Annotated in this window: 102 protein-coding genes and 5 tRNA genes; 65 read left to right on the top strand and 42 right to left on the bottom strand. The window is 50.1% G+C overall.

Going from position 1 to position 115,343, the window contains the following annotated elements; all coding sequences use genetic code 11:
- Positions 1-11 precede the first annotated feature (11 nt).
- Positions 12-1,268 (bottom strand): glutamyl-tRNA reductase, encoded by a 1,257-nt coding sequence (gene hemA, locus IEX02_RS18575; protein ID WP_188698989.1) that lies wholly within the window; start codon positions 1,266-1,268, stop codon positions 12-14.
- A 127-nt stretch (positions 1,269-1,395) separates the two neighbouring features.
- Between hemA and lolB the strand changes: the two genes are divergently transcribed.
- The 12 genes from lolB (at position 1,396) to IEX02_RS18515 (ending at position 9,211) form a co-directional block, all read left to right on the top strand.
- Entirely contained in the window at positions 1,396-1,986 is a 591-nt protein-coding gene (gene lolB / locus IEX02_RS18570; RefSeq protein WP_188698798.1) for a lipoprotein insertase outer membrane protein LolB, read from the top strand.
- Positions 1,971-2,828: a 4-(cytidine 5'-diphospho)-2-C-methyl-D-erythritol kinase gene (ispE, locus tag IEX02_RS18565; RefSeq protein WP_188698796.1), complete on the top strand. Its 858-nt coding sequence runs from the start codon at positions 1,971-1,973 to the stop codon at positions 2,826-2,828. Before lolB ends, ispE begins: the two co-directional genes overlap by 16 nt.
- Before the next feature lie 151 nt (positions 2,829-2,979).
- A complete protein-coding gene (locus IEX02_RS18560) occupies positions 2,980-3,927 on the top strand; it encodes a ribose-phosphate pyrophosphokinase (RefSeq protein WP_188698794.1) in 948 nt (315 codons plus the stop codon).
- A gap of 163 nt (positions 3,928-4,090) precedes the next feature.
- A complete protein-coding gene (locus IEX02_RS18555) occupies positions 4,091-4,474 on the top strand; it encodes a hypothetical protein (RefSeq protein WP_188698792.1) in 384 nt (127 codons plus the stop codon).
- Positions 4,475-4,629: 155 nt separating this feature from the next.
- The gene (locus IEX02_RS18550) at positions 4,630-5,262 is read left to right on the top strand and encodes a 50S ribosomal protein L25/general stress protein Ctc (protein WP_188698791.1); all 633 of its coding nucleotides are present in this window, start codon (positions 4,630-4,632) and stop codon (positions 5,260-5,262) included.
- Positions 5,263-5,267: 5 nt separating this feature from the next.
- Positions 5,268-5,852: an aminoacyl-tRNA hydrolase gene (pth, locus tag IEX02_RS18545; protein WP_188698788.1), complete on the top strand. Its 585-nt coding sequence runs from the start codon at positions 5,268-5,270 to the stop codon at positions 5,850-5,852.
- Between the two features lie 14 nt (positions 5,853-5,866).
- On the top strand, positions 5,867-6,958 hold the full coding sequence (gene ychF / locus IEX02_RS18540) for a redox-regulated ATPase YchF (RefSeq protein WP_188698787.1): 1,092 nt from the start codon (positions 5,867-5,869) through the stop codon (positions 6,956-6,958).
- 377 nt (positions 6,959-7,335) lie between these two features.
- Positions 7,336-7,412, top strand: a tRNA-Met gene (locus tag IEX02_RS18535).
- 5 nt (positions 7,413-7,417) lie between these two features.
- Positions 7,418-7,502, top strand: a tRNA-Leu gene (locus tag IEX02_RS18530).
- Positions 7,503-7,505: 3 nt separating this feature from the next.
- A tRNA-Gln gene (locus tag IEX02_RS18525) sits at positions 7,506-7,580 on the top strand.
- A 28-nt stretch (positions 7,581-7,608) separates the two neighbouring features.
- Positions 7,609-7,683, top strand: a tRNA-Gln gene (locus IEX02_RS18520).
- 130 nt (positions 7,684-7,813) lie between these two features.
- The gene (locus IEX02_RS18515) at positions 7,814-9,211 is read left to right on the top strand and encodes an alanine/glycine:cation symporter family protein (protein WP_188698785.1); all 1,398 of its coding nucleotides are present in this window, start codon (positions 7,814-7,816) and stop codon (positions 9,209-9,211) included.
- 2 nt (positions 9,212-9,213) lie between these two features.
- Here IEX02_RS18515 and IEX02_RS18510 read toward each other — a convergent pair whose 3' ends face one another.
- Positions 9,214-9,900: a hypothetical protein gene (locus IEX02_RS18510; RefSeq protein ID WP_188698784.1), complete on the bottom strand. Its 687-nt coding sequence runs from the start codon at positions 9,898-9,900 to the stop codon at positions 9,214-9,216.
- Positions 9,901-10,025: 125 nt separating this feature from the next.
- Entirely contained in the window at positions 10,026-11,186 is a 1,161-nt protein-coding gene (locus tag IEX02_RS18505) for an FAD-dependent monooxygenase (RefSeq protein ID WP_188698781.1), read from the bottom strand.
- Between the two features lie 205 nt (positions 11,187-11,391).
- Here IEX02_RS18505 and IEX02_RS18500 point away from each other — a divergent pair, with 205 nt between their 5' ends.
- The 8 genes from IEX02_RS18500 (at position 11,392) to lnt (ending at position 20,013) form a co-directional block, all read left to right on the top strand.
- Positions 11,392-11,682 (top strand): hypothetical protein, encoded by a 291-nt coding sequence (locus tag IEX02_RS18500; RefSeq protein ID WP_188698780.1) that lies wholly within the window; start codon positions 11,392-11,394, stop codon positions 11,680-11,682.
- A 242-nt stretch (positions 11,683-11,924) separates the two neighbouring features.
- Entirely contained in the window at positions 11,925-13,517 is a 1,593-nt protein-coding gene (locus tag IEX02_RS18495) for a long-chain fatty acid--CoA ligase (protein WP_188698778.1), read from the top strand.
- A 96-nt stretch (positions 13,518-13,613) separates the two neighbouring features.
- Positions 13,614-14,465, top strand: coding sequence for a DMT family transporter (locus IEX02_RS18490; RefSeq protein WP_188698777.1), 852 nt, complete (start codon positions 13,614-13,616; stop codon positions 14,463-14,465).
- Positions 14,466-14,605: 140 nt separating this feature from the next.
- Positions 14,606-16,045, top strand: a complete 1,440-nt coding sequence (gene miaB, locus IEX02_RS18485; RefSeq protein WP_188698773.1) for a tRNA (N6-isopentenyl adenosine(37)-C2)-methylthiotransferase MiaB — start codon at positions 14,606-14,608, stop codon at positions 16,043-16,045.
- A gap of 14 nt (positions 16,046-16,059) precedes the next feature.
- A complete protein-coding gene (locus tag IEX02_RS18480; RefSeq protein ID WP_188698770.1) occupies positions 16,060-17,109 on the top strand; it encodes a PhoH family protein in 1,050 nt (349 codons plus the stop codon).
- Positions 17,106-17,567 carry an rRNA maturation RNase YbeY gene (gene ybeY, locus IEX02_RS18475; protein ID WP_188698767.1) on the top strand — a complete coding sequence of 154 codons (462 nt, stop codon included), beginning with the start codon at positions 17,106-17,108 and terminating at the stop codon, positions 17,565-17,567. The genes IEX02_RS18480 and ybeY overlap by 4 nt, the downstream gene beginning before the upstream one ends.
- Before the next feature lie 33 nt (positions 17,568-17,600).
- Positions 17,601-18,479, top strand: a complete 879-nt coding sequence (corC, locus tag IEX02_RS18470; protein ID WP_188698765.1) for a CNNM family magnesium/cobalt transport protein CorC — start codon at positions 17,601-17,603, stop codon at positions 18,477-18,479.
- On the top strand, positions 18,457-20,013 hold the full coding sequence (gene lnt, locus IEX02_RS18465) for an apolipoprotein N-acyltransferase (RefSeq protein ID WP_188698762.1): 1,557 nt from the start codon (positions 18,457-18,459) through the stop codon (positions 20,011-20,013). Before corC ends, lnt begins: the two co-directional genes overlap by 23 nt.
- Here the strand turns inward: lnt and IEX02_RS18460 are convergent.
- Positions 20,010-21,131, bottom strand: a complete 1,122-nt coding sequence (locus IEX02_RS18460) for an HD-GYP domain-containing protein (RefSeq protein WP_188698757.1) — start codon at positions 21,129-21,131, stop codon at positions 20,010-20,012. The two genes, lnt and IEX02_RS18460, sit on opposite strands and share 4 nt — an antisense overlap.
- An 83-nt stretch (positions 21,132-21,214) precedes the next feature.
- Positions 21,215-22,141, bottom strand: coding sequence for a DMT family transporter (locus tag IEX02_RS18455; protein ID WP_188698754.1), 927 nt, complete (start codon positions 22,139-22,141; stop codon positions 21,215-21,217).
- A gap of 94 nt (positions 22,142-22,235) precedes the next feature.
- On the opposite strand from IEX02_RS18455, the gene IEX02_RS18450 reads away from it, so the two are divergent.
- Positions 22,236-23,678: an aminotransferase-like domain-containing protein gene (locus tag IEX02_RS18450; RefSeq protein ID WP_188698751.1), complete on the top strand. Its 1,443-nt coding sequence runs from the start codon at positions 22,236-22,238 to the stop codon at positions 23,676-23,678.
- On the opposite strand, the gene IEX02_RS18445 is transcribed toward IEX02_RS18450, so the two are convergent.
- A complete protein-coding gene (locus tag IEX02_RS18445; RefSeq protein WP_188698748.1) occupies positions 23,673-24,341 on the bottom strand; it encodes a glutathione S-transferase in 669 nt (222 codons plus the stop codon). The genes IEX02_RS18450 and IEX02_RS18445 overlap by 6 nt on opposite strands.
- A 48-nt stretch (positions 24,342-24,389) precedes the next feature.
- Positions 24,390-25,499 (bottom strand): cell division protein ZapE, encoded by a 1,110-nt coding sequence (zapE, locus tag IEX02_RS18440; RefSeq protein ID WP_188698745.1) that lies wholly within the window; start codon positions 25,497-25,499, stop codon positions 24,390-24,392.
- Positions 25,500-25,576: 77 nt separating this feature from the next.
- On the opposite strand from zapE, the gene IEX02_RS18435 reads away from it, so the two are divergent.
- A complete protein-coding gene (locus IEX02_RS18435; protein ID WP_188698742.1) occupies positions 25,577-25,915 on the top strand; it encodes a DUF805 domain-containing protein in 339 nt (112 codons plus the stop codon).
- A 42-nt stretch (positions 25,916-25,957) separates the two neighbouring features.
- Here the strand turns inward: IEX02_RS18435 and IEX02_RS18430 are convergent, their stop codons facing one another.
- Positions 25,958-28,135 carry a M3 family metallopeptidase gene (locus IEX02_RS18430; RefSeq protein ID WP_188698739.1) on the bottom strand — a complete coding sequence of 726 codons (2,178 nt, stop codon included), beginning with the start codon at positions 28,133-28,135 and terminating at the stop codon, positions 25,958-25,960.
- Between the two features lie 309 nt (positions 28,136-28,444).
- Between IEX02_RS18430 and IEX02_RS18425 the strand changes: the two genes are divergently transcribed.
- The 3 genes from IEX02_RS18425 (at position 28,445) to IEX02_RS18415 (ending at position 32,052) form a co-directional block, all read left to right on the top strand.
- Entirely contained in the window at positions 28,445-30,367 is a 1,923-nt protein-coding gene (locus tag IEX02_RS18425) for a PrkA family serine protein kinase (RefSeq protein WP_188698736.1), read from the top strand.
- Between the two features lie 16 nt (positions 30,368-30,383).
- A complete protein-coding gene (locus IEX02_RS18420; protein ID WP_188698733.1) occupies positions 30,384-31,652 on the top strand; it encodes a YeaH/YhbH family protein in 1,269 nt (422 codons plus the stop codon).
- 133 nt (positions 31,653-31,785) lie between these two features.
- Positions 31,786-32,052, top strand: a complete 267-nt coding sequence (locus tag IEX02_RS18415) for a hypothetical protein (RefSeq protein ID WP_188698729.1) — start codon at positions 31,786-31,788, stop codon at positions 32,050-32,052.
- Between the two features lie 175 nt (positions 32,053-32,227).
- Here the strand turns inward: IEX02_RS18415 and IEX02_RS18410 are convergent, their stop codons facing one another.
- From IEX02_RS18410 to IEX02_RS18390, 5 genes are all read right to left on the bottom strand, one after another.
- Complete coding sequence (locus IEX02_RS18410; RefSeq protein ID WP_188698726.1) at positions 32,228-32,797, bottom strand: DUF1232 domain-containing protein; 570 nt, start codon at positions 32,795-32,797, stop codon at positions 32,228-32,230.
- A 138-nt stretch (positions 32,798-32,935) separates the two neighbouring features.
- Positions 32,936-34,534, bottom strand: a complete 1,599-nt coding sequence (gene ushA, locus IEX02_RS18405; protein WP_188698724.1) for a bifunctional UDP-sugar hydrolase/5'-nucleotidase UshA — start codon at positions 34,532-34,534, stop codon at positions 32,936-32,938.
- A gap of 105 nt (positions 34,535-34,639) precedes the next feature.
- The gene (locus IEX02_RS18400; protein ID WP_188698720.1) at positions 34,640-36,712 is read right to left on the bottom strand and encodes a M13 family metallopeptidase; all 2,073 of its coding nucleotides are present in this window, start codon (positions 36,710-36,712) and stop codon (positions 34,640-34,642) included.
- Between the two features lie 95 nt (positions 36,713-36,807).
- Positions 36,808-38,529 carry a DUF4153 domain-containing protein gene (locus tag IEX02_RS18395; RefSeq protein WP_188698716.1) on the bottom strand — a complete coding sequence of 574 codons (1,722 nt, stop codon included), beginning with the start codon at positions 38,527-38,529 and terminating at the stop codon, positions 36,808-36,810.
- Positions 38,530-38,603: 74 nt separating this feature from the next.
- Positions 38,604-39,518: a pirin family protein gene (locus IEX02_RS18390; RefSeq protein ID WP_188698713.1), complete on the bottom strand. Its 915-nt coding sequence runs from the start codon at positions 39,516-39,518 to the stop codon at positions 38,604-38,606.
- Positions 39,519-39,740: 222 nt separating this feature from the next.
- Here IEX02_RS18390 and IEX02_RS18385 point away from each other — a divergent pair, with 222 nt between their 5' ends.
- The 3 genes from IEX02_RS18385 to IEX02_RS18375 all read left to right on the top strand — a co-directional run bounded on the left by IEX02_RS18385 (position 39,741) and on the right by IEX02_RS18375 (position 43,075).
- Positions 39,741-41,261, top strand: a complete 1,521-nt coding sequence (locus IEX02_RS18385; RefSeq protein WP_188698710.1) for a SpoVR family protein — start codon at positions 39,741-39,743, stop codon at positions 41,259-41,261.
- 141 nt (positions 41,262-41,402) lie between these two features.
- Positions 41,403-42,023: an HvfX family Cu-binding RiPP maturation protein gene (locus IEX02_RS18380; RefSeq protein WP_188698707.1), complete on the top strand. Its 621-nt coding sequence runs from the start codon at positions 41,403-41,405 to the stop codon at positions 42,021-42,023.
- 227 nt (positions 42,024-42,250) lie between these two features.
- Positions 42,251-43,075 carry a hypothetical protein gene (locus IEX02_RS18375; protein WP_188698705.1) on the top strand — a complete coding sequence of 275 codons (825 nt, stop codon included), beginning with the start codon at positions 42,251-42,253 and terminating at the stop codon, positions 43,073-43,075.
- Here IEX02_RS18375 and IEX02_RS18370 read toward each other — a convergent pair.
- On the bottom strand, positions 43,072-45,459 hold the full coding sequence (locus IEX02_RS18370) for a Lon protease family protein (RefSeq protein ID WP_188698702.1): 2,388 nt from the start codon (positions 45,457-45,459) through the stop codon (positions 43,072-43,074). The genes IEX02_RS18375 and IEX02_RS18370 overlap by 4 nt on opposite strands.
- 245 nt (positions 45,460-45,704) lie before the next feature.
- On the opposite strand from IEX02_RS18370, the gene IEX02_RS18365 reads away from it, so the two are divergent.
- Positions 45,705-46,160, top strand: a complete 456-nt coding sequence (locus IEX02_RS18365) for an SRPBCC domain-containing protein (protein ID WP_188698699.1) — start codon at positions 45,705-45,707, stop codon at positions 46,158-46,160.
- A gap of 29 nt (positions 46,161-46,189) precedes the next feature.
- Here IEX02_RS18365 and IEX02_RS18360 read toward each other — a convergent pair whose 3' ends face one another.
- The 4 genes from IEX02_RS18360 to IEX02_RS18345 form a co-directional block, all read right to left on the bottom strand.
- Positions 46,190-46,435: a DUF3955 domain-containing protein gene (locus IEX02_RS18360; RefSeq protein ID WP_188698696.1), complete on the bottom strand. Its 246-nt coding sequence runs from the start codon at positions 46,433-46,435 to the stop codon at positions 46,190-46,192.
- 14 nt (positions 46,436-46,449) lie between these two features.
- Positions 46,450-47,445, bottom strand: a complete 996-nt coding sequence (locus IEX02_RS18355) for a CobW family GTP-binding protein (protein WP_188698693.1) — start codon at positions 47,443-47,445, stop codon at positions 46,450-46,452.
- A gap of 90 nt (positions 47,446-47,535) precedes the next feature.
- Complete coding sequence (locus IEX02_RS18350) at positions 47,536-48,873, bottom strand: 5-methyltetrahydrofolate--homocysteine methyltransferase (protein WP_188698690.1); 1,338 nt, start codon at positions 48,871-48,873, stop codon at positions 47,536-47,538.
- Between the two features lie 26 nt (positions 48,874-48,899).
- Positions 48,900-51,269: a TonB-dependent receptor gene (locus tag IEX02_RS18345; RefSeq protein ID WP_188698687.1), complete on the bottom strand. Its 2,370-nt coding sequence runs from the start codon at positions 51,267-51,269 to the stop codon at positions 48,900-48,902.
- Between the two features lie 255 nt (positions 51,270-51,524).
- Here IEX02_RS18345 and IEX02_RS18340 point away from each other — a divergent pair, with 255 nt between their 5' ends.
- From IEX02_RS18340 to IEX02_RS18330, 3 genes are all read left to right on the top strand, one after another.
- The gene (locus IEX02_RS18340) at positions 51,525-54,035 is read left to right on the top strand and encodes an EAL domain-containing protein (RefSeq protein ID WP_188698685.1); all 2,511 of its coding nucleotides are present in this window, start codon (positions 51,525-51,527) and stop codon (positions 54,033-54,035) included.
- Between the two features lie 90 nt (positions 54,036-54,125).
- On the top strand, positions 54,126-54,512 hold the full coding sequence (locus IEX02_RS18335; RefSeq protein WP_188698682.1) for a MerC domain-containing protein: 387 nt from the start codon (positions 54,126-54,128) through the stop codon (positions 54,510-54,512).
- A gap of 113 nt (positions 54,513-54,625) precedes the next feature.
- Positions 54,626-55,129: a TIGR00645 family protein gene (locus IEX02_RS18330; protein WP_188698679.1), complete on the top strand. Its 504-nt coding sequence runs from the start codon at positions 54,626-54,628 to the stop codon at positions 55,127-55,129.
- A gap of 84 nt (positions 55,130-55,213) precedes the next feature.
- Here the strand turns inward: IEX02_RS18330 and rpsO are convergent, their stop codons facing one another.
- The 7 genes from rpsO to IEX02_RS18295 all read right to left on the bottom strand — a co-directional run bounded on the left by rpsO (position 55,214) and on the right by IEX02_RS18295 (position 62,228).
- Positions 55,214-55,483: a 30S ribosomal protein S15 gene (rpsO, locus tag IEX02_RS18325; protein ID WP_188698676.1), complete on the bottom strand. Its 270-nt coding sequence runs from the start codon at positions 55,481-55,483 to the stop codon at positions 55,214-55,216.
- A 103-nt stretch (positions 55,484-55,586) separates the two neighbouring features.
- Positions 55,587-56,519, bottom strand: a complete 933-nt coding sequence (gene truB / locus IEX02_RS18320; RefSeq protein WP_188698674.1) for a tRNA pseudouridine(55) synthase TruB — start codon at positions 56,517-56,519, stop codon at positions 55,587-55,589.
- Positions 56,520-56,933, bottom strand: a complete 414-nt coding sequence (rbfA, locus tag IEX02_RS18315; RefSeq protein ID WP_188698671.1) for a 30S ribosome-binding factor RbfA — start codon at positions 56,931-56,933, stop codon at positions 56,520-56,522. It lies immediately after the preceding gene.
- 102 nt (positions 56,934-57,035) lie between these two features.
- Positions 57,036-59,645, bottom strand: a complete 2,610-nt coding sequence (gene infB / locus IEX02_RS18310; protein ID WP_188698668.1) for a translation initiation factor IF-2 — start codon at positions 59,643-59,645, stop codon at positions 57,036-57,038.
- A gap of 24 nt (positions 59,646-59,669) precedes the next feature.
- The gene (nusA, locus tag IEX02_RS18305) at positions 59,670-61,163 is read right to left on the bottom strand and encodes a transcription termination factor NusA (RefSeq protein ID WP_188698665.1); all 1,494 of its coding nucleotides are present in this window, start codon (positions 61,161-61,163) and stop codon (positions 59,670-59,672) included.
- Positions 61,164-61,231: 68 nt separating this feature from the next.
- Positions 61,232-61,690, bottom strand: a complete 459-nt coding sequence (gene rimP, locus IEX02_RS18300) for a ribosome maturation factor RimP (protein ID WP_188698662.1) — start codon at positions 61,688-61,690, stop codon at positions 61,232-61,234.
- A 461-nt stretch (positions 61,691-62,151) separates the two neighbouring features.
- A tRNA-Met gene (locus IEX02_RS18295) sits at positions 62,152-62,228 on the bottom strand.
- 480 nt (positions 62,229-62,708) lie between these two features.
- On the opposite strand from IEX02_RS18295, the gene bfr reads away from it, so the two are divergent.
- Positions 62,709-63,176: a bacterioferritin gene (gene bfr / locus IEX02_RS18290; protein ID WP_188698661.1), complete on the top strand. Its 468-nt coding sequence runs from the start codon at positions 62,709-62,711 to the stop codon at positions 63,174-63,176.
- Positions 63,177-63,250: 74 nt separating this feature from the next.
- Here the strand turns inward: bfr and IEX02_RS18285 are convergent, their stop codons facing one another.
- Positions 63,251-64,585 carry a glutamine synthetase family protein gene (locus tag IEX02_RS18285; protein WP_188698658.1) on the bottom strand — a complete coding sequence of 445 codons (1,335 nt, stop codon included), beginning with the start codon at positions 64,583-64,585 and terminating at the stop codon, positions 63,251-63,253.
- Between the two features lie 159 nt (positions 64,586-64,744).
- Here IEX02_RS18285 and IEX02_RS18280 point away from each other — a divergent pair, with 159 nt between their 5' ends.
- Together IEX02_RS18280 and IEX02_RS18275 are read left to right on the top strand one after the other, a co-directional pair.
- Positions 64,745-66,028: an NAD(P)/FAD-dependent oxidoreductase gene (locus IEX02_RS18280; RefSeq protein ID WP_188698655.1), complete on the top strand. Its 1,284-nt coding sequence runs from the start codon at positions 64,745-64,747 to the stop codon at positions 66,026-66,028.
- Positions 66,029-66,034: 6 nt separating this feature from the next.
- Positions 66,035-66,643 (top strand): TetR/AcrR family transcriptional regulator, encoded by a 609-nt coding sequence (locus IEX02_RS18275; RefSeq protein ID WP_188698654.1) that lies wholly within the window; start codon positions 66,035-66,037, stop codon positions 66,641-66,643.
- On the opposite strand, the gene speB is transcribed toward IEX02_RS18275, so the two are convergent.
- Positions 66,640-67,539: an agmatinase gene (gene speB, locus IEX02_RS18270; RefSeq protein ID WP_188698651.1), complete on the bottom strand. Its 900-nt coding sequence runs from the start codon at positions 67,537-67,539 to the stop codon at positions 66,640-66,642. The two genes, IEX02_RS18275 and speB, sit on opposite strands and share 4 nt — an antisense overlap.
- Positions 67,540-67,548: 9 nt before the next feature.
- Positions 67,549-68,898, bottom strand: a complete 1,350-nt coding sequence (locus tag IEX02_RS18265; RefSeq protein ID WP_229702291.1) for a glutamine synthetase family protein — start codon at positions 68,896-68,898, stop codon at positions 67,549-67,551.
- 224 nt (positions 68,899-69,122) lie between these two features.
- Between IEX02_RS18265 and IEX02_RS18260 the strand changes: the two genes are divergently transcribed.
- From IEX02_RS18260 to IEX02_RS18195, 14 genes are all read left to right on the top strand, one after another.
- Entirely contained in the window at positions 69,123-69,905 is a 783-nt protein-coding gene (locus IEX02_RS18260) for a gamma-glutamyl-gamma-aminobutyrate hydrolase family protein (RefSeq protein WP_229702290.1), read from the top strand.
- Positions 69,902-71,263, top strand: coding sequence for an aminotransferase (locus IEX02_RS18255; RefSeq protein WP_188698645.1), 1,362 nt, complete (start codon positions 69,902-69,904; stop codon positions 71,261-71,263). The genes IEX02_RS18260 and IEX02_RS18255 overlap by 4 nt, the downstream gene beginning before the upstream one ends.
- Positions 71,264-71,331: 68 nt before the next feature.
- Complete coding sequence (locus IEX02_RS18250; RefSeq protein ID WP_188698642.1) at positions 71,332-72,429, top strand: extracellular solute-binding protein; 1,098 nt, start codon at positions 71,332-71,334, stop codon at positions 72,427-72,429.
- A gap of 69 nt (positions 72,430-72,498) precedes the next feature.
- Positions 72,499-73,617 (top strand): ABC transporter ATP-binding protein, encoded by a 1,119-nt coding sequence (locus IEX02_RS18245; protein ID WP_188698639.1) that lies wholly within the window; start codon positions 72,499-72,501, stop codon positions 73,615-73,617.
- Positions 73,618-73,619: 2 nt separating this feature from the next.
- Positions 73,620-74,531, top strand: coding sequence for an ABC transporter permease subunit (locus tag IEX02_RS18240; protein ID WP_188698637.1), 912 nt, complete (start codon positions 73,620-73,622; stop codon positions 74,529-74,531).
- A complete protein-coding gene (locus IEX02_RS18235; protein WP_188698985.1) occupies positions 74,528-75,358 on the top strand; it encodes an ABC transporter permease subunit in 831 nt (276 codons plus the stop codon). Before IEX02_RS18240 ends, IEX02_RS18235 begins: the two co-directional genes overlap by 4 nt.
- The gene (locus IEX02_RS18230) at positions 75,355-75,897 is read left to right on the top strand and encodes a cupin domain-containing protein (RefSeq protein ID WP_188698634.1); all 543 of its coding nucleotides are present in this window, start codon (positions 75,355-75,357) and stop codon (positions 75,895-75,897) included. Before IEX02_RS18235 ends, IEX02_RS18230 begins: the two co-directional genes overlap by 4 nt.
- A gap of 17 nt (positions 75,898-75,914) precedes the next feature.
- Positions 75,915-77,420 carry an aldehyde dehydrogenase gene (locus tag IEX02_RS18225; protein ID WP_188698632.1) on the top strand — a complete coding sequence of 502 codons (1,506 nt, stop codon included), beginning with the start codon at positions 75,915-75,917 and terminating at the stop codon, positions 77,418-77,420.
- Positions 77,421-77,579: 159 nt separating this feature from the next.
- On the top strand, positions 77,580-78,251 hold the full coding sequence (locus IEX02_RS18220; protein ID WP_188698629.1) for a TorF family putative porin: 672 nt from the start codon (positions 77,580-77,582) through the stop codon (positions 78,249-78,251).
- 57 nt (positions 78,252-78,308) lie between these two features.
- Positions 78,309-79,583 carry an NAD(P)/FAD-dependent oxidoreductase gene (locus tag IEX02_RS18215; protein ID WP_188698624.1) on the top strand — a complete coding sequence of 425 codons (1,275 nt, stop codon included), beginning with the start codon at positions 78,309-78,311 and terminating at the stop codon, positions 79,581-79,583.
- A gap of 175 nt (positions 79,584-79,758) precedes the next feature.
- Positions 79,759-80,403, top strand: coding sequence for a type II secretion system protein N (locus IEX02_RS18210; protein ID WP_188698622.1), 645 nt, complete (start codon positions 79,759-79,761; stop codon positions 80,401-80,403).
- Positions 80,404-80,721: 318 nt separating this feature from the next.
- Positions 80,722-81,756 carry a TolB family protein gene (locus IEX02_RS18205; protein ID WP_188698618.1) on the top strand — a complete coding sequence of 345 codons (1,035 nt, stop codon included), beginning with the start codon at positions 80,722-80,724 and terminating at the stop codon, positions 81,754-81,756.
- Between the two features lie 19 nt (positions 81,757-81,775).
- Positions 81,776-83,530, top strand: a complete 1,755-nt coding sequence (locus IEX02_RS18200) for a hypothetical protein (protein ID WP_188698616.1) — start codon at positions 81,776-81,778, stop codon at positions 83,528-83,530.
- Positions 83,531-83,568: 38 nt separating this feature from the next.
- Positions 83,569-84,180, top strand: a complete 612-nt coding sequence (locus IEX02_RS18195) for a cohesin domain-containing protein (RefSeq protein ID WP_188698613.1) — start codon at positions 83,569-83,571, stop codon at positions 84,178-84,180.
- 40 nt (positions 84,181-84,220) lie between these two features.
- Here IEX02_RS18195 and IEX02_RS18190 read toward each other — a convergent pair whose 3' ends face one another.
- Together IEX02_RS18190 and aptA are read right to left on the bottom strand one after the other, a co-directional pair.
- The gene (locus tag IEX02_RS18190) at positions 84,221-86,293 is read right to left on the bottom strand and encodes a TonB-dependent receptor plug domain-containing protein (RefSeq protein WP_188698608.1); all 2,073 of its coding nucleotides are present in this window, start codon (positions 86,291-86,293) and stop codon (positions 84,221-84,223) included.
- Positions 86,294-86,565: 272 nt separating this feature from the next.
- Positions 86,566-87,900, bottom strand: coding sequence for an omega-aminotransferase AptA (gene aptA, locus IEX02_RS18185; protein WP_188698605.1), 1,335 nt, complete (start codon positions 87,898-87,900; stop codon positions 86,566-86,568).
- Between the two features lie 139 nt (positions 87,901-88,039).
- Here aptA and IEX02_RS18180 point away from each other — a divergent pair, with 139 nt between their 5' ends.
- From IEX02_RS18180 to IEX02_RS18170, 3 genes are all read left to right on the top strand, one after another.
- Positions 88,040-88,957, top strand: coding sequence for a LysR family transcriptional regulator (locus tag IEX02_RS18180; RefSeq protein WP_188698603.1), 918 nt, complete (start codon positions 88,040-88,042; stop codon positions 88,955-88,957).
- A 63-nt stretch (positions 88,958-89,020) separates the two neighbouring features.
- A complete protein-coding gene (locus tag IEX02_RS18175; protein ID WP_188698602.1) occupies positions 89,021-89,263 on the top strand; it encodes a hypothetical protein in 243 nt (80 codons plus the stop codon).
- Between the two features lie 193 nt (positions 89,264-89,456).
- Positions 89,457-91,091 (top strand): methyl-accepting chemotaxis protein, encoded by a 1,635-nt coding sequence (locus IEX02_RS18170; RefSeq protein ID WP_188698600.1) that lies wholly within the window; start codon positions 89,457-89,459, stop codon positions 91,089-91,091.
- On the opposite strand, the gene gloA2 is transcribed toward IEX02_RS18170, so the two are convergent.
- Positions 91,084-91,470 (bottom strand): SMU1112c/YaeR family gloxylase I-like metalloprotein, encoded by a 387-nt coding sequence (gene gloA2, locus IEX02_RS18165; protein ID WP_188698598.1) that lies wholly within the window; start codon positions 91,468-91,470, stop codon positions 91,084-91,086. The genes IEX02_RS18170 and gloA2 overlap by 8 nt on opposite strands.
- 101 nt (positions 91,471-91,571) lie before the next feature.
- Positions 91,572-93,464, bottom strand: a complete 1,893-nt coding sequence (locus IEX02_RS18160) for a M1 family metallopeptidase (RefSeq protein ID WP_188698595.1) — start codon at positions 93,462-93,464, stop codon at positions 91,572-91,574.
- Positions 93,465-93,572: 108 nt separating this feature from the next.
- Between IEX02_RS18160 and IEX02_RS18155 the strand changes: the two genes are divergently transcribed.
- Together IEX02_RS18155 and IEX02_RS18150 are read left to right on the top strand one after the other, a co-directional pair.
- A complete protein-coding gene (locus IEX02_RS18155) occupies positions 93,573-93,746 on the top strand; it encodes a hypothetical protein (RefSeq protein ID WP_188698592.1) in 174 nt (57 codons plus the stop codon).
- Positions 93,747-93,932: 186 nt separating this feature from the next.
- Positions 93,933-95,000, top strand: a complete 1,068-nt coding sequence (locus tag IEX02_RS18150; protein WP_188698589.1) for a DUF3083 family protein — start codon at positions 93,933-93,935, stop codon at positions 94,998-95,000.
- 52 nt (positions 95,001-95,052) lie between these two features.
- Here IEX02_RS18150 and IEX02_RS18145 read toward each other — a convergent pair whose 3' ends face one another.
- The gene (locus IEX02_RS18145) at positions 95,053-95,745 is read right to left on the bottom strand and encodes an FMN-dependent NADH-azoreductase (protein WP_188698586.1); all 693 of its coding nucleotides are present in this window, start codon (positions 95,743-95,745) and stop codon (positions 95,053-95,055) included.
- 107 nt (positions 95,746-95,852) lie between these two features.
- Between IEX02_RS18145 and IEX02_RS18140 the strand changes: the two genes are divergently transcribed.
- Positions 95,853-96,701, top strand: a complete 849-nt coding sequence (locus IEX02_RS18140; RefSeq protein ID WP_188698583.1) for a LysR family transcriptional regulator — start codon at positions 95,853-95,855, stop codon at positions 96,699-96,701.
- A 28-nt stretch (positions 96,702-96,729) separates the two neighbouring features.
- Here IEX02_RS18140 and IEX02_RS18135 read toward each other — a convergent pair whose 3' ends face one another.
- From IEX02_RS18135 to IEX02_RS18110, 6 genes are all read right to left on the bottom strand, one after another.
- A complete protein-coding gene (locus IEX02_RS18135) occupies positions 96,730-98,181 on the bottom strand; it encodes a peptide ABC transporter substrate-binding protein (RefSeq protein WP_188698581.1) in 1,452 nt (483 codons plus the stop codon).
- Between the two features lie 405 nt (positions 98,182-98,586).
- A complete protein-coding gene (locus tag IEX02_RS18130) occupies positions 98,587-99,474 on the bottom strand; it encodes a carbon-nitrogen hydrolase (protein WP_188698577.1) in 888 nt (295 codons plus the stop codon).
- Positions 99,467-100,522 (bottom strand): agmatine deiminase family protein, encoded by a 1,056-nt coding sequence (locus IEX02_RS18125; protein WP_188698575.1) that lies wholly within the window; start codon positions 100,520-100,522, stop codon positions 99,467-99,469. Before IEX02_RS18125 ends, IEX02_RS18130 begins: the two co-directional genes overlap by 8 nt.
- 72 nt (positions 100,523-100,594) lie before the next feature.
- The gene (locus IEX02_RS18120; protein ID WP_229702289.1) at positions 100,595-101,227 is read right to left on the bottom strand and encodes a CPBP family intramembrane glutamic endopeptidase; all 633 of its coding nucleotides are present in this window, start codon (positions 101,225-101,227) and stop codon (positions 100,595-100,597) included.
- 79 nt (positions 101,228-101,306) lie between these two features.
- On the bottom strand, positions 101,307-103,007 hold the full coding sequence (locus IEX02_RS18115; RefSeq protein WP_188698573.1) for an ATP-binding cassette domain-containing protein: 1,701 nt from the start codon (positions 103,005-103,007) through the stop codon (positions 101,307-101,309).
- Positions 102,940-104,013 (bottom strand): P-loop NTPase family protein, encoded by a 1,074-nt coding sequence (locus IEX02_RS18110; RefSeq protein WP_188698572.1) that lies wholly within the window; start codon positions 104,011-104,013, stop codon positions 102,940-102,942. Before IEX02_RS18110 ends, IEX02_RS18115 begins: the two co-directional genes overlap by 68 nt.
- A 285-nt stretch (positions 104,014-104,298) precedes the next feature.
- On the opposite strand from IEX02_RS18110, the gene IEX02_RS18105 reads away from it, so the two are divergent.
- The 5 genes from IEX02_RS18105 (at position 104,299) to IEX02_RS18085 (ending at position 108,786) form a co-directional block, all read left to right on the top strand.
- Positions 104,299-104,721: a hypothetical protein gene (locus tag IEX02_RS18105; RefSeq protein WP_188698570.1), complete on the top strand. Its 423-nt coding sequence runs from the start codon at positions 104,299-104,301 to the stop codon at positions 104,719-104,721.
- A 2-nt stretch (positions 104,722-104,723) separates the two neighbouring features.
- On the top strand, positions 104,724-105,386 hold the full coding sequence (locus IEX02_RS18100) for a response regulator transcription factor (RefSeq protein ID WP_188698568.1): 663 nt from the start codon (positions 104,724-104,726) through the stop codon (positions 105,384-105,386).
- Positions 105,373-106,740: a sensor histidine kinase gene (locus tag IEX02_RS18095; RefSeq protein ID WP_188698567.1), complete on the top strand. Its 1,368-nt coding sequence runs from the start codon at positions 105,373-105,375 to the stop codon at positions 106,738-106,740. Before IEX02_RS18100 ends, IEX02_RS18095 begins: the two co-directional genes overlap by 14 nt.
- A gap of 16 nt (positions 106,741-106,756) precedes the next feature.
- Positions 106,757-107,542, top strand: a complete 786-nt coding sequence (locus tag IEX02_RS18090; protein WP_188698564.1) for an SH3 domain-containing protein — start codon at positions 106,757-106,759, stop codon at positions 107,540-107,542.
- A 164-nt stretch (positions 107,543-107,706) separates the two neighbouring features.
- Complete coding sequence (locus IEX02_RS18085) at positions 107,707-108,786, top strand: porin (RefSeq protein ID WP_188698561.1); 1,080 nt, start codon at positions 107,707-107,709, stop codon at positions 108,784-108,786.
- Positions 108,787-108,937: 151 nt separating this feature from the next.
- On the opposite strand, the gene IEX02_RS18080 is transcribed toward IEX02_RS18085, so the two are convergent.
- The gene (locus tag IEX02_RS18080) at positions 108,938-109,864 is read right to left on the bottom strand and encodes a ZIP family metal transporter (RefSeq protein WP_188698558.1); all 927 of its coding nucleotides are present in this window, start codon (positions 109,862-109,864) and stop codon (positions 108,938-108,940) included.
- A gap of 131 nt (positions 109,865-109,995) precedes the next feature.
- Between IEX02_RS18080 and IEX02_RS18075 the strand changes: the two genes are divergently transcribed.
- From IEX02_RS18075 to IEX02_RS18060, 4 genes are read left to right on the top strand one after another with little or no spacing between them, the layout of a single operon-like run.
- Positions 109,996-110,565 (top strand): tetratricopeptide repeat protein, encoded by a 570-nt coding sequence (locus IEX02_RS18075; protein WP_188698555.1) that lies wholly within the window; start codon positions 109,996-109,998, stop codon positions 110,563-110,565.
- 11 nt (positions 110,566-110,576) lie between these two features.
- Entirely contained in the window at positions 110,577-111,185 is a 609-nt protein-coding gene (locus IEX02_RS18070; RefSeq protein WP_188698552.1) for a superoxide dismutase, read from the top strand.
- The gene (locus IEX02_RS18065; RefSeq protein WP_188698549.1) at positions 111,185-111,607 is read left to right on the top strand and encodes a hypothetical protein; all 423 of its coding nucleotides are present in this window, start codon (positions 111,185-111,187) and stop codon (positions 111,605-111,607) included. Before IEX02_RS18070 ends, IEX02_RS18065 begins: the two co-directional genes overlap by 1 nt.
- 6 nt (positions 111,608-111,613) lie before the next feature.
- Positions 111,614-112,996, top strand: coding sequence for a class II fumarate hydratase (locus IEX02_RS18060; protein WP_188698546.1), 1,383 nt, complete (start codon positions 111,614-111,616; stop codon positions 112,994-112,996).
- A gap of 102 nt (positions 112,997-113,098) precedes the next feature.
- Here the strand turns inward: IEX02_RS18060 and IEX02_RS18055 are convergent, their stop codons facing one another.
- Together IEX02_RS18055 and IEX02_RS18050 are read right to left on the bottom strand one after the other, a co-directional pair.
- Positions 113,099-113,518, bottom strand: coding sequence for a hypothetical protein (locus tag IEX02_RS18055; protein ID WP_188698543.1), 420 nt, complete (start codon positions 113,516-113,518; stop codon positions 113,099-113,101).
- Entirely contained in the window at positions 113,506-114,417 is a 912-nt protein-coding gene (locus IEX02_RS18050; RefSeq protein ID WP_188698540.1) for a zinc dependent phospholipase C family protein, read from the bottom strand. The genes IEX02_RS18055 and IEX02_RS18050 overlap by 13 nt, the downstream gene beginning before the upstream one ends.
- Before the next feature lie 378 nt (positions 114,418-114,795).
- On the opposite strand from IEX02_RS18050, the gene IEX02_RS18045 reads away from it, so the two are divergent.
- Positions 114,796-115,239: a hypothetical protein gene (locus IEX02_RS18045; RefSeq protein WP_188698537.1), complete on the top strand. Its 444-nt coding sequence runs from the start codon at positions 114,796-114,798 to the stop codon at positions 115,237-115,239.
- Positions 115,240-115,343: the final 104 nt, after the last annotated feature.

The following is a 115,343-nucleotide window of genomic DNA, read 5'->3' as shown; positions in this document are numbered from 1 at the left end:
TCTTAATTTTCCTAGATCTTTTCCAATCCCAAGGCCCGTTGCAATAGGCTGAGGCTGTTATTGTCCTGACTGAGAGCGGCCTCTTTAATGGCTTGAGTAGGCGCATGAATGAGGCTGTTAGTCAGCTTATTAGCCAGCTCAACAATAACCTCCTCCGGATTCTTGCCATCTGCCAGTTGCTTTAGCGCCCGCTCTTGTAGCTTTTGCTTATTTGCCTCGCTTTGCGCCCGGTAGTCCCTTACCAAATCCATCGATGCCTGAGCATCATGCCACTGGACAAATTCACGAACCGCAATGTCGATCATGGATTCAGCTTTTTCGGCCGCACTCTGACGGGAAGCCAGATTCTGCTGCACAATTTGCTGCAAATCATCCACGGTATAAAGGTAAGCGTCGTCCAGTTCAGCCACCTCGGCTTCGATATCTCTGGGCACCGCTAAATCCACCAGAAACATGGGCTGATGACGACGATTTTTCAATGCCCGCTCAACCACACCTTTGCCAAGAATAGGCAGTTGACTGGCGGTGGAGCTGATGACCATGTCCGCATCGGCAAGGTGTTCTGATATCTGTGCCAGGGTCAGTACTTTTGCCCCAAGCGGTGTCGCCAATTCTTGCGCCCGGGCTAAGGTGCGGTTGGCGACCATCATGCTATGCACTTTTTGCTCACTTAAATGACGAGCAACCAGTTCAATGGTTTCGCCGGCGCCAATCAACAAAACCTTAATTTTATCCAGCGAGGAAAAGATATGTTTAGCCAATTGCACGGATGCATAAGCCACAGATACCGCATTGGCACCTATATCCGTATCCGAACGAACTTTTTTAGCCACCGCAAAGGTTTGTTGAAATAACCTGTCGAAACGGCTTCCTACCATGCCGCTGTCTTTGGCACAGACAAAGGCTTGTTTGACCTGCCCCAGTATCTGTGGCTCGCCCAAAACCAGAGAGTCCAGGCCACTGGCAACCCGCATTAAATGTCGAATAGCCTCTTGTTCTTCATAGATGTAACTATTGGACTGCAGGGTTTGTTGTTCCACACTGTGGAACTGCGCCAACCACGCCACCAGGGCAGGATGAGATAGATTCTCTGACTGGGTATAGATTTCAGTGCGATTGCAGGTGGAAAGTATCACAGATTCCTGACTGCCCAGTTCACTTCGCAATGACAGCAAGGCGTCAAGCTGAGCATCGGCTGAAAATGCCACTTTCTCTCGGACATCCACAGGAGCCGTGTTGTGATTGATACCGAGTGCGAGTAAGGCCATGTAGTTGTCGAGTACTTTGAGATATGCCAAGGATTACGGCGTCGCATTGTACGCAAAAGCCAAACCTATTGAAAGCATCCGCCATTCTGTGTTCCCATAGCCGCCACTCAAGTCTTGGATTGATATCATGCCTTTCAACCGTCTGCGCCTGTTGGGCTGCCTGTTGATCGTTGCTTTGCTGAACGCCTGTGCCACCCGCCCGGTGGTAGACTATTCGGTTAATGCCCGTCAACATCAACAGCAGTTAGCACAACTTCAGGATTGGCGCATTAATGGAAAATTGGCCTACAAAGGCGAAAAGGAACGTTTCAGCGCTACACTCAACTGGCAACAACAAGATGGCGATTATTCGCTGGGCCTGAGCAGTTTTATTGGCACCCGTATTCTGACACTGCAAAAATCCCATCAACTGATTAGTCTGGAATATGAAGACCGCACTTACCAGCATCATGATGCCAGTGCTCTGCTCTATGAACTCACAGGATGGGCAATCCCGGTGGAACAGATTCCGGCCTGGCTAAAAGGACAAGTACTCCCCGACAACCAGGCAATATTTTCAGATAACGGGCTACTGCAGCAAATCCGTACCCCACAAGGTTGGCAGGTCAATCTCAGTGATTACCGTCAAACGGCGCACTATATTCTGCCCTACCAACTGGAACTTAAAACCCCCAGCGACCAGATAAAAATTCGAGTAGATAAATGGCAAGTGAACTAACCTGGTGGCCATCCGTGGCCAAGCTCAATCTGTTTTTGCATATCACCGGCAAACGACCAGACGGTTATCACAATCTACAAAGCTTATTTCAGTTACTGGATCACGGCGACAGGTTGGCCTTTGAGCCGACCGAGAATGGCAAAATTCAGTTAATGACACCATTGCAAGGGGTCGCTGACGAAGACAATCTGATTGTCAAAGCGGCCAAGATACTCCAACCATTTGCGTCGCCCCATGCGGGATGTAAAATCTGGCTGGACAAACAGTTGCCTATGGGTGGAGGCATTGGCGGCGGTTCTTCCAATGCTGCCACCACCTTGGTGGTTCTGAATCATCTTTGGCAATGTAATCTCGCTCTGGAAAGCCTAGAAAAACTTGGTCTGCAACTGGGCGCGGACGTTCCGGTTTTTGTCCATGGCCGCACTACCTTTGCCAGCGGTGTGGGCGAACAATTTGTAGACGCCCCACAACCACAGCACTGGTTTTTAGTCGCCAGCCCCGGGGTACATATTGCTACCGCGGACATTTTTCGTCACCCAGAACTCCCCAGACAAACCCCGGTAATGCACTGGCAAGACTACCATTTCGATAGCACAAGCAACGACTGTCAGGAACTGGTCTGTCGATACCATCCGAAAGTTGCAAAGCTATTACACTGGTTGTTAGAATACGCGCCGTCGAGAATGACGGGCACGGGTTCCTGTGTCTTTGCCGTTTTTGCAGACCAATCGCAGGCTGTGAAAGTACTAGAAGCTATGCCTGATGAATTTATGGGGTTTGTCGCTCAAGGGGTCAATATTTCCCCTCTGCACAGTCAACTTGAGCAATGCAAAACGGACTAGACTAAGTAAACGTTCCTATTGCCATAAAGAAGAATGGGGTCAGGGTAAAATTACACAGCCGGGATTTTCAATAAACACCTGTGAATGCGTGAATTTTACCCTGACCCCATTTTTTTTAACCTGTAATCAATAGCCTACTGAGGATCCTACTGTGCCGGATATGAAGCTATTTGCTGGAAACGCCATTCCAGAACTCGCCCAGAAAGTCGCCGATCGACTCTACACCAAACTGGGCCATGCCAGTGTAGGACGATTCAGCGACGGCGAAATCAGCGTCGAAATTCACGAAAATGTGCGCGGCTCTGATGTCTTTATTATCCAGTCGACCTGTGCTCCAACCAATGACAACCTGATGGAGCTTATCGTGATGATCGACGCCCTGCGTCGCGCATCCGCCGGTCGTATCACTGCGGTATTGCCCTATTTCGGTTATGCCCGTCAGGATCGTCGCGTTCGCAGTGCGCGCGTGCCGATAACTGCCAAAGTGGTTGCGGATTTCTTGTCTAACGTTGGGGTTGACCGTGTGCTGACCGTTGACTTGCACGCAGAGCAGATTCAGGGGTTCTTTGATGTTCCCGTGGACAACGCCTTTGGTACCCCCATTCTTTTAGAAGATATGCGTCAGCGTCAGTTTGACAACCCGGTGGTGGTGTCTCCCGATATTGGCGGTGTCGTTCGAGCCCGAGCCCTGGCGAAGGTAATGAATGATATTGACCTGGCCATTATCGACAAGCGTCGCCCAAAGGCAAACGTGTCTCAGGTGATGCATATTATCGGTGATGTTCAGGATCGCGACTGTATCATTGTGGACGACATGATTGATACCGGCGGCACCTTGTGTAAAGCCGCACTGGCATTAAAAGAGCATGGCGCCAAGCGCGTGTTTGCTTATGCCACCCATGCCATTTTCTCTGGTAATGCAGCACAAAATCTTAAAGAGTCTGTGATCGACGAAATCGTGGTTACCGACAGCATCCCGCTAACTGCGGAGATCAAGGCGCTGGATAAGGTTAAACAACTGAGTTTGTCCAATATGCTGGCCGAAGCCATTCGCCGTGTCAGTAACGAAGAATCTATCTCAGCTATGTTCGAGTACTGATAGAGATGCCTTGCCGAAAGCCGCACATGCTAGTGCGGCTTTTTTATGCCCATTTTTCAAAATATAGCTACCTTTCATACCACGGCATCACATCCATTGCTTGATTCGAACAAGTTTCAGCCCTACCTTGGTGACTAAACTTAGTCCGATATCAAGGAAGCTTATGCGATTAATCACCGGATTGCTGCTGACCGGCCTGTTGGCAGGCTGCCAGACTGAAACACAAGACACCACTCCCCAAGCGCCCCTTCAGCAGGAGCCTGCCATGACATCGAGCTCAGACAAAACCGCTAATCTGATCTTTAAGGGCACAGTAAAGTTCAAAAGTTTTGAAGGCGGCTTTTATGCCATTGACGCGCATAACGGTGAGAAATACCACCCTATGGGTCTGGACAAAGAATATCGCCGCGATGGACTGATTGTAACGGTAGAAGCCCAAACCATCCCCGATCTTATGACCATTCAACAATACGGTACCCCCATCAAAATCTTGTCTATTAAGGTTATTGATGACAGCCAGGTCAGCGAAAAAGGCAATGAGAGGTAAAGCTAGCCCTTATCTCCTGGCAAACAGCCAGGCTCGCTAACGTCTTGTGTCCCCCCGCCCCCGGTGTTAGAATTCGCCGCCCTTTTTCAAAGGGTGGATAATTCATGTGGAATTTTGGTCGCGAAATCCCACCTACTTAATATTTGGAGTAAATTATGTCTGAAGCGATTTTTAATCTGGATGCAGAAGTCCGCACAGACCTGGGGAAAGGTGCGAGCCGCCGCCTGCGTCGTGAAGATAAAGTACCTGCAATCCTGTACGGTGCCGGTGAAGAGCCTGTTTCTTTGACTCTCGAGCACAACAAAGTACTGCAAGCGCAAGAATTCGAAGCGTTTTACAGCCACGTTCTGACTCTGAACATTGCTGGTAAGAAAGTAGAAGCGCTGGTTAAAGACATGCAACGTCACCCTTTCAAGCCTAAAGTCACCCATATCGACTTTTTGCGCGTTGACGCTAAGCAAGCACTGACCACCAACGTACCTTTGCACTTCATCAACGAAGACACTGCACCAGCTATCAAGACCCAAGGTGGTCACGCTGAGCACCACGTTGCTGACGTAGCTATCAGCTGCCTGCCAGCCAACCTGCCTGAGTTCATCGAGGTAGATTTGACTGCAGTTGAGCTGGGTCAAACCTTGCACTTGTCTGACCTGAAACTGCCTAAGGGTGTTACCCTGGTAGAGCTGGCCAAAGGCGCTGATCACGACCAAGCCGTTGTGACCGTCAAGGCTGCTAAAGGTGGTGCTGCCGCCGCCGAAGGCGAGGACGAAGCCGCGTCTGAGGAGTAATCCTCTTGGCTGATATCCAGCTGATTGTGGGCCTGGGTAATCCAGGCCCCGAATACGAAAAAACCAGGCACAACGCAGGTGCCTGGTTTGTTACTGCCCTCGCCCGCCAGTATGGCATCTCCCTAAGTCTGGAAAATAAATTTTCTGGCCTTACCGGACGCGGCACTATTGCCGGTCACGACGTGCGCCTGCTTATTCCCATGACATTTATGAACCGCAGCGGTCAGGCTGTGGGTGCCATGACGAATTTCTACCGTATTCACCCCACCAATTTATTGGTTGCGTTTGACGAGTTGGATCTGCCTCCAGGTATTGTCAAACTGAAAACCGGTGGTAGTTCAAGTCAAAATGGCATTCGGGATATCGTCGCTAAACTGGGCAACAATAAAGATTTTCACCGGCTACGTATCGGCATCGGTCACCCTGGTGATAAGAGCAGAGTCACTGGGCACGTGCTGGGTAAAGCACGAGCAGAAGAGCAGCAACTTATGGACGCTGCTATCGACGAAGCCGTACGCTGCACGGAAATACTATTAAAAGACGGGATGACCAAGGCCATGAATCGCCTGCACTCGTTTAAAGCGGAATAACTTGAGGAATCACCATGGGTTTTAAATGTGGCATCGTTGGCTTACCCAACGTAGGTAAATCCACGCTGTTCAACGCGCTGACCAAAGCCGGTATAGAAGCAGCCAACTTCCCGTTTTGTACCATCGAACCCAATACCGGGGTGGTACCTGTACCAGATACCCGCTTGGATGACCTGGCCAAAATTGTAAACCCACAACGGGTGATCCCAACGACCATGGAATTCGTTGATATCGCCGGTTTGGTAGAAGGTGCGTCTAAAGGCGAAGGCCTGGGTAACAAATTCCTGGCCAATATCCGCGAAACCGATGCTATCGGCCATGTAGTACGCTGCTTTGACAATGACAATATCGTGCACGTGGCAGGAAAAGTTGATCCGGCCGGTGATATTGATGTGATCAATACCGAACTGGCCCTGTCGGATCTGGAAACCTGTGAGAAAGCCTTGTTGCGCGTAGGCAAGCGAGCAAAGGGCGGTGACAAAGACGCCAAATACGAGATGCAGGTACTTGAGAAGATCAAACCACATCTGGATGAAGGCAAAATGCTGCGCATGGTGACGTTGGAAAAGGAAGAACTGGCTGCAATTGCCTATATGAATTTCCTGACACTCAAGCCCACCATGTACATTGCCAACGTCAATGAAGACGGTTTTGAGAACAATCCTTACCTGGATAAAGTACGTGAGATTGCAGCGGCAGAGAACGCCGTGGTGGTTGCCGTCTGTGCGGCCATTGAGTCCGAAATCGCTGAACTTGATGACGATGAGCGCGCCGAGTTTATGGCGGATATGGGTCTGGAAGAGCCGGGACTTAACCGGGTAATTCGCGCCGGCTACAGCTTGCTCAGCCTGAACACTTACTTTACTGCCGGTGTCAAAGAAGTACGTGCCTGGACTTTTCCCATCGGTTCTACGGCACCACAAGCGGCCGGTAAAATTCATACCGACTTTGAAAAAGGCTTTATTCGTGCCGAAGTCGTCGGCTTTGAGCACTTCGTCGAATTCAAAGGGGAAGCCGGCGCTAAAGATGCTGGCAAGTGGCGCTTGGAAGGAAAAGACTACATCGTAAAAGACGGCGATGTTATCCACTTCCGCTTCAACGTTTAACGTAAAAGAGCCCGGTTTAACCGGGCTTTTTATTGTCCACGATTCAACCGCCAGGAAACCTGGCCAACGACCTGCTCACACACCATAGTCAAAATTTACCAATCACACCGTCATTCACCTCCCAGGCAGCACTTTTTTCTATCTACAAGATAAATATATTTTCCCGAAGAACGGAAAGTTAGCCTGCTAACAACACCAATTACATCGCGTAATTACATAAAACCTTGTTGATTTAGCTGATAATTTCATCGTTATGCGGTAATTTCACGTCAATCTGAACAGATACTGAGCATTCGACACAAAGCTGTCAAAAAAGGGGTTGACGCTTATAGGGAGGATCAGCATAATACGCGCCACTCAAGACGAGTACCGAAGATGGCTACGTAGCTCAGCTGGTTAGAGCACAGCACTCATAATGCTGGGGTCGCAGGTTCGAATCCCGCCGTAGCCACCATCAATGCGGAAGTGGTGAAATTGGTAGACACGCTGGATTTAGGTTCCAGTGCTTCACGGCGTGAGAGTTCGAGTCTCTCCTTCCGCACCATGTTGGGGTATCGCCAAGCGGTAAGGCAGCGGGTTTTGATCCCGCCATGCGTTGGTTCAAATCCAGCTACCCCAGCCAATTCTCTTCGGTATTGTTTTGACCCTTTTGGGGTATCGCCAAGCGGTAAGGCAGCGGGTTTTGATCCCGCCATGCGTTGGTTCAAATCCAGCTACCCCAGCCATATTAAGAAAAGCCGGTCTCTGACCGGCTTTTTGCTTTTTATCTCCCCTATCACACCTCTGCGGCTGGACAGAACATCACAATAACGCCAGTATAGGCGTCCAGAAGTCCAATAAGAATAAAGAGCAACAGTGATCCACGACATCGTTTCCGCCGTCAACGGCGTACTTTGGGGCTGGCTACTTATCGCCATGCTAATCCTCGCTGGCATTTGGTTTAGTGTTCGTTTGGGTGGCGTGCAGATATTCCAGTTTCGTCATATGTTCAGCCTGCTTAAAGGCAGTGGTCGACACGATAAAGCCGGTATCAGTTCTTTTCAGGCATTGTGCACCAGCTTATCTGCCCGGGTTGGCACAGGTAACTTGGCTGGGGTAGCTGTCGCTATCTCACTAGGAGGAGCCGGTGCGGTGTTCTGGATGTGGGTAATTGCCTTTTTAGGCATGGCCACCGGCTTTGCCGAAAGCCTGTTAGGCCAGTTGTATAAAGTTAAAGATGGTAACGGCGAATACCGGGGTGGCCCAGCCTATTATATTCAGCAGGGGCTAAACAAACGTTGGCTGGCCATCGCTTTTTCTTTGTGCCTTTTTTTAGGTTACGGTTTTATCTTCAGTGCCGTGCAAGCTAATTCCATTACCGATGCGTTAAACCACGCCTATGGCATTCCCACCTTACATGCTGGCGTTGTTATCATAATGCTGGCCGGTGTCATCGTTATCGGTGGATTACGGGGCATCGCCCGTTTCTCTGAATGGATGATCCCCTTTATGGGTATCAGCTATGTTTTAGTGGCAATTGGAATCACCCTGCTCAATATTGAGCAAGTCCCCGCCTTACTCTACAACATTATCAGTTCAGCCTTTGGCCTGCAGGAAGCTGCCGGCGGTGCTTTTGGTGCGGCACTTAAACATGGTATTCAACGAGGCTTGTATTCGAATGAAGCCGGCTCTGGCAGCGTGCCTCATGCTGCCGCCAGTGCTACCCCTAATCCTAACCACCCAGCCAGTCAGGGCTATGTACAAATGCTGGGGGTGTTTTTAGATACCATGGTGCTCTGTACCTGTACCGCTATGATTATTTTGCTGGCAGGTGGCTCTCAAGGTGAGCAAATGGAAGGTATTCGCCTGACGCAGGATGCCATGGCCTTTCACTTAGGGGGCGGCGGCAATGACTTTGTGGCAGCGGCCATTAGTCTGTTCGCCTTTACCTCTGTAGTGGCGAACTACGCTTATGGCGAGAGTAACCTACATATGTTTAAACTGGATAACCGTGCCGGACGCAGTATCTACACCAGCGGTTACCTGGCCATGATTTTATGGGGCTCCATGGCCTCCTTGCCCCAGGTATGGGCCATGGCCGATATGGCGCTGGGTTTAATGACGGTGATTAATATCATCGCCATCGTTTGGCTGACCCCCACCATAGTCAATGTCAGCCGGGATTACCTGGCGCAGCGACAAGCCGGTAAGACCCCCGAGTACCGCGACGGCAACTGCGAAATACAGGGCAATACCCAGCAGTGGCGCAGCTAACCTCACTGGGTTGTATCTGGCCCGGCTAACGTGGTTGCAGATTCATCGGCTAATGGAATGATGCTGGCCACATTGGCATGTGGCAGCATCAGCACCTGCTGATTGTTTTTATCAAACAGCCATAAATAGCGGCTGGTCGAGACGATAATCTGCACATCATTCAGGATAGGGCGGGCCGGCATTTCCTTTGGGTAGCCTATGGGATATTGGGTAAAGACTTTAAAGCCTGGTCCTTTGCCCTCTTTTATACTGGTGCTGTCACTCTGGGCTACGATCATCGCATACCAATAAAGAAAGAAGCCAAACATCAGTACAAAAACCAATAGCGGATTGAATTTGAAAAACGGCTTACTGGAAAGATCAGAAAAACGGCAATACCAGCTCCATCGGCCCCGCATACGTTTATCCAGCAAGTAGAAGCCATAAACCAACAGGCTAATCCCCAGCCAGGCTACCAATGGGGTGGGTTTAGCAATCACGGCTAAAAAGAAGTCTGCCAGCTCGATATGTTGAAGCCCATCAATCTCGAACTGAGCTAACAAGGCATGAATATACATAAGGCCACAAGTGCTGGCCAACAGATACAACACCGACAGAACTAACGCAGGATGCTGCCTGATATAGGCAACCGTATCAGAAAGACTGCGACCTAACTGCTGATAAAACTCTTCCGTATTGTTTACCGACATATCGATTTGTGTTCCATCAAATTGCGAGCAGGACAGGAATATCCCTGACAATAACGCCAGTTGTGAGATTTTGAACTCTTTAAACCACTGAATTGCAACAGAGTAAAGCTAAAATAGCAGGTCAGTCACAGCCCCATCGCGTAACGAGTCACCTGTCTTTTTACCGGTCCCGCTCGCTGCGCTAACCCCAAGCCCAGATTGCGTAAGGCCTTCAATGGCGCAATATTGTTGCTGAAGGCGGCATACAACATATCCATGGTGGACATCATTAGCAGATTGTCTTTGTATCGTTTGCGCTGATACTGTTGTAACTTTGTATCCAACTGATGTTTATCTGCAAGCCAGGTATGTTCCGCTAACAGCTCCAACAAGCATGCAACGTCTTTAAAACCCAAGTTAACGCCCTGCCCCGCCAACGGATTAATGGTATGGGCCGCGTCTCCCAGTAACACCACGCGCTGATGAACATAGTTATTAGCGTGCATCCGGGTCAGCGGGAAGCTGGCAGTTTCCAGAATATCAAAATTGATTAACTCCTCAGGGAATACGGCCTGCACCTCGTACTTTAGCGCCTCAAAGCTCAGGGCTTTTAATCGCTGTATCTCAGCAGCACTGTTATACCAGACCAACGAAGCATAACCTTGATACAAAGGTAAAAAGGCCAGTGGGCCGCTGGGTCTAAAACGCTGCCAGGTAATATCTTGCTGCGCCTGCTCGGTTTTTATCGAGATAGCCAAGGCTTGCTGTGCATACTGCCAACCATGGGTAGCAATACCCGATAATTGCCGAACCCGTGAAGCGGCACCATCTGCGCCGATGATTAATTCAGCCTGCAGCCTGGTGCCATCATCAAGTTCAGCCACCGCCATCTCATGGGTTTGCTGGAGTCCTTTTATTCCAGCACTAAACCAGCTTACCGGATACGCCGCCAGCGCTTGATGCAGTCCCAACTGCACGATGCGGTTTTCAATGATGTGTCCCAAGTGCTCACAGTCCAGTTCATCACTGGAGAAATCGGTACGCCCCTGCTCTTCCCAAACCGATAAACGCCGATAACAACAATGCCGCATCTCTTTAATAAACGACCAGGCTCCGAGTGCTTCAAGCAGTTGCTCAGATGCCAAACTAATAGCGGATACTCTGACATCTGGTGGCTGCATAGCGTCGAATGGGGTTGGCATGGCTGGCTCTATCACTGCCACCCGATACCCCTGATGAGCAAGTCCCAATGCGGCAGATGCACCCACCATATTACCGCCGACTACCACTATATCGAATTTCTGCATGCGCTCAGACACCTGACTCCATTTGCCGGCAAGCATAGCACGACAAAGACACCGATTTCGTCGACCATCTGCGGTTTTTCTTTGACTTGTAACAACTCAAGGCAAAATGCGCCAATAGACAAATTTTATTACATCCTCAGTACAACTTTTTGGCCACCTACAGCTACATATATAACAAGCGCCTATGCTACTACCGGAGACAATCATGAAACCTTCAGCCTTAGTTGCCACTTTCGGCTTGCTTGTCAGTCTCAGCAGCCACGCCGCCTTAAATCAGGATAACGATACCCTTCGTTATGTGTTCACCTACAAGTTGAACAAAACCCTGAGCTATATGGAGTACCAATATCAGGTGGTTAAACAGGATATTGCAAACGAGCTAGAAGACGATATTCAAAGCCAGGTGCTTGGCGCCATGGCTGATCAGTTAATCGCAGCCAATCCCCCTCAGGCGGGTAAGACGACACAACCCAAAGTCATGCCCGAACAGCTTTAACGCATATCTCCCCCCTGCCGCTGACGTTGTTTGAACACAACTTAGCGGCATTCTTTTTTTTCACTTCCCCTCAGCAAAGGATCTATTCACAGTCTTGCCTGGAAAAACAGACACCTGCTGTATTCGGACCAGAGTAGATTTCCAACCATAACCCGTTACTATGGATATCAGCGCATCCTCGATGCTGCGCGCAATAAGCCAGTTCAAATAAAAAATAAAAGAAGTATAAAAAGGAGAACCCTATGCTGAACCTGGTCCCCAACAAGCCGTTGAATGTCAGTGATATCCTGCTTCATATGCGTCGTGTGCATGCCGGACAACAAGTCGTCAGTGTCGGCGCTGACGGAACAATCCATCACACCAGTTACGAGAATGTAACGGACAGGGTCGCACAGCTAGCCAACGCCCTGAAAGGCCTTGGGGTTCAGGTTGGAGATTGTCTGTCAACCCTGGCATGGAACGATCAACGCCACCTGGAAATCTACTTTGCCGTGCCCGGACTCGGTGCCATCTGCCATACCGTCAACCCCCGTTTATTTAGTGAACAACTGGCCTACATCCTTAAAGATGCAAACTCTCAATGGTTATTTGTTGACCCTATGTTTGTACCTTTAATAACGCCTTTGCTTGGTGGGCTCCCCGCCTTAAAAGGCATCATTGTTCTGGGAGGTGCAAGCCAACTCGACCCCGCCTGGGCAGCTCTAGGTAATGGCATTCAATGGTATGACTACGAAAGCTTGCTTAGTGGGCATGCTCGTCAGTTTGATTGGCCGGTATTGGATGAAAACACACCTTGTGGCTGCTGTTATACCTCGGGAACCACCGGGGACCCCAAGGGAGTGCTGTATAGCCATCGCTCCACCGTATTGCACAGCCTGGCCATCGCCTTACCGGATTCTGCCGGTTTATCTGCTACCGACAGTGCACTGATTGTGGTGCCGATGTTCCATGTTAATGCTTGGGGTTTACCCTACTCTGGTGCCATGGTGGGTGCCAAGATGGTTCTTCCAGGCCGCTTTATGGGGGACGGCGCTATGCTGGCAAAGCTAATAGCGCAAGAACAGGTTACCCTGGCAGCAGGTGTACCCACCGTATTGCAGGCTTGGGTGAATCATCAATCTACGCCGGTAGACAACGACTTGCGGGTTATCGTCGGTGGCGCGGCCTGCACGGAAAGCTTGCGGGCAGGTCTGGAAGCGCTTGGCTGTGAGGTACGGCCAGCTTGGGGTATGACTGAAACCTCCCCCATCGGCACAGTCAATCGCGCGGGAACAGACGAACACCGTCTCAGTCCTGGTCAGGCGGTATTTGGTGTCGAACTGCGTATTATCGATGATCAAGGCCAGCCGCTGGCTCACGATGGTGAGCAAAGTGGTGAGCTACAGATAAGAGGGCCATGGATAGTCAGTGGCTATATCGGCAAACCTGGGGCTGAGGCATTTAATGAAGACGGCTGGTTTAGCACAGGTGATATTGCTCGTCTTTATCCCGATGGCTACATGCATATTACCGACCGGGCCAAAGATCTGATCAAATCAGGGGGCGAGTGGATAAGCTCGTTGGCGCTGGAAGAAATTGCCAGCCGTCATCAGGAAGTCACCACCGCCGCGGTCATTGCCATGCCTCATCCTCAATGGGATGAGAGACCGCTGCTGCTGGTCGTAGTTAAAGATCCACAAAATGTTGACGAACAAACCCTGCTGGACTGGTTTGACGGCAAAGTCGCCAAATGGTGGAAGCCGGATGCGGTGCGCTTTGTAGATGCACTGCCCTTAACCGCAACAGGCAAAATAGACAAGAAGAAGCTACGTAGCCTGTATACAGAAAGCGACTGACAATATTTAACTAACGACCAGGTTTTTCTGCACCCCACGTAACATCCACGCGCGCCTCTGCTAGAATGGCGCGCGTTTTTACCATTCTGGACTGCTATGCGTTCTCCCATGTTGCTCGGTGCTCTGTGCCTGATTCTGGCCGAAGCCTTATTTGCCGGCGTAGGTGCACTGGTCAAACACCTCAGTGACAGCCTGAACCAGTCGCAGTTAGTATTTTTTCGCAACCTGTTTGCACTGTTCTTTCTGCTCCCCTGGCTGTTTAAAGCCGGTCTCTCGGGGCTTAAAACCCAACACTTTGGTCTTCATTTGTTACGTTCCACATCCGGGTTACTGGGCATGTATTGTTTCTTCTATGTGCTGGCCAATCTTCCCCTAGCCCAAGCCATGATGGCCCTTCTTGTGGCCCCCTTTATCGTGCCTATTATTGCATTCTTCTGGCTTAAGGAGCACATCAGTCAAAAGAGCTTGATGGCCATTGGTCTGGGGTTCATCGGCTGCGCCTTAGTTCTTCGTCCAGAGTCCGGTGGCTGGAATCTCTTTGTGCTGTTAGCGCTATGTTGCGCCACCTTTGTCGCCTTTACCAAATGCACTATCCGCAAACTTAGCGGCTCAGAGCCGTCCGGGCGCATTGTGTTTTATTTCACCGGACTGGCCACCATAGTGTCTTTTTTTCCCTTTCTGGCCAACTGGCAGCCCATGCCGAACTCGGCCTGGCCCTGGCTGCTGTTAATGGGGCTGATGGCCGCCATAGGTCAGCTACTGATGACCAAGGCTTTTCAGCTCGCTTCTCCAGTACGAATCGGCTTACTCACCTACAGTAGCGTGCTCTTTGCCGCCTTTCTGGGCTATTGGTTTTGGCAGGAGCCTGTGTCGGCGGGGTTGCTGGCCGGTACCTTGCTAATTGTCTGGGCAGCCAATCTCACCATTCGTCAGCGTTGGCTATGGTAAGCAAGGATGGCAAATGGCAGTGGTATAGCTGGCAACTGAGCGCCAGTGGCGGTAAAATACGCGGTTAATCACGTACCAAATTTTTAAAGGAAGGCATTTGGCCTTTCTTTTTTACTTATTAGGGTTTTACTTAAAGCAGTATGAGCAAGAAATTATTCATCAAAACCTGGGGCTGCCAGATGAACGAGTACGACTCGGAGAAAATGGCAGATCTACTGGATTCCACCCACGGCTATCAGGCCACTGAAAATCCTGAAGAGGCCGATGTTATTCTGCTCAACACCTGTTCCATTCGTGAAAAGGCTCAGGAAAAGGTCTTCCACCAGTTGGGCCGTTGGAAAAACCTAAAGAAGCAAAACCCAGAGCTGATTATTGGTGTAGGTGGCTGTGTGGCGTCGCAGGAAGGCGATCATATTCGTGAACGTGCACCTTACGTGGATATCGTATTCGGCCCACAAACCCTACACCGCCTGCCGGAAATGATTAATCAGGTTAAAGGTACCCAATCGCCGGTGGTGGATATCAGTTTCCCGGAAATCGAGAAGTTTGACCGCCTGCCCGAGCCGCGTGCAGAAGGTCCCAGTGCCTTTGTATCTATTATGGAAGGCTGCTCTAAATATTGCAGCTTCTGTGTGGTGCCTTATACCCGTGGCGAAGAAGTCAGCCGCCCGGCCGACGATGTTATCTATGAAATAGCCCAACTTGCCGAGCAAGGGGTACGTGAAGTAAACCTGCTGGGCCAGAACGTAAATGCCTTTCGCGGCGTGAATCATGACGGCAGTATCTGTACTTTCGCTGAACTGCTGCATTTAGTGGCAGCCATTGATGGCATTGACCGTATCCGCTATACCACCTCGCACCCGGTGGAATTTACCGACGACATTATCGAAGCCTACGCCAACATTCCGGAACTGGTGGATCATTTACACCTGCCGGTTCAAAGTGGTTCAGATCGTATTCTGACCATGATGAAGCGTGGCCACACTGCCATCGAATACAAGTCCAAAATTCGTCGCCTGAAGAAGATTCGCCCAGACCTGAGTATGTCGTCAGATTTCATCATTGGTTTTCCAGGTGAAAGCGACGAGGACTTCCAGGCCACTATGGATCTGATTCAGGCCATTGGCTATGACCTTAGTTTCAGCTTTATCTACAGTGCCCGTCCAGGCACGCCAGCGGCCGATTTGCCAGATGATGTCAGCGAAGACACCAAGAAACAGCGTCTCTACCTGCTTCAGCAGCGTATCAACCAACAGGCCATGGACATCGCCCGCAAAATGGTGGGCAGCGAACAGCGTATTTTGGTGGAAGGCCCATCCAGAAAAGATGCCGGTGAGTTGTGTGGTCGTACCGAGAATAACCGGGTGGTCAACTTTGTCGGCAGCGATGACATGATTGGTGAATTTGTCGATGTGAAGATTGTCGATGTGTTTGCCAACTCCTTGCGCGGTGAAGTGGTACGTCGCGAAACCGATATGGGCCTGCGCGTCAGCGTCACGCCACAAAGCATCATTCAAAAGCAGGCCAATCAGCCCGATACCCTGGGCGTCGGCCAGTATATTCCCATCAGCATGCAATAAGCAGGAGAGGATCTTTGCCCAATCAACTGGTCAGTAACGAACTTGTACTGGAACCTAATGACCACAAACGGCTCTCCAGCCTTTGTGGTCCCTTTGATGACAATATCAAACAAATAGAGCGCCGCCTGGGTGTGGAAATCAGCCACAGAGAAAATCTGTTTAAGGTTATGGGTAAAGCCCAGCAAACCATGGCCACGGCTGAATTGCTAAAATTGTTGTATATCGAAACCCAACCGGTAAAAGGCCAGATCCCTGACTTGGATGCTGAGAAAGTCCACCTGGCGATTCAGGAAGCAAAATGCCTGGAACAGGCTGAAGCGGGTAAATACGGTAAGGAAGTACATATTAAGACCAAGCGTGGCGTGATTAAGCCACGCAATCCCCATCAGTCTCAATATGTACAGAATATCGTTAATCACGATATCAGTTTTGGCATTGGCCCGGCCGGTACCGGCAAAACCTATCTGGCCGTGGCCAGTGCAGTGGATGCCCTGGAACGTCAGGAAATCCGCCGTATTCTGTTGACTCGTCCGGCCGTGGAAGCCGGTGAAAAACTGGGCTTTTTGCCCGGTGACCTGTCACAGAAAGTTGACCCTTATCTACGCCCGCTGTACGACGCCCTGTTCGAAATGCTTGGTTTTGAGAAGGTTGAAAAGCTGCTTGAGCGCAATGTTATTGAAGTTGCGCCACTGGCCTACATGCGCGGCCGCACTCTGAATGATTCTTTTATCATTCTGGATGAAAGCCAGAATACCACGGTGGAACAGATGAAGATGTTCCTGACCCGTATCGGCTTTAACTCCAAGGCCGTGATTACCGGCGATATCACCCAGGTGGATCTGCCCCGCGGCGCCCGTAGCGGTCTGCGTCACGCCATCGAGGTACTCAAGGACGTGAATGATATTTCGTTTAATTTCTTTGACGCGTCCGATGTAGTGCGCCACCCCGTGGTGAGCCGTATCGTGCAGGCCTATGAGGAACACGAGCGGGAACAGGAAGAAATCAAACTTGCCCAGGAGCAGCAGCGTAAAGCCGAACGCAACAACGGTGATACACATTCATGAGCGTCAATTTGGACTTGCAGCTAGCCAGTGAGGCTGATGCGCTACCACAACAGCAGGATATTCAAACCTGGTTAGATGCGGTATTAGATGAGGTACAACTTCCCCAAGGGGAGGTAACCGTGCGTATTGTCGATGAGACAGAAAGCCGCGAGTTGAATCATCAGTATCGTGGTAAGGATTACCCGACCAATGTCTTATCCTTTCCCTTTGAAGCACCACCTGGGGTGGAGTTGGATTTGCTCGGCGATCTGGTGATTTGTGCGCCGGTGGTTGCCCATGAAGCGGCCGAACAGCATAAACCACTGCAGCATCATTGGGCACATATGTGTGTTCACGGCACCTTGCATTTACTGGGCTTTGACCATATAGATGACAACGATGCCGAGGAGATGGAAAACCTAGAAATCCGCATCCTGGCAAAATTAGCCATTGACGATCCTTACTTGGATCGGGAATGATACCCCCCTCATTGAGATACAAGATTGGAGCCTATGAGCGACGACAGTCCCCACTCTAGCAACGGTTCTTCCAATAAAGGCTGGCTGGAAAAGATAGTCCAGAGCCTGTCGGGAGAACCGCAAAACAGAGAACAGTTGGTTGAAGTAATCAACGAAGCCCAGCAACGTGAAGTCATAGACAACGCCACCCGCGACATGATCGAAGGGGTGCTGGAAATTAGCGAAATGCGCGTCAGGGACATTATGATCCCCAGAGCCCAAATCGTGACCATCGGCATTGACCAGACCGTCGCAGAATTCCTGCCGGTGGTACTGGAGTCCGCCCACTCGCGCTTCCCCGTGATCAACGAAGACAAAGATCATATCGAGGGGATCCTGCTGGCTAAAGATCTGCTGGAATACGGCTTTAACCCCGAAAAAGATTTCCGACTCAAAGACATTCTGCGCCCGGCCATTATCGTACCGGAAAGTAAGCGCGTAGATGTGCTGCTCCGTGAGTTCCGTCAGGAACGCTATCACATGGCCATTGTGGTGGATGAATACGGCGGTGTGTCGGGTCTGGCGACGATAGAAGATATTCTTGAACTGATCGTCGGTGAAATTGAAGATGAGCATGATGTTGAAGAGAATGAAACGGATGATATCCGCCCTCTGAATAAATGCACATTTTCCGTTAAAGCCCTGACCTCTGTGGAGGACTTTAACGATTATTTCAATACCGGTTTTGATGAAGAAGAAGCCGACACTATTGGTGGTATCGTGCTGCGCGCATTTGGGCATATGCCCATGCGGGATGAATTTGTTGTGATTGACGGTATTGAATTTCGCGTTACTAACGCGGACAAGCGCCGTTTGATCCAATTAAAAGTGAGTCTGCCGAAAAAGGATGATGCCGAAGATCAAGGCAGCTAAACAGCTGCTACCAACCTGCCTTATCAGTCTTTTACTGGGGGCAGGTTTAACCTTCTCTTACGCACCATTCGGTGCTTGGTACCTCGCTCCGTTATTATTAGCTGGCTTTTTCTGGCTGCTGAATAACAAAGGGCGGTCTCATGCATTTGTGAGTGGCTGGAGCTTTGGCCTAGGTTGGTTTGGCGCCGGCATAAGCTGGGTGCATGTCAGTATTGCTGATTTTGGTGGCCTGCCCCTGGCAGGCTCCATTGGCCTGATGTTACTGCTTTGCGCTTATCTGGCGCTCTATCCTGCCCTGGCGTCATCGCTGCTGGTGCGTTTTATCAGGCCCGCTTATTGGCCATTGGCCATTGGATTTATCTGGCTGTTTTGCGAATGGCTCCGAAGCTGGATGTTAACGGGTTTTCCCTGGTTATCTGTGGGTTACAGCCAGTTACATGGGCCCCTTGGTGGCTATTTACCAATGGTGGGCGAAACCGGGGTCAGTGTGCTGCTGGTCACCCTGGCGTGCAGCCTGGGCTTGTTGCTCCCTAAACGCCATTTCAAATCCGCTGTAGTGATTACCGCTGTTCTCCTGATCAGCGGTTACCTTTTGGGCAAGCAGCAATGGACAAAGGCTACAGGTCAATCAATTAAGTTGGCCATGGTACAGGGCAATATCCAACAGTCTCTGCGCTGGGTTCCGGAGCAGGATCTGCCAACCATGAATCTCTACCGGCATCTGACAGATACCCATTGGGACGCCGACCTGATTATCTGGCCGGAAGCGGCCATTCCTAAGCTAGAGCCTCTGGCACTGCGCTATTTACAAGAACTGGATGAAACCGCCGCCGGTCATCAAACGGCCTTAGTCACGGGCATTGTTAATTACAACTTTGAAACCCGAGATGCTTTTAACAATTTAATTGTATTAGGCAGTCAAGACGGCCAGGCAGAGGGTCATTATCGTTATCCACATGCTAATCGCTATGCCAAACACCATCTGCTCCCTATTGGCGAGTTTATTCCATTCGAGGATTGGTTACGAGGTATCGCTCCCTTGTTTGATCTGCCCATGTCGTCTTTCAGCCGCGGTGACTTTCAGCAACCTAATCTACAGGCCAATGGATTACATCTGGCACCGGCCATTTGTTTTGAAATTGCCTTCCCCAATCAGATTCGCGCCAACCTCCATCAGCATACAGATTACATTCTGACGGTGAGTAATGATGCCTGGTTTGGTCACTCCCATGGTCCACATCAGCATCTTGAAATTGCTCAGGTGCGCGCCAGAGAATTCGGCATCCCCGTGCTACGGGCCACCAATAATGGCATCACGGCTGTGATTGGTAGCCAAGGACAACTGCTCGACGAACTTCCCCAGTTTCAGCAAGGCGTATTGGTCAGCGATGTACCGCGCTACAGTGGTCAAACACCTTATGGCAAGTTTGGTGATTTGTGGGCTTGGCTATTGGCTACCCTGGGATTGCTATTGGCCTTGTGGTTACCCAGGCGTCATAGCGCCAAGCAAGCTATCGCCCCTTCGGTGAACTAACCGAAGGGATTTTCTTTAAAGATACGCTGAATCTCTTCCACCTCCTGACGCTGTGCGATTAACGCATCCACGCAGTCACTGTCGAGTTTACTGCCAGCCAGTTCACGCAACGTCGTAAAGGCACGTTCATTATCCCAGGCATCTTTATAGGGACGCTTGCTGGTTAAGGCGTCAAATACATCAGCCACGGCCACAATTTTGGCTTCCAGCGGTATCTGCGCTTCCAGTAAGCCATCAGGATAACCGCTGCCATCTAGCGCTTCATGATGGTGCCTGACGATATTCCGCAGGATAGAAATATGCGGCATGTTATTCAGGCCAAAATTTCCCATCAGTTTGTCCACCATCTCCGCCCCTGCTTCGGTGTGGCCTTTCATGATCTGAAACTCAGCGTCTGTCAGCTTGCCGGTTTTGAGCAATACCCTGTCGGGAATGCTGATTTTGCCCAAATCATGTAAGGGTGAAAACAGATAGACATGTTCGACAAAGGTATCATCTACGCCAAACTTGTTTGCCGTACGCAGCGCTATTAGCCTGGCATAGCGCGACATACGTTCCAGATGATAGGCGGTTTCAGGATCCCTTGAATGGGTCATATCCCGGGCAGAACGTAGCGTGGCCAGTAAGGTTCTGCTGTGGGACTGTAAGGTGGCCACCAGCAGAGTCAAAAACTGAGCGATTAAGTCCAATTCAGACAAGCAGCGGGGATAGAACGCATCGGTCTGATCTGCATTAAAAAACACAAAACCTAACAACTGGCCTTGCCACATCATCGGCACGGTATAACTGGAACGATAACCGGCAGCGAAGATCTCGTAGGCATGGCGATGCTGACTGTCGGCAAAGACACTAAGATCCTGCTCTACTCTCGTGCCCTGCGACCTGGCCAGTTCAAGCAACGAATGACATTCGCTAAGCTTGGCCTGATAATGGTTAAGTCCGCATACCTCACCACTGTAGGCAAAAGTGCGTACCATGTCGGTTTTGTCATCATACAGAGCCACGGCAATACGGTTCAAAAAGCTAAAATTGCGCGCGGCAACCTCATGGAGATGCTGAAGCTGCGCGGCCAACCCAACCTTGTTGTCAGCAAAGCCCTGCTCATTGCTTAACATCATTGTCATTGCTCCCTATGCTTTTAATACAACAGCAAGGTTATTTGATATAACAGCTCAGCCCTGATTCAGCAATGGTGATTCGTTCAGTTTAGCTTACGTTGCCCAACGAATACGTTAGTCGCCAACCAACTGCGGATCCGAGAATAAGGCGTTAAGACCAGGCCGTTACCACACAGCACGAGTAAAAAACCCCAAAGCGTGAAGCCATTCCACTGGAAATCTTCAAACCAGCTACTCAAGGCCACCGCCACCAGTGGAAACAGCACGATCACGTAACTGGCTTTCTGCGGACCGATATTTTTAAGTAACACAAAGTAGCAAGCGAAAGCGACCACAGTGCCGAAAATGGCCAGATATAGCAGGCTAATAACATAAGGGGCACGATAGTCAAAACTGAAACTGGCACCGCTCAAAACAGATACCACAGCTAACACCAGGGTGCCGTACAACATACCCCATGCATTACCTTGTAATACTCCCACCTGACGTTTAGAGTTTCGCACGCTGACCATATTACCAAAGGATGCAATCAGGGTACCGGCCAGCGCCATCAGTAATCCAACCAGTACTTTGTTGGACAAGTCCAGTTGCTGCAAATCCTGCCAGAACAGTAAAACAATACCGGCAATACCTAATAACGCGCCCCAATATATACGCCCCGCAATAGGCTGCCCGAAAAACAATCGGGTATTGACGATATTCATCAACAACATAGTGGAAAACGCTATAGAAGCCAACGCCGAGGTCAAATAAGCCTGCGCCCAATACAACACCAAGTAATTGAAGCCGAAATTACACAGCGCCAACAGCATAAAGAAGGCATGCTGGCGCAGGTCATACTGCATAGGTAGTTTTCGATACCAGCAATACCCCCACATTAACAACGCAGCAAGACCAAAGCGATAAACCAGTGAGACCTCGGGTGCCACGACTCCCAACTGAAACTCAATAGCCAGCCAGGTTGAGCCCCAAATCAACACGGTGACCAGATAAAGGAGAGTGTTTTTCATTGCGCGTCCGGGTATTCATTTCAATGCAGGCTATGATAAAGATTATCTGTATACTTAACATATACAGATTGTAAAAAAGCGACCTACACAGATTATGCAACCGTTAGTCAACCGCGACAATCACACTTACCTGTACCGGCAGGTGGCAGACATCATTCGACAAATGCAAATAAATGGCACACTAAAGGCCGGCGAACGCATTCCGTCACTGAGACAGTTGGCCACCACATTGAATATCAGTGTCCCCACGGTCAAGCAAGCCTATGAAGAGCTAGAGCGCATCGGTATGCTGGAGTCCCGTCCTAAATCCGGCTATTTCCTGCGCGTCAATCCGCCCGGCAATGCCGTCCCCCGAAAACCCAAACTCGCAACAAAAGCACTGCCAGTCAGCAGACAACAACTGATAGAGCAGGCCTACAATGCCATTCATGTACCGGGCATTATTCCTTTGGGTATATGTAATCCGGTTGCCGCACTCCCCAGTAACAAAGCGCTGGCCAGGTGCATGCGACGGGTGATGTCCATGGCCGGTGAGCAGGCCATTGGGTATGGTCCCTTTGCCGGTTTCGAGCCTTTAAAGCGCCAACTTGCACTTCGTTATCTGGATATGGATATGAAGGTTAATCCCGACCAAATCGTTATCACCAACGGTGCCCAGGAAGCCCTAACCCTGGCCCTGAAGTTAGTAGCCAGTCCCGGCGATATCATTGCCGTTGAGTCCCCCTGTTATTTCGGTATTTTGGAATTAATAGAGAGTCTGGGTATGCTGGCCTATGAAATCCCGGTCTGTCCACAAGAAGGCATCAGCGTTGATGATGTGATTCAGGCGCTGGACCGCCATCCTATTAAGGCCTGTGTGCTGTCATCCAGTATTACCAACCCCATGGGTGCCTTGAACAGTGAAGAAAGCAAACGTCAATTGGTTGCGTTACTTGAAGCTCGGCGGGTTTATTTGGTGGAAGATGATGTGTACGGCGATCTGTATTTTGGTGAAAAACGTGGCCTGCCTGCTCAGCGTTATGCAACACAAGGCTGGGTGCTAACCTGCAGTTCGTTTTCCAAAACGGCCGCGCCCAGCCACAGAGTAGGTTGGCTATTGGCCCCCGGGCTTGCCAACCAGGCCGCCAGTCTGAAACGCGCCCTATCCTGCTCATCTTCCTTGCTTAATCAATGGAGCTTGTCTGAGTTTATTGGCAGCGGCGAATACGACAGATATCTGCGTCAGCTTCGTCAGGTGCTATTTACCAATAAAGAACGGATGCTGGCGTGCATTGCCCGCCACTTTGTCAGCGGGACCCGAGTAAGTAACCCTGCGGGTGGCGCGGTTTTGTGGCTGGAACTGCCGAAAAAGCTGGACGGCAACATGCTGTTTCAGCAAGCGTTGCCGTTGGGGGTAAGTTTGATGCCCGGCACTTTGTTTGCCCCTTCGGACAAGTACCGGCATTGCATCCGGCTTAGCTACGGCTTGCCCTGGTCAAGTCAGGTGGAAGACGCCGTTGCCGCCATAGGTCAACTTAGCAAATGTCAGCATTCATAACGCGTATGCGTATTCTGGACCGGTTTTCAAAGCCCGCTGATAAGCTGGGCGAGACTGAATCCGCTTAACATATGCACGAATGTTCTGCTGTGATTCAGGCACCAGTCCCCGGCTTACGGCAGCTTCCAGAGGAAAACTCATCTGGATATCTGCACCGCTGGGCCTGTCTCCCGCAAACCATTGCCTGTCCGCCAGTGACTGTTCGATAAAAGCCAGATTATTCTGAATATTGGGACTGACAAAGGCCTTCATCACCTTGTCAGCAATGCCCCTGGCAATGGGGCGGATAAAAAACGGCATGGGGTTGGTACGAATTTTATCCATCACTAGTTTCAGTAACATAGGTGGCATCAGGCTACCTTCGGCAAAATGCAACCAATAGTGATAATGCCAATACTCTTCCGTGCCTCTGGCGGGGATCCACTGCGGTCCATACTGTTCACAGAGGTACTGGATAATGGCGCCCGACTCCGCCAGTATCAGCCCATCATCAGTAACAAGGGGGGATTTTCCCAACGGATGTAACGCCTTCAACGCCGGGGGCGCTAGCATGGTCTTAGCGTCACGTTGATAGGTTTGGAGCTCATAGGGGATTTGCAATTCCTCCAGCAACCAAAGAACGCGTTGGGAACGGCTATTATTCAAATGATGCAATTGCAGCATGCCAGTGGGTCCTGATTTGTTTGACATAACTTACGCACACCACAGGTTTTAGATCAGTCCTTGTTGATATTCCAGCGAGCCCATCTCTGCCAGGCGACTCTTCAGTCGCTCAAACTCAAACAGCAGAGCCCCTTCGGTATACAGACTATCCAACGGCAAACATGCGGTAACATAGAGCCTGACGCCCATGCTGTAACACTGATCAACCAAGGCAATAAAACGTCGGGTGGCATTGTCATGGGCCCCTAAACTCACAATACGTTCGCCGGTTTCACCTGAGCCCAGAGCACTGTCTTCCGTTCCCCTGGCTTTTATCTGTTCGTTCCTCTGCGCTGACAATGGCGGCACATCCAACAGCAACAGGTTATCAAAACGCTCACACAGCTCAATATAATCAAGGTGGCTTCGCGGCCCTTGGCAAAGCGCAGCAAAGTCAAAGGCGACACTAGTGCCATTAATACCCAGACTCTCTACTTCGCGTCCCATCAAGGTCAACGTGTTCAGCCCTTGTAGTTGATGTTCAGCCAGTAAGCGCCGGTTAGTGTCCAACATCTCCTGCCCCTGGCACACCCAGTAGCAAGGAACAGCTGTTAGCTCACGCAAGCGGTAGTCAACCTGTCCATTTAGGTACATAACCTGACAGTGCTGTTCAATAGCCGCTATAGCCGGCAAGAAACGGGCTCTTTGCAGCCCATTGATATATAACTGCGCTGGCTCACAATTACTGGTTGCGACCAATACCACGCCTTGCGTAAACAAGGCTTGCAGTAGTCTACCCAACAGCATGGCATCAGCAATATCAGAGACAAAGAACTCATCAAAACACAGTACCTTGCATTCCGCCGCCACGCGCCGAGCAATCAGTATAAGCGGATCTTCCCGGCCTCCCAGCTCTCGTAAGGTACTGTGCAAATCACGCATAAATTCGTGAAAGTGTTGACGCTTTACCATCGCTGTAGGCAATTGCTGAGCAAAGGCATCCATCAGCATGGTTTTACCACGCCCAACTTTCCCCCACACATACAGACCGCGACATGGCTGGCCATTCTTTAAACAACGCGCTAACCTCTGCAGCGCTTGCTGAACCAGTAATTGTTCATTATCCAGCCGAATACCCGGGTCAAGTCTGTCCGCTGCCACATTATTATCAAACAACATAACTAATCCCGCGTGGTCGACACGCACTTTTCTGATATAAAACTCATTCTAATCAATACCTTAAATAAGGAAATTAAATGCAGTGGTATAAGAAGTTTTTCACTGACTATTTCACCTTCTCCACCCGTTCCAGACGCGAAGAGTACTGGATGGTGTTTCTTATCAACTTTATCGTGTCGCTGGTGCTAAGTCTGCTCGGCGGTATCCCTGGCATGATCTACTCATTGGCCGTTTTTATCCCCAGCATTGCCATTATGGTACGCCGTCTGCACGACACCGGTCGCAGTGGTTGGTGGGCGTTGTTGCTGATTATTCCACTGATTGGTTTCCTGGTAATACTGTTCTTCCTGATTCAGGACAGCCAGACCGAAGAAAACCAATGGGGACCTAATCCCAAAGCCTCACTGGCAGAATAACAAAAAGGCCGCATCAGCGGCCTTTTTTACATCTCCTGCTCACTACATTTTAACGCTTTTGCCAACCGCAAAACCGCGATCCCGCATCAAGGCATCAACCTTGGCATCGCGACCACGAAAATCACGGTATGCCTTTGCAGGATCCTGGGCATTGCGCACAGAGAACAGATGCTTAACCAACTTATCCGCCATGGCTTGGTCATAGAATCCCCCTGGCGCATCGGCAAATGCCTGGGCCGCGTCGGAGGTTAATACCTCGGCCCACATATAACCATAATAACCGGCCGAATAACCTTCACCAGAGAACACATGGCCAAACTGCGGGGTGCGATGACGCATCACCACTTCTTCAGGCATGCCCAGCGCAGCTAAGGTATCGCGCTCAAAAGCATCAGCGTCTATGTTTGCTGGATCCGCCATATGTAATTTCAAATCAATAAGGGCTGAAGCCAGATACTCCGTAGTTTTAAAGCCCTCATTAAACGTGGCAGCCTGCTTAATTTTGGCCACTAATTCCGATGGAATCGGCTGACCGGTTTTGTGGTGTACCAGGTAATTGTTAATCACCTCATCTGTCAGCAACCAACGTTCCAGCAACTGAGATTGAAATTCCGTGTAGTCCCGCACACCGCTGTTTAGGGTGGGATACGCAACCTTAGAAGAAAGTGCGTGCAGGGCGTGACCAAATTCATGGAAAAACGTGGTGGCATCATCCCAGGAAATCAGCACAGCTTCTCCTGGCGCCCCTTTTACAAAGTTTGAATTATTGGAGGAAAGAACCGCTTTCGCGCCATCAAAACTGGTATAGCTGCGATAGCTAGTCGCCCAGGCCCCACTGCGCTTACCCTGACGGGCAAAAGGATCCAGATACCACAAGCCAACGATCTCGCCGCTGTCTTTGTCTTTGACTTCAAAAACCTGCACATCTGCATGAAACACCGGCACGGTACCCGCCGGCACTGGGCTGAAAGTAAAATTAAATACCCGTCCTGCCACATAGAACATCGCTTCACGCAACTTATCCAGTTGTAGGTACTGTTTCACTTCATTGGAGTCCAGGTCGTACTTGGCCTTTCTCACTTTTTCAGCATAGAAACGATAATCCCAGGGCTGAATGCGAATGTTGGCCCCTTCATTATCGGCGATGGCTTGCATATCACCCACTTCCTCAGCCACCCGAGCAATGGCGGCCGGCCACACAGATTCCATCAGCTTCATGGCATTTTCGGGATTTTTTGCCATACGGTTAGACAAACGCCACTGGGCATAATTGTCATAGCCCAGCAGATTCACCCGCTCATGACGCAGCTTCAGGATATGGGCAATGATGGCATTGTTGTCATTGGCATCTCCGTTGTCACCGCGGCTGTAATAAGTACGCCAGACCTTCTCGCGAAGCCCACGTTCGGTTGAAAAGGTCAAGAAGGGGTCCATTGAAGAACGGGTATTGGTAATAGCAAACTTACCTTCCTGTCCCCTGTCTTTGGCAGCCTGTGCAGCCGCTTTTACCAAAGATTCAGGCAATCCGCCCAACTGCCCTGGCTCTAAGAACAGTACATAATTTTCTTCGTCGGCCAGTACATTGTTGGCAAACTGGGTGTGTAACTTGGACAGTTCCAGATTAATCGCCGCGTAACGGGCTTTTTCCTCACCAGATAAGGTCGCACCATTGCTGGCGAAGCTATCATAAATCAAGTAAACCAGGCGCTGTTGATCGGCTCGCAGGGTTTTCAGGTCGTCACTTTCATAAACAGTCTTAATGCGGTCGAACAATTTGTCGTTCTGAATAATCCTGGAGTTAAATGCCGCCAATTGCGGGGCCATTTCCTTTTGGATAACACGAAATTCCGGACTGGATAAGTTAGAACGAAGAATACCGTAATAGGTGAACACTCTGTCCAAATCTTTACCACTGCGCTCATAAGCGACAATAGTGTTTTCAAAGCTTGGTGGTTCTGGGTTAGTGGCAATGGCATCTAACTCGGTCAGTTGACGCTGCATACCTGCTTGCAAAGCGGGTTTAACCTGCGACAGGGACATCTGTTCAAAGGCAGGTAAACCATCATAAGGTCCGCTCCATTGAGCAAGCAGGGGATTAACCGCTTGTTCAGACTGCAGATGCGCAGTCTGTTCATTTATACCGTGCTGACAGGCAACCAAGGGACCAAGTAGAGCGGCCACCACGGCGAATTTAATAAGGGGGAAAGACACTTTTTGCATCGGCTTGCTTCTCACGGCAACTAAAAACCGGCAGTTTACCCAGCGTTTACGCTGATGCCCACCAAAGCCGAGATAGAGTCCATATTGATTTAGTTAGGAATTGTTTCCGTCGCGGCGTTCAGACACTTGATCTAACCAAGGTTGACTAATTGTTCCAGCCTACACTGAAACATTTTTTGCAATGAAATCTGTAAATTGCAACACAGAGCGGAAAAATAGGGTCTAACCTTTAGGTAAAGGCAAGCTGAAACATTAGGCCTTCTCTTTTCATCAATCATGTGATTCCAGTTGATTATCCCGGAGGTGGTTATGGGTATTTTCGAGCACTACCAACAACGATATGAAGCTCATAAAGAAGAAGAATACAGTATCAGCGAATTTCTCGAGCTGTGCAGACAGGACAAAACCGCTTATGCCAATGCGGCCGAGCGACTGCTGCTGGCTATTGGTGAACCAGACATGCTGGACACCTCCCAGGATCCCGCACTAAGTCGAATATTCTCTAACCGCACTATCGCCCGCTATCCATCTTTTTCGGATTTCTTTGGCATGGAAGACGCTATCGAACAGATAGTCTCTTACTTGAAGCACTCGGCACAGGGGCTGGAGGAGAAAAAGCAAATCCTTTATTTGCTGGGACCGGTAGGAGGAGGAAAATCGTCCTTGGCTGAAAAGCTCAAGGAGCTGATGCAAAAAGTCCCCATCTACTGCCTAAAAGACTCACCGGTTAACGATCATCCGCTGGCACTTTTCAATGCCGATGAAGACGGTGAGATTCTTGAGAAAGAATACGGCATTCCCAAACGCTACTTAAAAACCATTATGTCGCCTTGGGCCAGAAAACGCCTGCACGAGTACAATGGTGATATCTCAAAATTCAGGGTGGTGAAATTGCATCCGTCGGTTCTGGATCAGATTGGCGTAGCCAAAACCGAACCTGGCGACGACAACAATCAGGATATTTCCTCCCTGGTGGGTAAAGTGGATATCCGCAAGCTGGAAACCTTTGCCCAAAATGATCCGGATGCCTATAGCTATTCCGGCGCACTGTGTAAGGCCAACCAAGGCTTAATGGAATTTGTGGAGATGTTCAAGGCGCCCATCAAAGTCTTGCACCCTTTGCTAACGGCTACCCAGGAAGGGAATTACAATCCCACCGAAGGTTTCTCTGCACTACCCTTTGACGGCATTATTCTGGCTCACTCTAATGAGTCCGAATGGATGAGTTTTCGCAATAACCGGAATAACGAGGCCTTCCTTGACCGGGTATACATTGTTAAAGTGCCTTACTGCCTGCGCATCAGCGAAGAGCAGAAGATCTATCGCAAATTGATTGAAAACAGTGAATTAACCGGTGCCCCCTGCTCTCCGGGTACGCTCGAGATATTGTCTCAGTTCAGTGTGTTATCTCGTCTCAAAGAGCCGGAAAACTCCAGTATTTACTCAAAAATGCGGGTCTATGACGGCGAAAGCCTCAAAGATACCGACCCGAAAGCCAAGTCATATCAGGAATATCGGGACTATGCTGGCGTCGACGAGGGTATGGAAGGCTTGTCCACCCGTTTTGCCTTTAAGATTTTGTCCAAGGTCTTCAATTTTGACCCGCAAGAAGTCGCTGCAAACCCGGTACATCTTTTTTATGTGTTGGAACGTCAGGTGGAGAGGGAACAATTCCCACAGGATACCACTGAGCGCTACAAGGAGTTCCTCAAAGGATACCTTGTGCCTAAATACGTAGAGTTCATTGGTAAAGAAATCCAGACTGCGTATCTGGAGTCTTACTCTGAATATGGTCAGAACCTATTTGACCGTTACGTAACCTATGCAGACTTTTGGATCCAGGATCAGGAATACCGTGATCCTGAAACCGGTCAGCTGTTTGATCGCGAAGCCCTAAACGCCGAGCTGGAAAAAATAGAAAAGCCCGCTGGCATCAGTAACCCCAAAGATTTTCGTAACGAGATCGTCAACTTTGTTCTGCGGGCCAGAGCTAACAATAAAGGCAAAAACCCGGCATGGACTAGCTATGAGAAGCTGCGCACCGTTATCGAGAAAAAGATGTTCTCAAACACCGAGGATTTGTTGCCTGTCATTTCCTTTAATGCCAAGAGCAGTGCCGAAGATCAGAAGAAGCATGATGATTTCGTCAAACGCATGACGGAAAAAGGCTATACCCAAAAACAGGTGAGACTATTGTGTGAATGGTATCTACGCGTCCGTAAATCATCCTGAAGCGCGAGGTAGTAGTATGGCGCACTTTATTGACCGCAGAGCGAATAGCAAAGGGAAGAGCACGGTTAACCGACAACGCTTTATCCGCCGCTATAAGCAGCAGATCAAGAAAGCCGTGTCGGATGCAGTATCCAGACGCAGTGTTACTGACATTGACACAGGGGAAAGCGTGAATATCCCCACCCGGGATATCAAAGAACCCATATTTCATACCGGTAAGGGCGGTGTGCGGGATATGGTTCATCCTGGGAATGACCAGTTTACTCAGGGTGACCGTATCCAGCGTCCGCTTGGTGGCCAGGGTGGTGGTGCAGGACAAGGCCAAGCCTCTGACAGTGGCGAAGGACAAGACGAGTTTGTCTTTCAAATCTCCAAAGACGAATACCTGGACTTGCTGTTTGAAGACCTGGCTTTGCCCAACTTGAAGAAGAATCAACTGGATAAGTTGGTCGAATACAAGACATACCGGGCGGGTTTTAAAACCGATGGCGTACCTAGCAACCTGGATATTGTGCGCTCATTACGCGGCTCCATGGCCAGGCGTATCGCCCTAACCGGCGGAAAACGCAAGGAACTGCGTGAACTTGAAGACCAGTTACAAGCCCTCAAAGATGACAAGCATGATCATGAACTGGAGATAATGGGGCTGGAAAAACAGATCGCAGAGCTCAAGTCACGCATTGCCAGAGTTCCATTTCTGGATACCATTGACCTGCGTTTTCGCAATTTCGAAAAGCGTCCGCTGCCTACCAGCAAGGCCGTGATGTTTTGTCTGATGGATGTGTCTGGTTCAATGGACCAGGCTACCAAAGATATGGCCAAGCGTTTTTATATTCTGTTGTATCTGTTTTTAACCCGCACTTACAAAAATGTCGAGGTGGTCTACATTCGTCACCACACCCAAGCCAAAGAAGTGGATGAACAGGAGTTCTTCTATTCCCAGGAAACGGGTGGCACTATTGTCTCCAGCGCCCTGAAACTGATGGATGAAATCGTCCAGGCTCGCTACCCGCAAGGGGAATGGAATATTTACGCCGCACAGGCGTCTGATGGCGACAACTGGGCTGATGACTCTCCGCAATGCGGTAGTTTACTACAAGAGCGTTTGCTCCCCAGAGTGCGTTACTACGCTTACATAGAAATTACCCAGCGTCAGCATCAAAGTTTATGGCGCGAATACGAAGCCCTAGCCGAGTTATACGACAACTTTGCCATGAAGCATATTCGCAGTGTAGAAGACATTTATCCGGTCTTTAGGGAGCTATTTAAAAAACAGGCGGTGTAGAGAGTACTTTACTCCCCCAATAACATTTTAATTACATCTGCCTACTTGTTGTACATTACCTGTTTAGTGTAGCGTTGTACCTGAAGCCAAAGGACTTCACACATTCACTTAAAAAAACAGGGAAACTAGTCGCATGAAAAAACTGCTACTTATTATGGGCGTTGCCCTAACCATGCTGGGTTGCGCAGGAAACAAAGCTGATAGCCAAACTGCAGCCACCAATCAGAATGCAGAGAAAGAGGATTTGATTTGCCGTGCTGAAAGAACCACTGGCAGCATGCTGAAACATAAAAAGTGTAGAACTCAAGCACAGGTTGATGCAGAAAGAGAACAAGCACGTAATACCATGCATTCTATTCACTCCAGCATTACTGGAGCGACAGGTACTGACAAGCGTTAATAGATTAACGCCAACTCAGAAATACAAGCCCCTCACTTCAGTGTTTGCAATGAGAGGGGCTTGGACAATTTCCAACCTCATCTTTCGACAATATTAACCAGATGAGTTAATAGCATCGGCTTTTGTTAGTCGTAGTAAACAATCTACAACACGCAAGCGCACTCAAAAAGTGCTATCACCCCCGGAATGAGAAAAATGAACGGAATCCGGCTGAACTGCCACCCGCTCGCTTTTCAGAACGGCGACGGCGCATCCAGGAATGTAATTCCTGCCGCTTTGCCTCCAGCCAATCAGCTTTGCTGGTATGAGCACCTTCACCACGACGTTCAATTTCCTGACGGCGATAGGCGCAAAACTCATCATACGCCTTCAAATCATCTGCCAGCTCGCGTGCCACCAGCTCAATCATAATGGCGTCATCCAAAAAGCCTAACACCGGTAAACGGTCATCAATCAGGTCTTCTGCTTGGGAGAAATATGCCAGCGCACTGAGTACATCTACTTTCTCCTCTTCCGTTAAGTCCCAGTCATTATCTTCCACCATGTTAACCAGTTGCTCTAACTGCTTTAAGCGACTGGCAACAAAATCTGGCACTTGGTCCTGCACTTCCCCTGCCAGTTTACGCGCCGCATTCAGAACGTCGGAACGATCCAGTTCTCTGACCGCTGCCTGCGTTTTTTGCATCATATCGCGATAATAATCCAGGTCTTGTTCCTGTAACTCAAAATTAATCGTTAGTGCCATGGTGTTGTTCCCTGAGTAATAAACAATAAATAGCCCGATGCAAACCGGGCGTTAATGCAGAATTATGAACAATTAACAAACACTAAATCAACCATGCATTTACATTTAGAAACTAAGGATATGTAAATGCCTCAATAATTAATAATCCCGCGGTTGATAGGCATCAGCGTCGATGGGACTCTGCTGGATAACAAATTCACGTAGCACATCGGCATCCACAAACCCCGTATTCACATAGCCCGGATGGCCCGTGAGCACCGGATACCCATCCCCGCCAGAGGCGTTATAACTGTTTAAAGCCAAACGATATACTCGCTCCATTTGCAGTGGCTCGCCGCCAATGAATACTTGCTGAAGTTGCCCATCGCTTAACGTCATACTGACCCGATAAAACTGTGCATAAGCGCCAGTGTCTGCAGGTTTTGCAGCCACTTGTGTCAGGTAATCAAACAGTTCCGTTCCACGCATATCCACATAAGTCAGCGTATTACCAAAGGGCTGAACCTTAAGAATATCCTTGTAACTGATAGGTCCGGACGCAATAGAGTCACGGATCCCGCCCCCACTGATAACCGCCAGATCAGCAGCGGCTTTATGTAACTGCGCCGCACCAATCAAGCGTCCAAGATTAGTTTGCACAAACCTTACCTGTGTTCTGTCTCCATCCAATCTGCCCCGCGTTTCCCCCAGCGTCACAGACAATTGCTGGCGGCCAACGTCCTGATAGGGTGTCAGTAGCGCCAGCATTTGCGCATGCTCTGAAATTGGGGGCAGATCTGTGCCCTTAAGGTTTACCGGCAACAGCTGGTAATCATGCAGTTTCAGCTCTCCCTGCTGGAACACAAAATCAGCGCGTCCGACGTATTTTCCCCACTCATGGGCTTGCATAATCCAGATACCGTTTTGGCGATCCGGTCGACAAGGACGGCCTGGCAGATAATCAACCTGTCGAACGTTCTCTTGCTCCATGCAAAGCGGCTCCTGCGAATGACCGCCAATAACCATGGCTACACTCGCCGTTGGCAATGCACGTGCCAGGGATACATCTCCTGGTGCATTGATAGCGTGCTGGCCATCGTCATAATGGCCCATATGCGTCAGGGCAATAATCAAATCAGGCTGCTCCTCGCGCTGAAGCTGTGCCACCAATTTAACCGCTTCAGCCTTAGGGTCGCGAAACTCCAACCCCCGAATATATTCAGGATTGCCAATTTTAGCGGTATCTTCAGTGGTCAGGCCGAATACCGCAATACGTACCCCTTGCCGCTCAAACATTTGGTAGGCCTGGTAACGACGCTGTCCGGTTTTCCGGCCATAAATATTGGCTGACAGCATAGGAAACCCCGCCCACTGACGCTGCTGTTCAATGACTTCCAATGGATTGTCGAATTCGTGGTTACCCAGCGCCATAGCGTCATAGCCTAACAAGCGCATACCAAGAAAGTCCGGCTTGGCCTGCTGCATATCTGACTCGGGCACACCGGTATTAATATCTCCTCCGGAGAACAGCAACACCGATCCACCCGCATCAGCCACTTCCTGACGAATCTGTTCAATCAGGGTCTGACGGGCCGCCATGCCATATTCACCCTGGTCATTGCGCCAGAAGCGTCCATGATGATCATTGGTGTGTAATATCGTGAAATGTAATGGCGGCTCGGGCTGATGATTGGCACAAGATAAAAGTGCACTGATAACAGCGGGAATGACCAGCAGGCGCAATCGGGAAAGTCTCATATCAGTTCCAAAAAACTCAGTCCAAGTAATAAAATCAGGGCCGGTCGTGCCGCCCTTAAAGAAAAAGCCGCCTGATATCAGGCGGCTGTGTCGGTCGAGCTATGTTTACCAGATTCGCACACGCTCTTCTGGTGCCAGGTACAATGCATCGCCTGGTTGTACATTAAAGGCTTCATACCAAGCATCATGGTTACGAGGCGCCAACGCACGATAACGACCCGGTGCGTGAGTACCGGCGCGCAACTGATTAAGCATGCTTTGCTCGGTACGCTTCTCTTTCCACACCTGTGCCCAGGCCAGGAAGAAACGCTGGTCGCCCGTTAAACCATCAATGACTGGCGCCTCTTTGCCTTTCAAGCTTAGTTTGTAAGCATGATAAGCCATGGCCAGGCCCCCCACGTCACCGATGTTTTCTCCCAGGCTGTTGCGACCATTAACAAAGTTTCCTTCGATGGGCTCATAAGCACTGTACTGCGCAGCCAGGCTATCGGCTTTGGCTTCAAAGGCGGCGCGATCCGAGTCAGTCCACCAGTTACGCTGAATACCCTTGGCGTCAGATTTAGACCCCTGGTCGTCAAAACCATGGCCCATTTCATGGCCGATAACCGCACCAATGGCGCCATAGTTAACCGCAGGATCCGCATTAGGATCAAAGAATGGGGCCTGCAAAATAGCAGCCGGGAATACGATTTCGTTGAACGAGCTATTGTAATAAGCGTTTACCTGCTGCGGCGGCATTCCCCAACGCTCACGGTCAGTAGGCTGCAGTTCTTTCTCCACATCTTGGGCGTTAAAGAACTTACGCAGGTTATGCACATTGGCCAGCACATCTGAATCACTGATGGTCAAACCGTCAAATGACTGCCATTTATCTGGATAACCAATCTTGGGACGGAAGGCTTCCAATTTAGCCTGAGCATTAACTTTGGTTTCCTCACCCATCCAGTCCAGTCCTTTAATCCGCTCGCCCAGGGCTGTACGCAGATTTTCCACCAGCTCAGACATTTGCTGCTTGGAACTTTCTGGGAAATACTTCTCCACATAAACCTTACCAATAGCAAAGCCGAGGGATTCGATGCTCGACATTTCGTCCACTGCGCGCTTCCAACGCGGACGAGGCTCCTGCTGACCACTCAGGGTTTTGCCAAAGAAGTCAAAATTCGCCTGATAAACCTCTTCAGGCAGATAATTAGCGTTGCCGCTGATGGTATGGTAAGTCAGGTAATCTTTCCAAACAGCCAAATCAGTATCATTAATAATGCCAATCACTGCTTTTACCGGCTCTGGCTGACTGATATTCAGATTAGGTACCTGCAAACCACTGGGGGCAAAATAGCTGTTCCAGTCATAGTTAGGATAAGCATCAGATAGCTGATCGCGCTCAAGCTGATTCAATGTCAGGTCGCGGTCACGACGTTTTTCACGTGGCCACTGGATTTCAGCAATACGGGTTTCCAGCGCCAGAATTTGCTCGGCTTTTTGCTCGGCATTGTCCACCTTGGCAAAACTCAGCATCTGCGCGATATGTGCCAGGTAAGCCTGACGAATATTAGCAAAGCGTTCGGTATCTTCCAGGTAATAATCACGATCAGGCAGACCTAAGCCGCCGACACCAACACTGAGCTGATATTGGTTAGGATCCAAACGGTTGTACCACAAGCCAGCATAGATAGGTGAACGTGTGCCCGTTAGCCAGGCATTACCAAATACCTCAGTCAAGGATTTTACCGAATCAATCGCGGCAATATTATTCAATGTGGATTGAATGGGGCTGAGGCCTTTTGCATTGATGCTGTCCATATCCATATAGGCATGGTAAAAATCAGCAATGAGTTTCTTCTCGCCGGTTAAGTTTTTAGCCGATGCCAACTCATCAATAATCTGTTTAACCTGCTCTTCGCTCTTATCCGCTAATTCGCTGAAAGCACCATAACGCGTCTTATCAGCAGGCATTTCAAAGTTGTCATACCAGGTACCGCTGGCATACATAAAGAAATCATCACCAGGTTTTACCGCTTCATTGCGTGCTGTCAGGTCAACCCCAAAACTACCCAGTTCGGCGTTACCCTTTTGCACCTGCTCAGTAGGCGCCTGGCTCACCTGAGGTGCCTTGTTATCACCACAGGCGGCTAATACAAAAGTTGAAGCAATCAGTGATGCCAATAGTGTTTTCTTCATTCGTTCCTCTTTTATTATGTCGTTATTGTTATCTTGCCGTTCCAGCCTGAACCCTGACCTTACGGGAAATCATACCCGGATGCCAGGCACCGCATTTATTCCGGCTCGGTGTAAAGTGTCAAGCCTTTCACACGAATCTGCTGCCATTTGGGTAAAACCACAGCAAAGTCAGATGATTTTATCGCCGCGGTTAGCGCTTTTAGATCCGTATCCGGCGCAATCCGCAGGTGTAGAGACTTCACCTGCCAGCCGTCGTCCGTTAAATAATACAAACTGAACTCAGGCTGGTGTATGCTTTCCTCCATTAACAGGAAATCTTGCTGACCATCGCTATTGAGATCCACTGCTTTGAGGTAATAGCCCTGATTTTGCGCTAAACGCCAGGGCTGCTCATGCAAGTGTTGGGTAATAGCCGCCAACAGGCCGTCCGGCCAAGTGCTTTCAGCCCCTTCTATCACCTTTGCTAGTTGCACCTGAAACGCTGCCAGATCCATCTCCTCGTTTTTTTGGTAGAGCGCGTCAATTCGCATACTCAGCTCAGGGTAGGTTTGCCCATAGTCCGCACGAATTTTCTGTAGGGCACGATAACCTGGTCCGGCGAGCTGAGAGTGAAAATAGTGAATGTCGACCTCGTCTGCTGCCAGTTTGTCCTGACTCAGTCTGGCCATCTGGCTATTAGCCGAGATCTGCATAAAATTCAGTAGCGGTGAATTGACCAACAACATAGCCAGTAATACCGTCAGTCCCATGGGGATATTGACTCTGCCCAGCCCCTGCAGCCAATTGTCCTTATGCCGCAAGATCTGACTGGCATACCCCAGAGCAAAAAGACTCAGCAGTAGCCATAACAACACTGCCCAGCAACGTGATACCGACCAGCCATATTGCGCCACCCGCATGTACAGGCCATAGGCGCTAATCAAGCTATACACCGGCATCAACAACAAACTCAGATAAATCAGGCGGTGCAGCCAACGCGGGTAAATGTGTGGGTCAGCCTGATGCTGGTAAGTCGCGTTGACAAAGAACAACAGTAACGCCAGCATCCATAAAATCAGGGTACTGCCACCGGACTCCCAAAGCGGTGCTAAGCCGGTAAAAGGCAAGGTTGCCAAAAATAACACCGACACCAGCACTAACATCACCAGCATCCATTTCACCAGCAACTGCTGAATATGCACTATGGTGTCGACAATGCCAGACTGCCGGCGAAACAGACCAATCCCCAATCCCATGGCCATTGACAGCACAGGATAGTAGAACCAACTGGTGGTAAACAACTGTTCAAAAAACTTCAGGCCTATGGCATCAAAAAGCGCGGCACATAGCATTAGCAGCAACCAGATACCCAGGCTAAAGAGCAGGGCTAACCCCATGGTCAGAAAGTTTCGCCATGAATGAGCGAACAACTCAGAATAGTTAATATTGGCCGTTTTCAGGCTAGGAATGCCAAGTTGCAGATACATCAGGCTTTTAAAGGTAGCGATGGTCAGCGTCACAATCAGTGCCGGCAGTAATATACCTAAACCAACCTCATCCGGCGGGCTTGCCTGACTGCCGACATAGTAACCCAGCAAGCCGGAAACCAAACTAAAGGCCAGGGAACTTTGCAGCATAAAGCGAAAATTGGTGTTACTCAGCCCTAGCAACAACAGCAATGGGCCGGTCAACACCCCAGCGTACAGGGCATAAAGCCAGGCAGGATCTTGATAAGGCCAAAATTGCCATGACATGGCCTGATGCAGGCCCAGTAACATTAACCCTTGAAGTAATGCGATTAACACCAACAATGGGGATGGGATAGCATTTTGCGACACACCGGCACTCCTTTAGCCTGAAACTACCACACCGCATCCTACCAAAGCTGACAGCTCTCGCACCAGTGACAGCACTAATCAGGCAAAGGAATAAACTCGTCCTCATCGCCCGGTACTTGGGCAAATCGCTGCGCTTTCCAATCCGCCATCGCCTGCTCAATCCGCTCTTTACGACTAGAAGCAAAATTCCAGAACATAAAACGTTCACCTAAAGGTTCACCACCTATTAGCGCCAAACGCGTTTCAGCCGTTGCACTGACAAGGATCTCGCAATCTGGCGTCAACAGCGCCAAGCTGTGCTCTGGCACATCAGTACCATTGATAGTCACGCCCCCTTTCGCAACATACACAGCGCGCTCTGGCGTATGGGGCAACACTAAGGTTTGACCTGGTTTGAGAAAAGCTTCCAGATACAGGGTATCACTGAACGTTTTCACCGGAGAGACTACGCCATAGGCCCGTCCCATCATGACTCTGATGGGCACATCGTCAATCGTCACACTGGGAATGGCTTCCACACCATAATGGTAAAAGGCGGGTTTAGTCTCCTCAACCGCTTCGGGTAATGCATGCCAAAGTTGTAAACCGTGCAAGCGGTGCGCCGTTTCCCGCACTTCGGGCCGCTCTCGCTCAGAGTGCACTATGCCTGACCCAGCCACCATCAGATTGATATCCCCAGGCTTAATGGCCTGCAGACTACCAAGCGAGTCTCGATGCAATATCTCGCCTTCAAACAGATAGGTAACAGTGGCTAAATTAATGTGCGGATGAGGGCGTACATCAATCCCCTCCCCCGCACTAAAATCAGCCGGCCCCATATGATCAAAGAAAATCCAAGGCCCCACGGAACGCAGCTTGGCAACAGGCAAACAGCGACGGACATAAAACCCGCCAATATCCTTATCTTTGGGAGACACTATCATTTCAATCCCTGAGCAGGGCTTATCGTGCTCTGTACACTCACCTGCCGCTTTCAATAAGTCTGACATGCCATTTCCTCGTTCGTACTGACACGCATAGTTATGGCTCGCATGCTGTCCGCTGTAAAGCCCAGAACAAAATTTGTCTGTTACTTGAGAAGGCCATGCCCTTGCCAGACCAGAACTTGAACTATACTCCAGACATGGGCCTGTGAATTGCCACAAATTTGTTCTATTTCGGCGGTTTAGGTTATGAGCCGCATACTGAAGACAGATATCAGGAGGAGTGAAATGACCAAACGACGTAAAGGCCATCCCCTGTCTGACGGGCCCGACTGGACTTTTGAATTACTTGACCAGTATCTGGCCAATATCGATCGGGTTGCCAAGCATTACAAGCTGGACACTTACCCCAACCAGATAGAAATCATCACGGCCGAACAAATGATGGATGCTTATGCCAGTATCGGCATGCCCATCAACTATACCCACTGGTCATACGGCAAGAAGTTTATCCAGACCGAGCAAGGCTATAAACGCGGCCAGATGGGTTTGGCTTATGAAATTGTGATTAATTCAGATCCATGTATTGCCTATCTGATGGAGGAAAACACCATTACCATGCAGGCGCTGGTGATGGCTCATGCCTGCTATGGACACAATAGCTTTTTCAAAAACAACTATTTATTTAAAACCTGGACCGATGCCAGTTCAATTATTGACTATCTGGTGTTTGCAAAAAACTATGTGGCTCGCTGTGAGGAAAAATATGGCATTGCCGAGGTGGAAGCCACCCTGGACTCTTGTCATGCGTTGGCCAATTTTGGTGTGGACAGATATAAACGGCCACAAAAACTGTCCTTGCGAGAGGAACAGGAACGTCAAAAAAGCCGCGAAAAATACCTACAATCTCAGGTTAATGAGCTATGGCGGACCTTACCGCAGCGACACGACAACGAAGCCGATCCCAAACGTAAACGCTTCCCCGCCGAACCGCAGGAAAACATTCTGTATTTCATTGAAAAGAATGCGCCGTTGCTAGAGCCATGGCAACGCGAACTGGTGCGTATCGTGAGGAAGGTCTCGCAGTATTTTTATCCTCAAAAACAAACCCAGGTAATGAACGAGGGCTGGGCGTGCTTCTGGCACTACCACATTCTCCACCACCTGTATGACGAAGGAAAAGTCACCGAACGTTTTATGCTGGAGTTTCTGCACAGCCACACCAACGTGGTTGCACAGCCAGACTATAACAGTCCCTACTACTCAGGTATTAACCCCTATGCATTGGGCTTTAATATGTTTATGGATATTAAACGTATTTGCCAGCACCCCACCGCCGAGGACAAACAGTGGTTTCCCGAAATTGCCGGTTCTGACTGGCAGCAAACGTTGCATTTCGCGATGCAGAACTTTAAGGACGAGAGCTTTATCAGCCAGTTTCTGTCTCCTAAGCTAATGCGCGACTTCCGTTTATTTGCGATTCATGACGATGACAAAGACAGTCATTTGCAAGTCGCCGCCATCCACAACGCCGAAGGCTATCAGATACTGCGTGAGAAGCTCTCGGCGCAATACAACCTGAGTAATCTTGAGCCCAATATCCAGGTCTATAACGTCAATGTGCGTGGTGACCGTGCGCTGACGCTGCGCTACGTGCCACACAATCGCATCCCCCTGGCAGACAGCAACAAAGAAGTTATGAAGCATTTGCACCGGCTGTGGGGCTTTGATGTCAAACTCGAAACGGAAGATGAACAGGGCGACATACTGCAGTTGGCACATTGTCCGGAACAACTGGAACAAGCTTGATATAAACGGCAGCCGACAAGCCCCGGGGTACCTTTAACCAGCAAAGACCTGCCCGGGGGCTATTCTGGTGAAAATAGATGAATGCTTTTACGCAAACATCAGGTCAAAGCAACTATAGTTTCACCCCACTCTGGAATACCTATGCTCTTAACGCCCTATGCCCAACGATTTCATCATGGCTTAAACCACAGTCGTCAGCTCGATTTCCTCGGTCCGCTGGCTATGCGCCTGTATCTGGTGCCCATTTTCTGGATGGCGGGAATGAACAAGTTGGACGGCTTTGATGACGTAGTGGAATGGTTCGGCAACCACGAATGGGGTTTAGGTCTCCCCTTTCCAGCGCTGATGGCATGGCTGGCAACCTGGACAGAATTGCTCGGTGCCATTTGCCTATTGCTGGGTGTCGCCGTGCGCTACATCAGTATTCCTTTAATGGCAACCATGCTGGTCGCTGCGGTCAGCGTACACTGGCAAAACGGCTGGCAAGCTATAGCGGATCCCAATGGCATTTTTGTTAATCAGCAAGTGCTGGATTCAACTGACAAACTGGCCATGGCCAAACAACTGCTGCAGGAATATGGCAACTATGAGTGGCTGACTAGCAGTGGCAATTTTGTCATTCTGAATAATGGTATCGAGTTTTCTATTACCTATTTTGTGATGTTGTTAATGTTGTTTTTTACTGGTGCAGGCCGCTACGTGAGCCTGGATTACTGGGTAGCTAAAAAGCTGATTCCGGCGCAAAACCTGCCCCCCAAATAACGTCAGGCGAACACAACTAGCCCGACACGTTTTGCTTAACATTGCAAACGGACAACATGGATATGAAGTTGGGATATGCATCGCTTTAACGCTGCTGGTGGGCTGTGCCAGCTACTCAATTACCCACGGACCTTAGCAAAGGTTAAGCTTTCCCTTACCCTGAACAATACCAATTAGTGTAGGATGCCGCGAACAACATAGCTTCAGACTAAGAGCGCTGCCCACTTATGCGTTACGTTTTTGCCAGTATCCTCATCTTTTCGCTAGTGATAGGGTGGTTGTGGCCATCTCAGTCGGAGCAAGATCCCCCTGCCCCGCTAACGTCCAAGCAGCGTCTTGCGCACGCGGCGTTACCGTCCAGCGCACCTAGCATTAAGCCAGTCACAGACTGGCGTCTGTCGCATCCCTTACAGCTAGGCTTAAGCAAACTCGAGGCTGGCGTACAGCAGCAGGATATCAATGCCACCTATCAGTTGGGCCGCAATTTATCTTGGTGTTTTTACAGTGCCGATAGCGACGAGGCGCACCAGCAAAAATTAGATGAACTTCGTCGAACAGGTGACTCCAGTAGCTCATTTGCCAACAATTACGACAGATACGAATACTGCCGGGGCATCAGCCGAGAGCAGAAGAACCGTTTTGCATCATTACTGATGGATGCTGCCCAGGCAGGACATCCACAAGCGGCGGTGGAAATAGGCAAAGTGTCCGCCAAACTCTATCTGCAGGCCACAGGCCAGGACAATCTGGAACGGGATGCTTATGTAAAGGCCAGGCAAGACTATCTGACGCTTAGGCAACAGCTGTTGGAGAACACCGCGCATCAAGGCAATGTTGACGCCCTACAGTTACTAGTCAGAGATGCAGCAGGACAGCGAATGGGTAACCAGTCAACAGCAAAAGCGCTGGCCTACCTAAAGATGTTGCAGCAGTTAGACCCAGATCTAAGCAATCAGTACCAATGGCAAGAACGACGGTTGCAAAATACCGCCACGGCGGATGATATCGAATTGGCTGAACAACTCAGCCAATCCATGCTGAATCAGCGCTAGTCCTCGTCAGCACCGTTGACGATACTGGCAATCTGACTTAGACGACTCACTGCCAAACTGTTAATACTGCCTTTGGGGAAACGAGCCCGGGGGCTAAGCTCACCGGCTTCACGTCCCATCAGAATTTCTGCGGCCTGATCCACGGTTTCCACCGAATAAATATGGAAACGTCCGGCTTTCACGGCCTGAACCACTTCCTTATCCAGCATCAGGTTCACTTCGTTAGATTTGGGGATAACCACACCTTGCTCACCGGTCAGACCACGATGCGCGCATAGCTTGAAGAAACCCTCAATTTTTTCATTTACGCCGCCGATGCTCTGCACTTGTCCATATTGATTGATGGAACCGGTTACCGCCAAGCCTTGCTTAACCGGGACTAAGGTCAAGGCTGAAAGCAGCGCAACCAATTCCGCCAGTGAAGCGCTGTCACCGTCAATCTGACCATAAGATTGCTCGATAGCAATGTTAGCCGACAACGTCAGCGGAAATAACTGGGCATATTTATGGCCCAGATAGCCGGTTAGCAGCATCACCCCTTTGGAGTGAATAGAGCGGCCCAGTTCCACTTCCCGCTCAATATCCACCACGCCATTAGCACCCACATACACGGTGGACGTAATACGGGCTGGCGTACCAAATAAACTGTCGCCAATTTCCAGCACAGTGAGACCATTAACCTTACCAATGGCTTCACCATCGGTTTCAATCAGGATCTGGCCTTCTTTGATATCGTCCAGCAAGGCCTGGCTGATGCGGCCACTGCGCTGCGTTTTTGCCTCCAGCGCGGCTTCAATATGGGTAACATCCACCTCATCGGTGTTTTGCTTCACACAGAAAAACTGCGCTTCGTGCAACAGTTCGATAACGTCGGCAAAACGCGCCGACAAGCGATGCTGATGCTCGGCCAATCGCAGGCTGTATTCCACCAATCTGTACATAGCCTTAGCAGAGATACCGCTCAGTCCCATCTCCTGAACATGACAGCGTACCCGGCCTACAAAATCGTACAAGGTGTCCTTGTCCAAAGGGATCTCAGAATCAAAGTCTACTAATACCCGGAACAGCTCATGGAATTCGTCTTCATATTCCTGCAAGGTGTAATAGAGATCCCGCGATCCAAGCAGCACCACTTTAACTTTAACCGGGATACTTTGCGGGTTGAGGGTAACCGAATTGACCATGCCAATATCATGTTGTTGGATATCCATCTTCAGCTCACCACGCTTCAGCACCAGCTTGAGCGCTTCCCATACATAGGGTTGCTGAATCATTTTATCCGCGTCCAGTAACAAGTAGCCGCCATTGGCTTTATGCAAAGCACCAGGTCGAATCATACGGTAGTTGGTAAATACCGAACCTTGGACGTTGGTATATTCCACTCTGCCAAACAGATTCTGATAGGTTGGATTGGGCTCATACACCACAGGTGCACCGCCATTTAACTCATGGCTAACCAGAATATTCGGCAGATATTGTTCTTCCAGCACGGTACGGCGGTCAAAGTCTTCGGATTTTTCATCTTTGTTTTCCTCGCCGAGCACCTCAATCACCGTCTCAATCAGGTGGGGTTTCAGTTGACGCAGAAATTTCAGGATCCCTAAGTCCGCGGAATATTTATGCTCCAGCTCTTTCAAAAGCGGTTTGATACCCTGCTCTGCCGTTTCCCGAGTCAGTGCCCGCGCTTGTTCGGAAGACTCTCGCTTCCATTGCGGCAATTCCAGTAATTGCTCACTGAGCTTTTCTTCCAACTGCACGATAATGTCATAAAACTGTTGGCGCTGTTGTTCCGACGCTGTCGCAAACTCTTCATCGGTTATCGGCTTGCCATTCACAATCGGCGAGAAGCTAATGGTGCCGTTCTCTTCATACAAGGCCACGCTGTTGCGCTGGGCAAACTGCTCCACTTCAGCAATCGCCTTCTCATAGCGCTGCTCAAACTGGCGTTTAATATTGGCTTTCTTGCGCTGGTAACCCGGGTTATCAAAGGCGGCAGGAAATGTATCCAGTAACTCATCAACCAGACTATTAAGATCGGTCGACAGTTTACGGCTTTCACCCGCAGGCAAACGCAGCGTAAAAGGCTCTCGCTCATCATCAAAGTTATTGATGTAACACCAGTCGTCTGGGGTCGGCGAGCTGTTTACATGCTTGGCAATATATTCATGCACTAGGGTAAAACGGCCTGTCGCCACCTCGCCCATGACATAAAGATTGTACCCTTTCGCATCAATACCCAAGCCAAAGTTCAGCGCCTCGCGGGCCCGGTGCTGACCGATAAATGTCGCACTTAGCGCCTGCTCATCACTTAACGCCTGATTAATCAGGCGACGACTGGGTTTGGCGGTTAGTTGTAGGGCATTGAGTTCGACGGCTTTTTGCATGAAACGTAGCGATGATAGGAATGTCTTGCACAAGTGAAACCTGAATCCTACAGACTGTCAAACTCCACTGGCTAAAAGCCTGAACATTAGCTGTTTTTTTGCACCAATCCCGACAAAGTTGGCAAAAGCAAGTGACCACACTATGCTGACAGCAATATTTCCAGCGGCACAAACTTATGCGATATCCCTGTCTTGCTCTTTTATGTTGTCTACTTAACACACCACTCTACGCTAAGGTTGTGGCTGTGACTGACCATGGCTTTGTGTTGGAAAATCGGGTTCAGGTTAACTCAACAGCAGAAAAGACCTGGCAAGCGCTGACTCAAGATGTCAGTAAATGGTGGCCGGAGGATCATACCTGGTGGGGCAATAAAGCCAATCTGAGTATTGAGCCAAAGGCCGGGGGGTGTTTTTGTGAAATTAACGGCGACAAGCAAGCCATGCATATGCAAGTAACCTTTGCCGAGCCAGGAAAGCTGCTCAGAATGTCAGGCGGGCTGGGGCCATTGCAAGGTATGGGCCTGTATGGTGCTCTGGATTGGCAACTTCAGGCTAACGAACAAGGTACACAGATTATTCTCACTTACAAAGTACACGGATTTTCCCCCACGGGCTTCGCCGAGCTGGCCCCTGTTGTGGATTATGTACAAGGGCTACAACTAAGCGGGCTAGCCGACTATCTAGATACATCCACGCAATAAACTAAGCGGACGACAACCCGCGCCGGGTTTTAGCATGACTTATCGGACGGATCTGGGTAGGTCTTGAGATGACTCAGTAACCGGTACAACAATGTCACACTGAGCACACAACCTCCCAATACAAAGCTCAGCACCCCAAGAGGCATAAACAGGCTCTCGTGCAGTACGCCATGCACATCCACATACTGATAAAAGTGATGTTCAAGGACTAAAAGTGTGCCGCCTAACAGCCAAAACGCTAAACCAATATACAGCCAAACGGTTGATTTTTTCATGCAGCTATCCCTTTTTAATCTGATCCTCTGCAGCCAAGTGATTGCAACCTAACGTCCAGTTGCTGCCAGTCTTCCGGCTGACTGCTGATACATTCAATACGACTATCTGGCGCATCATTAAGTTCACTGCTGGTTAACACACCGTCGACCTGATTAAACAGCATCCAGCCTCGGTCGGTATGCATAATGGCTTTGAGTCTGTCGAACGATAGCCCCGTCATCAGAGACATCAGCCGCTCATAATTAAAGCAATAGGAACGGGCAAACACCCAGCCACAGCTGTGCATGCCATCGGCATATCCTTGCTTGCTAACAAACCCCGACGCGGGTGCCTGTAACTCGGTAAATGCCTGTGTTGTTGGAGGTGGGGGCGGAGAGAACAGAGATGCCTGAAAACCACTGGCACCTTGCAACCAGGCAAGGGAAATCTGGCCTTGCGTGGTCATTTGCAAAGGCGTATCTACAGGTAAACCAAGTAGGTAGTCCTGTAACTTTTCTATCGAATCAGGCTGATACAGATCCACCTTATTGGCCACAATCACATCAGCAACCTGCAACTGCTGACGAAAAATATCATGCTGAGCATAACGGCTGTCCGTCACCTTGCGAGCATCGACCAAGGTTAGCGTATGTTGAATATCCAATACGCCGCGGTAGTGCTCTGAGGATAAGCTGGCCAACACTTCTGCCGGGTGTCCCAGGCCTGTCGGTTCAATCAGCAACCGATCGGGTTTACTGCGCGCCAGTAGCATATTCAAGGCAATCTGCATGGGTAAACCCGATGCGCAGCACATGCATCCACCCGGTACTTCCTTGATAAACACCTTACCGGGTTCCTGACCGGCTGCCAATAAACTGCCGTCTATACCAATTTCACCAAATTCGTTCACCAGAACAGCCCACACTTCATCGGTGGGTTTATGTTTTAGTAGATAAGAAATGGCGGTGGATTTACCCACGCCCAGAAACCCTGTAATGATATTGGTGGGAACGGCTCGTACAATTTGCATTGCTAATTCCAGGCTGATTTTCCCCATTATGCCCCTAATTGTGCAGGGCTTACAGGGCCTCGCACGACGAGGCCCTGCCGTCAGATGGGATTAATGAGCGTGCCCATCTGCACTTTCACCAACAATACCCAACCAAGTAAGTTTGTTGGGAATGAAGCCAAGGGCGAGCTCGCCGCTGACTGTCGCATCGTGTAAATCCACCATTAGCACGTGTTTTTCAATAGGATCCGCAATGTAGACATAGTCATTGGACAGGGTCATTTCAAAACGGCTACCTTCTGGCATATCAGCCACATCTGCCTCGCTGATATCTAGCTTATGTGCCAACTCCCAATGCAACTCGTCGCCATGCTGATGCGCATTCAGCAAGCTGAGATAGCCTTCGCTGTCAAGTATCACCAGGGTTTCACCATCCAAGCTAACCTCAAACGACAACAGTTTTGCACCATCATGAGGTTGCCAGTCCAGCGCTTCCATCTCACCCGTTTCGGCATTGATAACAAACACACTCGTACCGGCTATACCAAAAAACTGCTCACCTTCAAGGTAAGCGCGCAGGGTACCAATACGCATCCCTTCGGTAAAATCCGTGCTATTGGGAATTTTGCTGGCAGTAAACTGGTCATTGTCTTCGCTTATCACCACCACACCATCAGCGCAGGCAAACGCCACTGCATCATGATTCTGCGCACTACCATGTAAGGCAGGACACAGAGGTTCAAAGGTTTGCTCCTGGTGAAAGTGATCGCCATGGGCGTGAAAGCGAGCAATGCGATCAGGCAGTGTTGAGGTGGTATTGGCATCTCTGAGTGTGGCAAACAAGTTTTCTCCCCGAGCCTGCGCAGCGCCGTGCATATGGGTATCAAATTGGTGTATTGGATAGCCCTCATTGTCTGTTCCTATGTGCGCTTCACTAAACATTGCAACGGATGCACTCACACCATTTTGTCCGTCTCCGTCAAAGAACACCGCAATCTGTTCTTCTCCCAAAGTGACATGGGTTGGTCGACTACCGTATAAACTAAAATCCATTAATGCCGGTGCTTGCTCATAGGGGTGCAGGTGGTCGCCATGATCTTCCTGCCACACCCCACCATCGACCAACTCGACCAGATCGTCATTTCTTTCAACCAACAGGGCATAACGTTTGGTCGGCGATGCATATACAGAGGCGGGCTCATTGGTTAAACCTAAGGTTGCCAACAAGCTATTATCTTCCAATTGATAAAGACTGACTTGGTTGCTGCCTTTACTGGTAACCAACAGACGCCCCGCGTCGCTGACGCTGCCATGATCATGGTCATCTCCATCCCCCGGAACCACTACAGGCTCTTTCTCCACAATCTCAGTAGTGGCATCGCCACAAGCGGCCAACATCGCGGCTGCCACAAAAAGACTCAGGTGTTTTAGTCTGGTTTGCAAAATCATAAAGTATCCTTGTTATACGTCTTTGATCAGAAATATCCACGAATGCCCAATGCCACAGAGCGGCCGGGTAATGGAGCAAGATGTTTTAAAAAAGAGGTGTGGGGTCTGGCTTCCTCGTCCGTCAGGTTGTGACCTTTGAGATAAATGGCCAACTCATGCCCACTGACGCCCAGGTGGTAAGTCAGATTCAGGTCCACCAGTGTGTAACCGTCAGTATCACTCTCAAGGGCTGCGGTACGGTCCTGATTGAAATAACGGGTTACACCCAGATCACCGCTTAGGCTCTGGCCTTCATAAGCCAGGTTTGCCCCCAAACGCAGCGGTGGTGTGCGGGGCAAATCGCCGCCATCTTGTAATCTGGCACGCACGTAATCCCCTTGCAGGGTGAGCTTCCACTCAGACAAAAACTGCCAGAACAATTGCGACTCAAAACCGTGCAACACCACATCGTCCTGAGCAAACAGATAGACGGGTAATTCCTCATCGCCGTGGTCGTGGTCGTGGTCGTGGTCGTGAGAATGATCATGACCACTTTCTGCAAATAAACCGGTGTTTTGCTGGTAGTAGTAATTATCCACACGGTTATAAAAACCATTAAGAATAAAGCCCAGATCACCGCTGAATTTACGTAAGGTTAAATCCAGGTTATTAGCCGATTCGAGATCAACAGCTTGATCGGTTAAGCCAAGATAGGCATCACCATGCTCATCCTGATACAGCTTAAACAAAGCCCCGACTTCGTAGCTACCGGTGCCAATGTGCGGTCCGAATGACAGTAACTCTGAGGCTGCAGGAGCTCTTTGTGAATGGGAAAGCGACAGTCCTAGATTGTAACCCTCGGAAAAATCCCATACCAAACCGGCCGACAAGCTGTAAGGTTCAAATTCATGCTCAGCAGTAAAGCGGCGGATCACCTGATCGCCATGACTGAGGTCCTCATGCCCTTCATCCCCATGCGCATGCACCACAGCTTCAGGAAAAAGTACATTATCAGCCTTTAAGGTCACCCTCTCGATACGGGCACCAAGTTGCGCCAGCAGCGGCCCGAAGTGCCGTTCTTCCATCAACGCCAGTGCGAGGCTGTCAGTAACAGAAGGTGGGGTGAAGGCTTCTGCCCCTGTCGCCGCAAAATCACTGCGTTTGTAATGCAGGCTCAATCCACCGTGCCAGCCCAACACCTCATTGTGCAAAAACTCCACCCGGGCTTCTTTGCTCTCATTGGCAAAAGTTGTTCCTACTAGCCCAGACTCAATTTCAGCATGTTCATAATCGGTATAAGACAGCTTGGTTCTGATGGCGCTAATAAACCCCTGCTCAAAACGCAGTTCACTAAGTAGTTGCACTCTGTCCTGTTGCATATCCGCGGTCACGGCAACATCCTCGTCGCCATGGCTGTGACCGGGAACACCATACTCCCTGTCCAATCGACCGTAGCTAATACCTACATAACCATTGTCGAGTAAATAACTGCCTCCCAAGGTGAATCCATGTGACTGAGCGGCAGAATTCTTAACCTTGTCAGCCCCATCATCAATCCCCTGCTCGGCTGGCCCAGGCACTTTGTAATCATCGCTTTCCCGCCAATACCCATCTAAATGCAAGGCAAACCGGTCCAAACCGCTGTTAAGATTAAAAGCGGCAAGCTTTTGGTCATTAACGGACGTATGTTCTAGTGTCCATTCACCACGGGTCTGATTGTCAGTGGGTACACGGTTATCCACCACGTTTACCACCCCGCCTATTGCCCCGCTGCCGTAGAACAAAGTGGCAGGCCCTCGCAACACTTCAATCTGCGTCGCCGTGCTGGCTTCGGCCGACACCGCATGATCCGGTCCGACCCGCGATGCATCCCCTGCATCCAGGCCGTTTTGGGTAATCAGTACCCGAGGCCCATCCAATCCTCTGATAATAGGCGTGCTGGCAACCGAGCCATGAAAATTACTGTGCACGCCCACTTCGCCAGCCAGCGTATCTCCCAAAGTTGATGCCTGCTTGTTGCGAAGCTTATCGCCACTCAATACCGTAACGGGTAATGCCGACTCGATGGCCGAGGCGTGGAAAGGACTGGCGGTGACATCAACCACTTCAATACTGGTATCAAGCAACACCACACGCACATCAGCCAGTCCCTGAGATGGAATATTCAGACGGACGCTCTTATGCGCAAAGCCCGGTGCCGAAACATGCAGTTCCACCTTACCTTCGCGTACCTGGCTGTAGGAAAACTGACCTTGCTCATTGGCCACTTGCGTGCCGTAGACACCGTGCAATTGAACACTGGCGCCACTTATTGGCTGACCACTCTCATCAACCACTTGTCCTTGTAATGACTGCGCAATGGCAGTTGCACTGAACAAGCTTGATAGACTGATGGCTATCAAGTGCTTTCTCACCATAGCAACCTCAACGTTATATCATATCAATTTAATCAACTGGCTCCTCCTAATCATCAGACAAAAACACTTTCAGTGTCAGAATGACAGACTCAGCGGAAACCCTACCCAAGCAATAACGATACAATATAACATACCAAGATTTCAATTAAACAAATCTTCATTGCGCTCAGGATTAAATGAATTTGTGTTAGATCAAAAACGCTGTTAAAGATTATGGTTATGCTACGCGGTCGTTGTTGTTAAGGCGGTCATTCCATGCAGGACATTTTGGGTCCACTTTTAAATGTGGGTCATACTGAACCTACAGTTGCCGAACTGGCCAGTCGTGACCTGGTCACCTGCCCTCCAGATACTGCTATTCGTGATGTGGCCAAGTTGATGCAAAGCCATCAGGTAAGTTGTGTTCTGGTTAAAGATAATGAGGATATCGTTGGGATCTGGACAGAATCCGACGCCAAGTCTATTGATTTTGATGCAACCCACCACTATCAGACCCCTGTCAGCAAATTAATGAGCTACCCGGTCATTCAGGTGCAGGGCAATACGCTGCTCAATGACGCCACCAGCTTAATGCTGAAAAAACAGATACGTCGCCTGCTGGTCACAGATAAACAGAATCGACCGCTGGGCTTGCTAACGCAAACCGACATAGTGAAACAGCAGCGTATCGAGTTTTATTTAGCATTGCGGGATGTTGGTTCAACATTGATCAGACCACCGCTGGTACTGGATGCCTCGCTGTCCCTCGCCGAAGGGGTTACGGCTATGAATAAGCAAGGGGTTGATGCCGCGCTAGTGGCAACCAACGGACATGCTCAGGGCATTGTCACCGAACGTGACCTGATAAAGTTGATTGCCAGCGCATCTAAAAACGTTTCTTTGGGCGAGCTGGCACATAAACCGCTACTGACAGTAAAAAAAACCTGCACCTTACTGCAAGCGGTGGATATTTTAAAAGAGAACAATTTTCGTCACTTAGCCGTCAGTGACGAGCATGAGCAATTATGCGGATTACTGTCCTTTTCTGACATTTTACTTAACGTTGAACATACTTATGTAGCCCAGTTGAAGGAGGCGTTGCGGGCCAGAGATGCGGCATTGCGTACATCGACAGATTATTTGCGCCTGGCACAAAAAGTGATCGACGCGTCGCTGGACGGGATCATGATTACCGACGTTAACGGTGTGATTGAATCGGTCAACCCCAGCTTTAGCATGCTTACCGGTTACAGCGCCGACGAAGCTATTGGCCGCAAACCTGATTTACTTAGCTCGGGCCTGCATGAGCCGCACTTCTACAAAAACTTGTGGGAAACCTTGCTGTCACAAGGGCAGTGGCAGGGAGAAATATGGAACAAGCGTAAGAACGGCGAAGTCTATCCTCAGTGGCTGTCTATTACCGCGATCCGTGGAGAACAAGGCGAGATAGGCCAGTTTGCTGGCATTTTCAGTGATATTAGTGAGCGAAAACGCCAGGAGAAACAAATTCATCAATTGGCCTATATTGATGAATTAACCGGGCTGGCAAACCGCAGACTCTTTATGGACAGACTGCATTTGGGCATCGCCAATGCACATAGACACCACCACAATATGGCGGTGTTGTTTCTGGATTTGGATCTGTTCAAGCGTATCAATGATACGTTAGGCCATCAGGCTGGTGACCAGGCCTTAAAAGAAGTGGCACACAGACTGCTGTCAACCGTCAGAGAAGGCGAGTCTGTGGCGCGAATTGGCGGTGACGAGTTTACTATTCTTATTCCTGAGATAGATAAAGCCACATCGTTAGAATGTCTTGCTCAGCGATTGATCACCCAATTCGATGCACCTATTCGTATTAAAGGTCAGGACTTTTTCCTGACGGCCAGTATCGGCATCAGCATGTTTCCTAAAGACGGACAAAGCTCTGAGCAACTGATTAAACACGCTGATCTGGCGATGTATCAGGCTAAAAACGCCGGACGCAATCAATATTGCTTTTATCAGGCCAGTGCAGGTCAGCAAACCGCCGACGAACTGAGGTTGGAGCAAGGCCTTCGTTTAGCCCTTCAACAACAATCACTCAAAGTGCTTTATCAACCCAAGGTCGATCTTCGTTCGGGGCAGTTAACTGGAGTGGAAGCCCTGGTTCGTTGGCATGACCCCACACTGGGTCAGGTATCTCCAGTAGATTTCATCCCCTTGGCTGAAAAGCTTGGCCTTATTGGTTTACTCAGTGAGCAAGTGATATATCAAGTTTGTGAGGATATACGAACGGCGCGTCTGCCCGAGGTACCTGTATCTATTAATATTTCAGTACTGCACCTGATCACGCCGGATTTTTGTGAAAGGCTACTGAGCATACTTCAGCAAGCTCAGGTATCACCAGAGCAGATTGAACTGGAACTAACCGAAAGCTGTCTGATCCCCGCACAAGCGGATACAACCCTGGGATTATTAACTAAGTTACGCCAACTAGGTTTCAGATTGTCCATTGACGACTTTGGTACGGGCTATTCGTCCCTATCCTATCTACGTCGACTCCCCATCAATGTGCTTAAGATTGACCGAAGCTTTATCCGGGAATTACCTGACAACAATGAGGATAGTCAGATTACCCTGGCTATTATCGCCATGGCTAAAGCACTGAACCTTGACGTTATCGCCGAAGGTATAGAGTCATCTGCCCAACGAGATTTCTTATTGGGTTCAGGCTGTCAGGTCGGACAAGGCTATTTATATAGTCCAGCAGTGGAGCCAGAAAAGCTAAAGCATTGGATAAACTAGGAACTGGCTTGCTTTGCCAGGAGATAATTGACACACCCCCAAATTGTTATATTATATCATTTCAAAAACAACTTACCTGTGAGAAACCTCGTGAAAGACTTGCTCGGCGCGCTAACCTCAGCCCTATGTATCTGCCATTGCTTGTTAACCCCCATACTAATAGGCTTTGGCGTGACTGGGCTGTTGGTCGACAGCCTAACTGCTGAATGGCTGCATCTTGCCTTACTGGGTCCTATCCTACTGTTGCTATTGACTAGCCTGCCATCGGCGCATTGCCGACACGGTAATGCTCTGCCTCTCAGTTTAGCCATAATAGGTATCTCACTGCTGGTAACGTCGCTGTTTATACACGGCAAGATTGAATTGCTGTTGAGCCTGAGTGGCGGACTGTTACTCATTACTGCTCATCTAGTAAACCGACATTTACTGCACAAACACATCAGCAAAGGAGTAACGACAGACCTGCTCTCAGAGTAACGTGCAAATTGTTCTGTTCATTGCACTATTTAGCTTGCGGTAAACCTTTGCAAAGCAAGCACTTGTCTCCATAATGTGCGCCATTGCCTTGCACCGCGTATAAGGATGGCCATATGGAAAAATTAATCGAAAAGCTTATTTACTCTTCACGCTGGCTAATGGCCCCTATTTATCTGGGCCTAAGTCTGGCACTGCTCGCTTTGGGCATCAAATTCTTTCAAGAAGTACTGCATATTCTTCCTATTATTTTTGCAATGAAGGAAGCCGACCTGATTTTAGTTGTGCTGTCGTTGATCGATCTGGTACTGGTTGGCGGTCTGATTGTAATGGTAATGTTCTCAGGCTATGAGAATTTTGTTTCCCGACTGGATATTGATGGAGACAGTGAAAAACTGGACTGGCTGGGAAAATTAGACTCGGGCTCCCTGAAAAATAAGGTTGCAGCCTCTATCGTGGCAATCTCTTCTATCCATCTGCTTAAAATATTTATGAATGCTCAAAATACCGACAATGAAAAACTCTTCTGGTATGTAATCATTCACTTAACCTTTGTCTTGTCAGCCTTTGCCATGGGCTATTTAGATAAACTCACCCGCAAAGGTTCTCCAGACAAATAGCAATATCTGCTTATTTAGGACGGGACACTGACAATAAAAAAGGCGCTGATTAGCGCCTTTTTTACTTGCATTTGAATGCTGCGATTAACGACGCAGACCCAGACGCTTGATCAGTTCCAGGTAACGATCCTGGTTCTTGCTCTTCAGGTAGTCCAGCATGCTACGACGCTGACTTACCATGCGCAGCAGACCGCGACGTGAATGGTGATCTTTCTTATGATCCGCAAAGTGACCTTGCAGCTTGTTGATATTGGCTGTCAGCAGTGCAACTTGCACTTCTGGAGAACCAGTATCGCCTTCTTTTACGCCGTAATCAGCGATGATGTTTGCGGTTTCTTCTTTAGTTAGTGACATATCTTTCTCCTAAGTTAAGACCAGCCGATCACTAATTCAGCGGGTCGGAAAGAGGCGGTATTATAGCGATGCGGCAAGGAATAGCAAGCCAGGTCGACGGGGCTCAGTAAACCACTAATCGCTTAGGTGCTAAACGTCCCGGACGTTCCACTTCGGCCACACCAAGAAAACGCCCATCATCTTCGGCATAGGCACGCACCAGGCCGGATAAATCCCCGGTATCGGCTTCCACCTGATTACCATTACAGAAAAAACCCAGCTTCTGTATGCTCACCTTGACACTTGGCAAACTGGCCACGGCCGTGTCCATCGGCAGCAATAAGGCATCTAATTTCTGAAAATCCGTCTGCTCGCCCAGCTTGTATTCATCTGCCAAGCTTTGCAGCGTATCCAAAGTCATCATTTGTGCCACCGGATAATCAGCCACTTGAATACGGTCTAGCATAGTGACGTACGCACCACAGCCCAACAACTGCCCCAGATCATCCACCAGCGAGCGAATATAGGTACCTTTTGAGCAATGCACCTGCATATCCACTTCGTCATTTTCAAAACGGGTCATCTGAATTGCAAAAATGTCAATGTCGCGAGCTTCTCTCGGTACATCAATACCCTGACGGGCATAATAATACAGAGGCTTGCCCTGATACTTCAGTGCAGAGAACATGGATGGCACTTGCTTGCTCTTGCCTTTAAAGCTCATCACCGCGTCCAGCACTTGTGATTCGCTCACCTCAACTGGACGACGTTCAACAATCTCACCATCTGCATCGGACGTCGTGGTACGTATCCCCAGTTTCGCAGTAACCCGATAAGTTTTATCGGCATCCAGCAGAAACTGGGAAAACTTGGTTGCCTCCCCTAAACAAACAGGCAGCATGCCTGTAGCTAAGGGATCCAACGCGCCGGTGTGACCAGCCTTGGCCGCGCCAAACAGGCGTCTTACCTGCTGCATCACTTGATTGGATGAGCCGCCAAGCGCTTTATTCAGCAGGAAGATGCCGTTAACGTCACGGCCTTTCTTTCGCTTGGCCACTTATTCCTTGTCCTCATTGTCCAAATCACGTCCCGCCTGGCGTGCCCGTTCTTTGTCTTTATTGATGGTTTCAGTCAACAAACTGGACAGACGTATGCCTTCGGTAATAGACACATCCTGTACAAAACGAATAGCAGGTACTGTCCGCATGCTCATGCGTTTAGACAACAATGAGCGTACAAAGCCTTTGTTGTCATCTAAAATAGCGAGCTGCTCTTTGACCTTTTCCTCATCCGTATCAAAGAAGGTGATAAACACCTTAGCATGAGACAGGTCGCGGGAAACTTCTGCACCGGAAACAGTCACCAGACCCAACCTTGGATCACGATTCTTAAATTCGTTTTGCAAGATACTGGCAACTTCTTTATGGATTTGCTGACCGACCCGGTCTGTTCTGGAAAATTCTCTTGCCATGATTTTTACTCTCGTAAAGACAGCAACGGAGGCCTGTTACCAATAGTGGCGGCCCCCGTTACCTATATTTCTGACACATCAGGGATTACCCCCTGAAAAGGATCAGATTTCGCGTTTGATCTCTATGGTCTCGAAGACTTCGATTTGGTCACCTACGCGAACGTCATTGTAGTTTTTAACGCCGATACCGCATTCCATACCATTACGTACTTCAGCGACGTCATCTTTAAAGCGGCGCAATGACTCCAGTTCGCCTTCGTAGATAACCACGTTATCGCGCAGTACGCGAATCGGCGCACTACGTTTGACGATACCTTCGGTCACCATACAGCCAGCGATAGCTCCCAACTTGGGTGAACGGAAGACATCACGCACTTCAGCCAAACCAATGATTTGCTGCTTGAATTCAGGTGCCAGCATACCACTCATGGCGCCTCTCACTTCATCAATCAAATCATAGATAACGCTGTAATAACGCAGGTCGATTTCTTCGCTTTCAATCACCTTACGAGCCGTCGCGTCAGCACGAACGTTAAAGCCTACCACAATGGCACCCGATGCTGCCGCCAGGCTGGCGTCGGTTTCGGTAATACCACCGACACCACTGCCGACGATATTGACTTTAACTTCGTCGGTAGACAGTTTCAGCAAGGAGTCTACTATGGCTTCCACGGAACCTTGTACGTCCGCTTTAAGTACCACGTTCAGCTCGCTAACATCACCGGCTTCCATATCGGCAAACATATTTTCCAGCTTAGCCTTCTGTTGTCTGGCCAGCTTAAGATCACGCTGCTTGGTGCGACGAGTGCTGGCCACTTCACGGGCTTTACGCTCATCCTGAACCACACGGGCATCATCACCTGCAGCCGGAACACCAGACAGACCAAGAATTTCAACCGGTGTTGACGGGCCAGCCACTTTGACATCCTGACCATGCTCGTCACGCATCGCACGCACACGGCCATACTCGAAACCACACAACAGGATATCACCGGCTTTAAGCTCACCTTGCTGAACCAACACGGTAGCTACCGGACCACGTCCTTTATCCAGACGAGATTCGATCACAATGCCTTTAGCTGGGCCTTTAGGTACGGCTTTAAGCTCCAGTACTTCAGCTTGCAGGGAGACCGCTTCCAATAAGCTGTCCACACCCATACCGGTTTTGGCCGATACTGGAACAAACTGGTGCTCACCGCCCCATTCTTCGGAAATAACTTCCAACTGAGACAACTCAGTCTTCACCCGGTCAGGATCAGCGGTCTCTTTATCCATCTTGTTGACGGCAACGATCAGCGGTACGCCAGCTGCTTTAGCGTGTTGTACAGCTTCTTTAGTCTGAGGCATTACACCATCATCGGCCGCAACCACCAGAATAACGATATCCGTCGCCGTGGCACCACGAGCACGCATGGCGGTAAAGGCCGCGTGTCCAGGAGTATCCAGGAAGGTAATCTTACCCAGGTCGGTTTCTACGCTGTAAGCACCAATGTGTTGGGTAATACCACCGGCCTCACCCGCCGCTACTTTGGCGCGACGAATATAATCCAGCAGTGAGGTTTTACCGTGGTCAACGTGACCCATAATGGTCACAACCGGCGCACGGGTCGCCTTGTCTGCACTAGCATCCTCTGCCAACAATTCGTCTTCAAGCGCGTTGTCGTTAACCAACTCGTATTTGTGGCCCATCTCTTCGACTACCAGCACGGCCGTATCCTGGTCCAGTACTTGGTTGATAGTGACCATTTCGCCCATTTTCATCATGGCCTTGATCACTTCGGTAGCCTTGATGGCCAGTTTGTTGGCCAGTTCGCCAACGGTAATTGTTTCGCCTAATTTAACCACACGTTCCACCGGCTGGGCTGGCTTGTTGAAACCATGCATCAAGTCAGCGCCAGCGTTCTTTTTCTTTTTGGCCTTGCGACGGCGTCCACCGCGCTCGAATTGCATATCCTCTTCGTCTTCAGCTTCCTGAGCATAACGATTGGAATGCAAATGTACTTCTTCTGCCTCTCGGCGACGACGGCGCTCGTCTTCTTCTTTCCAACGACGCTCGTTCTCTTCAGCCAACTTGCGTGCTTTCTCAGCTGCTTTTTTGGCTTCTTTTTCCAGTTTCTTCTGGCTCTCTTCTTCCTGAGCAACACGAATCTGCTCAGCTTCCTGGCGTGCCTTTTCGCGCTCAGCGCGCTCTTCATCGCTCAGATTTGTTTCTTTTTCACGCTGCTCAGCTTCACGACGCTCGCGCTCTGCACGTTCAGCTTCGGCGCGCGCTTTGGCTTCCGCTTCTTTACGTGCTTTCTCTTCAGCCACTTTTCTGGCTTCTTCTTCCGCGATTCGCTGGGCTTCCAAACGCGCTGCTTCTTCCTCAGCACGACGCTTGGCTTCTTCTTCGGCCAAACGCGCTTCTTCAGTTTCGCTGCGTTTTACATAAGTACGCTTCTTGCGCACTTCAACTTTTACTGACTTGGACTTACCCGCTGCATTGATGCTCAACGTACTGGTAGTACGACGCTTAAGCGTCATACGCGTCGGTTCCGCCGTGCCTGCACCACCATGCTGACGACTCAGATAATCAAGCAAGGTACGCTTTTCATCTTCTGTCACCTGATCGTTCGCGCGCTTTTCAATACCTGCATCAGCAAATTGCTGAACCAGGCGGTCAACCGATGTGCCAATATCACCGGCAAGCTTTTCTATGGATACATCTGCCATGAGTGCTAGTTCCCCCCGTTGACCTTACTCTTCACTAAACCAAACGATGTTACGGGCAGCCATGATCAATTCAGCTGCTTTCTCTTCGCCCAGTTCCTCTATATCACTGATTTCATCGACGCCCTGCTCAGCAAGGCCTTCCAGATCGGTTACACCGCGGCTAGCCAAAATAAAGGCCACGTGTCTTTCCATGCCCGGCAGGTTCAGCAGCTCTTCCTTGGGCTCTGCGTTATCCAGTGATTCTTCATTTGCCAGTGCTTGCGTGGTTAACGCAGCACGAGCACGCTCACGTAGCTCTTCCACCATATCCTCTTCAAAGCCATCAATGGCCAGAAGCTCGGCAGCCGGTACATAAGCAATTTCTTCCAATGACGTGAAGCCCTCTTCCACTAACACTGCGGCGAAGTCTTCATCAATATCCAACCCTTTAACAAAGCGCTGCAGGACTTTGGAGTTTTCCTCTTCGTGCTTGTTGTTCAGGTCTTCAACCGTCATCACGTTCAGTTCCCAACCTGTCAACTGACTGGCTAAACGAACGTTTTGTCCACTGCGGCCGATAGCTTGCGCCAGGTTGTCCGCTTCAACAGCCACATCCATGGTACGGTTATCTTCATCAACTACGATGGCAGCAACTTCGGCAGGAGCCATGGCGTTAATCACAAATTGCGCAGGATTCTCATCCCACAGCACAATATCAACACGCTCACCGCCAAGTTCGCCAGATACCGCCTGGACCCTGGAACCACGCATGCCCACGCAGGCACCGACAGGGTCGAGTCGTTTGTCATTGGTCTTCACGGCAATCTTGGCACGTGAACCTGGGTCGCGCGCCGCCGCTTTAATTTCCAATACTTCTTCAGCAATTTCCGGCACTTCGATGCGGAACAATTCCACCAGCATTTCAGGCTTAGAACGGCTAACAAATAGCTGTGCGCCACGAGCCTCCGGCTTTATCACATAAAGTAAACCGCGCACTCTGTCACCTGGGCGGAAGGTTTCACGCGGCAACATATCTTCGCGATAAATCACACCCTCGGCATTGTTACCAAGGTCAATGATGATGTTGTCACGGTTGACCTTTTTCACCGTACCAGTAATCAGCTCACCAACACGATCTTCATATTCTGCCAATACCTGAGCACGTTCTGCCTCACGTACTTTCTGTACAATAACCTGCTTGGCGGTTTGTGTGGTGATACGGTCAAAGGCAATAGACTCAATCTGCTCTTCAACAAAGTCGCCCAGTTGAATTTCAGGCTCATCAATTTGCGCCGCAGAGATAGTGATCTCAGCAAAGGGATTCTCTTGAGGTTGGTCATCAGGGATCACTTTCCAACGACGGAATGTGTCAAAATCACCAGTTTCGCGATCGATGCAAACTCTTACTTCAATCTCGCCTTCGTTCTTTTTCTTGGTTGCACTGGCGATAGCATATTCCAAAGCCTCAAAGATTTTCTCTCTGGGTACTTGCTTTTCATTGGATACAGCTTCAGCCACTAATAGAATTTCTTTATTCATTGTCCTGTTGCCTCACAATACTTCCACGTTGCTGGTTGGACAGCCTGCCGACTTCGACTCTGTCGTCGTTAGTCGAAGTTAGGAACCAGATTACCTTTCTCAATATTGGCGATGGCCAGTTGATAGGACACGCCATCCACTTCCACGGTCAGGGTGCCGTTTTCACAAGCAAGCACCTTTCCTTTGAAATTACGTCTGTTATCCATGGGCATATGCAGCCGCACAGACACCGTCTCACCCACTACTTGTTGGTAGTGAGCTTCTTTAAACAATGGTCTGTCCATGCCGGGAGACGACACTTCCAGGTCATATTCGGTTGAAATTGGATCTTCCACATCCAGCACAGCGCTGACCTGATGGCTGACATCGGCACAATTATCTACCGAAATACCATCTGGATGATCAATATAAACGCGCAGTGTTGAATGCCTACCGGCGCGCACAAACTCAATACCGAGTAACTCAAACCCCAGCGCTTCTACTGCAGGGGTCAGCATTTCAGTTAAGGCATGTTCAAGTTTTGACACAGCCAGGCTCCAAAAACAAAAAAAGGGCGTTAAGCCCAGACAATATTCGGGGATATCCCCTTATAACCTATGTATACCAATAAAAGTAACTGTGCGATGAGATGCAAGCTAACTCTTATTGAGGTGGACCAAGACTAACAAAAAGCCCCGATACTAGCGGGGCTTGTCAGGTCTGGAATCTAGTCCAAATATTCTGCGTCAATCCATATGCGGTTGACGAAACAGGCGCGATATCAATGCGACCTGCTGGAGAAATGCCGAAACACAGCATTTCCTCCCCTTGAAACCAAGACGTTACTATTCTTTAAAAGAGGGAGCCCGTCCTGATTTCGACGGCGGAAGTATAAGGTTCGCCGCCTTAATTTGCAAGTTAAGCCCAATGCGGTCAGCTTGCAGATACCGCTTACCGAGGATTCAGTAAGCGAAAAGCCGACAAGGGTTAACTTGTCGGCTTTTCTATTTGGTTGCGGGAGCCGGATTTGAACCGACGACCTTTGGGTTATGAGCCCAACGAGCTACCAGGCTGCTCCATCCCGCGTCTGAAGTCTTTTCTTGGCTGGGCTGTTTCGGCGCCCCGTCTCAAGATGGTGCGTATTATACATAGGCCCGAAGACCGCGCAAGCCCAATTATGAAATATTCATGAAACCTTGAACTGTTCGCTCAATTAACCAGCAAGACGTTCAAACAATCAGCGAATTGGGCCGATTTATCTAACAAAGACAGGCCAAGCTACACTAACAGACCGGCAAAATTTGCCCCTTATTACATAATTCCGCTCTTTAGTAGCAGCTTCCCCCTTCTCTCCCCAGGTCTCTTCATCAGTTCTGTACCCAAAAACACGCAATCAATGTCATTTTAGTGCTCACTACAGACAGCAAGTATAGAAAGGAGAATAAAGCGAAGTGGCAACGAGAATTGATATCATTAGATAATACATTGATTTGTCTAAACAATTTCCAATAGCCAGAATATTCCACTACACTTATCCGCATCTTTTCTGATGCACGGATTTGAACCATGAAAGGCAATGCAACGGTTATCAACGCACTCAATACTCTGCTAGCTAATGAGCTGACAGCGATGGATCAATATTTTATCCACTCCCGGATGTATCAGGATTTTGGCCTGAACAAGTTATTCGAGCGCATCGACCACGAATTTGACGATGAGAAAGGTCATGCCGCCGCATTAATCGAGCGTATTTTATTTTTGGAAGGTACGCCGGATATGACCAAACGGGACGGGCTGAATATCGGCCAGGATGTTCCTGCCATGCTACAGGCGGATCTGAACCTGGAATACGAGGTACAGCGTTTACTTAAGGACAGCATCAAGCTTTGTGAACAAGAACAGGATTATGTCACCCGTGATATGTTGACCGGGCTATTGAAAGATACAGAAGATGATCATGCTTATTGGTTAGAACAGCAATTACGCCTGATTAAACTGGTGGGCCTGCCCAACTATCTGCAATCTCAATTGTAAGTCATTCTATATAGGGAGTGAGGCCCCATCCCTTGTGGCCTCTTCCTAACTCTATATAAGCGCACCATTAAGCCTTATACATTTAACAGTAAAAATTCCCTTTCCCAGGAGCTTATCACCTCATTAAAGGCTTCGCATTCATTGCGCTTGACCGCGCTATAGGCATAAGCAAAGTCTTCCCCCATTATCTGGCGTAAAGGTTCACACTTGTCCAATAAACGTAACGCCTCTTCCAGGTTTCGGGCTACTTCTATTTCCTGCGTATAGGCATTACCTTCGTTCGCTTGCTGAGGCTGCAGGTTTTCCACAATTCCCAGATAACCGCAAGCTAGAGTGGCCGCAAAAGCGAGGTAGGGGTTCGCATCGGAGCCCGGCAAACGATTTTCCACCCTAAACCCATCGGGTTTACTCTCTGGCACACGTAGGCCGGTGGTACGGTTGTCGTATCCCCAATCAAAATTAATCGGCGCCGAATTATCAGGTGTGAAGCGACGATACGAGTTCACGTTTGGCGCAAAAAAGCACAGGGCACTGGGGCCGTACTTTTGCAAGCCGGCAATATAATTAAAAAACAAACTGGAGTACTTACCATCTTTGGTGGAAAAGGCGTTATCTCCGCTTTTTCTGTCGACCAGACTCTGATGGATATGCATGGAGCTACCAGGCTCACGGCGCATCGGCTTAGCCATAAAAGTCGCGTAGACACCATTAGACAGGGCAATTTCCCTCACCACCCGCTTAAACAAAAAGACCTCATCGGCCAATCTGAGCGGATCGCCATGCAGGAAGTTAACCTCAAACTGCGCCGCGCCAGACTCATGAATCAGGGTATCAATCCCCAGCTCCATCTTTTCGCAGTAGTCGTACATCTGGTCAATGATCTTCTCAAACTCATTCACCGCATCAATGCTGTAGCTTTGACGAGCCGACTCTCTGCGCCCCGAGCGCCCTACCGGCGGCGTTAGTTCATAGTCGGGGTCGGTGTTTTGTGCCACCAGAAAAAATTCTACCTCGGGCGCCAACACTGGCACCAAATCTTTGCTTTGATACTGTGCCAGAATCTTCTTTAACACATTACGTGTAGACAAAGGATGGGGCTGGCCGCTGGATAGGTAGCAGTCGTGAATGATCAACGCCGTGCGCTCATCTGCCCAGGGCACCTCACGAATAGTAGCGGTATCAGGCTCCAGGAACATATCCGAGTCAGTCTCACTGACAATATCGTAGTGTTCGCTGGTGTATTCACCGGTTACCGTCTGAATAAGAATGCTCTCGGGTAAACGACTCTCCTGCTTGATGAATTTCTTAGCCGGAATAAATTTACCACGGGCATTGCCCGTCATATCAGGAACCAAACATTCAACTTCTGAGATGCGATGGCTGGAAAGCCACTTTTTTACATCATCCATATATCACCTGCTGGATTGTACTTATCATTCCATTTCGAATTATTATTCGACATGCTAGGGTAAAAAGTGTTAATTAACAATATGGCAAAACGCCAGAAAAGCTAAATTTAACGCTGACTTGAGATCTATACCTCGCTGTACCACGAAAAAGAGGCCGGGATGGAAGATAAACGTCAACAATATTACCAACAGACGGCGAACAAGCAGATAAACTGCCCACCGTTCAGCGGGTATCAGAAGGTTGATGTATGCATCATAGGCGGCGGATTGACCGGTCTGTCTACGGCGCTGCATTGTGCTACCCGCGGTTTAAGCTGCATTCTATTGGAAGCCGAGACCCTGGGGTTTGGTGCATCTGGTCGTAATGGTGGCCAAGTTAGTCCTGGCCAGCGTTTGGATCAGGCCACACTGGAAGCGAAAGTGGGTCACGAGCCGGCCGGTAAACTTTGGCACCTCGCGCTCGACGCTATAGATTTGGTGCGAAACTTAATCGACAGACATCAAATTGACTGTGACTTTGTACCCGGCGTATTGCACACCGCTTTTAAACCCAGCCATGCCAGAGAAATGCGTAACAACGTTCGCAAGCTGAACGAAGAATATGGCTATCATGACACTCGATTTATCGAGCGGGACGAACTATCACAGATGCTGGCCAGCCCCCGCTATCACGGTGCAGAGCTAGATATGCGCGCCGGGCATTTACACCCCCTAAACTTTACCCTGGCATTAGCACAACTGGCCCAGCAGGCAGGTGCAACCTTATATGAAAACAGCCGTGCTATCCGGATTCAAAGCAATAAGCAAGGCATAAAAATAGATACGACTGAGGGACAAATACAAGCACAAAAGTTGGTATTGGGCTGCAACGGTTATCTGGGAGAACTGTTTCCCAGAGTGGCGGGTAAGATCATGCCTATCAACAACTTTATCGTCGCTACCCGCCCTCTGGGTGAAAATACCGCACGCGCGCTTATTCGCGACAACGTTGCGGTGGCGGATTCTAAGTTTGTGATTAATTATTTTCGCACCACCCCGGATCATCGACTGTTGTTTGGTGGTGGTGAAAATTACTCTTCCCGTTTTCCCGACGACATAAGCGCTTTTGTGCGCCCCTACCTGGAAGAGATTTTTCCGCAATTACAGGGAATTGAACTGGACTACGGTTGGGGAGGCACCCTGGCGATCACCTTAAATCGTATGCCACATTTTCAATGCCTGGATAACCGTATCTATGTGGCGCAGGGCTATTCAGGACATGGCGTGGCATTGGCCACCCTGGCCGGAAAACTGATAGATCAAGCCATTGCAGGTCAACCTGAAGACTTTACGACGTTGGCCCGTTACCCTACCCCCACGTTCCCCGGTGGTACCTGGCTTCGTTATCCAGGCTTGGTTGCTGGCATGCTTTATTACGCGCTACGTGACAAATTTGGTAACTAACCCACTATGAGCAAGCCGTTAACCCCACGGGTATCCCCAAGTCAAAAACGTTCCATGGCCCGTCAGGAGCAAATTCTTGAAGTAGCGGCCGAGTTACTTGAAAAGCTTGGCCCCGCCACGCTTACCACTATACGCATCGCTGAAGATGTAGGTATATCAGTGGGCACGTTATATCACTATTACCCCAATAAAGAAGCCATTTTACATGCCATGGGGCAACGCTGGCTGCAACAGATGGCACAAACACTGAAGCAAGATGAACAGCAATCTCCGGCGGATTTAAATGAGTTCGTGGCGCTGTTTGTCAGCCATATGCATCAACTCTATAGAAAACAGCGGGGTATCTTACATTTAGTACAGGGCATGTTTGCCATCCCTCAATTAATGCCGCTGGACGAACAACATGACGAGCTGGTGATCAATCATGTTGCCAGCCGGTTAGGGAAATTGGGCGTAAAACTGCCGCTTAGTGAGCGCCAACGTATTGGCCGAACCTTTCATGAAACCAGCCATGCCCTGCTATTAGTGGTGGTGAATCAATCAAAGCCCAGAGGCAGCAAAACCCTTGAAGAACTCAAGCGTATGCTGCAAACCCTGGTGATGTCATTTGGTTAGACTTTCTGGCAGGCTAACAAATACAGCATATCCGTTGTCAGAGTAGCAGCCAGTAAACTGGTAATCTGACTGTGGTCATAAGCCGGACAGACTTCCACCACATCCATACCAACAAAATTCAGCCCTTGTAGCTGGCGCAATAGTTCCAGAATAAAGTGTGGGCTGAGTCCACCGATAACCGGCGTACCTGTCCCCGGCGCAAAGGCCGGATCAATGCAGTCAATATCAAAGGTCAGATACACCGGGGCATCGCCCATGGTTTGCTTAATTCGCTCAGCGATATCTGTGGCCTTAGCATGCCAAAGCTGCTCGGCAGGGATCACCTCAAAGGGCGTCTTGCTGGAATGGTCAGTACGGATCCCAAGCTGCATCACTTTACCGTCTAGCAACAAGCCCTGTTCTCTGGCGTGATAAAACACACTACCGTGATCGAACTCGCTACCACCTGAATAATCGTCGGTGTGTGCATCGAAATGCAGTAACGCAACAGGGCCCCGTTTAGCCACCATGGCTTGTAATACAGGCAACGTAACCAGATGGTCACCACCGAAGGTAAAAGGTATAGCCCCCAGGTCCATGACCTTACTAATATGCTCGCGCACCGATTGCATAGCACCGGGTGCGTCGCCATGGGAGAAATTCACATCCCCCACATCGGCAATCTTAAGTTTTCGTCTCAGGGAAAATTTCCATGGGTGACGTCGTTGCTCCCAGCCCAAATTAGCCGAAGCCTGGCGGATAGCGGTAGGAGCAAAGCGCGCCCCTGGCCTGCCGGAAGTGGCAAGGTCAAAGGGCACGCCGGCAATGACCACGTCGGGATCCTTATCCATTTTGCTTTTGGACGCGAATACAAAGGTGTTAGCTGGCTGATAAAGCGAATAATTGGCGTTGGTCATAAATCTGCATCAAAGAGTGTTGAGATAAAAATCATATTCCTTGAGCGTCACGGTTTGTTCGAACTTGAGCAGTTCCTGCTCCTTGCAGGCCCGGTAGACCTTGATGAAATCAGCCCCAAAATATTGGTTGAAGACCACCGACTCGCTTAGCAGCGCCAGTGCATCCGGTAAACGGCAAGGTAAGGATGGATTGTCGAACTCGAACGTATTGCCTTCCTGCGGCGCAGGTGGGGTGAGCTTGTTGGAAATACCATGATACATGGCAAACAGCACCGCCGCCATCGCTATATAAGGGTTGGCATCCGCACCGGCTACTCTGTGTTCAACCCGGCGGCTATGGGGCTCACCCGGTGGTATCCGCACTGCCACAGTTCGGTTATCAATGCCCCAGTTGACATACATAGGCACATACAGATTAGGCTGCATCCGGCGATAGGAATTAATGTTGGGGCATAAAAATGCCGTGCTCTCCTGCATAGTCTCTAAAAGCCCGGCTACCGCACTTAGCAGCAAGGGATTCTCGTCGGCCTCCCCTTGCCCAAAGAGATTTTCACCGTCCTTATCCACCAGGCTTACGTGTAAGTGCAGCCCACTTCCGGCCAGGTCACCATAAGGTTTGGCCATAAAGGTGGCTTGCATACCATGCTGCTCGGCAACCTGATGAATAATGCGCTTGAGCATCATGGCATGGTCGCAGGCCAATAAGGGATCGTCACCATGGCGCAGGTTAATCTCAAACTGACCTGGTGCATATTCAGAAACGGCGGTATCTGCCGGTACCCCCTGGGCTTGACAACAGCTGTCCACATCCAGAAGAAAATCGCCAAAATCGTCCAGATTGAGCATAGAGTGGCATTGGGTATTGGCTTCCCGCTTTCCGGTTTTGGGAGAAATGGGCGGCTGAATGTGGCCAGTTTCGGTGCGCTCAGCATCTATCAGGTAGAATTCCAATTCCACTGCCACCACAGGACGCATACCAAGCTGCTTAAACAACTGCACCGCCCGGTTAACCTGATGGCGCGGGTCAAGCAACACCGGCTCAGCCTCATGGTCATACATACTGAACAGCACTTGCGCCGCTGGCTGGCTGTGCCAGGGACAAAAGGCTAAGGTCTTTAAATCAGCATAACAAACGCGATCCGGCTCACCAATCTCCAGACCCAATTGCGACTCTTCTACTGTTTCCCCAGACGCATCCAACGCCAGTACAGAGAAAGGAATATGCATGCCTTGCTCCAATACCGACTCAATGGCATCCCGCTTCACACGTTTGCCCCTGGCCACGCCATTTAAATCTGACAGGATCAGGTCAAAAACTTCTACATCCGGGTAATTGACAAGAAAGGAGCTTAACTCCATGATCATCTCCGACGTTTATTATATTGAACACTTGTTCGTGTTCATCTCAGTTAAACATAAAGCATATTGGACATTCCAGCCTGAAAACGCCGCTTTGTTAACAATTAGTTAAACTAAGCTTTGATGTTTTGCACACTAAATCAGCAGATTGCCACTTGAACTTTATTATTAACTCCAATAGCTTGAATCTAACGTTTCAATATTTTGTTCAGTGAGCCATACAAGTGCGAAACGCCACCCCATTATTGATCGGTGTTTGTGCAGACCTGATAGTGCGTGGTCCCCATGCCTATCACCAGTCAGGCGACAAATATATCCGCGCCCTGCTGCACGGTGATACCCCCGTGGTGCCGCTAGTTATACCGGCGCTTTTTCACAGGCTTTCGAAAGACTGCCAAGCTGCACTTATCAATAAACTGGATGGCATTTTGCTGACCGGCTCTTATTCGAATCTGCATCCCAGCTACTATGACGAAGCCGAGCTGGAAGGCGATGACGCCGAACGCGATCCGCACCGCGACGCCAGTAACTGGGCCTTATTCGATAGCGTTATCGCGGCCGACCTACCTATGCTGGGCATTTGCAGAGGCTTTCAGGAACTTAACGTGTATTTTGGTGGCAGCCTGCATCATAGGTTACATGAAGCAGAAGGGCTGATGGATCACCGTGAGGACAAAACACAGCCAGTGGAGCAACAGTATGCCCCGGCTCATGCCGTAACCTTGTGCCACAGCGGTATTTTATCTGCCTGGTTCACCGAGCAACATCGCATTCAGGTCAACTCCATTCATATGCAAGGGATTAAAAACCTAGGGCAAGGTTTGCAGGTTGAAGCCAGGGCCGACGACGGACTAATCGAAGCATTTTCGCGTCCGGAGTCGTCTTTCCTGCTGGCCGTGCAGTGGCATCCTGAGTGGCGACCAGAGCTATATCCGCAAAATGCCAGGATCCTGGCAGGCTTTGTTGAGGCTTGCCAGAACTGGCGGGATAAAAGGAGTCAGGCATGAAGACATTACAGCAATGGCAAACCGCAGACGCGGCGCATCACCTGCATCCTTTCACTAACCAGGCTGATATTAATCGACAGGGATCCCGGGTGATAAGTCACGCCCAGGGCGCGTATATTTTTGAAGCCAATGGCCACAGACTGCTCGACGGGATGTCCGGCCTATGGTGTTGTAACTTAGGTTACAGCCAACCGCGCATCAATCAGGCCATTGCCGCCCAGCTTGAAGAGTTGCCCTATTACAATACGTTCTTTCAATGCACTCACCCACGCGCCACTGAATTAGCCCAAGCCATCTGTAACAAGGCACCGGCGCATCTAAACCGGGTGTTTTTCACCAACTCCGGCTCGGAAGCCAATGACTCGGTGCTCCGGTTCGTTCACCGCTATTGGGATGCCCGCGGAAAGCCTCAACGCAAGGCCATTATTGCCCGGGAAAATGCTTACCATGGCAGTACTATCGCTGGCGCCAGCCTCGGTGGAATGGGCTTTATGCATGAACAGTTTGAGCCGCTTCGCGGTATTCATCATATTCCTCAGCCTTATTGGTTTGGTGCAAAAGGCGACAACGCTGATATGGATGAGCAGGATTTCGGCCTGTGGGCCGCCAACCAACTTGAAAATAAGATTTTAGCCTTAGGCCCGGACAACGTGGCCGCTTTTTTTGCCGAGCCAATTCAAGGTGCTGGTGGGGTGATCATCCCCCCGGACAGCTATTGGCCACGGATACAGGAGATTTGTCGACAGTACGATGTGTTATTAGTTGTTGATGAGGTCATCTTTGGTTTCGGGCGCACCGGAGAATGGTTTGCCAGCCAATTTTACCAACTTGAACCAGACTTTATTGTGTTTGCCAAAGGCGTCACCAACGGTTTTGTCCCGCTAGGTGGCGTATTGGTATCGGACAGGGTGTCAGAGGCACTGCTGTCCCATACCAATGATCTGGCGCATGGCTTTACTTACTCGGGTCATCCAGTGGCTTGTGCCGCTGCCTTGGCCACCCTGGATATTCTGGCTGAAGGCCCAATCTCCCGGATAAAAAATGAACTGAGTCAGACCATGCGTGATTATTGGCTGCCCCTGGCCGACCACCCATTAGTGGGACAAGCCAGATGTAAAGGATTAGTGGGTGCGCTGGAACTGGTGAAGGATAAAGCCAGCAAGCAGCGGTTTGCCGGCAATGGGCATGCCGGTACAGTCTGCCGGAATATGTCTCTGCAGGCCGGTCTGGTTATGAGGGCCACGGGCGATACTATGATTATCGCTCCACCATTCATTCTTGACCGCAATGAAATCAAGGACTTAACTGAAAGAGCCTGGCAAGCGCTGGATCTGACTCAGGCACAATTACAACAATAATAAAGCTGGACAACAGTGAAATCAGCACGATTGACCTAAACCTCCAACTTATCGAATAAGGAAGAACAATGACATTCTCCACAAAATTGCGGTTACTTGCTGGCTCAGTGCTGGCCACATCAGTTTGTGCCACCGCACAGGCTGATACTGTGCATGTCTATAACTGGAGTGATTATATCGCCGAAGACACTGTCGCCAACTATGAACAAAAGTCCGGCAACAAGGTAGTGTACGACGTATTCGATTCCAACGAAGTGGTTGAAGCCAAGCTACTAACCGGCAACACAGGTTTCGATGTAGTGGTACCCTCAGCCCAGTTTTTAGGACGTCAGATTAAAGCCGGCGTATTTGCCAAACTGGATCGCAGTAAACTCCCCAACTGGAAGCATTTGGATCCTATGCTGATGGCCAAGCTGGAGAGGGTCGATCCTGGCAATCAATATGCCATCCCATATCTGTGGGGTACCACAGGCATTGGCTACAACGTGGAGAAAGTCAAAGCTATTTTAGGTGACGACTTTGAGGTCAACAGCTGGGATATGATCTTCAAGCCTGAAATCATTTCAAAGCTCGCCGAGTGCGGCGTAGTGACCTTGGATGCTGCGTCTGAAATTGTCCCTGCTGCGTTGCATTATTTGGGGATGGATCCCAACACCAATGACAGTAAGGAAATTGAAAAAGCCGGTGAATTACTTAAAACCATTCGCCCGCATATCCGCTATTTCCATTCGTCTCAATATATCAACGACCTGGCCAATGGCGATGTGTGTGTAGCTGTGGGGTGGAGCGGTGATGTATTCCAGGCCGCGGATCGTGCCGATGAAGCCGATAACGGCGTTACCGTTGGCTATGTTATCCCCAAAGAAGGCGCAGCCATGTGGTTCGATATGCTGGCCATTCCTGCCGATGCTAAGCATGCAGAAGCCGCCTATGACTTCGTTAACTATTTGATGGAGCCAGAGGTGATTGCCGGTATCAGCGACTATGTGTCCTACCCCAACGGCAACAAAACCTCTACCAGTATGGTGGATCCTGACATCACCGGCAATCCGGCCATTTACCCACCAGCCGATGTAATGGAAAAGCTTTATACCTTTGAAGTACGGCCTGCCAAAGTTTCCCGCGCTACCAATAAAGTGTGGACGGAAATGAAAGCCGGTAAGTAATCATGGCAAATGTCCCGGACAGATTATGCTGTCCGGGGCTGACTAATGCGATAAAGGATCCCCGTACTGATGACCTTGAAACACCTTTCTCACTCTCCCAGCCCGGTGTTGCTGGAACTGAATAAATTAAGCAAGCATTTTGACGGCCATCCGGCCGTGCGCGACGTAAACCTGCAGTTCTATCAGGGGGAAATTTTTGCCCTGCTGGGCGGATCGGGTTGTGGAAAATCCACTTTACTTCGCATGTTATCCGGCTTTGAAAAGCCAACTGGTGGCAAGATCCTGCTAAATGGCGAAGATATCGCGCAAATCCCGCCCTATCGCCGCCCATTCAATATGATGTTTCAATCCTATGCACTTTTCCCGCATATGACGGTGGAGCAAAACATTGCCTATGGTTTACAGCAGGACAAATTAAGCAAGGCCGACATTGCAGCACGCGTAGAAGAAATGCTCAAGCTAGTGCAAATGAGCCAGTATCGTCTGCGCAAACCTGCACAGTTGTCCGGCGGTCAGCGCCAGCGGGTTGCCCTAGCCCGCAGCCTGGCAAAACGCCCCAAGTTACTGCTACTCGACGAACCCATGGGGGCACTGGACAAGAAACTCCGTGGTGAAATGCAGTTGGAGTTAGTGAATATCATCAAGCAAGTGGGTGTCACCTGCGTGATGGTGACTCATGACCAGGAAGAAGCCATGACCATGGCCGACCGTATCGCCATTATGCATGCCGGTGAAATTCTGCAAATCGGTTCCCCCCACGATATTTATGAGTTCCCCAACTGCCGCTACGTGGCGGACTTTATTGGCGACGTGAATCTGTTTGCCGGTGAGATTGTAGAAGAAGAGCCCGCCTATGTAGTGATCAATGTGCCCAATCTGGCTAAGCCTATCTATATTGATCACGGTATCAGCGGCCCGGGCAACACCCGTCCGGTTAGCGTTGCCGTGCGGCCGGAAAAAATCCGTATCAGTGCAGAGCAACCGGATGAACAATACAACTGGGGAACGGGTATCATTGATGACCTGGCTTATCTGGGCCAACACAGTATTTATCATATTCTGCTCCCCAATAAGCAGTTCATCCAGGTTACTCAAACCAACGACAGGCGCCGTGAACTGCCCTTTGAGCTGGAACAGAAAGTCTATGTATCCTGGTTGCCAGATGCCTGTGTGGTACTGGAGGAATAAGCATGGAGCTGCTCAAACGCCTTAGGCAAAGCTGGTTGCTAAAACCCCGCAGTGGCGTCATCGCTATCCCTTATGTGTGGCTGCTGCTGTTTTTCCTGGTGCCTTTTATCATCGTGTTGAAGATCAGTTTCGCCGAAACCGAAATTGCCATTCCCCCGTACACGGATTTAGTCACTTTTGATGACAATCGCCTGACCATTGACCTGAACCTGGGCAATTATGCTTATCTGTTCAGCGACGATTTGTATCTGAGCGCCTACCTCAGCTCTATTCGCATCGCCTTGGTATCAACCTTGCTGTGCCTGCTGATTGGTTACCCTATGGCACTGGCTATCAGCCGTGCGCCGGCCTCAACCCGGAATGTCTTGCTGTTGTTGGTCATTTTGCCGTCCTGGACATCATTTTTAATTCGCATTTACGCCTGGATAGGTATTTTAAAGCCCAATGGCTATATCAATAATTTCCTCATGAGCCTGGGGATAATTGATGACCCCATCATTATGCTGCATACCGATTTCGCCGTGTATATCGGCATAGTGTACGCCTATCTGCCATTTATGATTTTGCCGTTGTACGCCAATATGATGAAGCTGGATCATAGCCTGGTGGAGGCGTCACAAGATCTCGGCGCCTCACCTTTTACCACCTTGATGCGAGTGATAGTGCCACTGACCAAAGCGGGGATTATTGCTGGCTGTATGCTGGTATTTATTCCTGCGGTGGGTGAATTTGTGATCCCCGAACTACTGGGCGGCCCGCAAACTCTGATGATAGGTAAGGTGCTGTGGGAGGAATTCTTTAACAACCGCGACTGGCCGGTGGCTTCAGCCGTGGCCATCGTCATGCTGGTGTTGCTGATCATTCCTATTATGTGGTTTGACCGCATCCAGAATCGTCAAACGGAGGAAGCCTGATGCGTTTTTCCTTCAGTAAGATGATGCTGTGGCTGGGACTGGCCTTTTTGTATGCACCTATGCTGATTCTGGTGATTTATTCTTTTAACGAATCGCGCCTGGTCACGGTTTGGGCCGGGTTCTCAACCAAATGGTACGGGGCGCTGCTGGAAAACCAGAAGCTGTTGGATGCGGTGGCAAACAGCCTGAAAATTGCGTTTTTCTCCGCCACGGCTGCCGTTATCCTGGGTACCCTGGCCGCTTTTGTACTGGCCAGGTTTAAAGGTTTCAAATGTAGCACCTTACTGCGTGGCATGATAACCGCACCACTGGTGATGCCAGAAGTCATTACCGGTTTGTCGTTGCTGCTGCTTTTTGTGGCCATGGCACAATTGGTAGGCTGGCCGGAAAGTCGCGGTATGACAACGATTTGGCTGGCGCATACCACCTTTTGTACCGCCTATGTGGCCGTGGTAGTGGGTTCAAGGCTGACCGAAATGGACATGTCGGTAGAAGAAGCCGCGCAGGATCTTGGCGCCACGCCGTTGAAGGTATTTTTTACTATTACCTTACCCATGATTGCACCTGCCCTAGTTTCGGGTTGGCTGTTGGCCTTTACCCTCAGCCTGGATGATTTGGTGATCGCCAGCTTCGTTTCCGGCCCCGGCTCCACCACCCTACCTATGGTGGTCTTTTCATCGGTGCGTTTAGGGGTAAGCCCCGAGATCAACGCCCTGGCGACTATCATTATCGGTATTGTCACCAGCTTAGTGTTCGCCTCTTGGTATTACGCCAGACGCGTGGAAAAAGCCCGATTGCGGGAACAGCGGGCATTGTCACAATCATGAAAGTAGGTAAACGTATTAAAGCGCTGCGAAAACAGCGCGGGCTATCACAACGAGAGCTGGCCAAGCTGGTCAGCTTGCCCAACAGCACGCTGTCGATGATTGAACGTGATGCGGTCAGCCCGTCTATTAGTAATCTACACAAGATACTTAAAGGACTGTCCATGCCACTTAGTCAGTTTTTTACCCATGATTTTGTCGAAGAGGACAAGCTTGTTTATGGCCCTGATGAACTGACAGACATAGGCAGCGACGGTGTGCAATATCTGCTGGTCGGGGCTGAAAAAGCGGACCGACAACTGACCTTTCTGCAGGAAATCTATCCACCGGGCAGCGGCACTGGTGAAGAATGGATAAGTCACCCAGGTCAGGAAGCCGGGACTGTGCTTTGTGGGGAACTGACAATTTTACAAGGCCACCAGGAATATCAATTAAAAGCCGGAGACAGCTACTATTTGAATACCCAGTTGCCCCACCAGTTTGTTAACCGGGGTAATGAGGTATGCAAAATTATCAGTGCCGTCACCCCGGCCAGTTTTTAACGCCCGAGGAGAATCCGATGAGTGACAAAACCTATGACCAGTGGCAAGCCTATTGCCAAGCGCTTGTCAGTCAGCAACAAATTGAAGGGCGCGCTTTTATTAACGGCGGCTACACCCAGGCCCAAAGCGGCCGCACTTTTGATTGTGTAAACCCTGCCAACAGCGAGATTATTGCGCATATCGCCGAATGCGATGAAGCCGATGTTGAACTAGCCGTGAAGACCGCCAGGCAAAGCTTTGAGTCTGGCGTGTGGCGAAATCAGTCACCTAAGGTACGCAAAGAGGCACTAATTAAACTGGCCGTCTTAATGGAGGCAAACCAAACCGAGCTTGCCGCGTTAGAAACCTTGGATATGGGCAAACCCATCAGCGAGAGTTTTCATGTGGATGTGCCCGGTAGCGCCGATGTGATTCGCTGGCACGGCGAAGCTATCGACAAAATCTATGATGAAGTAGCCCCCACCCAAGAGGATGTGCTGGCGACTATCACCCGCGAGCCCATTGGTGTGGTAGCGGCTATTACGCCGTGGAATTTTCCGTTGTGGTTGGCCTGCTGGAAAATTGGCCCGGCATTAGCGGCGGGCAACTCAGTGGTACTCAAACCGTCAGAAAAATCCTCGCTGACGGCGATTTATCTGGCACGGCTTGCCAGTGAAGCCGGTATTCCAGACGGTGTTTTTAACGTGGTGCCAGGATTTGGCCACACGGTAGGCAAAGCGCTGGGGCTGCATATGCAGGTTGATTGCCTGGCCTTTACCGGATCCACCCGCACCGCCCGCACGCTGTTGGAATACGCAGGTCAATCCAATATGAAACGGGTTTGGCTCGAAGCCGGCGGTAAAAACCCCAATATTGTCTTCGCCGATTGTCCGAACCTAGATAAGGCCGCCCGCAGCGCCGCGTCAGGCTGTTTCTACAATCAAGGCGAGGTCTGTGTGGCCGGCACCCGTTTGTTGGTAGAGCGCAGTATTCACGATGAGTTTGTACAAAAAGTGGTGGAAGCCAGTCGCCACTTCAAACCCGGCGACCCACTGAACCCTGCCACAAACATGGGTGCTCTGGTGGATAAACAACATCAGGGCAGCGTTTTGCAATACATTCAATGGGGCCAGCAAGGCGGTGCCACTCTGGCGCTGGGCGGCTCAGCGGCGCTGGATGCAGACAAAGGGGCTTTTGTTGAACCCACCATTTTCACCGGCGCTGATAACCAAATGCGTATTGCCCGGGAGGAAATATTCGGCCCAGTGATGACAGTGATTCCCTTTAATGATGAACAGCAAGCCATTGAAATCGCCAATGACACCGACTATGGACTGGGGGCAGCCCTGTGGACCGCCAACCTGTCGCGGGCCCATAAACTCGCCAAACAGCTCCGCGCCGGTTCGGTGTGGATCAATAACTATAACGACGGTGATATGACAGTGCCTTTTGGTGGCTTTAAACAATCCGGCAACGGGCGAGATAAATCCCTGCATGCTTTGGACAAATACACTGAACTGAAAACCACGTGGATCCAACTTTAATCCACCTACCAGGAAATCGGTCACTGATTACAAGCGTTTAAAACCCGAGTCGGTCATCGTGTTATGTAAACATTAAGAGCATTGGGACACGTTCCCAACCCAAGGCGGAGTAAGTTGTCCCGTCTGGATACTAACAATAATGTATTGAAGGAAACCTGGATGAAACTCAAAACCAAATTACTCTCAAGCGTCCTACTCTTTGCGCTGCCTGTCATGGCAAATGCTGAAGTCAGTGGTTATGTTACTCTCACCTCAGACTATATGTTCCGGGGACTGAGCCTGAATGACAAGGACCCGGCCATTCAAGCAGGTCTTGATTGGAGCGCCGAAGATTCAGGCTGGTATGCCGGAATCTGGGCATCACCGGTCACGGATGATACCGAAGTGGATTTGTTCGTAGGCTATGCCGGTGAACTGGCAGACGGACTGGAATATGACCTGATGGCGGTTTACTACGCCTATCTGGATGAAGATGAATACAACTATATGGAGTTGCACGCCGGGCTTAGCAAAGCGTTATCAAGCAATTTCAGTCTGGGTATCAACCTTGACTACACCAATGACTCTCTAGGCTCCAGCGCCTATGAAGATATGAATGCTCTGCATATGTCAGTTGTAGCCAGTTTCAGTATTCAGGAAGACCTCTCACTGGAGCTCGAATACGGCCGCCAGGGTTGGGAAGAATATGGCGAAGATGAAGACTATGACTGGGGCCGCCTGTCTGTGCTGAAAGACTACGGCGACTTCTCGTTTGATGTCAGCGCCTGGTATAACGATTTGGACGGTGATGATTCGTCCAAGTTCACAGTGGGCGTCAGTTATAACTTCTGAATAGGTTTGCAATGAGCCAGATCCATTGGGGCCTGGCTTCCCATTGGGAGGTCTGAGATGGGTGAACTTGTTAACAGCTATTATCAATTCAACGCAGGTAGCACTGACTATCCACAACTACAACACACCCTGCATACCGATGTCTGCGTCTTAGGGGGTGGCTTTACCGGATTGTCGACGGCCCTGCACCTGGCGCAAGCCGGAATGAAAGTTGTGCTGCTGGAAGCCAATCGCATCGGCTATGGCGCCAGTGGGCGTAATGGTGGACAGATAGTTAACAGCTATAGCCGTGATGTGGATCATATCGCCACCCGTTATGGTCAGGCTGCGGGGGATGCCATGGCCGCTATGATGTTCGAAGGCGGCGAGATTATCAGACAATTGATCCAGCAGTATCAGATTGATTGTGACTATGTACCCGGTGGCGCCTTTGTTGCCCTGAACGACAAACAAATGCAACACCTCGAAACACAGCAGCGTTTATGGCAGCAACACGGCAATCAGCAACTTACTCTGTTGGATAGCAACGCGCTGGCCAATATTGTCAATTCCGAACGCTATGTGGGTGGCCTCAGTGATGGTTTAAGCGGCCATATCCAGCCCCTGAAACTGGCACAAGGAGAAGCCCGGGCGATCCAGTCCCTTGGAGGACAGGTTTTTGAACAAAGTCCGGTAACCAAAGTCCAGCGAGGTAAAACCGTGCAAGTGCATACTGCACTGGGTTCGGTTAACGCCCGTTATCTGGTGGTTGGCGCCAATGCCTATCTCAGCCATGTGCTGCCAGAGCTTAGCAAACGCAATATGCCTTGCGGTACTCAAATCATCACTACCGAAGAATTAGGTGAAACCCGTTGCCGTGAGCTACTACCGGCCAATTATTGTGTTGAAGATTGCAACTACCTGCTCGATTACTACCGTACCACAGCCGACCACCGGCTACTGTATGGCGGTGGCGTGGTGTACGGTGCCCGCGATCCGGCGGATATAGAACGTTTAATCCGACCTAAACTTGAAGCCACCTTTCCCAGCCTTAAAGGAGTAAAAATTGACTTCAGCTGGACGGGTAATTTTTTGCTGACCTTGTCCCGTTTACCGGAGTTTGGGCGGCTAGACACTAACATCTACTACATGCAGGGCTACAGCGGTCATGGTGTCACCTGCACCCACCTGGCCGGAAAAGTTGCTGCCGAAGCCATAACCGGTCAGGCCAGTCGCTTTGATGTATTTGCCAAGTTGCCACACCTTCCCCTTTTAGGTGGGCGGGCATTACAAATTCCGTTTACCGCTATGGGAGCGGCTTATTACAACCTGCGGGACAAGTTGGGCATATAGCGCGTCAACGTTGCAAAGGCTATTTAGTTGCACAATACCTATCCCCCATTATGCTTTCTAAAGACGCATAATGGGGTGTGCCATGACTCGACGAACCCTTTGGTTAGGCTTTTTTTGCGCGGTCTTAGTCCTCACCGCAATGGGATTGGTTTACCAACCAAGTCATCAGGAGACCGTGCCTCGCCCAGTTCATTCGCCTGAGCATACCAAGCCCAATCCCCTTGCTGTGTTGCCACTGCCAAACACGCCGAGTGAGAGACCATCAAACCCACCGAAGATAGATCTGCAATTGGTCGGCTTGGTATTTGGGACGGAACAAGATTCAGTCGCAGTGTTAATGCGCTCAGATCTGCAACAACAAACATATCAGCAAGGACAAAAGATCCAGGGCCTAAATGCCGTGTTAAGTGAGATATTACCCGACCGGGTTAAAATCATCAGCGCCGGTCAGGAGGTCGAACTGCCTCTTCGTCAGGCGCCTGTTTTAGCAACAGCCGAACGGCCCGAGTCCCCAACCACAGAACCCCAGCGGCCGGAAACCCTGAATGTGCTGAACAATATATTCCACAGCCAGAGTTATCAGGAAAATGGCACGTTTCAAGGATACCGTATCAGCCCGGCTGGCGACTCAGCTCACTTTCTCCAATTGGGGTTACAATCCGGTGATGTCATTAAGGACATTAATGGTATTAGTCTAAGCCAGGAAAACCTGTCGGTCTCGGCTCTTGCCCCACTGGCCTCTTCAGCTTCCCTTATGCTGACCATCGACAGAAATGGCGAGTTGGTCACCGTTTATCTGAACAACCCATCCCGTCACTAGCTTGTCTGAAAATGCTCTTTACCACAGCGTCAGAAAAATTTACAAAATTTAAACATTAGTTCTTGAGTCTTAAAGCAGGCTATTGAAAAAGCTAGCTTTTACAATGTGGTTCAAATTATGCACACAACCTAAACCGATAGATAAACAATCTATCCATCGGAAAATCAAGGCGAAAGCAAGGACGTCACATCCAGGTGCTTTTGGTAGCCACACAGATACTAATGGCTTAGTCTCTGATGGCGATAGCTGGTTGAATAACCTATGACTCATGCGTTCAAAGGTGTAACTAGTTTAGCGATAACAGCTCTTTTATTGCTTATGAGCTGCAGCGCAGAGCGCGCAACCGATGCTGCCAGCAGCTCAGCGCCGGCTGATAACTCGCCATTATTGTTGTTTGTTTCCAATCAGGATGGTGACCGCGAGATTTATTCTGTTGATCTCAGTGGCCAACATCTCCAGCAACTCACCTCCAACAATCGCGACGACTATGAAGCCAGCTGGTCACCCGATGGCCACAAAATTCTCTTCACCTCTAATCGTCTTGGTGTCTCAGAACTCTATGTTATGGAGGCAAACGGGGCGCATCAAACCAACTTGAGCAATCATCCCGGATTTGATGGCCAGGGCGCCTGGTCACCCGACGGTCAGTCGGTCGTTTATTTATCAGATCGGGACGGCCCCATTCATTTGTTTATCCTGGATTTGCAAAGCGCTGCATTGCACCGAGTTATGGCTCCAGAGGATCTAGACAGCAGTGATGCACCAGCCTGGTCGCCAGACGGTAATTGGATTGCCTATCGAAAATTCAATCTGCGGGGTAAAGGCGATATCTGGCTATTCTCCGTCAAGGACGGTGTGCACCGTCAGTTAACCAATAATGGCAAACACGAAGATGGCCCAGCCAGTTGGTCACCCGATTCGACAACCTTGCTCTATCACTCAAAACGAAACCGCGAGTACAACCTGTACCGTTTTGACCTGAACAGTCACCAGGAAACCCAACTGACCTTTCTTGCCAGTTCCGATATTGAACCAAGCTGGTCAAATGACGGCAAAAAGATCCTCTTTCTTTCTACCCGTGGCGTGCAAGGCAGGACCCAGGTTTATGTCATGAACAGCGATGGCACCAATCCACAGGCTGTAACGGATGGTAGCTATCAAGTGGCCGATCCGGCCTGGTTACCCAACGATCGTCAGGTTCTGTTAGCCAGTTGGCAGGGGAAAAAGCATTCAAACATTTATTACGTCAATTTACATACCAGGACAATGCAAGCTATTGCACCTGCGAAAGGATATCAGAGTCAACCATCAGCAGTCCCAGCCACCCAAGGAGGCTTTCATGCCTCAAACTAACCTTCTCAGGAGAAAATCCATGCAACGTCTACACGCACAAGTTTGTGTCGGCGTAGCCTCAGCGGTGTTTTTAGTAAGCTCGGCTATTGCCACAACCAAAACCTATACCACAGATGCAGACTTCGATTTGGGTTCGCTCAGCTCCCTGAATCATGATGCACCTAACAGTAACCAACTTCAGATCAATGTGGTGGGGGATACCTTTCCCATTCTTTGGGTTGCCAATGCCGGTGAAGACACCATGTCGCGGGTTAACACCGACGGTGACGGCGGCAACGGCTGTGAGGAAGCCAGATACCTCACATCATTCGGTACACCCGCAGCTCTTGCCAATCATGGTGCCTTTTCTGGCCCTGCCCCATCACGCACCGCAGTGGATACCGACGGCAACGTTTATGTGGCCAATCGCAACTTCTCCGGGGGCCGCTCTCCAGAATTGTTAAAAATTGCCGTAGAGGGTGGCGTAGACCGCAACGGTAACGGAGTTATCGACACGTCGGTTGACACCAATGGGGATTGCATGATCCAGCCCGACGAGATGCTGCCCGTTATTGATGATAATGGCGACGGTATACTGCAAATCAGTGAGTTTCGTGATGAGCGCGTAATCTGGGTAACCAGCTTTGCCGGACCGGCCCACCTTGGACGGTCATTATGCTTGGATACCAATGGTAACCTTTGGGCTGGCACCTACAGTTCCAGTCAGTCCTACTATAAGTTTGACCAAGCCGGTAGTTTGTTAGCCGGCCCCATTGCCACCAGTGCCTCTAACTACGGTTGTGCGGTAGACGCCAGTGGCCGCTTGTGGGGCGCAACCCTGGCTTCCACACTGGTGGAAGTGGATACGAATACCGACACCTGGACGACGAACCGCGCAGGTCAAAGTAACTACGGTATTGCGGTGGGTAATGACAGAGTGTATCTGGGCAGTACCCTGCATGCCTTCAATCCAGCGACCAATACCTTCCAGTTCAGTGTTGCCTTCTCGGGCACCGGCGTGGCCGTAGACGGTGATGGGGCGGTTTGGTTTGGCACTCCCACCCTGCGTAAATTTGCCTCTAACGGTAGCGGCGACCTTATTAGCACCCCCGTATGCTCTGTCGGTACGGCTGGCGAACGCGGTCCTATTATAGGTAAGGGCGGCCGTATCTGGACCATCAATACTGGCTCAAACTCCATTTCCCAATACGACACTAACTGTAACTTTATCTCGACCATACCTGTGGGCCGTGCACCTTATACCTACAGTGATGCCAGCGGTTTTGGCGCTAGAACCCAAACCGACCCCACAGGTATCTGGACAGTGGTCACCGACAGCGGCAGCCCAGGTAACGAATGGGATAAAGTAAGCTGGAACAGTGAACCCGAAGGCAATATTCCGGCAGGTGCCAGTATTGATGTTGAGGCACGAGCGGCAGATACCTTGGCAGGTCTGAGTCTGCTGGCCTATACCCCGGTAGGTAACAATGCAGGGGGCCTGGGGTTATTGGGTCAATTTCTGCAAGTTCGTACTGTTCTTCGCCCCAACAGTAATGACGAGTCCCCTGTTCTCTCTGATCTGACGGTGGCTAGTGCTGCCACTGCCAACTGCGACAACAACGCAGACGGTGAAGTCAACATACTCGATATCCAGAACATTAACGCTAACCGCAATGTTAGCGTGCCTCCTGGCGATCCTATTTTTGACCTGGATGCCAACGGCATTATCAACGTACTGGATTCCCGTATTTGTGTATTGCAGTGTGATAACGCACGTTGTGCGATATCACAATAATTAATCAAGGTTCCATAACGGCAAGAAGGAAAAAGGTAATGAAGAAACTTTTACGACACTTATTACTCGGAATTGGGCTGTGCTTGCCAGGATATGCGCTGGCCACCCCTATCATAATGCTGGATCCAGCATCATCGTCAGGAAATCTGGGCGATACCATCACTATTGACATTCTGTGGGACGGCTCCGCGGATCCCGCATATTTGGGAGCGTGGGATGTGGATATTGCCTTTGATGCCAGTATCCTGAGTTTTTCCTCGGCCACCTTCGATTTTGGCGTGGACTCCTTCGGCTGCATACCCGGTATTACCTGTGATGCGGTGCTTGCACCGGGATTACTGGATATTTACGAGTTCTCACTGGATGACATTGCCACTTTGATGGCCAACCAAGATGGCCTGGGCAATATGTTCCGGCTGGCTTCTATCGACTTTGTCGCGATTGGCGAAGGGCTGTCCTCACTGTCCTTTACAGGCCCATTCCTCACCTTTGGTGATGAACAAGGTGGAGCCATCTCACCAATTTTGAGAGATGCCAGCGTCTGTATCGGCGCCAATGGCTGCACCCAGATACCTGAGCCTGCGGGGCTTTTGCTGTTTGTTGGTGGCTTACTGCTGGTCGCTCAGGCAAGAAAAACATCCAAAATCTAATGCATCGGGTCAGGCCCGGCCTAAGGCCGGGTTTGGCCGATTAAAAAAAGCCCGACACCCCCACAATCCAGTTACGGCCAGCCTCATTTTGTCCTGAACCGTGAATGCGGTAATCCTGATCTAGCAGATTCTCCAAGCCCATATTCAGTTCTAATTGATCATTGAATTGATAACTGGCCTTAAGGTTCAGCACCCCATATCCAGGCGTCCCATCCGGCGGAATACGTTGGCTATCCAGCCGATCACGACTGGACAGACGATCGGCCCTTTTCGCCCCCACCCACTGGGCCTCAGCAAACCAACTGTCGCGCTGGTATTTTATCGATACCTGGCCGGTGGTAGGCATCAACCGGCTTGGGTATTCGTTTACCAAAACCTGAGTACTGTCGGCATAGGTGGAAGTTTGCCCGGTGATATACGCCACCAGACCTGTAGCAAGCCAGTGCGGGGCAAACTGATATTCCAGACTCAATTCGGCTCCCCGCATATAGCCATTTCCCAAATTCGCTTTACTTATCTCAAACTCGCCGGCCTGATTCTGTAATCCTGTCGGTATCCGCTCAATCTGATCCTGAATATCCGTATAAAAAACGGCCAGATCAGCCTTGAGCTTATCGGTATAGACCTTGTAACCCAGACTGAAATGGGTGAAATGCTCCGAGTCCAGCCCGGTACTAGGTAGTTCAAACTCATTGCTGCGTGCACTGTCAAACCGGCTGAGATCCGACAAATTAGGGGCCCTAAACCCCTGAGAAACCCCTGTATATAAGCTTTGCTCATTATCCAGTCGATAATTGAACATTAGGTTAAACACCGTATCACTCCAGTGTTCATTGAGGCTGGTCAGATTGCCACTGACCGGGTGGCTGACCTTATCTGCCTCAGCCTGCATATAATTGAAACGTACCCCGGCGAGCAAGTCCAAGGATTCGGTGAGTGCCTTGCGCCCTTGCAAATAAACACCATGCCATTGATAACTGGCATCATCCGCTACCGGCCCCTGAATACTATTCTGCGAAGAATCGCTGTCTACCGAATCCAAATAGCTCTCCACCCCATACACCAGCTGCATTCCTTGCCACTGGGATACCAGTTGCACTTGCAGCCCTAGGGTATCCACCCTGACGCCCTGAGTATCAAAACGGCTACCACTGCGCTCTCGCTGCCTACTCTCCTGCTGTTTTTGCCAGGAAAGCGTGAGCTGCATATCATCCACAAAAGAGAAAGGCTTGTTGGCATCCAATCGCAGGTACGCCAAAAAACGCTCGTGATGCAAATCACGGCGAAGTTCATTTCCAATTTGGGTGCCAGCAAAGCTAGTCGCATAAATGGTTCGGTGAGTGCGAGGCACATCATCCTGTCGGGTGTAAAATGCGGCACTGGTCAGCAGCAAATCTTCATCAAGCGCCACCACAAGCTTGCCGTCAACGTTGTATTCATCGTAGCCCGTATTGGGCTGGGCAACGTCTCCCCCGCGGGTCAGATCGCCAAAATGCTTATGGGTCCCGCCAAATTGAAATGCTGTCCCCTGCTGTTCATGCCTGACACTGCCTCGAACCACTTGGGAATGCTCCGCACTGGCTCCCCTCAGGAAGTACTGCCATTGCGTTTCGCTCTGTACTAAGCGAGGCTCCAATTGGGCACTGAAAACCTGTACTGTTCCGCCTATGGCGTCTGCCCCATAAAGAGCAGAACTGGGACCCTTAACCAGTTCCAACTCTGAAATAGAAAAGGGATCCACGGTATTCCAGTATTGGTTGGGACCTTCGCGAAAAATGGAATTGTTCAGCCGAATACCATCCACTAAAAACAGGGTGCGAAAGCCGGTAAATCCGCGAATATAGGGGGAACCCTGGCCATAAGCCGTTTTTTGTACCATCACACCGGACGCATTTCTCAGCACGTCGGGCATACTTCGATAAAGTTGCTGGCGAATATCCTGCTCGGCGATATGCACAGTGGCATAGGGGGTATTTAACTCACTGGAGGCAACCCGTTCACTGGTCACATATATCACTTCCATTCCAGGCAGTTTTTCATCGGTATCGGCGAACGTCATTGCACTAAGCAAAGACAAGTACACTGGACTGAGCGCAGCGATACAGCGTTTCACACAAGTCACTTGATACGGCCTCGACTTAGATAGCCTGCCAAGCGCCGCAGAAGATGCAGAACAACCAGTCACAGAAGACATGGTTTGAGCCTTTATCTGATTGTTTTCCCTAAGTAAAGATCACCTTGAACAGATACGCCACTCTGCCATTGAGAATATTTTGCATTTAGAACAAATAGCGCGCTTTTGTCGGATTAATCAACTTTTGTGTCTTTTCTCATCCTCATTTGTTACTAAATCGCTTTTTGCCACGCGCTACCTTGTTTGGCATATCAAACACCTCGGTCATACTCCTGGATTGCCTCTGCCACCCGGCTAAAAATCTCCCGGATATCTTGTGGTTCACAGATAAAGGGAGGCGCAAAACTCAGGTTGTTGCCACCAAAGCGCACATACACCCCTTTTTGCCAGCACAGGGCGCTGATTTCACTGGCATGTTTAAGCGGCTGCTTTGACTCCATGGTTAACTGAATAGCCCCTGCCAGGCCAATATTACGAATATCCTCCACCAGCGGTAGCCCCTTTAGTTCGTGAATAGCTTGCTCGAACACCTTGGCAAGGTCCGCCACTTTGGGCAACAGACCTGGCTGTTGCAACTGGTTTAGACTGGCCAATGCCGCTGCACAGGCGAGCGGATGAGCGGAATAGGTATAACCATGAGGAAACTCAATCAGATAGTCATCACCGGGTTGCTCCATCAAGCAATGGTAGATGTCAGTGTTTGCCAGTACCGCCCCCATTGGCATCACCCCGTTGGTCAGGGCTTTCGCACAAGTCAGAATATCAGGTTGAACATCAAAATAATCGGCCCCAAATAAGGTGCCCATGCGGCCAAAGCCGGTTATGACTTCATCAAAAATCAGCAAGATATCATGCTGGTCGCATAGTGCTCTGAGGCGCTTAAGATAGCCAGCCGACGGAATAATCACTCCGCCCGACCCGGCCATGGGCTCTACCATCACCGCGGCAATATTGCTGGGATCTTGCACTTCCAGAATTGCCAGCAAACTGTCGGCAAGATGATCGCCCACCTCAGGCACACCTTTGCTGAAGCAGTTTTCTGCTAACCAGGTATGAGGAAGATGGTAAGCATCCAGGGTTTGCCCGTACACTTTGCGATTGCCGCCAATTCCCCCAACTGAGATGCCGCCGAAATTTACTCCGTGATAGCCCTTGCTGCGACCGATAAACTTGCTCTTTTCGGGTTTACCTTTGGCCCGCCAATAGGCCCGCGCGAGTTTAAGCGCGGTATCGGCCGCCTCGGACCCCGAGTTACAGAACAAACAGTGATTAAGATCGCCCGGTGCCATCTCCACCAGCTTATCCGCCAGTTCAAACGCCAAGGGATGACTGACATTAAATGCAGGCGCATAATCTAGTTGCTGCATCTGCGCATTAATAGCTTCAGCTATCGCCTGATTACCGTGACCTAAAGGGGTACACCATAAGCCTGACAGGCTGTCATACAACTTATGCCCTTCTGGCGTATGGTAGAAAATGCCCTCGGCATGACTGACCATTTTGGGATGCTGGTGAAAACGCCGGTTACTGGTGAATGCCAACCAATGGCTTGAAAACGACTGACGATTGGGGGGAAAAGCCGTCATATAAGGATTCCTGAACGAAAAACTCAGAGACAAGAGACTGGTTTAAAAATCAACCCTAGTAAAATCTAGGTAAAAATCTTTGGACAGTAAATGCTCAACTGATACAGTTCAGTTTAGAGTTTCTTAAACTATCAGCAAGATGGTCAATGCCCGCAAGCTACGCCAGGTCAGCAATCTCGATCTAAAACTGCTCAAAACCTTTATTGCCGTCGTTCAGGCCGGCAGTTTTACCGGTGCTGAGAGTCTTTTGAATCTCAGCCGGTCGGCGATTTCCATCTATATTTCCGACCTGGAAAAACGTCTCGGCATGAAGCTTTGTAACCGAGGACGGGCGGGTTTCAACCTGACGTTGGAAGGTCAGAAGGTCTATGAAGCGGCACAAAAATTAATGCATGCCACCGACATTTTTCAGGAAGAAGTAAACAATACCTATGCGGTACTCAAGGGCGAGCTGAATATCGGCATTATAGACAGTCTGGTCACTATTCCCCACCGCACCATCAGCGACGCCCTGGCTAAGCTGAAACAGACCAGCAGTGAAATTCGCATTAATATTCGCATGAGTAATCCCGCCGATATCAGCCTGGCCTTACTAGAAGGCGAATTAGATGTTGGGGTAATGCCTAGCCTGCAACCTATTGACGGATTGAAGCTGCAGCCTTTGTACAACGAAACCAGCGCCCTGTACTGTTCAAGTCGTCATCCACTTTATGCTGATCAGGATACGCTTTACAGCATAGGTCAGCACAGCGCCGTATTGCCCATATACGCGCAGCAGATGAACCAGCCACAGCTGTTTGATCAGCTCAATGTCACGGCCACCTCCAACGACCGTGAAGGGGTTGCGTTTTTGATCTTAACCCATGAGTACATTGGTTTTTTACCTGTACATTATGCATCTCGCTGGGTAGAGAAAGGAGAAATGCGCGCCCTGCTGCCGGATGTACTTCAATACCAAACCGACTTCTATGTGGCCACCCGTCAAACTCAGCGAAACAAACGGGTATTGGACGTATTCTTAGCGGCCTTAGTTGATAAGCCAGCCAAGCCAAACTAACTTAATAGTAATGAGTGGTATCGGACATCATCAGCCGCGCTGGATGTTAATCAGGGATGTGACATGTCAGAACAAAAATTGAGGCATCTACTTCGCCGCCATCGTGCAAAAGCCATCAGAATCTATCTGCTGTTATTAGGCTTTTTGTTTTTGCTCAATTTTCTGTTTGGTAACCCCGAAGAACAACAGATATTTGCCGTTGCAGCCCTGGTCGCGAGTTTAACCTTGTTGATCGTGATCAGCTATCTGGAAACGCTGATAAGCGAGCTGCTTGCCCCAAAAGAGCGGCATCGTGACCAGCCTTAATCCAGACCTATGCTGGATAAGCTGGCTTTCTCTCCCCTACACTTACGTTAGTTCGCATCTAATCTTGTAATTTAACCACAGCAATTGTTATCAACCTGTTGCCAACCCCCCTGCTTTTGGTAAATTGTCACAAGGATGATTTAAATATAACCACAAAAACTAACATCGGACGTTGAGCTACTTCGGGGGATTTATGTTCCACTCTTTCAGTTTACGCGCCAAGATCATCGCTTTTGCCGTCAGTATTTTTCTGTCTCTGCTGGCTGTGTCTTTTATCGGCTTACATATACTGAGGTTAGCCAGTGAAGGAGACAACATAGCTCGTATCAATCAATTGATGAAAAGCACCGTCAATGTGATTCAGCAATTTGAATTCATGGTGTCAGCAGGAGAGCTAGAGGAACAGCAAGCCAAAAAACTGGCGACGCAGATCCTCAGGGAAAACAAATATCACGACTCTGAATACGTTTATGTGGTTAATGATCAGTTAGATTTTGTTGCCACCCCACACGACCCTCAACTTCACGACACCAGCTTTAACGACTTTACCGATGCACAAGGCAAAAGCATTGGCCAGATGGTTAAGGGACTGGTGGGTAACCGGACCGGCGAAATTATTACCTATTATTGGAATGATGAGCGCAACGGTGAAATCGTCGACCTCACCTCGGTAGTACAGAAAACCCCACAATGGGGCTGGTATGTCGGCACCGGTATCAGTTACCAGGAGGTTGACCAGCGCTACTGGGATACGGCTATCTGGTTAATTAGTTTATCGATAGTTATCGCTATTGCCCTGGCCCTGGCGCTGGCTCGCTTCGGTTTCAGCTTAAGTCATGCGCTGGGCGGCGAAATCCGCCAGGTCAGAGAGTCGGTGATGCGCGTTTCCAAAGGCGATCTGCGGTTAGCAGACAACCAAGATGCCATAGCCAGAGACAGCATTCTAGGCGCCGTTATCCATATGCAAAGCAAACTGCGCGAAGTCGTACAAAGCATTAAATCAGCCTCTCACAGCCTGCAAACACAGAGCCAGGATTCGCAGTCCCGATTTGATGAGCTGGATAAACTCACTCACACCCTTAATACCCAAGCCCAACTGGTGGCCACCACCATAGGTGAATTAACCCACTCCGCTCAGCAAGTCGCCGAGCAATCTGAGCTGACGTCTCAGTCGGTCAGTTCTGCCGATGAGCAGGGAAAGCAAGCCAATGAATTAACCGACCAGTCCACCTCCACTATCGCGCTGCTAGAGCGCCAGATTGAACAGGCAGGCAGCAATATTCAGGTACTGGAAGACGAGGTCAGCCAGATAGCCAGCGTATTGTCGGTTATTCAGGGCATCGCCGAGCAAACCAATCTGCTTGCCTTAAATGCCGCCATTGAAGCGGCCAGAGCCGGTGAACAAGGCCGGGGCTTCGCGGTGGTGGCTGACGAAGTCAGGCAGTTGGCACAGCGCACCCAAGCCAGCACAGGTGAGATACAACAGACGATAGGCAAACTGCAAACGGCCACCAAAGAAGCCAAATCGTCGGTCAGTGCCAGTATCACCACCAGCGAACAGGCGGTAAAAAATGCCAGTCAGGTCTCGGAGCAACTGTCGCATATTGGCCAGTCTCTGTCGGCCATTATGGCGATGAGCGAACATATCTCTCATGCCGCAGATACCCAGCTAAAGGCCGGGCAAGGCACCAGCAGCAGGGTTGATGAAATCGCCAAGATTGCCTCAGACAACGCCAGTTTGTCACAGCAAGCGCATCAAGCAACCGACCAGATAAAACAATTAGTAGTACAACTGGAAAATCAGGTAGAGAAATTTCAGCTTAGTTAAGCTCATACAACTCTAAAGGCAGTCCATCCGGATCGGCAAAAAAGGTAAACCGCCGATGGGTGTATTCATCCACCCGGATGGGCTCTACATCCACGCCTTTAGCTTGCAGCGCAGCAACAACACTATCCAGCTCCTCCACCACAAAGGCCAGATGTCTTAGGCCACAAGCTTCCGGCCGGCTAACCCGGGCCGGCGGACTGGGAAAAGAAAATAACTCCACCTGGCCACCATCGGGTAAGGCCAAATCCAGTTTCCAGGAATCCCGCTCGGCGCGATGATGTTCTGCAATAATCTGCAAACCCAGTGTTTCAGTATAAAACGCTTTGGATCTCGGGTAATCCCGGCAAATAATCGCCACATGATGAATGCTTTGCAGCATGCCTACTCCCTATTAAACGGACATCGCCACTCCTTGGCATCCTTGCCACCGTGGCATACCGTTCATCCTGAACATAAAAAAGGGCCTCACGGCCCTCTTGGTTATTCTACGTAGCCTTCGTTGGCTTTCACCGTCAAGGGGTGATAGCCAGACTTAGCTTCGGCAAAGGCCTTTTGGCCAAAGGCTTTACCTTGCTCGGTTTTTGACAGCGCCTGATACAGCGGCTTGACCAGTTTATTACGGCCTATGTGCACCAAATACTCATGCAAACGGGGCAATGCCGGTTCATACCAGTTATTGACCGCCATCAGTAACCAGCTATGGGCAATTTCATTATTGCCAGCCTGGGTTAGCGCAAAGACCTGGTCTAACTCAAGCATCTGCGCTTGAGTTAGCGTTTCAGGCATGTTGTTGAGAAAGTGTAGCCACTGATGCGTATTCCAGTTGCTGGTATCAATCTGTGCTGCCTTCAATTCGCCAGACAGCCAATTATCCCGTGCCGCATCTACCTTAGTAAAGGCATCTGAGTGCGCCATGGGCGCGCCATTCGGAATGCCTGGCTCGAAGATCCATTGTTGAATACGTTTAGGGTCAAGCTTATCTGCATGCTCCTTCAGCAGCGTGTCATCTAAATAAGCAATAAATTGATCTGTGGTAATGCTCTGGAAGGCAAAGTGCTCAAAATAGCCCATCAGGAATTTATCAAAGGCATCGCGTCCTACTTTTTGCTCAAGCTCACGAGCAAACAAGGCACCTTTTTCATAGGGAATATCAGAAAACACATCATCAGGATCGCGACCGCGCAGATCAATAGCCAGCATCTGATCGGCCGGCGGTAAACTGCCAATATCCGCCTCTAATGACTGCTGCCCCAATTCAAATTCCATCTCTTCTCGTTCCGGACCATAAATCATTTCCATAATGCGATAGGTCAGATAGGTGGTGAAGCCTTCGTTCAACCACAGGTCACGCCAGGTGGCATTAGTCACCGTGTTACCCGACCAGGAATGCGCCAGCTCGTGAGCAATCAGCGACACCAGGCTCTTATCACCGGCGATCACAGTGGGCGTAATAAAGGACAAGCGCGGATTTTCCATACCGCCAAAAGGAAATGACGGGGGCAGGATCAACAGGTCATATCTGTCCCAGCGGTACTGACCAAACTTCTTCTCCGTGACATTCAACATCGCCTCGGTATCTTCAAACTCCTTAGCTGCCGCATCTAGCATAGAAGGCTCAGCATACACACCAGTGCGCTCGCCCATAGGCTTGAAAGCCAGATCGCCCACCGCCAGAGCAATCAGATAAGAGGGAATAGGCTGAGGCATGGAAAAATGATACTCCCCATCACGCTCGGTGGCCGGATCATTCGATGCACTCATCACCGCCAACAACTCGGCCGGTGTGCGAATAGTCGCTTGATAGGTCACCCTAACCTGCGGCGAGTCTTGCAAGGGAATAAAGCTACGAGCATGAATAGCCTGTGCCTGGGTAAATAAAAACGGCTGCTGCTTACCGGCGGTTTGCTCCGGTGTCAGCCACTGCACGCCACTTGCCTGCGGCGAGGTATGGTAAGTGACAGTTACGGCTTCCACTTTCGCTGGCACTTCAATGCGAAGCGCGGCACCTAAGTGTGAGTCTGCCTTGGCCAGGGTAAAGGGAATATCTTGTCCCATGGCGGTTACCCGCTCTATAGTCAGATCGCGGGTATCTAACACCAATGTTGTGGCATTAGGCTCAACACGCGTGAACTGAATAGTGGCATCACCAGAAATAATCTGTTGGCTGAAGTCCACATCCAGATCAAGATCCAGGTGGTTCACCTTGATTTGCTCAGGGTTAGCAAATGAGTGATAGTCCTTGCTCACCACCATTCCATTATTTTGTTCTGTGGCAGCGGCTGTAGGTTCGGTTGAGTTAGCCTGTTCGGGGGCTTGGCTGCATGCTGTCAGGCTAAGGCCGAGCAGGACAACAGAGGCGATTTTAAATTCCATCGATGTTCCTTGTAGTTATAATGTTGGCGCTGATTGTGGCATATTTGCCACTAAGACCCAACGGCGGGTCATCGTCGCTGCGCCCAGTCAGCAAGAAAGGAAGGTCTGATGACAGTATTATATATTCTCGGTGGCTTGTTTATCGCCCTGTTTGTGCTTATTCCCTTGCTGGAACGTTCGCGCCATCGTTTTACTCCCGAACAGGTTGCCAGTCTCAGCCGCTGGATCTGGCCGCTGATGATCATCCTGGCCATCGTGCAACTGATTCGCTATATGCTTTAACCGGTCGCCTGTTTTTGCGTGGACCAGGCTACTTCTCGGCAGCATTTTTTGTCCGAGATCAAAAAGTGGTTGGGTTTTTGCCCTAAATCTCACAACCCAGAAAAAACTTAATCTGGAACAACTTTTCGTCACACATCGCTGGATAGAATACCCGCCATCAATAGTTACTCAGTCCTAGGAGACAGCATGGCCAGTCATTCAAAACATCGGGTGTATATTCCTACTAACGCCAGATCAAACCAATATCTGATGGCAGAAATCAAAACCGATGACGCCTTCTATCAGCATTTTGACAGTGCCCAAACCTGCTACGAAACGCTCAGCCAACGCTTCTTTGCCCTGGCCGAGCAAGCCGGTCTGCATAATGTGCATATGATCGCCAACGATAAATTGCCGGTGGTACGCTATCACATAGAAGCGATGCACTTTCAGACCAGCAAGCAGATCCTGTTTTTCTATGACCCAGCGGTACATGAAGGTCAAAACCTGTTTATCAGCCCCGATTACCAGGCGCGTAAGATCCGACTGCTGTTCCTGGCCACAGGCCCGGATCTTCGTGCCCATGCAGCACAATTCCACCAGCAAGTAATGAACGTGGTAGCCAAGTTAAAAGACGAGCTGCCCGGGCAGGATTGCCACATTAAGATCCGCGACCATCAGCATTTGTCTTACGACCTATATGCCCATGAAAAGGGACATAAAGAAAGCTACGGTTACAAACTGCGTGGCCTGTATCCGCGCTACAAAGCCAGACAATGTGAACTGCCACAGCAACACTCCGCCATCAGCTATGTGACGCTAAGCTTGCCCATGACCCGACAGCTAAAACAGCAGTTTGGTGCCAGCGGCGCAGCCAATTTCGCGCCCTTGTACCTGGCACTTGAAGAACAGTTTCTAAAAGCCACCCGGGATAAGAAACTCGACCGTCTGGCCATGGTGGCCAACGGCCTGACGCCTTTGGTTCGAAACAGCCAGGTAGATCAGTGTCAGCACAATGCTGAACTGCAAAAAATCAGCTTTGATCCAGATGCCCCTGGCCAACAGTTTGCAGGCTTCTGGGATAACGACAATCTGGTGGAGACTGCACATTTTATTATTGTGGCGGGTAAAGAGGACAATACCGAATTCGGTTATGGGCATTTTATGAACCGGGTGGAAGAGGCCTTATCGGTGTTTGCCAAGAATCTGGGCGTAGATCCAGCCCGTACTGCGCTGACGCTGCGTTTTCATCAGCATATCAGCTATATGGCTTGATGTTCCTGGCCGGTCGCACACCGACCGGCCAGCTTTTAGCCCTGATTGAGACTCAAGCGCTAGCCTTTTCTCTGTAAGAAAAGGCACTGTTGCTGAGCCTGTCAGCAATCTCTACCGTCAACGCAAACCCTTGACGCAGTGAGGCCTGATGCCGGGCATCATCAAATTCCTGATACTGCACCTGAACTTCCTCTATCTGTTCTACCCCAAGATAAGGGCTGAGCGCACGAATATGCGGTGCTAAATGATTCATCTGCTCTCGCACCCCACCCGCTTCAAAACCAAACTCGCCGGTTGAAGAAAGCAATATCAGCTGCTTGCCTGACAATAACGGCGCGATGGGAAAATCGCCGCGGGCTAAATCAAAGCTAAAGGTTTTATTAACCCGACTCACCTGATCAATCCAGGCTTTCAATGCTGCCGGCATGCCATAGTTATACATCGGGGTGGTAATCAGCAGAACATCCGCCCAGGCTAATTCATCAAATAGCTGATCAGAAAGCGCCAACGTCTGCTGTTGCTCGGCGGTACGTTTTTCCAATGGGGTAAAACATGCCGCCAACCAAGCTTCATCAATAAAAGCCGGTGGCGTTTTACCGACATCTCTGAGCTTAATTTCATGGTGAATTTCATTCACCCTTAATCTTTCCATCAAAGCATTGCCAAGCTGCCTGGAAATGGAACGGTAAGAATGTCTCTCGTTGTCATCCCCTCTTACACTGGCGTCTATTCGTAAAATCTTCATTAATTAACTCACTTCTGAATTATGGAAGTGGTTATTTTGAAAATTTTGCTTGCCTGTGACAAAGGAGGTTTTTTACACTACAGATGAATTTAATTCATCAAAACAATATGACAGACCATCTCCCTTCGCTGAATGCGTTACGCGTCTTTGCGTCTGCGGCCCGCTTGGGCAGCTTTAAACAAGCCGCCGACGCCTTGCATTTGACACCCACGGCGGTATCTCACCAGGTCCGTAATCTGGAGAGCTGGCTGGGCCAGCCACTGTTTACCCGCCACACCCGCCGGGTGACACTGACTCCCGCAGGCGAAAAGCTGGCCACCGTCACCTCAAACAGTCTGTTTGCCATCGCTCAGGCCATACAAGAACTCAAGCAGCAACCTAAACGTTTAATCATTGATTGCACCTCCTCGTTTGCCGCCTTATGGCTGCTGCCCAGACTTAATGCCTTACAGACCTTTATTACAGAGCCACTTATTGAGATACGCAGTGGTGAGCAGTTGGCACCGCCGCAATTTGGTAACGGCCTGGCGATTCGTTTTGGAGAAGTTAGCAACCAGCAGAACATTCTCAGCCAAGAGACCTTTAATCTCTATGGCACAGCCAGCTTATTGGCCGCGTTTGTACAAGGCGAGGTCTGCAACATACTGCTGCCCATTTGGAAGAACGCCACTTTACCCGCCGCCCCGTGGCAGGCATTTAGTCAACAGCTGCCGGCACATAGTGTTCACTGCCCACAGCAGCACTTTGATCAAGAGCTTTTCGCCATCCAGCAAGCACAAGCCGGGCAAGGCCTGGTATTTTGCGGACACACCTTGATGCAAGACGTTAACGGCAACCAGCTATTACCCGTTTCGAACTTTCCGGGCATCCCCTCATCCCTTGGCTATTACCTGAAAAACTATGGGGAAATGAACGGCAAACTCCAGCAAGCTTGTGAATGGCTGCAACGCCAATAAGCCAGCGAATTGCCCCAGCCACAGTTAGTTATTGGGCCAACGATAACCAGCGGCTTTCATTGCGTGCCAGAGCATTATCTGACCAGCCATCAACGCGGTTGGCCAGCAAGTGATAGGTGACATTTTGCAGCACAGGTACCGCTAAGTATTGCGACAACAGAAATCGTTCAAGTGCTTTTATGCTTTGATTTCGGCTTCTGCCACTTTGTGAAACCTCTTCAAGTAACTCCTGCAATTGCGTTTCGGGCAAGCCCTGCCAATCCAGGTTAGGTGGCAGATAAATATCCAACATACGCATAGGATCACCATATTCGGCCTGCCACATGCGCCTCACCATATCAAACTGCCCGGCCTGAATACGTTTAACCACATCCCGAAAGGGGGCCCTTTCTATTTCAATCCTTACCGGTAAATCCGCCCATATACGTTTGGCCAAGGCCGCATCAATCACGCTAGGCTCACGGTCTGAGGTCACCAAACGCAGTGGCAGAGGCTTGTCTTTATTGTACCCGGCACTTTTCATCAATTGCCGGGCTTGTTCACGTTGCTGTGAATGAGTCCTCTGGGTACCGGCTTGGGCGGCATAGTCCGCCATATCAGGAATAAGGCCGTACATGGCCTCTTCGCCTTTATCACGGTTATGTACCATCATATTTCTGTCCATGGTCAGATACAAAGCTTGCCTAACCCGGCTGTCCTGAAGCGCTTTGGCTTGGGGATTCATAAAGAACATCAGTAAGGTCATGCGCCGCTGGCGTGAAAAATGATAATCCGGCAGGTTTTTCGCGCCCTTGATTTGAAAATATGCCAATCCACTGGCCACATCGGCCTGACTTTGTGCCAGATAACGAACCAAGGTGATGTTATCGGGCAAACGTTCATAGACAACCTGTTCAATAGCCACCTTTTCCGTATCCTGGTAATACGGATTACGACGCAGATGAATGCGATTTAACTCAGTTCCTGCGAGCAGATAAGGGCCATTGCTAACCAGCGGCTGCTGTCTCGCCCAGCCCAGTCCGAATTGTTCAAAAAGATGAGAAGGCAGAGGCATGGCGGCGCTATCTGCCAACCAATACAATAATTGCTCCGTGGGCGAAGAAACGACGATATCCAGAACATGCTCAGACACAGCAAACATTCCCAGCGCAGATTCAGGCTGAACAGTTATGCCTTTAGCTGTATCGGCTTGCAGTGGCATAAACCAACTAGGCAGGGGTTTACCTGTGCTGAGTAAATGGCGGAAGCCCTGTACAAAATCCATCGCCACAACCGGCTCCCCGTCGGACCAGCGTGCTTCTTTGCGCAGATAAAACCGGTAACCCTTTCCTTGTTCGAGCCGTTCCCAATGAGAGGCAACGTCCCCTACAACTTCACCATCGCGGTTAATGCGGGTTATGCCAGCAAACAATTCTAGGGTGAGCAAGCTGTCTGTATTAGTCACATTCAGCCGGGGATCAAAGGAGCTGGGTAAATCCAAGATTGCGCGCCGGAAGATGTCGGCAAAACAGACTGTCTGAAATAACAAACAGAACAGAAGTAATGTAAATCGAAAAATCGGCATATATGACAAGGCTACACCTGCAACCGCTCTTTGCCGGTCCATATGGCATATAAACAAACTTGTATGACATGAGTATGACGGCAAATGCCAAAGCCTGCATACTTTTCAGCATCAAGTCTTGTTGCTGACGCAGACCAAGGCTATTCCCTTGAGAAATCATGAGCAGAAACAGCCCTAGTGTATCTGGAAATAGCCTGGCAATTGCTGGCGCTTACGCGGTTAGCACCAGCTTGCTAATGACAACAATGGCGGGTCAAATGCTCATAAAGAGGAAGGAATCAAAGCCTGGCTCTGCCCTTTTACAGGCAGAGCCACAATCAATTAATCGCGCCAGCGGCGGGTTAGATCCTCGTAAGCGTCAATGCGACGGTCACGGAAGTAAGGCCAAATACGTTTAACTTTTTCGGTACGGGCCAAGTCCAGCTCCACCAATAAAGTTTCTTCCTTGTCGCTGCTGGCCTGGGCAAGCAGCTCCCCTTGTGGGCCGGCAATAAAGCTTTGGCCCCAGAATTGAATTCCCGGGTCGCCATCAATGGGCGAGGCTTCAAAACCGGTACGATTAGCCACGATCACTGGCACCGAATTGGCCACCGCATGGGCACGCTGAATGGTATGCCAAGCGGTATGCTGACGCTCACGCTCATCCAGGGTATCTGTCATATCCCAGCCAATGGCGGTGGGGTAAAACAACATATCCGCGCCGCGCATAGCCATAAGACGCGCCGCCTCCGGATACCACTGATCCCAGCACACCAGTACCCCTAGTTTACCGACACTGGTCTGAATAGGCTCAAAGCCCAGATCCCCAGGGGTAAAGTAAAACTTCTCGTAAAAGCCTGGGTCGTCTGGAATATGCATTTTGCGATACTTGCCCACCATACCTTCTTTGCGGTCGAACACCACTGCGGTGTTGTGATAAAGGCCAGAGCCGCGCTTTTCAAACAAGGAGGTTACCAGCACAATATTCAGCTCAGCGGCCAGGGCAGAAAAATACTCGGTTGCAGGACCAGGAATAGGCTCGGCCAGATCAAAATAGTCGGTATTTTCTTCCTGACAGAAATACAAAGTGCTGTGCAGCTCTTGCAACATCACCAGCTCAGCACCGTCAGCGGCGAGCTTACGTACCTGCTCTGCACTTTTGCTCCAGTTGGCCAATTTATCGTTGCCAGCCACGGCCTGCTGTACCAGACCTACTTTTAATTTAGCCATAGACGCTAACTCCTTTGCGCAACTGCGCGATCACTTCATCTTTTAGAGTACCTTGGGGCACCTGCATGCTAATACAATGCAAGCTGCCGTATTGCTGCACCAGCACCGCACAATCCAACGCCACAATTTTATGAGCCGGATAGGCCTTGGCCAGTAAGTCCAGAGCAAGCTGGTCTTCGGGCTGGCCGTAAATCGGGCACAGCACCTGCTGATTGTTAATCAGGTAATTGGCATAAGATGCCGGCAGGCGGTCGCCTTCATCGCTGAAAATCACCGGCAGTGGTAATTCAAAAATCTGGTGCTGTGGTAAGGCCTGACGGCATTCTTCCACCAGCGCCTGCAATCCCGCAAAGTGACCGTCATCCGGGCGATTATAGCAGGATTGGATCACCAGGCCCTGATCCGGAGTAAAGCGTACCAGGGTGTCGATATGCCCATCGGTATCGTCCCCTTCCAGATGGCCGTTTTCAAAGATGCTGACCTGAGAGGCCCCCAGATACTGCTTAAATTGGGCGCGGTAGTCATCCAGGCTCATCTGGCCGTTACGCTCGGGGTTGAGCAAACACAATGAGGTAGAGAGCAAATGGCCATCTGCATCAATTTCCAGTGCGCCACCCTCGGCCACGATATCGGTGCTGATCAGCGGCAATTTGCACAGCTGCGCCAGAATTTCGCGATTGGCCCGGTTGTCACGGGATGCATCAAACTTGTTACCCCAGCCGTTAAACTGGTATTCCACCGGCTGCATCCCCTGCTCTGACTGGCAAGTCAGAAAACCATAGTCACGCAGCCAGGTATCGTTGGGATTGGCTTTAAGTAGCAGCACCTTGTCGGTGCTGTTTACCCGGCGCTGAAAGTCGGCCATATCGCCTTCTCTTATCAGCAACAATACCCCACAATCGGCCTGATTGATGGCGTGGATCAGTTCTATATATAAGCTACGGGCTTGTTCCAGCCAGGGGGCCCAATCGGTATCGGCATGGGGCCAGGCCAGGATCACAGCTTCCTGAGGCGCCCATTCGGGCAGTAAGCGGCGAGATGTGGTCATCATCATTTCCAGCACAAGTTGCAATTGCCGCCGATTATAGTCGTTAGGCAATACAGATCCACCGGAATTGCCTTACTTCAGCAGGTCTACCTGCATCAGATAGACCCCAAGGCCAACGGTAAATAAAAACATACCCCAGATGGAATGCTCAATAGCCACTATTAAGGTCGAACGGGTTTGCAGATAACGGTAACCAAACAGCAGGCCGCCCATGGCAGAAAGCAGCACCGCCGGCCAGTTGCCGTACGCAGCATGGGCCAGGGCAAAACTGGCGGTGCTTAACCCCAAGCGCCCGGTTTTAGAGGGTAAGATGCCTTTATAACGGTGAAAAAAGAAAGTACGAAACACCAGCTCCTGGGGTAGTACCGACATCAGCGGATAAAGTACCAGGGTAAGCAGCCACAGGGATTGATTGTGTTGCGGCAAGGTAAAGAACACCTCGGGCAGCCACAAATATACCAGCAGGCTGATCAGCAGTGCCAATGGCAAAAACAACAACAACTGATGGCGTAAACAGGTTCTTAAGCCGTGCACATGCCATAAACGAAAACGTTTAAACTGCGGATCGCTTAGCAATAACCACAAACAGAGCAGGCCAACCGCCAGCAAAATGGGGATCAGCCAGCCCACATAAAATGAGGCCAAGATGGCAACCGACACCGGCACCAAGCCAAACAAGCACAACATTTCCAACCAGCGATTCACTCTGTCACCTGTTGGTCACAAATTTGTCACACCCTATAAGGTATATACAAAATCCGCAATGTCCGCGAAAAATATCCGCTCAAACCGGGTCTGTAATACAGTGCGGTTTAGGTACAGTTGACATCGCTGTGTTAACCAAACCTGATGATTCAACGGCCTGTAACCTGCCGCTCTCCATATCCAGCAGAAGGCTGGGTTCAAAGGGCGACAATTCAGGTTCCACCACTTGTATCAGAGTAAAAGGCTGGTCCTTTGCCAGCAATGCAACCAGGTGTCTTACCTGTGGATGTGCAATAAACACGGGATGATCTAATACCAACACCGCAGGCCGTAACAACAAGGCTCGAGCCAGCAATATACGCGCGTACAGAAGCTGCGAGCAGCCACGACCCAACTCGTTGACACTATTTTCCAGCAGTTCAGGTGCAATCCCCACCCACTCTGCGGCCGCAAGCGCTTGCGGGCCTTTTTTCAGGCCAGTGCCATACAGGATGTTGCTGTAGACTGATCCTTTGAATAACTGGCTGTGCTCATCGATGACACACACCAATTGATGCAGCCGGTTACGAGCAATATTGCTAAAACGATAGCTGCCAAGCACCAGATAACCACTGGCAGGTGCCGCCTGTTGAGCGAGTAAGCGACAAAAGGCGGATTTGCCCTGCGGCCCACAGACCAGCAACCTGGCCCCAGGCGGAATTTCCTCATCAATAGTCGGCGCAGCCTCAACCAACTGCACTTTGCGGATCTTTAAGGCGTAAGATTGTTTTCTGGCCAGCCGACGTTTAGCGTCTTTGGCCACCGGTTGCATTTTGTCATAAGCCAGACTCAGTCGCTGCCTTGCGACAAAAAAGTTAACCCAGTCAGCCCAACTGCGCACCAGATAATCAAGACTCAGCAAAAACAGGGATAAGGTCAGTACCCGAATCAAATGCGGCCAGTGTTTCAGGCTAAAATCCGGCGATGCGTAAATAAGGGCAACAAATCCACACAACGGCCCTAAGCTGCGACAGCAGAGTAGCAAGCACTGCCATTGCACCAGTTGGCGTGCCAGTGCCCGGCCGCGCTCCAATACTCGTTTGCTTTCCCGCGCCTGGGTATTACTGCGCCCTACCGTCAGGTAACCAAAGCAGCGTTCACTTAGATGGCCACTTAAACGCCCGCGGCTACGCCGGATTTCAGCCGCCAGTCTCAATGCCCAGGGCGTTAATATGCCCAGACATAGTGCCACAGCCAGTAATACCAACCATAACGCACTCGCCACGGCCGTGTTTTGTGTGAACAAATACCAACCAAAACACAAACACCCCAGTATACCCATTTGCAGGTATCCCAGTCCCCTGCCGGCAAAATGTGCCACGCTGTTTGCATCACTAATCAGACGATTCATCGCCACACCTAGGCGGTTGGGTCCGCTTTCAATATCAGCATCCAGCATACGGCTGAACAACGCCTGACGATAGGCAACAACCAGCCTCTGGCCATTGTGCTCGGCCAGCGTTCTAAGGGCCAGCCGGGCCAGAATATTAACCAAAGCACCGGTTAGCAGCGCCAGACTGAGTGGCAAGATGTCGGTCTGCCAGATATCTGCGAACCACAGCAGTTTATAGCTGCTGGCGGCCACACTCAGCATGGCCAACAGTGACAGGGATACGAGCCGAAGCGGCCCGATCCCTGTCACTATGCTTGGAAATGTCATAGCCTGCGCCATATCAGGCAATACCAGCCTGACTGGGGTAGTCATCCTGACCGATAATGCCACAGGCTTTGGCGGGGTCACGCAAGTCTTCCAGGCCATATACCGCCATATCCAGTACATCGGCGGCCTCGCGGGTAGCCAGAGGGGATGCGCAGATTCTGCCGCTAATGCCCTGCACCAGATAACCCTGCTCCTGCAACCAACTGGCGCCACTTTGTGCGCCCATGGCTTCGCGCGCCGCAAACAATACATTGCTGAACTGCTGTTTAAATTTGTTGCACTGTAAAATGGCACGGGTTTCCTGCTGGTAAATACCGTCGGCCACTTCAATAACAATGGCCGTGCAGCCTTTACGCATGAGTTCGGCTGCCAGAACCGGATAGATCTCCTTGGCTTTCTCAATACCAATGTTAAAACTGGTCGGATAGCCGGCATCCGTGAAATCCAGCACCTGTGCCGCGCCAGAGTCCTTCATCAGCCATAAATCGCCACCTGCACCTGTGCCGGTGATTTTCATCGCCCCAACGGTATGCCCGGCGGTAGTCAAGCCATGAATCAAATTGGCAGCCGTGGTGGTTTTCCCAGCATTCATGGAGGTGCCAACCACCACCACGCTAGGCACACTGATTTGGGTTATACCATGGCGATGGGCGGGCAATTTATAGTCTGCTACGTTGACGACGTTACCGGCGGCATTGGTGATAAGACCAATAGGCTCAATTTGCGTCGGCATCTCAATACGGCTGTGCCAGCCAATCGCCAAGCCCGCTATCCCGCCGGCTGCCACCATATGACACGCTGCCAAGTCCTGAGGGACTAAAGCTTCAAACTGATCCGGCGCATAGCGATTACCAAAGGCCAGAATAATTTCGTCACCTTCATATAAGGTCGCCTTGCGGCCATCAATACGCTCAATTTTAGTGTGGTGGCCAATTTCAGTGACACGGGCCAGAACTAAATCACCGCTTTGGGGAATGTGATTCAAATCGGTCAGGCCCTGCATATCATCGCTAAGCACACGACGGGTAACAAATGCACGTTTAGCAGCCTGAAGACGTTGCGCAGTAGTGTAGGTAGATGCAGACATAATATAATTCCTTTTCAGTAAAGTTTGCTTGAGTGACTGTGTCGCCAATCGACGAAGCGCATCTTAGAAAAGGTTGCCTGACACTAAGGTGATATGCTTTGTAAGGTTACCGTAAGGTTGATAAAAAACTCAAAAATACAATAGGTTACAATAGAAATTTTTTTCATTTTTTTTCATTTAAGGCTATTCTTCTGCCTTTCGTCCCAGGCCTGCATATTGTTGTAAGGTTTCTGTAAGGTTGGACTCCCTATACTCTTTCATTGCTGAAGTTCCGTTAGGCAGGTTATGTCGTTTACTGCATCTACAATATGCCGTTACACGCTCCTGGCAATATCGCTGTTATTGCCGGTTACGCCTGTCTATGCTCAGGACACACCACCAGCGTCCTGTCCGTCACCCGGCGCCCCTCCTTCAGCCAAAGAGTTTTATCGCTTTATTAAGAAGTTCAAAGCAGAAGATCTAAAACGCACCGAGACCTTGTTGCAGTCCAGTGTTCAACAACTTGATTGTCAACAAGTCTTCAAACTGAAGATTGTTAACCGGGTCGGTGATGTCAGCCATCGTTATTACGACACCCGCAGTTTTGAGCTGGTGTTGGATGACAGCCTGCAGCAACTGGATCCCATCGACAGGGTCTTTAGGCAACTGGATAAATTGGTCGGCGACGAAGAGGCCGACAAGGAAAAACACCAACAAAAGGAACAGTAAAAATGCGCGCCTTAGTAGTAGAAGATAACGTGCAAGCGGCTGAGCAGATCAGCGAAGCTCTGACCGAACACGGCTTTGCCGTGGACCAGTGCCATGACGGCCAGGAGGCCTGGTTTGTTGGCGACACCGAAGAGTATGATATTGCCATACTGGATATCGGTCTGCCGGGTCGTGACGGTCTGAGTGTGCTGACCGATTGGCGCCGTAATGGCAACAAAATGCCGGTGATTATCTTAACCGCCCGCGATACCTGGCGTGAACGGGTTACGGGCCTGCGTGCCGGTGCCGATGATTACCTTATTAAGCCGTTTGAAATGGAAGAACTGCTGGCCCGGGTTGAAGCCCTGGTCAGGCGCAGTAACGGCCATGCCACCAGCGTATTAGCCGCCGGTTCACTTGAATTAGATACCGCAACGCAACGTGCCACATTGCAGGGAAAACACCTTGATCTCAGCGCACTGGAATATCGTTTACTGGCCTATCTAATGAATCGTCAGGGTCAGGTGGTATCAAAAGCCGTGTTAACCGAACATTTGTATCAAATGGACTTTGAGCACAATTCCAATGTGATTGAGGTGCTGGTTAACCGGGTACGCAAAAAACTGGGTACCGAGCATATTCAAACCCGACGCGGACAAGGGTATCAGCTAAATGCCGACCGCTAAGCCTTATTCACTGCGTAGCCGCCTGATATGGCGGGTAACCCTGTTTATGTTTGTGGCACTGAGTGTGTTGTCGGTGGCCCTGGTACTGTTGTTTGACTCCTATATCGAACGGCGCTTTGATCGCACCTTAACCAACCAGTTGCATTCGCTACTGGCAGCCGCCCACTTTGATCAAAATGGTGAGCTGATACTCAAGGGGGCGCCTTCAACGGCCAGATTTCAGGAAACCCTGTCAGGCTGGTATTGGCAGGTTATTCACCAGCAGCAGGTAAAGTACCAATCTCCTTCACTGTATGCCGATGCCCCAGCCCCGTTACTGGACGAGATAAATCTTCCCAAACTCAGCTTTATTGCGCTGGAAGGGCCAACCGGTTTGCCGCTAAGGGCGGCTGTGCAGCGGGTACATTTTCATGCCCAGGATCAGCATGTATTTGTGGTGGCCACCGGCCCAGTGGCGGATATTCAGCGTGATGTGATCCAATTTGCCACCCGCCTTATTGGTGCTTTTGCCCTTTTGGGTTTGATTCTCGGTCTGTTGCTGCGCTGGCAGCTCAAGCAACTGTTACAACCCGTGCGTACCCTACAACAAGGGATTAAGGCTATTCGTGATGGCAGTCAGGAATCCCTGGCGTTGACCTTACCCAGTGAATTAACCGACGTACAAACCGAGTTAAATCATTTGCTGCAAAATAACAAAGAAATTCTCGAGCGTGCGCGACTGCAAGCATCTAACCTTGCCCATGCCCTGAAAAACCCTATTTCAGTGCTTAAAAATCATGCCGCTAACCTACCACCGGCCGATGCCAGGGTAATTCTGGAACAAGCAGATAAACTGACCCAAAGTACTCATAGTCACTTGGCCAGGGCCAGACTAGCCGGTTCGTTTGAAAAGCTATCTGCCCGAACTAATGTAGCAGACACCCTGAGTGAACTAGTCTTTAGTCTAGAATTGCTGTACAAGCCCAAAGGTCTGAAGATGGGCTTTGCCTGTCACCCTGATTTAGTCTTTTTTGGTGACCCCCATGATTTGGATGAAGTGCTCGGCAATTTGATGGATAACGCCTGTAAATGGGCACAACATAAAGTCTGCGTCAGCGCCGAACAGATAGCGCGCGGCATTGAAATCCATATCGAAGATGATGGCCCAGGGATCCCGGCTCAAGAGCGCCAGAACGTATTTAATCCAGGCAAACGACTAGATGAGACCACACAAGGCACAGGACTGGGCCTGAATATTGTGCAGGACATTGTACTGCTATACGGCGGCCAGGTGACATTGCACGACAGCACCATCGCCAACAGCGGACTAAAGATTACCCTGCAATTACCAGGCAAGCTGGTCACCACGGACTGATACAGAGGGAGCACAAATGAACAAATTACTTATTATCCTGGCGGGCGTTTTTGCCCTTGGCGGCTGCCAGTTAACGCAATTGGTAAAAGACGCCGGGCCGCTTGAAACCAAACTAAAAAAACAACATGCCTTGGCTGCGCTGGAACTTAACGAAGAGTTCGACAGCTATTTGAGCGATCGTGGCCGTGCACAATTATTGTCGCTGTTAGCCAAAAAACTTAAACAACCCGCGGCCAATGAGAGTAATCGCCAGGATCCCATCACCCACACGCAATGGACATTGAAGGTCGACGCGCTCAACTTTCAGGCCTTTCAGCTTAAGCGCGCGGGCAAGGAGAAAATCAATACCGAATCCGAATTGATGTTTGTCGACCTACCTTATGTCACCCGTCGTAAGATACAGCTTTATACTGAGCCTACCCGAAGCAGCGATGAGCTTGGTACACTTGAGCAAGGCGATATCGTTAACGTATTGGCACAAACCCCCGATGAAAACTGGTATTTGATTGAACGCGGCACGCACTTGCTCGGCTATGTGCGAAAAACCGCCGTCAATCCTTCCATTGTTAAGCGGGATTTTCTTAACAGCCGCCCCTACGAGCTGAAAGTAGATACCGATAACGATCTGACCCGTGACGGATATGTGCTGCCGCTGCATGATATCTTCGGCCTGACCCAATGTCGTCAAGTGAACATCAGCTTTACTCACCTTTCGCGCCAATCGCAACGCAGCCTGAATTTGTGTCAAAAAACCCCCGACATCTGGTTTATCAATCCGCTGCACGATACGCCCGGCGAATAATATTACCGGCCGATATGCCCCGCGTACTCGGCCTTACTCGCTTTCTCCTGTTCAATTCCGTCCCACTTTACCAGCCTAACCTTACATAAAGCTTGCAAGGACTCTCAGGTTACTGTCAGCGAGCACGGCGTAAGCTCCTCTCCAGATTAATTTGGAGACACCACATGAAACAGCCACTGACCTTACTATCTATTGCCCTTATCACCAGCATTCCGGTTGCTTACAGTATTGAACAGCCCCTGAAAGCGTTTAAAAAATCCATAGCCCCACTGAAGATAAGCCCCTACGCCAGTCTCAGAGTATCTGGGGTGTATCAGGACAAACAGGAAAAAGTGCCCTTTTCCCCGCTTGATCCTGCCAAGCAGCGCAACAACAGTCACTGGGAGCTAAAAGACAATGCCAGCAAAGCCGGTATTAAGTTTAGTTACCCCCTGGCCGGGCATAAACTCTATGGCCGCTTTGAACTTGGCACTAATGCAAATAGCGACGATCAACCTTTCTTTAAAATTCGTCAGGCCTACATGGGCATTAAAACCCAATGGGGTCGCCTGCAATATGGTCAGCAAAACGCTATTGTCAAAAACTATGACGACTTTGACCGCAGCCATCGTGTTGGCGCCTCGGTGCACCTGACCAAGGATGAGCTAAATACCAAACGCCCCGAACAAACCCTACAATATCACTATGATGCTGATGATTTTCGTCTCTCGGCCCAGTACAACTTCGCCCGCCAGTTGGATAAGCGCCCGCAGCTCAGGGTTGGCAGTCAGCGCCTACGGGTGAGCGATACCGAGCTGGATTACGGTGTTGGGTATGGGGTGACGTATCGAGGTCTGAAACATATTGAACTGGAGGCCGGTTATCAGAACAACCAGTACCCGAATGCCAAGTACTACACCAATGTGGCCTCCGCCAAATGGAAAGTCAGCCGCGATTTGCAACTCTCGGCATACGGTGCGCAGCATGTGTTGGAAGACCACCTGAAAGGGGAAAGTGCCGAGTCCCGCCACTACGCCCTAGGAGCACGTTACAAGCTGTTTGATAATCACAGAGTGTATGGCAGCCTGGAATACGCTAAAGGCTACCAAGCCATTGAGGGTGGTAAACAACGTGCCTTGGTGCTGGGCAATGACTACAAGCTAGGCAAAAATAAGCATGTGTATGTTGAAATGCGCAAACGCTACTTTGATGCGGACAAAGCCGACGACCTCAGTGCAGCCGTTGGCATTAATATGAGCTTTTAAGGCGAGCCTAAGGAGATGGCTTTCAACCTGAAAAAACAGGTAAGGGAGCACTCTCCAATCTCTTCAGACAGACGGCACTTAACAGGTACAAATACCGCCTTCAAAGTGATTTTTTATTAAAAAAGGGAGCGTTGGCTCCCTTTTTACTTTATCAACTCAGTAAGCTAACAAAAGCCTGACTGTCTAAAAACCACAGCAGCAGAAATCCGCCCAGCAAGGTCATGGTACCTTGCATACTTAAGCGGCTGGTGTGCGGGCTTTGCACCTCGGGGATCACCTCATGGATCACGACAAACAGCATGGCTCCGGCAGAAAGCGCTAATGATAGCGGATAAGCAAAATCCGCGACTCCGCCTAAAAATACGCCAATAACCGCCCCCAAGGGCTCCAGCAAGCCAGCCAGTAATGACCAGCCCACCGCTTTCCAAACACTAAGCCCCAGACGCAGTAATACCACCGCCATGGCAAAACCTTCGGGGAAGTCCTGCAGGGCAATAGCCAGGCTGACACTGCTGCCCAAGTGCCTATCTGCCCCAGAGAAACTCACCCCTACAGCAATACCTTCTGGCAAATTATGCAGGGCAATCGCCAACACAAACAGCCACAAGCGACTTAGTTGCCGATGGCCTGGGCCGGTATCACCGGCAACCGGATGGCCGTGGGGTACATGGCGTTCAATCACACACATCACCCAGGCACCGGCTAAGGTGGCAAGTATCACAGCAAGATGTGCATAGAACGCAGGGAAGATCTCAGTGGCAGTGTCTATGGCCGGCAACAGCAGGGAAAATACCGCGGCTGCCAGCATCATGCCCCCGGACAGCCCCAATGACAGTTCCAAAAAGCGCTGGTTGTAACGACCGGGCAATAACACCAACATGGCCCCAAGCGCGGTGGAGAAAAATCCCAATGCTGAGCCCCCCAAGGCCCACACAAGAGCATCGGCTGGCACGGCCCACATTAATGCCACCAGACCGGTTAACCCAACCAAGATAGAGAAACGCCACTTTATGGCGGTGCCCCCATACCACGAAGATGAGGGTAAAGCCTTTAACTGCCCAGTGCTATCCGCTCCCATTACAAGCATTTCCTTCAATAACGACGAATGAGTGCACTATAAAACAATTAATTGCATTTGATAATGATTATCATTAGCATAAAAACAAATTCAACTCTGTGCGGGGCACTCTTAGCTAAAGGAATAACACTATGCGTTATGTAAATCAGAAAGGCGTTTTCGTTCAGACCGAGACAGAGCAAACTGAACGTTTTCCACGATTTTCTCTTCATCAATCCGGCCAGGAAAACCCAGCAGTGACAAGCTCGCTGCCTAAGCCTGCGAGCACAATCCATAGCACCACCATCAATCCGCAGGGCCTGATAAAACGCTGGCAATATGCCACCAACGCGGCATCTCGGCGTTACAAAAGCCTAAATACATCTATAGCCCGTCGCTGGTATCTAAGCGCTCTAGATCTGTCAGAGCGGCTTTTACAGACAAGATTATGCGCCGAGCATCTTGCCATTCATGTGGTTAGCCTGCATAACCTCGCTGATCTTGAGTCCCGCTTGCGCCGATTTGACCAAGCACGCTCTTATCATGAGCAAGCCCTAAACCGGTTGTTTATGCTGATGCGGGACAACCAAGACAAGCTGACCTTGCTATTTCCCCATCTGCATCGATGCAAAATGTCTCTGGCGTTGTTCTGCCGCCACTACGGCAGCTCTTCTGCCAGTAACCTACTTTTGCGTCAGTCTATTCCCATTGGAAATCACTAAAGGAGTGTGCCATGCCGTTTGAGTTACCTTCACTGCCCTACCCCTATGATGCACTGGAGCCTTATCTGGATACTCTGACCATGGAAATCCACCATAGTCGGCACCACCAAACCTATGTGAATAATCTCAACCAGGCGCTGACAGACACGCCCTATGCCAGCTGGTCGCTGGAAAAACTGCTTGGCCAGCTCAACGAACTACCGCACCAGTTGCGAGCTGCAGTGCGGGATCATGGCGGCGGACACGCCAACCATAGCCTATTCTGGACCATACTGAGCCCAGATGGGCCAGACCAGCCCGACGGCGAACTCGCCCTGGCTATCGATCAGCAATTTGGCAGTTTTGCCCAGTTTCAAAGTGAGTTTACCCAGGCTGCGCTGTCGCGCTTTGGCAGCGGCTGGGCATGGTTGAGTATAAATGCAAAAGGCCAATTACTGGTGGAATGCAGCGCCAATCAGGACAGCCCACTTATGCACGGTCACACCCCGATTCTGGGCCTGGATGTATGGGAGCACGCTTATTATCTTAAGTATCAGAATAAAAGAGCTGAATATATTGAGGCTATCTATCAGGTCATTAACTGGCCCGAAGTGGCCAGACGCTACCGGCAGGCACGCTGATGTCACGCAGCGCATTTAAAGCTATCAGCAAAAGAGCCTGGCAGAGTTGTCATCAGGCAGAAACAAAGTTACTGACGCTAACCGGGTGCGAATGGCAGCAACAGCTCTATTATTACAATCAGGCATCCCATGAGTTGACCCTGCACTTGGCCGATGCTGGTCAGCCGCTGATGCAAGAATGGCAGCTCAGATGTTGGCTGTTTAACTTGGTACGCTGGGCCATTGCTGCCCAATGTCATTGGCAACGACAAACCCTGCTTGACCAGCTCTATCAACCGCTGCTGGCCTTGCAGGCGCTGTACCGACAGTTGCCCCAGGGCGCAAAACGATTTACCAAGCTGCAGCGCGACCTGCGGCGATTGTTGCAGCCACTTTACCACCGGGATACCACAGGTCCCGCCAGACCACATAACAGGACATAAGCTTTTATGAGCCACCGTATTGAAAAAGACTCCATGGGCGAACTTCGCGTTCCCGTATCCGCCTTGTATCAGGCACAAACACAGCGCGCGGTGCAAAACTTTGCCATCAGCAGCGCCACCATGCCAGCTGGCTTTATTCGTGCCTTACTGCTGATTAAACAAGCTGCCGCCCACGCCAATGGCGAACTCGGTTTACTTACCCAGGCACAAGCTAATGCCATTACTACCGCCGCCCAGCAGCAGTTGGATAAGCTGGATTTAAGCCAATACCCGGTAAGCGTATTTCAAACCGGCTCCGGCACCAGCAGTAATATGAATGCCAATGAAGTGCTGGCAACTCTGGCCACGGAGATATTGGGTGAGAAAGTACACCCTAATGATCATATTAATCTGGGCCAAAGCAGCAACGACACTATCCCCAGCGCTATTCATGTCAGCGCGGCGATTGCCATAGCGCATAATTTACTGCCCGCGATACAGCACCTAAGCCAGGAGTTAGATGCACAAATCGCCAGCCACGGCGACATCATAAAAACCGGCCGTACCCATCTAATGGATGCTATGCCGGTAAGCTTTGCACAGGTATTTTCAGCCTGGCAGGCACAACTGAATCACGCCAAAACGGTGATTGACGAGCAGCTACAGCGCTTGCTTCAATTGGCTCAAGGGGGAACGGCGGTCGGTACGGGCATCAATGCCCATGCGGATTTCTCCGCCCTACTTTGCCAACAGCTCAGCCACACCACAGGCTTGGATGTTAAACCTGCGAACAACCTATTTTTCAGCATTGGTAGCCAGGATGTGGCCGTAGCAACCTCCGGCGCGTTAAAAACCCTGGCAGTGGCGTTAATGAAAATTGCCAATGATCTGCGGTGGATGAACGCCGGCCCGCTGGCGGGCCTGGCCGAAATAGAATTACCCGCGCTACAACCCGGCTCGTCCATTATGCCAGGCAAGGTCAACCCGGTGATACCCGAAGCCGTGGCCATGGCCTGCACTCAGGTGGTAGGGCATGACAACGCCATCACCCTGGCGGGTCAGTCGGGTAACTTTGAGTTAAATGTCATGCTGCCGCTGATTGCCAGTAATCTTTTAGACAGTATCGGTCTGCTGACGGGCAGTTGCACGGCCCTGGCTGACCAGGCGTTAAAGGGATTGAAAATAAACCAGCACAATATTGCCTCAGCTCTAGCCAGAAATCCGATCCTGGTAACGGCCCTCAATCCCATTATCGGCTATGAGAAAGCCGCCGCTATCGCCAAGCAGGCTTATCAGCAGCAAAGGCCGGTTATAGAAGTGGCCGCAGAATTGACCGATATCCCCTTAGCGCAACTAAAAGTGCTGCTGGATCCGGCTAAGTTAACCGGCAAGGGCGCAGCGGATAACTAATACCCAGAGCCGACCCAATTCCGCCAAGGCGGCAGCTTAAAGGTATTGAAAAAGGACGCGATAACGCGTCCCCTGCTTAAGCAGCTCAGTAGCACGCTTTGCTCACTGACAAATCTGCGCCAATGTTAAAGTGAATGAACAAGCTGCAGGCTGACTTGCCTGCCAATGTTGAACATCTGACGCTGCAGTACAGCCCGCATCTTCGACAACAGCAGTTTCATTGCGGCAAATAAGAATGGCGGTATTGTTGCCTTCAATGTTGACTTTTGTGGTGTAGCCTTCCAGAAACTGAAGTTTAGACGGCTCATTTTTCACTGCGGCAAGCAATAGTTCATCTTTTGACAACTTATCGCCACCGCCAAACTTCACCAGACCGTCTACCGCAGTGGCAAGATGCTTAAGTCTTGACGCCAGGTCATACATAACCTCTGGATCCTTATCTTTCGGCAGGCTGTTACATCCCACCAAGGAGATAAGGAGCAAACTGATCAACACCGATGTTTTTGCGGTTATCTTTGCCATGCGGTTAACTCTCCTTCTGCGTCCTTACCATCATCGAGATTCCAGTTTTTAATGTCGTCCAGGTTGCCACCCTCGTATACAAAGCGCCCCACAATGCCGATATAACGGCGAATGTTTGCAACCGCCAGATCAAAAATTTGGTCGTAATGCATAAAACCTGCTGGTGTATCCAACTCTTCAATAAAGCTAACCTCCACCTCATCGGGCCTTGGGTACATCAGCCCTATGTCAGCCGCTACATGCCGCGCCCAGGTAAAAAGTCGATACCCCTCCTCAGCCTTATCAACCACTGTCTGGAAGCCATCGTGCCACTTATCAAATTCGGGAGGCGCTTGCTGAGCATACTCTTTATGTACCCTTAGTAGCGCATTTCCCCATAACCTTTGGATGGCGCTATCAAGCCGCCCGTTCTGCGCACACTCCCCTATATGTATTCGCACATGATCTGCTACACCGATTTCCCCCAAGTTCAATCTTTGCCAGATGTAAGCGTCTTGATTCATTTCACACTCTCGGTGCGCGGTTTTGTTCTGCGCATATGGCCCCACCCTTCTTTCGACCACAGGGTGTATTGTGATATCTGCGATCACGTGCGAGACAAATCCACACAACCATGCAAACAACCGCCCTTGTTCTGAATCTGGTAATGTCTTGCATGCAGTCGCCAACGTCTTAATTAACTCACCTGTCCTTTCATAGTGCATTAAGTCGGCCCACTTGTTCTGCTTTGAATCCGCTATTGCGAGATACGGATAGTCAGGAGACACGCACCCGAGCTCGATGTATTTTGGATTTTGGCTAAGTGCCAGCTTGGCAGACACAGGCATATCCATGCCCATTAACGACGTCGTATCACAAGCTTCATTGGCTGCAGTTATGTGTGCAAAAGCGCCTGGCATAGCTTCACTCTCCCTAGGATAGTTTTTGTTGTTCTGCTTCCATTTACTCAGCCGTTCAAACCGCCGAGTGATGCCATCAGATTAAAATAAAGTCAGGCCCGTTAACACCAGATATTTTGGCGCCGTACAACGTTAAACAAATAAAGGATGGAACTGCCCCAAATTAGAGGCGAAATAAAAGGTCAGATTAAGCCGCGGGCCGATATAAGTACGCGAAAGAACTCCCTTCAATGACAGATTACTTTATAGTAACTAGCAGTAAACTAAGAAAAACTGTACCACTTACCCGCCCCGTAGAGGGGCAGGCAACCCAACAAAACCCATACATTAGCTGACTAGAACCTGTCGCTAAGCCCAGCCACATTAAAGAGAGAAAACATGGCGGTGGATGTAGACCAACTCACACTGAATTGGGAAACCGAGCAGACCAAAAAGGGGCAAGAAGCCAAGACCAGACTCTGTGTCATGATAAACGGCAAGCGGCTCACCGACCTGGTAGCAGACTATGAGCAGCAACAGCAGTTTTCGCCTTTCAACGATGTGTTCTTAAACCAGGCCGATGTTGAATTCTATTCGCAAGCTAACTGGTTGCAGAGCCTTAAGGAAGGCAAAGCCTCTATCATCCTGTTAGGTTGTGGCTGTGGGCAGGTTGAGTGTTCTTTCTTTACCGCAGATGTATTTAATCGCGACGGTTGGGTTTTCTGGCGTTTCGGCGGCTGGCCTGAACGAGACTATTCAGAAATGCAGACGTATTGGTTTGAACTCTGTGCATATCAACGCACGGTCGAGGATGCGCTAGGTCAACTGCATAAAGATACATAGCTCAATGTAGAGGGCTAAATATCAACGCCTATGTCGAAGGTTCGTTGAAAGCTAAGGATGATTTAAGATTCTGCGGGTATCAGAAAGAGAGAAAATGGTCGGCG

Origin of the sequence: Bowmanella pacifica, from assembly GCF_014645355.1 — a bacterium.
GTDB lineage: Bacteria > Pseudomonadota > Gammaproteobacteria > Enterobacterales > Alteromonadaceae > Bowmanella > Bowmanella pacifica.
This window is presented reverse-complemented; position numbering and strand designations above follow the sequence as displayed.

Coding starts and splice junctions, on each gene's coding strand:
- IEX02_RS18215 (WP_188698624.1), top strand. CDS start 78,309: ATGGGTGAACTTGTTAACAGCTATTATCAATTCAACGCAGGTAGCACT.
- IEX02_RS18080 (WP_188698558.1), bottom strand. CDS start 109,864: ATGGGAGCGGATAGCACTGGGCAGTTAAAGGCTTTACCCTCATCTTCG.
- IEX02_RS18285 (WP_188698658.1), bottom strand. CDS start 64,585: ATGGATGATGTAAAAAAGTGGCTTTCCAGCCATCGCATCTCAGAAGTT.
- IEX02_RS18550 (WP_188698791.1), top strand. CDS start 4,630: ATGTCTGAAGCGATTTTTAATCTGGATGCAGAAGTCCGCACAGACCTG.
- IEX02_RS18355 (WP_188698693.1), bottom strand. CDS start 47,445: ATGCAAATTGTACGAGCCGTTCCCACCAATATCATTACAGGGTTTCTG.
- IEX02_RS18110 (WP_188698572.1), bottom strand. CDS start 104,013: ATGTCTGCATCTACCTACACTACTGCGCAACGTCTTCAGGCTGCTAAA.
- IEX02_RS18050 (WP_188698540.1), bottom strand. CDS start 114,417: ATGCCAGGCGCTTTTGCACACATAACTGCAGCCAATGAAGCTTGTGAT.
- IEX02_RS18070 (WP_188698552.1), top strand. CDS start 110,577: ATGCCGTTTGAGTTACCTTCACTGCCCTACCCCTATGATGCACTGGAG.
- IEX02_RS18380 (WP_188698707.1), top strand. CDS start 41,403: ATGCTCTTAACGCCCTATGCCCAACGATTTCATCATGGCTTAAACCAC.
- IEX02_RS18090 (WP_188698564.1), top strand. CDS start 106,757: ATGAACAAATTACTTATTATCCTGGCGGGCGTTTTTGCCCTTGGCGGC.
- IEX02_RS18415 (WP_188698729.1), top strand. CDS start 31,786: ATGAAAAAACTGCTACTTATTATGGGCGTTGCCCTAACCATGCTGGGT.
- IEX02_RS18140 (WP_188698583.1), top strand. CDS start 95,853: ATGACAGACCATCTCCCTTCGCTGAATGCGTTACGCGTCTTTGCGTCT.
- IEX02_RS18255 (WP_188698645.1), top strand. CDS start 69,902: ATGAAGACATTACAGCAATGGCAAACCGCAGACGCGGCGCATCACCTG.
- IEX02_RS18370 (WP_188698702.1), bottom strand. CDS start 45,459: ATGCAAAAAGCCGTCGAACTCAATGCCCTACAACTAACCGCCAAACCC.
- IEX02_RS18095 (WP_188698567.1), top strand. CDS start 105,373: ATGCCGACCGCTAAGCCTTATTCACTGCGTAGCCGCCTGATATGGCGG.
- ybeY (WP_188698767.1), top strand. CDS start 17,106: ATGAGCGTCAATTTGGACTTGCAGCTAGCCAGTGAGGCTGATGCGCTA.
- IEX02_RS18345 (WP_188698687.1), bottom strand. CDS start 51,269: ATGGTGAGAAAGCACTTGATAGCCATCAGTCTATCAAGCTTGTTCAGT.
- IEX02_RS18435 (WP_188698742.1), top strand. CDS start 25,577: ATGCAGTGGTATAAGAAGTTTTTCACTGACTATTTCACCTTCTCCACC.
- corC (WP_188698765.1), top strand. CDS start 17,601: ATGAGCGACGACAGTCCCCACTCTAGCAACGGTTCTTCCAATAAAGGC.
- IEX02_RS18555 (WP_188698792.1), top strand. CDS start 4,091: ATGCGATTAATCACCGGATTGCTGCTGACCGGCCTGTTGGCAGGCTGC.
- IEX02_RS18490 (WP_188698777.1), top strand. CDS start 13,614: ATGCGTTCTCCCATGTTGCTCGGTGCTCTGTGCCTGATTCTGGCCGAA.
- lnt (WP_188698762.1), top strand. CDS start 18,457: ATGCCGAAGATCAAGGCAGCTAAACAGCTGCTACCAACCTGCCTTATC.
- lolB (WP_188698798.1), top strand. CDS start 1,396: ATGCCTTTCAACCGTCTGCGCCTGTTGGGCTGCCTGTTGATCGTTGCT.
- IEX02_RS18385 (WP_188698710.1), top strand. CDS start 39,741: ATGACCAAACGACGTAAAGGCCATCCCCTGTCTGACGGGCCCGACTGG.
- IEX02_RS18245 (WP_188698639.1), top strand. CDS start 72,499: ATGACCTTGAAACACCTTTCTCACTCTCCCAGCCCGGTGTTGCTGGAA.
- IEX02_RS18330 (WP_188698679.1), top strand. CDS start 54,626: ATGGAAAAATTAATCGAAAAGCTTATTTACTCTTCACGCTGGCTAATG.
- IEX02_RS18145 (WP_188698586.1), bottom strand. CDS start 95,745: ATGAAGATTTTACGAATAGACGCCAGTGTAAGAGGGGATGACAACGAG.
- IEX02_RS18425 (WP_188698736.1), top strand. CDS start 28,445: ATGGGTATTTTCGAGCACTACCAACAACGATATGAAGCTCATAAAGAA.
- IEX02_RS18265 (WP_229702291.1), bottom strand. CDS start 68,898: ATGGAGTTAAGCTCCTTTCTTGTCAATTACCCGGATGTAGAAGTTTTT.
- IEX02_RS18060 (WP_188698546.1), top strand. CDS start 111,614: ATGAGCCACCGTATTGAAAAAGACTCCATGGGCGAACTTCGCGTTCCC.
- IEX02_RS18375 (WP_188698705.1), top strand. CDS start 42,251: ATGCGTTACGTTTTTGCCAGTATCCTCATCTTTTCGCTAGTGATAGGG.
- IEX02_RS18180 (WP_188698603.1), top strand. CDS start 88,040: ATGGTCAATGCCCGCAAGCTACGCCAGGTCAGCAATCTCGATCTAAAA.
- rbfA (WP_188698671.1), bottom strand. CDS start 56,933: ATGGCAAGAGAATTTTCCAGAACAGACCGGGTCGGTCAGCAAATCCAT.
- IEX02_RS18130 (WP_188698577.1), bottom strand. CDS start 99,474: ATGGCTAAATTAAAAGTAGGTCTGGTACAGCAGGCCGTGGCTGGCAAC.
- IEX02_RS18510 (WP_188698784.1), bottom strand. CDS start 9,900: ATGTCGGTAAACAATACGGAAGAGTTTTATCAGCAGTTAGGTCGCAGT.
- ushA (WP_188698724.1), bottom strand. CDS start 34,534: ATGAGACTTTCCCGATTGCGCCTGCTGGTCATTCCCGCTGTTATCAGT.
- IEX02_RS18360 (WP_188698696.1), bottom strand. CDS start 46,435: ATGAAAAAATCAACCGTTTGGCTGTATATTGGTTTAGCGTTTTGGCTG.
- IEX02_RS18200 (WP_188698616.1), top strand. CDS start 81,776: ATGCAACGTCTACACGCACAAGTTTGTGTCGGCGTAGCCTCAGCGGTG.
- IEX02_RS18205 (WP_188698618.1), top strand. CDS start 80,722: ATGAGCTGCAGCGCAGAGCGCGCAACCGATGCTGCCAGCAGCTCAGCG.
- IEX02_RS18500 (WP_188698780.1), top strand. CDS start 11,392: ATGAAACCTTCAGCCTTAGTTGCCACTTTCGGCTTGCTTGTCAGTCTC.
- bfr (WP_188698661.1), top strand. CDS start 62,709: ATGAAAGGCAATGCAACGGTTATCAACGCACTCAATACTCTGCTAGCT.
- gloA2 (WP_188698598.1), bottom strand. CDS start 91,470: ATGCTGCAAAGCATTCATCATGTGGCGATTATTTGCCGGGATTACCCG.
- infB (WP_188698668.1), bottom strand. CDS start 59,645: ATGGCAGATGTATCCATAGAAAAGCTTGCCGGTGATATTGGCACATCG.
- IEX02_RS18225 (WP_188698632.1), top strand. CDS start 75,915: ATGAGTGACAAAACCTATGACCAGTGGCAAGCCTATTGCCAAGCGCTT.
- hemA (WP_188698989.1), bottom strand. CDS start 1,268: ATGGCCTTACTCGCACTCGGTATCAATCACAACACGGCTCCTGTGGAT.
- IEX02_RS18100 (WP_188698568.1), top strand. CDS start 104,724: ATGCGCGCCTTAGTAGTAGAAGATAACGTGCAAGCGGCTGAGCAGATC.
- IEX02_RS18175 (WP_188698602.1), top strand. CDS start 89,021: ATGTCAGAACAAAAATTGAGGCATCTACTTCGCCGCCATCGTGCAAAA.
- IEX02_RS18505 (WP_188698781.1), bottom strand. CDS start 11,186: ATGCAGAAATTCGATATAGTGGTAGTCGGCGGTAATATGGTGGGTGCA.
- IEX02_RS18170 (WP_188698600.1), top strand. CDS start 89,457: ATGTTCCACTCTTTCAGTTTACGCGCCAAGATCATCGCTTTTGCCGTC.
- nusA (WP_188698665.1), bottom strand. CDS start 61,163: ATGAATAAAGAAATTCTATTAGTGGCTGAAGCTGTATCCAATGAAAAG.
- IEX02_RS18455 (WP_188698754.1), bottom strand. CDS start 22,141: ATGAAAAACACTCTCCTTTATCTGGTCACCGTGTTGATTTGGGGCTCA.
- IEX02_RS18230 (WP_188698634.1), top strand. CDS start 75,355: ATGAAAGTAGGTAAACGTATTAAAGCGCTGCGAAAACAGCGCGGGCTA.
- IEX02_RS18195 (WP_188698613.1), top strand. CDS start 83,569: ATGAAGAAACTTTTACGACACTTATTACTCGGAATTGGGCTGTGCTTG.
- IEX02_RS18430 (WP_188698739.1), bottom strand. CDS start 28,135: ATGCAAAAAGTGTCTTTCCCCCTTATTAAATTCGCCGTGGTGGCCGCT.
- miaB (WP_188698773.1), top strand. CDS start 14,606: ATGAGCAAGAAATTATTCATCAAAACCTGGGGCTGCCAGATGAACGAG.
- IEX02_RS18420 (WP_188698733.1), top strand. CDS start 30,384: ATGGCGCACTTTATTGACCGCAGAGCGAATAGCAAAGGGAAGAGCACG.
- IEX02_RS18495 (WP_188698778.1), top strand. CDS start 11,925: ATGCTGAACCTGGTCCCCAACAAGCCGTTGAATGTCAGTGATATCCTG.
- IEX02_RS18105 (WP_188698570.1), top strand. CDS start 104,299: ATGTCGTTTACTGCATCTACAATATGCCGTTACACGCTCCTGGCAATA.
- IEX02_RS18220 (WP_188698629.1), top strand. CDS start 77,580: ATGAAACTCAAAACCAAATTACTCTCAAGCGTCCTACTCTTTGCGCTG.
- IEX02_RS18125 (WP_188698575.1), bottom strand. CDS start 100,522: ATGACCACATCTCGCCGCTTACTGCCCGAATGGGCGCCTCAGGAAGCT.
- IEX02_RS18350 (WP_188698690.1), bottom strand. CDS start 48,873: ATGATTTTGCAAACCAGACTAAAACACCTGAGTCTTTTTGTGGCAGCC.
- IEX02_RS18240 (WP_188698637.1), top strand. CDS start 73,620: ATGGAGCTGCTCAAACGCCTTAGGCAAAGCTGGTTGCTAAAACCCCGC.
- IEX02_RS18045 (WP_188698537.1), top strand. CDS start 114,796: ATGGCGGTGGATGTAGACCAACTCACACTGAATTGGGAAACCGAGCAG.
- ychF (WP_188698787.1), top strand. CDS start 5,867: ATGGGTTTTAAATGTGGCATCGTTGGCTTACCCAACGTAGGTAAATCC.
- IEX02_RS18460 (WP_188698757.1), bottom strand. CDS start 21,131: ATGATGTTAAGCAATGAGCAGGGCTTTGCTGACAACAAGGTTGGGTTG.
- IEX02_RS18160 (WP_188698595.1), bottom strand. CDS start 93,464: ATGGAATTTAAAATCGCCTCTGTTGTCCTGCTCGGCCTTAGCCTGACA.
- IEX02_RS18150 (WP_188698589.1), top strand. CDS start 93,933: ATGGCCAGTCATTCAAAACATCGGGTGTATATTCCTACTAACGCCAGA.
- IEX02_RS18065 (WP_188698549.1), top strand. CDS start 111,185: ATGTCACGCAGCGCATTTAAAGCTATCAGCAAAAGAGCCTGGCAGAGT.
- IEX02_RS18280 (WP_188698655.1), top strand. CDS start 64,745: ATGGAAGATAAACGTCAACAATATTACCAACAGACGGCGAACAAGCAG.
- IEX02_RS18410 (WP_188698726.1), bottom strand. CDS start 32,797: ATGGCACTAACGATTAATTTTGAGTTACAGGAACAAGACCTGGATTAT.
- IEX02_RS18390 (WP_188698713.1), bottom strand. CDS start 39,518: ATGTCAGACTTATTGAAAGCGGCAGGTGAGTGTACAGAGCACGATAAG.
- IEX02_RS18155 (WP_188698592.1), top strand. CDS start 93,573: ATGACAGTATTATATATTCTCGGTGGCTTGTTTATCGCCCTGTTTGTG.
- ispE (WP_188698796.1), top strand. CDS start 1,971: ATGGCAAGTGAACTAACCTGGTGGCCATCCGTGGCCAAGCTCAATCTG.
- IEX02_RS18340 (WP_188698685.1), top strand. CDS start 51,525: ATGCAGGACATTTTGGGTCCACTTTTAAATGTGGGTCATACTGAACCT.
- rpsO (WP_188698676.1), bottom strand. CDS start 55,483: ATGTCACTAACTAAAGAAGAAACCGCAAACATCATCGCTGATTACGGC.
- zapE (WP_188698745.1), bottom strand. CDS start 25,499: ATGTTGTTTGATAATAATGTGGCAGCGGACAGACTTGACCCGGGTATT.
- IEX02_RS18250 (WP_188698642.1), top strand. CDS start 71,332: ATGACATTCTCCACAAAATTGCGGTTACTTGCTGGCTCAGTGCTGGCC.
- IEX02_RS18400 (WP_188698720.1), bottom strand. CDS start 36,712: ATGAAGAAAACACTATTGGCATCACTGATTGCTTCAACTTTTGTATTA.
- IEX02_RS18450 (WP_188698751.1), top strand. CDS start 22,236: ATGCAACCGTTAGTCAACCGCGACAATCACACTTACCTGTACCGGCAG.
- speB (WP_188698651.1), bottom strand. CDS start 67,539: ATGACCAACGCCAATTATTCGCTTTATCAGCCAGCTAACACCTTTGTA.
- IEX02_RS18055 (WP_188698543.1), bottom strand. CDS start 113,518: ATGGCAAAGATAACCGCAAAAACATCGGTGTTGATCAGTTTGCTCCTT.
- IEX02_RS18075 (WP_188698555.1), top strand. CDS start 109,996: ATGCGTTATGTAAATCAGAAAGGCGTTTTCGTTCAGACCGAGACAGAG.
- aptA (WP_188698605.1), bottom strand. CDS start 87,900: ATGACGGCTTTTCCCCCCAATCGTCAGTCGTTTTCAAGCCATTGGTTG.
- IEX02_RS18085 (WP_188698561.1), top strand. CDS start 107,707: ATGAAACAGCCACTGACCTTACTATCTATTGCCCTTATCACCAGCATT.
- IEX02_RS18275 (WP_188698654.1), top strand. CDS start 66,035: ATGAGCAAGCCGTTAACCCCACGGGTATCCCCAAGTCAAAAACGTTCC.
- IEX02_RS18445 (WP_188698748.1), bottom strand. CDS start 24,341: ATGCTGCAATTGCATCATTTGAATAATAGCCGTTCCCAACGCGTTCTT.